Source organism: Bacillus sp. SJ-10 (assembly GCF_002843505.1).
GTDB lineage: Bacteria > Bacillota > Bacilli > Bacillales > Bacillaceae > Bacillus > Bacillus velezensis.
This window is the reverse complement of record NZ_CP025258.1, coordinates 2,586,979-2,702,321: the sequence shown is the minus strand read 5'-3', so window position 1 is coordinate 2,702,321 and position 115,343 is coordinate 2,586,979. Positions and strand designations below refer to the sequence as shown.

Annotated in this window: 111 protein-coding genes, 1 tRNA gene, 1 other RNA gene, 1 riboswitch and 2 other annotated features (2 of these 116 only partly in view); of the genes, 34 read left to right on the top strand and 79 right to left on the bottom strand. The window is 45.9% G+C overall.

The features are described 5' to 3' along the window. The 5 genes from CXL14_RS13805 to CXL14_RS13780 all read right to left on the bottom strand — a co-directional run. On the bottom strand, positions 1–4,182 hold the 5' portion of the coding sequence (locus tag CXL14_RS13805) for a non-ribosomal peptide synthetase (RefSeq protein ID WP_032864058.1). 3,516 nt of this gene lie to the left of the window's left edge; the window shows 4,182 of its 7,698 coding nt (coding positions 1–4,182); its start codon is at positions 4,180–4,182; its stop codon lies off the left edge, out of view. Positions 4,183–4,207: 25 nt separating this feature from the next. Beyond that, positions 4,208–11,866, bottom strand: a complete 7,659-nt coding sequence (locus CXL14_RS13800; protein ID WP_101287844.1) for a non-ribosomal peptide synthetase — start codon at positions 11,864–11,866, stop codon at positions 4,208–4,210. Between the two features lie 480 nt (positions 11,867–12,346). Then, positions 12,347–13,822, bottom strand: coding sequence for a D-alanyl-D-alanine carboxypeptidase/D-alanyl-D-alanine endopeptidase (gene dacB / locus CXL14_RS13790; protein WP_014418074.1), 1,476 nt, complete (start codon positions 13,820–13,822; stop codon positions 12,347–12,349). 18 nt (positions 13,823–13,840) lie between these two features. Then, the gene (locus CXL14_RS13785) at positions 13,841–14,809 is read right to left on the bottom strand and encodes an aldose 1-epimerase (protein ID WP_014418075.1); all 969 of its coding nucleotides are present in this window, start codon (positions 14,807–14,809) and stop codon (positions 13,841–13,843) included. A 114-nt stretch (positions 14,810–14,923) separates the two neighbouring features. Beyond that, entirely contained in the window at positions 14,924–16,312 is a 1,389-nt protein-coding gene (locus CXL14_RS13780) for an MATE family efflux transporter (RefSeq protein WP_014418076.1), read from the bottom strand. Between the two features lie 228 nt (positions 16,313–16,540). Between CXL14_RS13780 and CXL14_RS13775 the strand changes: the two genes are divergently transcribed. Further along, positions 16,541–17,083: an IseA DL-endopeptidase inhibitor family protein gene (locus CXL14_RS13775; RefSeq protein ID WP_017417934.1), complete on the top strand. Its 543-nt coding sequence runs from the start codon at positions 16,541–16,543 to the stop codon at positions 17,081–17,083. Positions 17,084–17,228: 145 nt separating this feature from the next. Here the strand turns inward: CXL14_RS13775 and CXL14_RS13770 are convergent. The 3 genes from CXL14_RS13770 to CXL14_RS13760 all read right to left on the bottom strand — a co-directional run bounded on the left by CXL14_RS13770 (position 17,229) and on the right by CXL14_RS13760 (position 18,436). Further along, positions 17,229–17,301 (bottom strand) — tRNA-Arg (locus CXL14_RS13770). A gap of 42 nt (positions 17,302–17,343) precedes the next feature. After that, positions 17,344–17,889 carry a site-specific integrase gene (locus CXL14_RS13765; RefSeq protein WP_003153850.1) on the bottom strand — a complete coding sequence of 182 codons (546 nt, stop codon included), beginning with the start codon at positions 17,887–17,889 and terminating at the stop codon, positions 17,344–17,346. Between the two features lie 316 nt (positions 17,890–18,205). Then, positions 18,206–18,436: an excisionase family DNA-binding protein gene (locus CXL14_RS13760; RefSeq protein ID WP_003153848.1), complete on the bottom strand. Its 231-nt coding sequence runs from the start codon at positions 18,434–18,436 to the stop codon at positions 18,206–18,208. Between the two features lie 243 nt (positions 18,437–18,679). Here CXL14_RS13760 and ggt point away from each other — a divergent pair, with 243 nt between their 5' ends. Continuing rightward, entirely contained in the window at positions 18,680–20,455 is a 1,776-nt protein-coding gene (gene ggt / locus CXL14_RS13755; protein ID WP_014418078.1) for a gamma-glutamyltransferase, read from the top strand. Between the two features lie 46 nt (positions 20,456–20,501). On the opposite strand, the gene CXL14_RS13750 is transcribed toward ggt, so the two are convergent. From CXL14_RS13750 to CXL14_RS13735, 4 genes are all read right to left on the bottom strand, one after another. Next, positions 20,502–21,677, bottom strand: coding sequence for an MFS transporter (locus CXL14_RS13750; RefSeq protein ID WP_014418079.1), 1,176 nt, complete (start codon positions 21,675–21,677; stop codon positions 20,502–20,504). A gap of 143 nt (positions 21,678–21,820) precedes the next feature. Then, positions 21,821–22,123 (bottom strand): ArsR/SmtB family transcription factor, encoded by a 303-nt coding sequence (locus CXL14_RS13745; protein ID WP_007407355.1) that lies wholly within the window; start codon positions 22,121–22,123, stop codon positions 21,821–21,823. Between the two features lie 31 nt (positions 22,124–22,154). Further along, entirely contained in the window at positions 22,155–24,089 is a 1,935-nt protein-coding gene (gene thrS, locus CXL14_RS13740) for a threonine--tRNA ligase (protein ID WP_014418080.1), read from the bottom strand. Positions 24,090–24,141: 52 nt separating this feature from the next. Continuing rightward, positions 24,142–24,367 (bottom strand) — a binding site (T-box leader). A 34-nt stretch (positions 24,368–24,401) separates the two neighbouring features. Next, positions 24,402–24,626, bottom strand: a binding site (T-box leader). Between the two features lie 107 nt (positions 24,627–24,733). Then, positions 24,734–25,600 (bottom strand): LysR family transcriptional regulator, encoded by an 867-nt coding sequence (locus CXL14_RS13735; RefSeq protein WP_053285515.1) that lies wholly within the window; start codon positions 25,598–25,600, stop codon positions 24,734–24,736. 115 nt (positions 25,601–25,715) lie between these two features. Here CXL14_RS13735 and CXL14_RS13730 point away from each other — a divergent pair, with 115 nt between their 5' ends. Next, positions 25,716–26,699 carry a zinc-binding dehydrogenase gene (locus tag CXL14_RS13730; RefSeq protein ID WP_053285514.1) on the top strand — a complete coding sequence of 328 codons (984 nt, stop codon included), beginning with the start codon at positions 25,716–25,718 and terminating at the stop codon, positions 26,697–26,699. Between the two features lie 27 nt (positions 26,700–26,726). Here the strand turns inward: CXL14_RS13730 and CXL14_RS13725 are convergent, their stop codons facing one another. The 3 genes from CXL14_RS13725 to gltB form a co-directional block, all read right to left on the bottom strand. Then, a complete protein-coding gene (locus CXL14_RS13725; protein WP_053285513.1) occupies positions 26,727–27,437 on the bottom strand; it encodes a hypothetical protein in 711 nt (236 codons plus the stop codon). Between the two features lie 118 nt (positions 27,438–27,555). Further along, positions 27,556–29,037 (bottom strand): glutamate synthase small subunit, encoded by a 1,482-nt coding sequence (gene gltD / locus CXL14_RS13720; protein WP_003153838.1) that lies wholly within the window; start codon positions 29,035–29,037, stop codon positions 27,556–27,558. Between the two features lie 16 nt (positions 29,038–29,053). Then, positions 29,054–33,613: a glutamate synthase large subunit gene (gltB, locus tag CXL14_RS13715; RefSeq protein WP_101287843.1), complete on the bottom strand. Its 4,560-nt coding sequence runs from the start codon at positions 33,611–33,613 to the stop codon at positions 29,054–29,056. Positions 33,614–33,758: 145 nt separating this feature from the next. Between gltB and CXL14_RS13710 the strand changes: the two genes are divergently transcribed. Next, positions 33,759–34,661: a glutamate biosynthesis transcriptional regulator GltC gene (locus CXL14_RS13710; protein ID WP_014418086.1), complete on the top strand. Its 903-nt coding sequence runs from the start codon at positions 33,759–33,761 to the stop codon at positions 34,659–34,661. A gap of 60 nt (positions 34,662–34,721) precedes the next feature. Here the strand turns inward: CXL14_RS13710 and proB are convergent, their stop codons facing one another. The 4 genes from proB to CXL14_RS13690 all read right to left on the bottom strand — a co-directional run bounded on the left by proB (position 34,722) and on the right by CXL14_RS13690 (position 38,272). After that, a complete protein-coding gene (proB, locus tag CXL14_RS13705; RefSeq protein WP_029974622.1) occupies positions 34,722–35,840 on the bottom strand; it encodes a glutamate 5-kinase in 1,119 nt (372 codons plus the stop codon). A gap of 24 nt (positions 35,841–35,864) precedes the next feature. After that, a complete protein-coding gene (gene proC, locus CXL14_RS13700) occupies positions 35,865–36,713 on the bottom strand; it encodes a pyrroline-5-carboxylate reductase (RefSeq protein WP_014418088.1) in 849 nt (282 codons plus the stop codon). A 185-nt stretch (positions 36,714–36,898) separates the two neighbouring features. After that, positions 36,899–37,267 carry a replication termination protein gene (rtp, locus tag CXL14_RS13695; protein ID WP_003153833.1) on the bottom strand — a complete coding sequence of 123 codons (369 nt, stop codon included), beginning with the start codon at positions 37,265–37,267 and terminating at the stop codon, positions 36,899–36,901. Positions 37,268–37,555: 288 nt separating this feature from the next. Continuing rightward, complete coding sequence (locus CXL14_RS13690; protein ID WP_007407344.1) at positions 37,556–38,272, bottom strand: 3-ketoacyl-ACP reductase; 717 nt, start codon at positions 38,270–38,272, stop codon at positions 37,556–37,558. Positions 38,273–38,401: 129 nt separating this feature from the next. On the opposite strand from CXL14_RS13690, the gene CXL14_RS13685 reads away from it, so the two are divergent. Continuing rightward, positions 38,402–38,707, top strand: coding sequence for a DUF948 domain-containing protein (locus tag CXL14_RS13685; protein ID WP_014418090.1), 306 nt, complete (start codon positions 38,402–38,404; stop codon positions 38,705–38,707). Positions 38,708–38,772: 65 nt separating this feature from the next. Continuing rightward, positions 38,773–39,534, top strand: a complete 762-nt coding sequence (locus tag CXL14_RS13680; RefSeq protein ID WP_021494175.1) for a hypothetical protein — start codon at positions 38,773–38,775, stop codon at positions 39,532–39,534. 30 nt (positions 39,535–39,564) lie between these two features. On the opposite strand, the gene CXL14_RS13675 is transcribed toward CXL14_RS13680, so the two are convergent. Genes CXL14_RS13675 through CXL14_RS13665 form a run of 3 tightly spaced genes read right to left on the bottom strand, consistent with a single transcriptional unit; the run spans position 39,565 to position 43,335 of the window. After that, on the bottom strand, positions 39,565–40,812 hold the full coding sequence (locus CXL14_RS13675; protein ID WP_025650370.1) for an RbtT/DalT/CsbX family MFS transporter: 1,248 nt from the start codon (positions 40,810–40,812) through the stop codon (positions 39,565–39,567). Between the two features lie 47 nt (positions 40,813–40,859). Beyond that, complete coding sequence (locus CXL14_RS13670) at positions 40,860–42,326, bottom strand: FGGY-family carbohydrate kinase (protein WP_088056479.1); 1,467 nt, start codon at positions 42,324–42,326, stop codon at positions 40,860–40,862. Further along, the gene (locus CXL14_RS13665) at positions 42,319–43,335 is read right to left on the bottom strand and encodes a 2-hydroxyacid dehydrogenase (RefSeq protein WP_029974615.1); all 1,017 of its coding nucleotides are present in this window, start codon (positions 43,333–43,335) and stop codon (positions 42,319–42,321) included. The genes CXL14_RS13670 and CXL14_RS13665 overlap by 8 nt, the downstream gene beginning before the upstream one ends. A 121-nt stretch (positions 43,336–43,456) precedes the next feature. Then, positions 43,457–43,549: riboswitch (SAM riboswitch) on the bottom strand. Positions 43,550–43,695: 146 nt separating this feature from the next. Here CXL14_RS13665 and CXL14_RS13660 point away from each other — a divergent pair. Both CXL14_RS13660 and CXL14_RS13655 read left to right on the top strand, forming a co-directional pair. Beyond that, positions 43,696–45,804 carry a molybdopterin oxidoreductase family protein gene (locus tag CXL14_RS13660; RefSeq protein ID WP_021494179.1) on the top strand — a complete coding sequence of 703 codons (2,109 nt, stop codon included), beginning with the start codon at positions 43,696–43,698 and terminating at the stop codon, positions 45,802–45,804. Between the two features lie 24 nt (positions 45,805–45,828). Beyond that, positions 45,829–46,113 (top strand): hypothetical protein, encoded by a 285-nt coding sequence (locus tag CXL14_RS13655; RefSeq protein ID WP_014418096.1) that lies wholly within the window; start codon positions 45,829–45,831, stop codon positions 46,111–46,113. A 43-nt stretch (positions 46,114–46,156) separates the two neighbouring features. On the opposite strand, the gene CXL14_RS13650 is transcribed toward CXL14_RS13655, so the two are convergent. After that, the gene (locus tag CXL14_RS13650; protein WP_031304185.1) at positions 46,157–46,381 is read right to left on the bottom strand and encodes a hypothetical protein; all 225 of its coding nucleotides are present in this window, start codon (positions 46,379–46,381) and stop codon (positions 46,157–46,159) included. A 199-nt stretch (positions 46,382–46,580) separates the two neighbouring features. On the opposite strand from CXL14_RS13650, the gene CXL14_RS13645 reads away from it, so the two are divergent. Next, positions 46,581–47,159, top strand: coding sequence for a MarR family winged helix-turn-helix transcriptional regulator (locus tag CXL14_RS13645; RefSeq protein ID WP_014418098.1), 579 nt, complete (start codon positions 46,581–46,583; stop codon positions 47,157–47,159). Next, positions 47,152–47,433, top strand: coding sequence for a hypothetical protein (locus tag CXL14_RS13640; protein WP_017417952.1), 282 nt, complete (start codon positions 47,152–47,154; stop codon positions 47,431–47,433). The genes CXL14_RS13645 and CXL14_RS13640 overlap by 8 nt, the downstream gene beginning before the upstream one ends. A gap of 39 nt (positions 47,434–47,472) precedes the next feature. Here CXL14_RS13640 and CXL14_RS13635 read toward each other — a convergent pair whose 3' ends face one another. The 6 genes from CXL14_RS13635 to CXL14_RS13610 form a co-directional block, all read right to left on the bottom strand. After that, positions 47,473–47,931 carry an SMI1/KNR4 family protein gene (locus CXL14_RS13635; protein ID WP_014418100.1) on the bottom strand — a complete coding sequence of 153 codons (459 nt, stop codon included), beginning with the start codon at positions 47,929–47,931 and terminating at the stop codon, positions 47,473–47,475. 14 nt (positions 47,932–47,945) lie between these two features. Further along, positions 47,946–49,748 (bottom strand): T7SS effector LXG polymorphic toxin, encoded by a 1,803-nt coding sequence (locus CXL14_RS13630; RefSeq protein WP_088056478.1) that lies wholly within the window; start codon positions 49,746–49,748, stop codon positions 47,946–47,948. A 330-nt stretch (positions 49,749–50,078) separates the two neighbouring features. Beyond that, on the bottom strand, positions 50,079–50,411 hold the full coding sequence (csaA, locus tag CXL14_RS13625) for a chaperone CsaA (RefSeq protein WP_007611940.1): 333 nt from the start codon (positions 50,409–50,411) through the stop codon (positions 50,079–50,081). A gap of 68 nt (positions 50,412–50,479) precedes the next feature. Then, positions 50,480–51,190, bottom strand: a complete 711-nt coding sequence (locus CXL14_RS13620) for an AraC family transcriptional regulator (RefSeq protein ID WP_014418102.1) — start codon at positions 51,188–51,190, stop codon at positions 50,480–50,482. 35 nt (positions 51,191–51,225) lie between these two features. Further along, positions 51,226–51,792 (bottom strand): TetR/AcrR family transcriptional regulator, encoded by a 567-nt coding sequence (locus CXL14_RS13615; RefSeq protein ID WP_014418103.1) that lies wholly within the window; start codon positions 51,790–51,792, stop codon positions 51,226–51,228. Further along, positions 51,792–52,511 (bottom strand): MBL fold metallo-hydrolase, encoded by a 720-nt coding sequence (locus CXL14_RS13610; RefSeq protein ID WP_014418104.1) that lies wholly within the window; start codon positions 52,509–52,511, stop codon positions 51,792–51,794. Before CXL14_RS13610 ends, CXL14_RS13615 begins: the two co-directional genes overlap by 1 nt. 224 nt (positions 52,512–52,735) lie before the next feature. On the opposite strand from CXL14_RS13610, the gene CXL14_RS13605 reads away from it, so the two are divergent. Further along, complete coding sequence (locus tag CXL14_RS13605; protein WP_007407994.1) at positions 52,736–53,257, top strand: CcdC protein domain-containing protein; 522 nt, start codon at positions 52,736–52,738, stop codon at positions 53,255–53,257. A 29-nt stretch (positions 53,258–53,286) separates the two neighbouring features. On the opposite strand, the gene czrA is transcribed toward CXL14_RS13605, so the two are convergent. After that, a complete protein-coding gene (gene czrA / locus CXL14_RS13600) occupies positions 53,287–53,619 on the bottom strand; it encodes a Zn(II)-responsive metalloregulatory transcriptional repressor CzrA (protein WP_007407993.1) in 333 nt (110 codons plus the stop codon). 191 nt (positions 53,620–53,810) lie between these two features. Between czrA and CXL14_RS13595 the strand changes: the two genes are divergently transcribed. Continuing rightward, positions 53,811–54,476 (top strand): lysozyme family protein, encoded by a 666-nt coding sequence (locus CXL14_RS13595; protein ID WP_017417956.1) that lies wholly within the window; start codon positions 53,811–53,813, stop codon positions 54,474–54,476. A gap of 64 nt (positions 54,477–54,540) precedes the next feature. On the opposite strand, the gene CXL14_RS13590 is transcribed toward CXL14_RS13595, so the two are convergent. Together CXL14_RS13590 and CXL14_RS13585 are read right to left on the bottom strand one after the other, a co-directional pair. Next, entirely contained in the window at positions 54,541–55,077 is a 537-nt protein-coding gene (locus CXL14_RS13590; RefSeq protein ID WP_007611945.1) for a DUF420 domain-containing protein, read from the bottom strand. A 144-nt stretch (positions 55,078–55,221) separates the two neighbouring features. Further along, complete coding sequence (locus CXL14_RS13585) at positions 55,222–56,004, bottom strand: VLRF1 family aeRF1-type release factor (RefSeq protein ID WP_014418106.1); 783 nt, start codon at positions 56,002–56,004, stop codon at positions 55,222–55,224. Positions 56,005–56,192: 188 nt separating this feature from the next. On the opposite strand from CXL14_RS13585, the gene CXL14_RS13580 reads away from it, so the two are divergent. Together CXL14_RS13580 and CXL14_RS13575 are read left to right on the top strand one after the other, a co-directional pair. Beyond that, the gene (locus CXL14_RS13580; RefSeq protein ID WP_014418107.1) at positions 56,193–56,696 is read left to right on the top strand and encodes an N-acetyltransferase; all 504 of its coding nucleotides are present in this window, start codon (positions 56,193–56,195) and stop codon (positions 56,694–56,696) included. A gap of 65 nt (positions 56,697–56,761) precedes the next feature. Continuing rightward, positions 56,762–57,739, top strand: coding sequence for a S66 family peptidase (locus CXL14_RS13575; protein ID WP_014418108.1), 978 nt, complete (start codon positions 56,762–56,764; stop codon positions 57,737–57,739). Positions 57,740–57,770: 31 nt separating this feature from the next. Here the strand turns inward: CXL14_RS13575 and CXL14_RS13570 are convergent, their stop codons facing one another. The 7 genes from CXL14_RS13570 to gerPC all read right to left on the bottom strand — a co-directional run bounded on the left by CXL14_RS13570 (position 57,771) and on the right by gerPC (position 63,450). After that, on the bottom strand, positions 57,771–58,163 hold the full coding sequence (locus tag CXL14_RS13570) for a hypothetical protein (RefSeq protein ID WP_014418109.1): 393 nt from the start codon (positions 58,161–58,163) through the stop codon (positions 57,771–57,773). 168 nt (positions 58,164–58,331) lie between these two features. Further along, positions 58,332–59,201 (bottom strand): 3D domain-containing protein, encoded by an 870-nt coding sequence (locus tag CXL14_RS13565; protein WP_007407985.1) that lies wholly within the window; start codon positions 59,199–59,201, stop codon positions 58,332–58,334. A gap of 236 nt (positions 59,202–59,437) precedes the next feature. Beyond that, on the bottom strand, positions 59,438–61,216 hold the full coding sequence (gene recQ / locus CXL14_RS13560) for a DNA helicase RecQ (RefSeq protein WP_014418110.1): 1,779 nt from the start codon (positions 61,214–61,216) through the stop codon (positions 59,438–59,440). 107 nt (positions 61,217–61,323) lie between these two features. Continuing rightward, positions 61,324–61,509: non-coding RNA, 6S RNA (gene ssrS, locus CXL14_RS13555), on the bottom strand. A 215-nt stretch (positions 61,510–61,724) separates the two neighbouring features. Next, positions 61,725–62,351, bottom strand: a complete 627-nt coding sequence (locus tag CXL14_RS13550) for an FMN-dependent NADH-azoreductase (protein ID WP_003153791.1) — start codon at positions 62,349–62,351, stop codon at positions 61,725–61,727. Positions 62,352–62,495: 144 nt separating this feature from the next. Continuing rightward, positions 62,496–62,987, bottom strand: coding sequence for a TraR/DksA family transcriptional regulator (locus CXL14_RS13545; RefSeq protein ID WP_017417961.1), 492 nt, complete (start codon positions 62,985–62,987; stop codon positions 62,496–62,498). An 82-nt stretch (positions 62,988–63,069) separates the two neighbouring features. Next, entirely contained in the window at positions 63,070–63,450 is a 381-nt protein-coding gene (gerPC, locus tag CXL14_RS13540) for a spore germination protein GerPC (protein WP_014418112.1), read from the bottom strand. Positions 63,451–63,542: 92 nt separating this feature from the next. Here gerPC and CXL14_RS13535 point away from each other — a divergent pair, with 92 nt between their 5' ends. Then, positions 63,543–63,776, top strand: coding sequence for a hypothetical protein (locus CXL14_RS13535; protein ID WP_014418113.1), 234 nt, complete (start codon positions 63,543–63,545; stop codon positions 63,774–63,776). On the opposite strand, the gene CXL14_RS13530 is transcribed toward CXL14_RS13535, so the two are convergent. After that, complete coding sequence (locus CXL14_RS13530; RefSeq protein ID WP_003153787.1) at positions 63,763–64,245, bottom strand: Hsp20/alpha crystallin family protein; 483 nt, start codon at positions 64,243–64,245, stop codon at positions 63,763–63,765. The two genes, CXL14_RS13535 and CXL14_RS13530, sit on opposite strands and share 14 nt — an antisense overlap. 70 nt (positions 64,246–64,315) lie before the next feature. Here CXL14_RS13530 and CXL14_RS13525 point away from each other — a divergent pair, with 70 nt between their 5' ends. Together CXL14_RS13525 and CXL14_RS13520 are read left to right on the top strand one after the other, a co-directional pair. Next, entirely contained in the window at positions 64,316–64,588 is a 273-nt protein-coding gene (locus tag CXL14_RS13525) for a hypothetical protein (RefSeq protein ID WP_014418114.1), read from the top strand. Beyond that, on the top strand, positions 64,585–64,818 hold the full coding sequence (locus CXL14_RS13520; protein WP_003153785.1) for a hypothetical protein: 234 nt from the start codon (positions 64,585–64,587) through the stop codon (positions 64,816–64,818). The genes CXL14_RS13525 and CXL14_RS13520 overlap by 4 nt, the downstream gene beginning before the upstream one ends. 44 nt (positions 64,819–64,862) lie before the next feature. Here the strand turns inward: CXL14_RS13520 and CXL14_RS13515 are convergent, their stop codons facing one another. From CXL14_RS13515 to CXL14_RS13500, 3 genes are all read right to left on the bottom strand, one after another. Next, positions 64,863–65,207, bottom strand: coding sequence for a PH domain-containing protein (locus CXL14_RS13515; RefSeq protein ID WP_003153783.1), 345 nt, complete (start codon positions 65,205–65,207; stop codon positions 64,863–64,865). 292 nt (positions 65,208–65,499) lie between these two features. Further along, entirely contained in the window at positions 65,500–65,640 is a 141-nt protein-coding gene (locus CXL14_RS13505; RefSeq protein WP_003153781.1) for a DUF4025 domain-containing protein, read from the bottom strand. Positions 65,641–65,705: 65 nt separating this feature from the next. After that, positions 65,706–65,909 carry a DUF6501 family protein gene (locus tag CXL14_RS13500; RefSeq protein ID WP_007407979.1) on the bottom strand — a complete coding sequence of 68 codons (204 nt, stop codon included), beginning with the start codon at positions 65,907–65,909 and terminating at the stop codon, positions 65,706–65,708. 183 nt (positions 65,910–66,092) lie between these two features. Here CXL14_RS13500 and CXL14_RS13495 point away from each other — a divergent pair, with 183 nt between their 5' ends. From CXL14_RS13495 to CXL14_RS13485, 3 genes are all read left to right on the top strand, one after another. After that, complete coding sequence (locus tag CXL14_RS13495; RefSeq protein WP_014418115.1) at positions 66,093–67,580, top strand: aldehyde dehydrogenase family protein; 1,488 nt, start codon at positions 66,093–66,095, stop codon at positions 67,578–67,580. A gap of 95 nt (positions 67,581–67,675) precedes the next feature. After that, on the top strand, positions 67,676–69,559 hold the full coding sequence (locus CXL14_RS13490) for a terpene cyclase/mutase family protein (RefSeq protein ID WP_014418116.1): 1,884 nt from the start codon (positions 67,676–67,678) through the stop codon (positions 69,557–69,559). Beyond that, a complete protein-coding gene (locus CXL14_RS13485) occupies positions 69,556–70,401 on the top strand; it encodes a superoxide dismutase (RefSeq protein WP_007611962.1) in 846 nt (281 codons plus the stop codon). Before CXL14_RS13490 ends, CXL14_RS13485 begins: the two co-directional genes overlap by 4 nt. A 39-nt stretch (positions 70,402–70,440) precedes the next feature. Here CXL14_RS13485 and CXL14_RS13480 read toward each other — a convergent pair whose 3' ends face one another. Further along, positions 70,441–71,778 carry a sodium-dependent transporter gene (locus tag CXL14_RS13480; RefSeq protein WP_007407975.1) on the bottom strand — a complete coding sequence of 446 codons (1,338 nt, stop codon included), beginning with the start codon at positions 71,776–71,778 and terminating at the stop codon, positions 70,441–70,443. Positions 71,779–71,981: 203 nt separating this feature from the next. Between CXL14_RS13480 and CXL14_RS13475 the strand changes: the two genes are divergently transcribed. Next, complete coding sequence (locus CXL14_RS13475) at positions 71,982–72,953, top strand: bile acid:sodium symporter family transporter (protein ID WP_014418117.1); 972 nt, start codon at positions 71,982–71,984, stop codon at positions 72,951–72,953. A gap of 30 nt (positions 72,954–72,983) precedes the next feature. On the opposite strand, the gene CXL14_RS13470 is transcribed toward CXL14_RS13475, so the two are convergent. The 9 genes from CXL14_RS13470 to cdaS form a co-directional block, all read right to left on the bottom strand. Beyond that, a complete protein-coding gene (locus CXL14_RS13470; RefSeq protein ID WP_053284880.1) occupies positions 72,984–73,730 on the bottom strand; it encodes an MBL fold metallo-hydrolase in 747 nt (248 codons plus the stop codon). 73 nt (positions 73,731–73,803) lie between these two features. Then, positions 73,804–75,051: a 2-oxoglutarate dehydrogenase complex dihydrolipoyllysine-residue succinyltransferase gene (gene odhB / locus CXL14_RS13465; protein WP_014418119.1), complete on the bottom strand. Its 1,248-nt coding sequence runs from the start codon at positions 75,049–75,051 to the stop codon at positions 73,804–73,806. 15 nt (positions 75,052–75,066) lie between these two features. Continuing rightward, positions 75,067–77,901 carry a 2-oxoglutarate dehydrogenase E1 component gene (gene sucA, locus CXL14_RS13460; RefSeq protein WP_014418120.1) on the bottom strand — a complete coding sequence of 945 codons (2,835 nt, stop codon included), beginning with the start codon at positions 77,899–77,901 and terminating at the stop codon, positions 75,067–75,069. Positions 77,902–78,128: 227 nt separating this feature from the next. Further along, positions 78,129–80,045: a vWA domain-containing protein gene (locus tag CXL14_RS13455; protein ID WP_014418121.1), complete on the bottom strand. Its 1,917-nt coding sequence runs from the start codon at positions 80,043–80,045 to the stop codon at positions 78,129–78,131. A 10-nt stretch (positions 80,046–80,055) separates the two neighbouring features. Next, on the bottom strand, positions 80,056–80,946 hold the full coding sequence (locus tag CXL14_RS13450) for an AAA family ATPase (RefSeq protein WP_101287841.1): 891 nt from the start codon (positions 80,944–80,946) through the stop codon (positions 80,056–80,058). A gap of 77 nt (positions 80,947–81,023) precedes the next feature. Continuing rightward, the gene (locus CXL14_RS13445; RefSeq protein ID WP_014418122.1) at positions 81,024–81,614 is read right to left on the bottom strand and encodes a superoxide dismutase family protein; all 591 of its coding nucleotides are present in this window, start codon (positions 81,612–81,614) and stop codon (positions 81,024–81,026) included. An 82-nt stretch (positions 81,615–81,696) separates the two neighbouring features. Continuing rightward, positions 81,697–82,938 carry a C40 family peptidase gene (locus CXL14_RS13440; protein WP_014418123.1) on the bottom strand — a complete coding sequence of 414 codons (1,242 nt, stop codon included), beginning with the start codon at positions 82,936–82,938 and terminating at the stop codon, positions 81,697–81,699. Positions 82,939–83,260: 322 nt separating this feature from the next. Beyond that, positions 83,261–84,472: a macrolide family glycosyltransferase gene (locus CXL14_RS13435; RefSeq protein ID WP_014418124.1), complete on the bottom strand. Its 1,212-nt coding sequence runs from the start codon at positions 84,470–84,472 to the stop codon at positions 83,261–83,263. 118 nt (positions 84,473–84,590) lie between these two features. Beyond that, a complete protein-coding gene (gene cdaS / locus CXL14_RS13430) occupies positions 84,591–85,217 on the bottom strand; it encodes a sporulation-specific diadenylate cyclase CdaS (protein WP_014418125.1) in 627 nt (208 codons plus the stop codon). 277 nt (positions 85,218–85,494) lie between these two features. Here cdaS and CXL14_RS13425 point away from each other — a divergent pair, with 277 nt between their 5' ends. Both CXL14_RS13425 and CXL14_RS13420 read left to right on the top strand, forming a co-directional pair. Continuing rightward, the gene (locus tag CXL14_RS13425) at positions 85,495–86,856 is read left to right on the top strand and encodes an MATE family efflux transporter (RefSeq protein ID WP_014418126.1); all 1,362 of its coding nucleotides are present in this window, start codon (positions 85,495–85,497) and stop codon (positions 86,854–86,856) included. Between the two features lie 13 nt (positions 86,857–86,869). Then, a complete protein-coding gene (locus CXL14_RS13420; protein ID WP_014418127.1) occupies positions 86,870–87,718 on the top strand; it encodes an STAS domain-containing protein in 849 nt (282 codons plus the stop codon). Positions 87,719–87,744: 26 nt separating this feature from the next. Here CXL14_RS13420 and bshB2 read toward each other — a convergent pair whose 3' ends face one another. The 4 genes from bshB2 to rarD all read right to left on the bottom strand — a co-directional run bounded on the left by bshB2 (position 87,745) and on the right by rarD (position 89,963). Beyond that, positions 87,745–88,410: a bacillithiol biosynthesis deacetylase BshB2 gene (gene bshB2 / locus CXL14_RS13415; RefSeq protein WP_007407961.1), complete on the bottom strand. Its 666-nt coding sequence runs from the start codon at positions 88,408–88,410 to the stop codon at positions 87,745–87,747. A gap of 17 nt (positions 88,411–88,427) precedes the next feature. Next, positions 88,428–88,778, bottom strand: coding sequence for a YojF family protein (locus CXL14_RS13410; protein ID WP_007611980.1), 351 nt, complete (start codon positions 88,776–88,778; stop codon positions 88,428–88,430). Further along, the gene (locus CXL14_RS13405) at positions 88,775–89,053 is read right to left on the bottom strand and encodes a hypothetical protein (RefSeq protein ID WP_003153742.1); all 279 of its coding nucleotides are present in this window, start codon (positions 89,051–89,053) and stop codon (positions 88,775–88,777) included. Before CXL14_RS13405 ends, CXL14_RS13410 begins: the two co-directional genes overlap by 4 nt. 67 nt (positions 89,054–89,120) lie before the next feature. Then, entirely contained in the window at positions 89,121–89,963 is an 843-nt protein-coding gene (rarD, locus tag CXL14_RS13400; protein ID WP_229023841.1) for an EamA family transporter RarD, read from the bottom strand. A 151-nt stretch (positions 89,964–90,114) separates the two neighbouring features. On the opposite strand from rarD, the gene CXL14_RS13395 reads away from it, so the two are divergent. Next, positions 90,115–90,579, top strand: a complete 465-nt coding sequence (locus CXL14_RS13395; protein WP_101287839.1) for a spore gernimation protein GerT — start codon at positions 90,115–90,117, stop codon at positions 90,577–90,579. A 35-nt stretch (positions 90,580–90,614) separates the two neighbouring features. Here CXL14_RS13395 and CXL14_RS13390 read toward each other — a convergent pair whose 3' ends face one another. Further along, positions 90,615–90,854, bottom strand: coding sequence for a hypothetical protein (locus tag CXL14_RS13390; protein WP_003153736.1), 240 nt, complete (start codon positions 90,852–90,854; stop codon positions 90,615–90,617). 200 nt (positions 90,855–91,054) lie between these two features. On the opposite strand from CXL14_RS13390, the gene CXL14_RS13385 reads away from it, so the two are divergent. Beyond that, positions 91,055–91,444 (top strand): tautomerase family protein, encoded by a 390-nt coding sequence (locus CXL14_RS13385; RefSeq protein WP_003153733.1) that lies wholly within the window; start codon positions 91,055–91,057, stop codon positions 91,442–91,444. Between the two features lie 52 nt (positions 91,445–91,496). After that, positions 91,497–91,865, top strand: coding sequence for a hypothetical protein (locus tag CXL14_RS13380; RefSeq protein WP_012117758.1), 369 nt, complete (start codon positions 91,497–91,499; stop codon positions 91,863–91,865). Between the two features lie 39 nt (positions 91,866–91,904). On the opposite strand, the gene CXL14_RS13375 is transcribed toward CXL14_RS13380, so the two are convergent. Beyond that, positions 91,905–92,246, bottom strand: a complete 342-nt coding sequence (locus CXL14_RS13375) for a transcriptional regulator YodB (RefSeq protein WP_003153729.1) — start codon at positions 92,244–92,246, stop codon at positions 91,905–91,907. Positions 92,247–92,375: 129 nt separating this feature from the next. Here CXL14_RS13375 and CXL14_RS13370 point away from each other — a divergent pair, with 129 nt between their 5' ends. Beyond that, the gene (locus CXL14_RS13370) at positions 92,376–92,984 is read left to right on the top strand and encodes a nitroreductase family protein (protein ID WP_003153727.1); all 609 of its coding nucleotides are present in this window, start codon (positions 92,376–92,378) and stop codon (positions 92,982–92,984) included. Positions 92,985–93,027: 43 nt separating this feature from the next. On the opposite strand, the gene CXL14_RS13365 is transcribed toward CXL14_RS13370, so the two are convergent. After that, positions 93,028–93,630 (bottom strand): alpha/beta hydrolase, encoded by a 603-nt coding sequence (locus tag CXL14_RS13365; protein WP_021493917.1) that lies wholly within the window; start codon positions 93,628–93,630, stop codon positions 93,028–93,030. A gap of 2 nt (positions 93,631–93,632) precedes the next feature. Beyond that, the gene (locus CXL14_RS13360) at positions 93,633–94,556 is read right to left on the bottom strand and encodes a ring-cleaving dioxygenase (protein WP_014418130.1); all 924 of its coding nucleotides are present in this window, start codon (positions 94,554–94,556) and stop codon (positions 93,633–93,635) included. Between the two features lie 185 nt (positions 94,557–94,741). Here CXL14_RS13360 and CXL14_RS13355 point away from each other — a divergent pair, with 185 nt between their 5' ends. Both CXL14_RS13355 and CXL14_RS13350 read left to right on the top strand, forming a co-directional pair. After that, positions 94,742–94,942, top strand: a complete 201-nt coding sequence (locus CXL14_RS13355) for a DUF3311 domain-containing protein (protein WP_003153716.1) — start codon at positions 94,742–94,744, stop codon at positions 94,940–94,942. Next, on the top strand, positions 94,942–96,432 hold the full coding sequence (locus CXL14_RS13350; protein ID WP_012117763.1) for a sodium:solute symporter family protein: 1,491 nt from the start codon (positions 94,942–94,944) through the stop codon (positions 96,430–96,432). Before CXL14_RS13355 ends, CXL14_RS13350 begins: the two co-directional genes overlap by 1 nt. Before the next feature lie 33 nt (positions 96,433–96,465). Here CXL14_RS13350 and CXL14_RS13345 read toward each other — a convergent pair whose 3' ends face one another. Both CXL14_RS13345 and bglA read right to left on the bottom strand, forming a co-directional pair. Continuing rightward, complete coding sequence (locus CXL14_RS13345) at positions 96,466–97,941, bottom strand: glycoside hydrolase family 30 protein (RefSeq protein ID WP_014418131.1); 1,476 nt, start codon at positions 97,939–97,941, stop codon at positions 96,466–96,468. 147 nt (positions 97,942–98,088) lie between these two features. Further along, positions 98,089–99,531: a 6-phospho-beta-glucosidase BglA gene (gene bglA, locus CXL14_RS13340; RefSeq protein WP_014418132.1), complete on the bottom strand. Its 1,443-nt coding sequence runs from the start codon at positions 99,529–99,531 to the stop codon at positions 98,089–98,091. Between the two features lie 249 nt (positions 99,532–99,780). On the opposite strand from bglA, the gene CXL14_RS13335 reads away from it, so the two are divergent. Then, positions 99,781–100,506: a GntR family transcriptional regulator gene (locus CXL14_RS13335; protein ID WP_014418133.1), complete on the top strand. Its 726-nt coding sequence runs from the start codon at positions 99,781–99,783 to the stop codon at positions 100,504–100,506. A gap of 60 nt (positions 100,507–100,566) precedes the next feature. Here the strand turns inward: CXL14_RS13335 and ctpA are convergent, their stop codons facing one another. Then, positions 100,567–101,970, bottom strand: a complete 1,404-nt coding sequence (gene ctpA / locus CXL14_RS13330) for a carboxy-terminal processing protease CtpA (RefSeq protein ID WP_014418134.1) — start codon at positions 101,968–101,970, stop codon at positions 100,567–100,569. A gap of 146 nt (positions 101,971–102,116) precedes the next feature. On the opposite strand from ctpA, the gene CXL14_RS13325 reads away from it, so the two are divergent. Together CXL14_RS13325 and CXL14_RS13320 are read left to right on the top strand one after the other, a co-directional pair. Further along, entirely contained in the window at positions 102,117–102,818 is a 702-nt protein-coding gene (locus CXL14_RS13325) for a class I SAM-dependent methyltransferase (RefSeq protein ID WP_007407947.1), read from the top strand. 92 nt (positions 102,819–102,910) lie between these two features. Next, entirely contained in the window at positions 102,911–103,162 is a 252-nt protein-coding gene (locus CXL14_RS13320) for a hypothetical protein (protein ID WP_014418135.1), read from the top strand. Between the two features lie 43 nt (positions 103,163–103,205). Here CXL14_RS13320 and CXL14_RS13315 read toward each other — a convergent pair whose 3' ends face one another. Beyond that, positions 103,206–104,024, bottom strand: a complete 819-nt coding sequence (locus CXL14_RS13315; protein ID WP_003153703.1) for a M15 family metallopeptidase — start codon at positions 104,022–104,024, stop codon at positions 103,206–103,208. Between the two features lie 83 nt (positions 104,025–104,107). After that, positions 104,108–104,806: a purine-nucleoside phosphorylase gene (deoD, locus tag CXL14_RS13310; protein ID WP_003153702.1), complete on the bottom strand. Its 699-nt coding sequence runs from the start codon at positions 104,804–104,806 to the stop codon at positions 104,108–104,110. A gap of 136 nt (positions 104,807–104,942) precedes the next feature. Between deoD and CXL14_RS13305 the strand changes: the two genes are divergently transcribed. Next, a complete protein-coding gene (locus CXL14_RS13305; protein ID WP_003153701.1) occupies positions 104,943–105,068 on the top strand; it encodes a hypothetical protein in 126 nt (41 codons plus the stop codon). A gap of 54 nt (positions 105,069–105,122) precedes the next feature. Here CXL14_RS13305 and CXL14_RS13300 read toward each other — a convergent pair whose 3' ends face one another. From CXL14_RS13300 to CXL14_RS13290, 3 genes are all read right to left on the bottom strand, one after another. After that, positions 105,123–105,443, bottom strand: a complete 321-nt coding sequence (locus CXL14_RS13300; protein ID WP_003153700.1) for a YodL domain-containing protein — start codon at positions 105,441–105,443, stop codon at positions 105,123–105,125. Between the two features lie 59 nt (positions 105,444–105,502). Further along, positions 105,503–106,114 (bottom strand): phosphatase PAP2 family protein, encoded by a 612-nt coding sequence (locus CXL14_RS13295; RefSeq protein ID WP_014418136.1) that lies wholly within the window; start codon positions 106,112–106,114, stop codon positions 105,503–105,505. Between the two features lie 73 nt (positions 106,115–106,187). After that, complete coding sequence (locus CXL14_RS13290; RefSeq protein WP_003153696.1) at positions 106,188–106,361, bottom strand: YozD family protein; 174 nt, start codon at positions 106,359–106,361, stop codon at positions 106,188–106,190. 117 nt (positions 106,362–106,478) lie between these two features. On the opposite strand from CXL14_RS13290, the gene CXL14_RS20205 reads away from it, so the two are divergent. Then, positions 106,479–106,622 carry a hypothetical protein gene (locus CXL14_RS20205; protein ID WP_014418137.1) on the top strand — a complete coding sequence of 48 codons (144 nt, stop codon included), beginning with the start codon at positions 106,479–106,481 and terminating at the stop codon, positions 106,620–106,622. Here CXL14_RS20205 and CXL14_RS13285 read toward each other — a convergent pair. The 10 genes from CXL14_RS13285 to CXL14_RS13235 form a co-directional block, all read right to left on the bottom strand. Further along, positions 106,619–107,299 carry a hypothetical protein gene (locus CXL14_RS13285; RefSeq protein WP_014418138.1) on the bottom strand — a complete coding sequence of 227 codons (681 nt, stop codon included), beginning with the start codon at positions 107,297–107,299 and terminating at the stop codon, positions 106,619–106,621. The two genes, CXL14_RS20205 and CXL14_RS13285, sit on opposite strands and share 4 nt — an antisense overlap. Positions 107,300–108,008: 709 nt before the next feature. Then, positions 108,009–108,233, bottom strand: coding sequence for a YozE family protein (locus CXL14_RS13275; RefSeq protein WP_003153684.1), 225 nt, complete (start codon positions 108,231–108,233; stop codon positions 108,009–108,011). Between the two features lie 74 nt (positions 108,234–108,307). Then, entirely contained in the window at positions 108,308–108,586 is a 279-nt protein-coding gene (locus CXL14_RS13270; protein WP_012117773.1) for a YokU family protein, read from the bottom strand. Continuing rightward, complete coding sequence (ablA, locus tag CXL14_RS13265) at positions 108,583–110,004, bottom strand: lysine 2,3-aminomutase (protein ID WP_014418139.1); 1,422 nt, start codon at positions 110,002–110,004, stop codon at positions 108,583–108,585. Before ablA ends, CXL14_RS13270 begins: the two co-directional genes overlap by 4 nt. Then, positions 110,001–110,873 carry a putative beta-lysine N-acetyltransferase gene (gene ablB, locus CXL14_RS13260; RefSeq protein WP_014418140.1) on the bottom strand — a complete coding sequence of 291 codons (873 nt, stop codon included), beginning with the start codon at positions 110,871–110,873 and terminating at the stop codon, positions 110,001–110,003. Before ablB ends, ablA begins: the two co-directional genes overlap by 4 nt. Then, the gene (locus tag CXL14_RS13255) at positions 110,836–112,137 is read right to left on the bottom strand and encodes a peptidase (protein WP_014418141.1); all 1,302 of its coding nucleotides are present in this window, start codon (positions 112,135–112,137) and stop codon (positions 110,836–110,838) included. Before CXL14_RS13255 ends, ablB begins: the two co-directional genes overlap by 38 nt. Next, positions 112,109–112,804, bottom strand: a complete 696-nt coding sequence (locus CXL14_RS13250) for a 3-oxoacid CoA-transferase subunit B (RefSeq protein WP_014418142.1) — start codon at positions 112,802–112,804, stop codon at positions 112,109–112,111. The genes CXL14_RS13255 and CXL14_RS13250 overlap by 29 nt, the downstream gene beginning before the upstream one ends. Then, on the bottom strand, positions 112,789–113,478 hold the full coding sequence (locus tag CXL14_RS13245; protein WP_012117777.1) for a CoA transferase subunit A: 690 nt from the start codon (positions 113,476–113,478) through the stop codon (positions 112,789–112,791). The genes CXL14_RS13250 and CXL14_RS13245 overlap by 16 nt, the downstream gene beginning before the upstream one ends. A 6-nt stretch (positions 113,479–113,484) precedes the next feature. Then, the gene (locus CXL14_RS13240; protein ID WP_014418143.1) at positions 113,485–114,816 is read right to left on the bottom strand and encodes an aspartate aminotransferase family protein; all 1,332 of its coding nucleotides are present in this window, start codon (positions 114,814–114,816) and stop codon (positions 113,485–113,487) included. Positions 114,817–115,063: 247 nt separating this feature from the next. After that, on the bottom strand, positions 115,064–115,343 hold the 3' portion of the coding sequence (locus tag CXL14_RS13235; protein WP_032863669.1) for an AraC family transcriptional regulator. Its footprint extends 167 nt past the window's final position; 280 of the gene's 447 nt are visible here — the last part of the coding sequence; its start codon lies beyond the right edge, outside the window; the stop codon is at positions 115,064–115,066.

Here is a 115,343-nt window from a genome sequence, read left to right as displayed (position 1 = left end):
CATGGCATCAAACAGCGGATTGCGATTGACTTCCCGGTGTGTATCAAGCTTTTGGGCAAGTTCTTCAAACGGGAAGTCCTGATGTTCGGCCGCGCCGAGGGCGAGCATTTTCACCTCTTCTAAATAAGCGCGGAATGTCTTATCCCCTTTCGGCCTGCTTCTCATTGCCACGGTATTTACAAACATGCCGATGACCCCGTCAAGCTCAGCGCGGCTTCTGCCGGCCGCAGGTGAACCGACGACAATGTCTTCCTGCCCGCTCAATTTAGAAAGGAACAAGGAGTAGCTTGCCAAAAGAATCATATACAGCGTCGAACCTGTCTCATCCATGAGCCGGCGCAAATTCTCCGCCGATTCCTTTTGAAGGCGCGTTCGAACAATGGACCCGCTGAAATCAGGAAGCTGCGGGCGCTTTTTATCGAGCGGCAGATCAAGTACGGGAATGTTTTCCCCGATCGTCTCCAGCCAATAACGCTCATGTCTTTTGAATTCTTCAGCGGCAAACCGCTCATGCTGCCAGACGGAAAAATCTTTGTACTGGAGTTTTAACGGCCGCAACTCCTTTCCTCTGTATAAATCCGTCAATTCTTGAATCAAAACGCTCATTGACACACCGTCTGCGATAAGATGATGCATATCAAGCAGCAGAAAATGATGTTCTTCAGTAACTTTGGCTAAAGTCACTCTCAAAAGCGGCGCTTTTTCCACGTCAAACGGTTTGACGAAAGTTTCCATCACCTCTTGAAGAAGGTTCCCGGATGGCATGTGAATCTCTGTGAGGTCAAGATCGACATGTGAATGTATGTGCTGCATCGGCTCCCCGTTTCGTAAAACAAATGAAGTGCGTAACGCTTCATGCCTTTGTAACAGCGCTGAAAAGGCTTCGTGCAACCGATCCCGGTTGAGTCTGCCGCTCAGTTCCAGACAAGCGGGCATATGATAGCCCGTACTGTCCGCTGCAAGCTGATGAAGAGCATAGAGCCTTTTTTGCGCAAAAGATAGCGGGTACAAGTCCTTTGCCACAGCAGGCGTGATTTCTGCATATTCTCCTCTTTTCCTCTGTTCAAGGAAGCGGGCCATGCTCTCGATGGTCGGATGTTCAAAAACATGGCGGACGGCAAGTTCAATTTGGAGCCGTTTATGTATGTTTGAAACAAGCGACGCGGCTTTCAGCGACTGTCCGCCGATTTGGAAGAAATCATCTCTCATACTGATGTGTTCCCGTTTCAGCACTTCTTGCCAAATAGACAGCAGCTCGGTCTCAAGCATTGTGCGCGGAGCTTGATAATCACCGGTTCTCTCAGCTTCTTTCGGCTCAGGAAGTGCGGCCCGATCAAGTTTTCCGCTCACAGACAGCGGCATCTCCGTTAATTTGGTAAAGCTTCCCGGTATCATATAAGCAGGTAATCTCCCGGCCAATTCAGCGTGCGGTTTAAATGTCACACCTGCGTTTTGCAGTACGACATAAGCTGCAAGCTCCTGTTCCCCGTCCGCCGTTTTGCGCACGGTGACTGCCGCCTCTTTTACCCCGGACAGACTTCTGAGTGCCGTTTCGATTTCTCCTAATTCAATTCTGTAACCTCTTACCTTGACCTGATCGTCAAAGCGTCCCATATATTCAATCGTTCCATCCGGTAAAAATCGGGCTGCATCTCCCGTTCTGTACAGCCGTTCACCTTCATGAAACGGATGAGGGGTAAAGACTTTGTCCGTCAGCTCTTTTTGCTGAAAATATCCGTCCGCCAGACCTTTTCCGGAAATACACAGTTCACCGACGGCTCCGACCGGCTGCAGCCGATCTCCGTGCATCATATAGACAGAAGTGTTGGCAATCGGGCGCCCGATCGTAATCCGGCTGCTTTTTTGCAGGTTGCGCAGAATTGTCGTGGCCACACTGTTTTCCGTCGGTCCGTATTCATTCAGCAGCTCGGCATTCGGGCATATGTTGCGGCTCGCTTCCACGATATCAGGAGTGGCCGCTTCCCCGGCAAATGTCACCGCCCGAAGCGTCTGCGCATCCTTTTTCGTCAGCGAATCAAGCAGAACGCGATACAGAGACGGAACGATCAGAAGATGGCTCACTCCGTGGCGGGTGATTTTCTGTTTTATTGAAAGGACGTCTTTCGCATCATCTTCATCAGTTAACAATACACAGGCGCCCGACAGAAGCGGAGTGAAAAGACTCGTTAATGACCCGTCAAATACGTATGAAAAAAGATGAAGCGCTATGTCCCCTTCTGTCATCCCGTATTCTTCACGCCGCCATTGCAATGTATTGCTGATCGCTTTGTGTTGTACAAGCACCCCTTTCGGCCGGCCTGTCGTTCCGGAGGTGTAAATGACATACGCCCAATTTCCGCTGTCAGATACCGGCGGAAGCGGTGCGGTCTGCTGGGAAACCGTTTCCTCCATGATGACGACACTGCCCTTGAAATCCGGCGGAATGAGGGGGAGCAGGCCTTTTTCAGTCACGAGCAGTGAGGCTTCACTGTCTCTCAGTAAAAATGAAATCCGTTCAGGCGGAAATTCCGCATCAATCGGCATATAGGCGCTGCCCGACTTCCAAATTCCGAGCAGAGCGGCAACCGTACTCATTGATCGGCGCAGCATAACAGCGGTGATCTGATCGGGGCGTGCGCCTTTTTCCCTTAACGCATGTGCAAGCTGATTCGCCCGCTGATTTAATTTCTTGTAGCTCCAGCTTACCCCGTTATATCTCAACGCCTCTTGGTCAGGCGTTTTTGCCGCCTGTTCTTCAAACAGCCCATGAACGGTTGTCTCATGGTACGGACGGTTCGTTTCGTTAAACGAATGAATCAAGGCTTCTTCCTCCGGAGGCACGAGACTGATGCTTGATAAAAGCCTGTCCGGATCTTCCGTTACACAGGAGATGACCTCCAGAATATGCCCTTTGATCCGTTTCATGTCTTCCCGATCGTAGATGCCCGCATTGTAGCTGAATTTCACATAAAACTCTTCTCCCGGAACGATGACGACGTTAAGATCGTAATTGGTTTCCTCCGCCATCGAAAAGTTTTCAAGTGAGAGCGCACTGCTTTCCGTTTGCTGCCAGCCGTTTACCGCAGCCTGCATCTGAACCGGATAATTCTCAAAAACCAGGATATGGTTCAAGAGATCTTTTTGCAGACCGCTCTCGTTTTGGATGTCATACAGCGGATAATAGCTGTGCTCTTCCGCAGCGAGTGACTCTTGTTGCACCTTTTTGAGAAGAGAAGAAAAAGTCATATCCCCAACCGCGCGCACCCTTACCGGCACGGTATTGATAAACAGCCCGGCCATGGATTCGATGCCGCTGATAGCTGACGGCCTGCCGGAAACAACTGAACCGAATACCGCATCTTCAGTGCCGTTGTAACGATGGAGAAGCAGTCCCCAAATGCTCGTAAATAAAGTATTCAGCGTGACCCCGGTGCTTCGGGCAATGTCTGTCAGCTTTTGCACGGTTTCAGACTCAAGGGAAAATTGAAAATGCTCAGATGCATAACCGTTTTGCGCCGGCTTATTCTTCGTTTGCGGGACGGAAACGACTTCTCCGTAATCTTCCAAGCAGCGCGACCAGAACGCTGACGTTTCTTCTTTATTCCGGCTTCGGAGCCATTTGATATAAGAGCTGTAAGGAGCCGGACTGCCGAGGTTTACAGGCCGCCCGTTCCGGATCGCATAATACATGCTGAAGAAATCTTTCAGCACAATGCCCAAGCTCCAGCCGTCCATCATAATGTGATGGTGAGTCCAAACGCATGTATAGCGGTTTTCTCCCGTTTGAAAAAGAGTCAGGCGCATTAAGGGGCCTTTTTGCAGATCAAAGCCCTTATTCCGGTCGGTTTCCTTGAATTCCTCAATGATGCTTTGCTGCCGTTCTTCCGAATAGTCTGAAATGTTCTCAGTCTGTACGGCTGTGTCACGGCGTGAAAGGACAACCTGCTGCGGACCTTCAAGGTCAGGCACTTCTTTTATGAAAATCGTTCTGAAAATATCATAGCGGCTGACAAGCATATCCAGACTTTTTTGGAATGTATCAATGCATAAATCCCCGCTGACTGTAAATGAAATCTGCTCGACATATGCGTTTGATCCGGAATCCAGAAGCGAATGAAACAGCATGCCTTCCTGCATATATGATAAAGGGTAAATATCTTGAATTTCTGTCGCTTGTGTCACGAATGCCACACACCTTTTTATGAAATTAAAGTCCTTTTACGAGATCTTCAATGCTTGATAGTGCTTGAGCGGTCAATTCTGTATGGCTGTAATCCGTTAATGTTTTTTCCCGCTCTTTCTTGCCGGAACAGTGGGCGATGATGTCCTCGAGGTGAGTATGGAAACGATTCATGAAGAACTCGATTGCCCCCGGTGCAAATACATCGGTATAAACGGCTTTTACCTCCAGTTGCCCGGCCGCCACCATCGCGTTAATATCCAGATCAAACTCGCGGATGCGCCCGGCCGCTATATCATGCTGCGGCTTGAACGGTGACATCTTCAGCGTCCCCTCAAGACCGTCAAACGCACCGAGATAGTTAAAGCTTATTTCTGGGTCTTTATAAAGAATGTTTCGCGAATATCTCAACAGCCCGTAGCCGGTTCCGTGATGAGGAACCCGTCTCATCATGTCTTTTACCGTCTTTATGCGGTGAGCGGTTTTTTCGCCTGAGCCGCCCGGCACTCTCATATCCAAAAGCACCGGGTAAACAGATGTAAACCATCCTGCCGTTCTTGACATATCAATGTCAGGAATATGCCCCTGGCGCCCGTGCCCCTCAGTGCTGATAAGGATCTGTTCAGAACCCGTCCACTCATGAAGCGCCATTCCAAGCGCCGTTAAAAGCAATTCATGAACATCCGTTCCGTATGCCTGCTGTGTTTCCAACAGCAGCTGTTTCGTGACTTCGCTGCTTAATATCCACGATGCAGTGTGGGCGTTTTCCTGCAATCGTCCGGCGTTTTCATCAGTTATTTTCGGCAGCGGCGCTGTTTCACCAGACATCACGCTGTCCCAGTATGCGGCTTCCTCCAGCAATGCTTTGCTCTTGGAAATGTCAAAAAGCTCTTCGGCATACTTTATATAAGAATCGCTTTTCGGCGGCAGTTCGATTTGTTTGCCTTCTAATGCCTGCTGATAAGCTGTCTGCAGATCTTCAAGCAATATCCTCCATGACACGCCGTCCACGATAAGATGATGAATCGTTATAAGAAGATGGTCGGCATCCTTCTGCCTGAACACTCCGAGATGAAGCAGAGGGCCTTGATCAAGGCGCATAGCCTGCTGTATTTCTTCTTCCTCAGCGGCTATCCGTTTTTCGGGCTGCGTTTCTTCTGAAATATCTATGACGTTAAGCGTAAATATTTCTTCATGCTGCTTTGTGATTCCGCGATTATATTGAACGGCTTCCCCATGCTCATTTTCAGTGAAAGTCATTCGCAGCGCATCATGATGTTCTGTCAGCGCGCAAACCGCCTGGTACAGCGCATCTATTTGGAGGCTGTCTTCAGTGCACAGCATGACTGATTGGTTATAATGAAGCTCAAACGCACCCGGCTCCTCAAAAAATCTCTGCTGGATCGGTGTCAGCGGAGCGCTTCCTTCTATCGGCCCCTGATCAGCCGTTGCAACAGCCGGCGTGAGGTGCTTCGCGAGTTCTGCAATCGTCGGGAACTGAAACAAATCGCGGATCGACATGTTCCAGCCTTCTCCGGCGAGTCGGGCTGACACTTGAAGCGCCTTAATGGAATCTCCCCCAAGCTCAAAGAAAGAGTGATGAATTCCCGCTTTCTGAATATGAAGCACATCTTCCCAAATCCGGCATAACATCGCCTGTTTTTCATCGCCGGGCGCGACAAATGCCTGTGATGAATGTATCTCTTCTGCCGGCAATGCCGATTTATCAAGTTTGCCGTTCAGTGTCAGGGGCATGCTGTCTAAACCGATAATATGAGACGGCATCATATAAGCCGGGAGCTCCTGCATAAGAGACTGGCGAAGTGATGAGATATCGGCCTCTTTAGGAACGATGTATGCCGCTAATCGGGCTTGTCCTTCGGCATCTTTCATCACGGTAACAGCCGCTTCTTTGACTTGATCGTGTTTCAAAAGCACACTTTCTATTTCTCCCGTCTCAATTCTGTATCCTCTGATTTTTACCTGCTTATCAATCCGCCCTTGAAAACGAAGAGTGCCATCCGGCAGCCAGCAAGCCTGATCTCCGGTTCTGTAAAGCGTTTCTCCCGTTTGTAACGGGTCACTGAATGCGCCCTCTGTCAGCTCAGGCTGTCCCCAATATCCTTTGGCGACGCCGGCGCCCCCGATATACAGCTCTCCGAAAACGCCGATCGGCTGGACCTGTTTGTCTTTGTTTAAGACGTACATTTGTACATTCGGAAGCGGAACACCGATCGGCACATCATCTTCCCGCGGCTCTTCGCTCATTTTAGCTTCATAATACGAAGAATCAATTGTCGCTTCTGTTACACCGTAGCTGTTAATGATCCGCATTTCTTTTCCGAAGCGTTCTTGAAGCGTATAAAAATCCTGCGACTTGATCATATCTGAACCCAGTACAAGTATTTTTACACTTTGCAGCGCGAGCTTCCGGCGATATATATATTCCATAAACGGAACAATCAGCGCGGGTGTCGACTCCATAAACGTGATACGGTGCTGATCAATGAGCCGATAAAGCTGTTGTGGCTCAAGCCGGACGTCATCCGGACAAATGACAAGCGTTCCCCCGTTTAGCAGGGCGCGTGCAAGATCCCCTGAAAATACATCAAATGAGAAACTCGCCATCTGCAGCACTCTGACAGGTATAAGATCAAGCTCATAAATCCTGCGCCATGCAAGTGCTGCATGCGTAAAGCTGCGATTTCTGACTTCGACTCCCTTCGGCGTTCCCGTTGTTCCCGAAGTATATATGATATATGCAGTATCATCCGGTGACGCTGCCGGCTGAATATTCTTTGCACAAATATCGTATTGATCTTCATGATCAAGCTGAATGAGAAATAAATTGTTATCCGTCAGCTGTGAAGCAAGTTTTTTGTATTCTGACTGCACCATCAAGACGGATGCCGCGCTGTCTTTTAATAAATAGCGAATCCTTTCCTCGGGATAATGGGAGTCAACCGGTATATACGCCCCTCCCGATTTCATGACGGCAAGAACACTGACGATCGCTTCAATCGAACGGTTTGCCAATATAGCTGCTCTTTTTCCCGGACCGAATCCATTTTTGTGTAATGTTCGCGCAAGCCGATTTGCCCGCTCATTAAGCTGCGAATAGCTGATCTGTTGTGCTCCTTCAATAACAGCGGTCTGATGAGGCGTTTCTTTTGCTTTCTCTTCAAACAACTGATGAAACAGTTTGTGTTTTTCCATGAATTCGGTTTGTGTGTTATTAAACTCAATCAGTAACTTTTGTTTTTCTTCTTCATCCAAAATGTCAGCTTTCGATAGTGTGACTTTCGGTTCGGCGGCAACATGGCGCAAGAGATTCAGTAAGTGGCCCATCCAGCGTTCAATCGTTTCTTTCATAAAAAGCTCGGTGCTGAATTCCATTTCAAAGCGGATGTTTCCATCGGATTCAGCCGCTGATAAGGTCAGATCAAAACTTGATACATCATGTTCGGTATGCTCTGATCGTGACGCCTTCAGACCGGCCAGATTTATCTCCTCTCGCTCCATATTCTGAAGAATAAACATCGCATCAAACAGCGGATTGCGGCTCATGTCCCGCTGCACGCCGAGCTGCTCCACAAGCTCTTCAAACGGGTAATCCTGATGCTCATACGCTTCAAGCGCCGCCTGGCGGACTTCCGCCAAGTAATCGGTAAACCGTTTGTCTCCTTTCGGCTCCGTTCTGATGGCCAGCGTGTTGACGAACATGCCGAGAATCGGTTCAAGGTCTTTGTGCGGACGCCCGGCAATTGGCGAGCCGACGATGATGTCTTCCTGCCCGCTCAATCGCGCGAGTAACGTATTGTACGCGGCGAGAAGCACCATATACAAAGTGGAGCCGTGATCCCGGGCGATGCGGTGAAGGCCGGATGCCGTTTCAGCGTCAAGCGTGCACGATACGCTGCCGCCCGCAAAGCTTCTGACAGCCGGACGGGGCTTGTCAGCCGGAAGCTCAAGCACCGGAAGCTCTCCTTCTAGCCGCTTCAGCCAATACGCTTCCTGCTTCTGATATCCTTCTTTCTCCTGAAACGACCGCTGCCAGACGGCATAGTCTTTATATTGAAGGCGCATCGGCGCAAGCGAACGGCCTGCGTACAGCTCGCCGAATTCTTTAATCAAGGTGTTGACGGACACACCGTCAGAAATAATATGATGCATATCCGTTAATAAAAGATGACGTTCATCCGATTCTTTCACGAGGGCCGCACGGAAGAGCGGCGCTTCCTCCAGACAAAACGGCCGGACGAATGCGTCAGCTGACTCGGCCTCATCCAGCTGAAACGGTACGCTGTCATGGATGCGCTGCACCGGTTCGCCGTCAGGCCCCGTTTCAAAGGACGTTCTGAGCGACTCGTGCCGCTCCACAAGCTGCCGGAACGTCTTCTCCAGCCGGCCGCGGTCAAGCGGGCCCGTCAGTTCCAGCACAGCCGGCATATTGTAGCCGACACCGCCCTCTTCAAGCTGCTGGAGCACATACATCCGTTTCTGCGCCGAAGACACCGGGTAGGTGTCCTGTGTTTGCGCAGGCTGAATCGCTTCATACGGGCTCTCTTCCAAGTCCTGAATGACCGAGGCGAGCTCTTCCACCGTCGGCCGGGCGAAGATGTCCTGTAACGGCACCTGAACACCGAATTCCTTGGCGATGCGGGAGACGAGAGCCGTCGCTTTTAACGAATGGCCGCCCCGCTCAAAAAAGTGATCCCGGATGCCGACGGGGCCGTTTTTCAGCACCTCTTCCCAAAGGGCGCAAAGCTTCATTTCCGTGACGTTCCGCGGGGCGGTGTACGCCTGTCTGTCTGCCGCTCCGCCGGGAGCTGGCAGCGCGCGGCGGTCAAGCTTTCCGCTCGGCGTGACCGGCCATTCGCTCATCTCTATAAACTGAGCCGGCATCATGTAGGCCGGAAGGCGTGCCGCAAGCTCCGCCCGCACGTCATCGCTTTCCCGTCCTTCGATATAGGCGTAAAGCGCGGTTTCGCCGTGTTCGGTCCGGGCGGTGACCGCCGCCTCACGAATGCCGTCGATGCGCCGGATCGCCGCTTCGATTTCCCCCGGTTCAATCCGGTAACCGCGGACTTTCAGCTGTCCGTCTGAACGGCCGAGCCATTCGACAAGGCCGTCTTCTGTCCAGCGTGCGATATCGCCCGTCTGATACATGCGCTCGCCCGGATAAAACGGATCATCGAGAAAACGCTCCTCCGTCAGCTCAGGCCGGTTCAGATAGCCCCGGGCCACCCCTGTCCCCGCGATGTACAGCTCTCCTGCCACACCCGCAGGCTGGATGGTTCCTCCGCTATCTAATACATACAGACGGGCACCAGGAACGGGTTTTCCGATCGGAAGCCTTGTCCGTCCGCTGTCCCGTTTTCGGTCACAGACGTAAAACGCCGCATCAACCGTCGCTTCTGTCGGCCCATAGCCGTGAATAAGCATGGTCTCCGGCAGAAGATCGGCAAACCGGGCAGCCGTAAGCGGGGAAAGAGCTTCCCCTCCGGCAAACACGCGTGTCAGTGTTCTGCCGAGGCGTGTTCTTGTTTCTGCAGGCTCTGTTTCCAGCGCGTCTAAAAAGCTGTTGACCATCGCCGGAATAAAATGCGCGGTCGTCACCTTTTCTGAGGCAAACGCTTCAATCATCCGCACAGGATCTTTCTCCCATCCGGCAGGAAGCAGATACACGGAGGCGCCGGACATCGTCCACCAAAACAATTGCCAGATGGAGGCGTCGAATGAAAAGGATGATTTCAGCACGATGATGTCCTCTTCCGTTAACGGGAACTGCCCTTGCATCCCTGATAAAAAGGCGGCGGCCTGACAGTGTTCAACAGCCACTCCCTTCGGTGTTCCCGTCGAACCGGACGTATAAATGATATAAGCGAGCGAATCAGCATCCGCTTCTTCAGAGACAGCCCCTGTCTCCGTCTCACTTGTCAAAGAAGAAAGAGACACTTCTAGCGTTTCTCCGGAAAAACCGGAAAGGGATAACCCCGGCTGTGCAAGCAGGAGGCAGGCGCCGCAGTCATCAAGCATATAGCGCAGCCTGTCCTCAGGATAGTCCGGGTCAAGCGGCACATAGGCGCCGCCCGCTTTTAACACGGCAAGCACTGAAACCACCATCTCCGGCGAGCGTTCAGCGAGTACGCCGACCATGCTTTCTTTGCGGACGCCTTTTTGGCGGAGCCAAACGGCGAGCCTGTCTGTGTACTGATCGAGCTCAGCGTACGTCAGCATACCGCCCGGAAAACGGAGCGCAGGACGATGCGGCGAAAGCGCGGCGCGGCGGGTGAACAGCCCGTGAAGCGTCGGAGCCGGCGGTTCAACCGCTTCTGTATGGTTAAACGCAGTTAACACCCGTTTCTTTTCATTTTCATCCGCCATATCAATATGCCGAATCAGCTGGTTTGGATTTCTAACGGCATTTTCAACGATCGTCAGCAAATGAGTTTGAATTCGTTTAATCGATGTTTTAGTAAATAAAGCGGATTGATAATCAAAATTCAGCTCAATCAATCCCGTATCTGTCCGCTCCTTAATTAAAATGGACAGCTCATTTGCCGTATGTCCGCTGAAAAACATCGCCGTTTCATAATCGAAACCTTCTGCCTGACGCCACGCGAGAGGCTGGTATTGCATCGAAATCCCGATGATATTTTGCAGGTCGTGATGAGTCTGCCTTAATTCATTCACAAAAAGATTGTAAGGATATTTCTGGTGCCGCATAACAGACAGCTGCTCTTTTCCTACGCTGCGGACAAAGGACAGGAACTCCGCATCAGGATCTGCCGTCATTCTGATCGGCAGTGTGCTGACGAACATGCCGAGCATATCCTTTTCGAGCCTGGAGCCCCGGTTTCCGTAATAAGTGCCGATGGCAATATCCTTTTTAGCCGTCAGACGGCTGATGCATATGTATAACGAAGCCATAAACAGAGAGATGATGCTGATATTATTTTCTTTGCAAAAACGCCGGATAGATTGTTCTAAGGAGTGAGAAAGAGTGATTGTATCTCTGGAAGCCGCAGTGCTTTGTCTAAGATGAGAGGTTCGTTCCGCCAGTGAAAGGTGTTCCGGAACGGTTCGGTATGTTTCAGTCCAAAATGAACGGTCTTTTTGAAAACGGGAAGACTGTAAGTATTGCTGTTCTTTTTCCATGTAGCTGAGATAGGAAGGTCTGTGATGTTCAGCTAAATCCTCGCCCCGCATGATCTTTTGGTAGATATCAATGAGCTGGTTGCCGAGCAGGTTGAGCGAGATGCCGTCCATGATAATATGGTGAAATTTTGAATAAAGCCAAACTTCTTCGTCTGACATGACAAGCAGAGTAAATTGATACAGAGGTGAATGAAACAGCTTGAACGGAACACGGGTCTGCGTGTCAATCCATGCGTCCCGCTCTGCCTGATCAGTATGAGTAAAATCAACAGTCTCTAGAGAAATCGGCCGATGCCCCGCCAGATACAGCTGGGGTTCTGATCCGTCCCCTTCTGTCAGTTGAAACCTGAGTGAATCATTTTGCGAGATAGAAAAATCTAAAGCATGGCGCAGTACGTCAAAATCGATGTCCCCCCTGAATTTGACGCACGCCGCGAGATTGCAGATACTTGTGCCCGGCTCGAGCAGCTCTGTAAACCAGACTCTTCTTTGGGCGTGAGTTAAAGAATAAACAGTGTTCTTCAATGGAATCCCTCCATTTCAATTTAAGAGGATAAGAAAGTGAAATAATTACAATTAAATTTCGACAGCATATGACTAAATCATCCATATAAGCATTATTTTAAAACATATTTTAGAAATCACAATAAAAAATTAAATTTTCTCTAACATTTTTTAGAATATAGTATATATTCCTCACTTCATTTCTTCATTTCTATAATCTTTATACCATGTAAAACGGTATGTATGCACACTACAAACTGGTTCTTAAACACTATAATAAGGAATAAAATGTATAATTAATTGCGCTTTTAAAAAGGTTTTGTCTCCTTAAAAGAAGTTTTACGTTAAAAAATGAAAAATCGGTGAACAAGTAAGAAAGTATCATGTAAAAAAAAGGAAGGATATTGCCGATATTACTTTTTGAAAAGATTGATTCATAATCGCAATATAATGTTTTACAGACATCGAAAAAAGCCGAATCCTCTAAGGATTCGGCCCTTCTTATTGATTTGCCAGCACGACTGCGATTTTGTCTTCAATGTCTTTTCCGTCATCTTCGTCAAGCAGCCCGTTTTGAAGCACGGAAAAAATAAGCGTATCTCCTGTTTTTGTGTCTGCATAGCCGGCAATCGAACTGACTGATGTTAGCGACCCGGTTTTCGCTTTAATTTTGCCCTCCGCCGGGGTGCCCTTCAGCCGGTTCCGAAGGGTTCCTCCCGTCATTCTGTCACTTGCGCCGGCGACAGGGAGCGACCGAAGGAAAGCCGGGTACCACTTTTCTTTCTGAACCGCATACAAAAGCTCTCCGATTTGGCCGGCGGATACGCCGTTAATATGAGAAACGCCGGATCCGTCTCTTGCAATCAATTCATCCGGATTCAGCCCGAACGATTTAAGCTCCGATTTCATCACGTCCAAGCCCTTTTCCCAGCTGCCCTCCCCTTTTTTCACTTTTCCCATTTCCTTGATCAGAATTTCGGCGTGCCCGTTGTTGCTCAGTTTCATAAACGGAATCAATAATTCTGAAAGAGGCATGGATGTCCGTGATGTGACAAGTTGGGTGCGGTGCGGCATTCGCCCTGTTCTGATTTTCCCTTTTACAGTTATACCCTGTTTAGTAAGCGCTTGTTTCCATAAATCTAAAGCATAGGACGACGGATCCCACACCGCCGCCCATTCTCTTGCCTGTGCCGAGCCGACAGGTATGGTTCCCTTTATCGTAATCACATTGCCACCGTGCTCCCGTTCAACCGTCAATTCTTTCTTTTCATCAGAAGCGACGGTTTTCACTTCATTTTTCACACGAACGACGTCCGTATGGGGAGAAATCGAAATGCGCGGCTTTTTACCGGGCTGTTTCGCCGGGCTGATTTCCGCAATCACCGTTCCGGTATCATAATCCTCATTTGGGGAAGCGGTAAGAGCTGATACTTGCGCTCCATAATATTGGCCTTCATCGCTCCACGGAAGATCAACTGAATACCTGGTATCGTCATACCACGAGTCATCCCCGACCAGATCTCCTTTAATGACATGGATGCCCCTGGCTTTGACCTGTTTAGCCATCTTCTCAAAATCAGAAACCAATAGGGTCGGATCGCCTTTTCCCCTGAGATAAAGGTTTCCGCGCAGCTGTTTTCCTTTCACGGCGCCGTCTGCCCGTACTTCTGTCTTAAAGGTGTAATCTTCTCCGAGAACAGAAAGCGCCGCAGATGCCGTCAGCAGCTTCATCAATGATGCAGGCCTCAGCCGCATATCTTCCCGGCTGCCGAACAGCACCTCCCCTGTTTTTGCTGACCGGACACTGACGCCCGATGAAGCCCCCTTTAAAGCAGGTTCTTCATCCAGAATGTGTTCCAGCTCTTTTTGTAAAGTATTTTTTTGTTCAGCCGCCTTAGCCGCATCATCAATATAAGGAACTGCGGCAATGATCAAAAGCAGAATCACCGCGCTCAAGCGTTTCACATATGTTTTCAATGTTATCCCGCCTCTTTCCTATTCTTCGTCATGCAAAATGGTGATCCTGGATGACGCAGCCGCTTCTTCGCCCGGTTTCAGAATCTGAAGCCCTGTCAGTGATGCAGGCTGATTCAGATTAAATGCATCTGTAACGGAAGTATAAGGCTCAAGACTGACAAACCCCTGCTTTCCGTCACCGTTATATACCACCCAATGCTTGAAAGACGTGTCTGCCTGATACAAAACGGATAATTTCTCATCCGGATGATAAATAACAGCTTCGTTATTGCCGCCGTTCCGTCCGGAAGAAAGAAAAACATCGTCAAACTGTTTATTTTTCAAAGACATCCCATGACGGAACGCTTCTTTATCAGGCACATCCAATAAACGGCCCGTCGGCACGAAACGTTCATTTAATTCCCACATGCGGTCAGCCGTCAGAAAAAGACGGGATCGCTCTTCATTGAAAACAAAAGTTGAATGATAGCCGAGCCCCCAAGGAAAAGCCTCCGTTCCCTTGTTGATAATCAGCGCCCGCTGCGTAAACACATTGTCTTTTAGTGTATAGGTCATCCGGACAATGACATCGTGCGGAAATTGTTTATGAACACGGGGAATCTTTGAAAGATCAATTTCTGTTTCGACTGTCATTCCATCCCCCTCTTCTTTCGCTGCCGCCGCTTTCCAATGCTGATTGTGAAGAAAGCCGTGAATATGATTATGTTTATCCTCTTCGTTTATCTCGAATTGATACGCGCGGCCGTCAAAACGAAACGTCCCGTCCGTAATCCGGTTCGGCGGGAATAAAACGGGAATGCCGTACAGCATCGGTTTTGCGCGGAATTGCTCCGCAGTTTCCGGTTCTCTCAGAAGCCGCATACCGGTTCTTTTATCCCGAAGCGATATGACATTTGATCCCCACTCCGGCACAATGATGCATTCAGCCTGATCAGTCTCCGCTTTTATGGCTGAAACCCCTAAATAAGTCGTATGTTCAATCGTCATAAGCACCTGCCCTTTCCTTGTTTTCTAGCATGTATAGGAATTCCATTTTCTAAACTCATTTTCCTGCTCTAAAAAAACATCGCCCGTATGAACTGAGCGATGTGCGGTAAAACCTTATTGAATCAGCCGGGTAATCTGTTTTTTCTTCCATACAAACCGGTAATATCCGTATTGCAGCAGCAGGCTGACGACAAAAGCCGCCGGATAACCGACCCAAATGCCGAGAATGCCGAGATTCGTATAATGAGAAAGAATAAAGGCCACAGGCACTTCAATTCCCCAAATCGCAAAAATGCTGATAATCGTCGGCCATAACACCGTACCGCTCGCCCGCATTGTTGCTGAAACGATCTGAGCGTGACCGAAAATCAAATAGCTCCAAAGGGTAATCATAATCAGATTGCGGGCAATGTGGAGTGTATCCTGATCTGTTAAAAACAAAGCCAGTATCTGCCGGGAGAAGGTGTAAATCAGCAGGATCAACACCCCGCCGATCAAATAATTCAGGCCGATGCCGACTTTGATGACCTGTTTCAGCCGGCCGAATTGATTGGCGCCAATGGATTGGGCGGCAAAAATTGAAACGGCGATACCGAGGCTTACCGCCGGCATCTGCACATAACTCGCCACTTGGTTGACGACCCCGTAAGCAGCCGTCGCGTTTGATCCGTAATGATTGACAAATGAAATGACCGCAATTTCAGAAAGTGACACGAGAATCATATTGATGCTCGACGGAATACCGAGACGGAGTAAAAGCGCGAGCAGCTTTTTGTCCATTTTAAGAGAACGGAGCGCAGTCCGGTCAAATGCCAATGGATGTTTTCTTTTCCGTAAATAAACCATGAGTACGATAAATGTCACGATGTTTGAAATCACGGTTGCATACGCCGAACCGTAAATGCCGAACTTCGGAAGTCCGAAAAGCCCGAGAATCAATAAGGGCAAAAGCCCGATGTTTATGACTGTACTGACGATTAACGTATAAAACGGAGTCTTTGAATCTCCCGTTCCGCGTAAAAATGTCGTATACGCAAAATATAAAAACATCAGCGGCATTGCGCAAAACAAAATGCGCGCATATCGGACACTGACATCTATTACGTTTTCCGGCGTTCCCATCAGCCGCAGAATATCAAGCGTAAACACACTGCCGACAACTGCCAGAACAACACCGAGCATAAAGGTAAAAGTCAGTGTAGTGCCGACAATCGCCTTCATCCTCTCTTCGTTTTTCGCGCCGTAAGCCTGCCCGATCAAAATGGAACTTCCCGAACCGATTCCGATCGTAAAGGAGATCAGCAGAAAAAACAGCGGAAAAAAAGACGATACGGCGGCAAGCGCATCAACTCCGAGCCACCTTCCGACAAATACCATTCCGACCAATTGGCCGACAGATTGCAATACATTGCTTAAAAGCAGCGGCACTAAAAACAGTGACATCGATCGCCAGACAGACTGGCCGCGGCCTTCCGCTGTTTCTAAATGATCTTGTACTTCCATATGTAGGACTCCTTTTTTGATTTTCTTCCATTTTATTATTCAGCAGACAGCTTGTAAAAACCTTTTGTTCAATGAAACTCTTTATCTTTTTCTCACGTCTTACATGGAAATAAACCATAAAAATAAAAAGTCCGGAAAATATTTCTGAAAAGGTATTGTAATCTTACCGTAATTATTGTAACATTTGTAACATAAGAGAAAGAGATTGATTGAAGGAGAGATTATATCATGAAAAAATGGCTATTATTCCTCACTACTATTACATTGATTCTGTCACTGGGCACTGCGGCGACCGCAAAAAATGCACCTAATGACCTTACACAAAAACAAGCGCTTCAGCTGGCCCTGTCAGCGAGAGAACATTTCTGGAACACAATGAGCGGCGGTTCGCTTAAATCAAACGCAAATTGCACTTCTGAACCGTTTGAATATCAAAATCTGCAATATGTATTTATGTGCAAAGACCTCGGAACAAAAGCGAAAGCCGTAAAATATCTGACACCCGCTTTTACAAAGCAAGCGATTGACAAAGGGCTCAAAGATTACCACTTCACTGTAAAAGACGGCAAATTGGCTGTTCCGGTCGGCGACGGAGATAACCTCCTGAATTGGAAAAAAGCAAAAATGACTCTTCTTTCTAAAAAAGGAAGCGCTCAAACATACCGCTTCACTGTACCGACTCTTGACGGTTCTCCGTCAGCAAAACGCGATGTAACATTCGTAAAAGAAAACAACGTTTGGAAAGTCAATCAATTTGATGCTGTCATATAAGAAAAAGCCCGCTTGCTTACAGCGGGCTTTTTTCACATCATTTCCACCAGGTTCTCACAAAATATTCAACTCAAAAACCCCTTGTATAACAAGGGGTTTTCTGTTTTGCCGACATTATTAATCTGCGCCTATCTTATACAAAAAACGCTCTAGGAGAGATTCGAACTCCCGACCTGCAGTTTAGGAAACTGCTGCACTATCCGCTGTGCTACTAGAGCCTGCTTCTATTATAGTAACGCTGGCGGCCGTTTTTTTCAAGTCTACAGCCCTCCGAACACCTTATAGGCGGCTCTCGTTGTATCTTCATCTATTCCGATATAACGCATTGTAATAGACGGAGAAGAATGATTCAAAATCCTCTGCAGTTCAGCAATGTCTTTTGTCCTCTGATAAAAATGATACCCGAACGTCTTTCTAAGCGTGTGCGTTCCGATTTCCTCCAACCCGCAAGCGGCAGCCGCTTCCTTTAATATTCTGTATGCCTGAATCCGGGATATGGGCTTATTCGTCCGTTTTGATTTAAACAAATAGTCATCCTCTTTCATGTCTTTTGTATAAGCGTATATGTCGGCCTTTAAAGACTCCAGTATCAGAATTTTTCTTTTCTTTCTCGTTTTGCTTTCGGTTGCCCACACATGGTCTTTGTTCCTTACATCCCTCACGCGAAGCGGCAGAACATCTGAAATCCGCAGTGCGCTGTTCATGCCGAAAATAAATAAAAAATAATCACGATCACTTTTTTTCATTAAATACTGTTTGACTTCCTGGATCTTCTCCAAACTTCGGATCGGCTGTACGATATGCATCAAAAAAACCCCTTATAATTGGTAAAGTAACATATTGAGCATTATGTTACTATTATAGCCGAAACCCGTTGAATGATAAAGGGTAAAGAGTCTTATGTAACATAATATACATAGTGTTACATAAGGTGAATCAGATAAGCAGTTTCAACGAATTCCTCAAAAACATCATTTTCAGCCCGTTGACAAGCTTTTAAACAAATAGATACTTAAGGTATTAAAAAATGAAAACGACGGCCTTAAAATGAAATCTGAGCATCCGTTTTTTTGTGAGCAACCGAAAAAAATGCAAAAAAAAGACACAATATGAAATTGTGTCCTAATCTTCATCTTTTACATCAATGTCCTCAGGAAGCGGCTCATTTAAAAACTCTTGAATCATTTCCTTATATTTTTCCAGCTGCTCGAGATGTGTTTGAAATTGTTCCTTGTTGATTAAATATTGCTGTCCGTCATGGACGGCTCTTATTTTATTCGTCAAAACAAGATTGTGCACATATTCTTCAGGAAGACTGGTAAACTCAGCTGTCTCTTTGATCGTTAAATACATGGCTCACGTTCCTTTCATATGTCATGTGAGTGAATTCTGTTTTGTTTATTGTAGCTTATTTTTTGTCTTTATGCTTGTTTCACAGCTTTTTCAGTCCGGTTTCCCATTTAGCCTATTTGCGACTGATTACATTCACACAGAAACCCCAACTTTTTGCACACCGGACTATTCCGTTTGTCACTTGTGAAAACAGCACATTTTACTTACTCTATAATTGTAAGCGGAAAACAAAGGAGGCAGACTATGAAAAAGAAAAAGTTTATGAATCTCTGTTTTATCGTTCTGCTCAGTACTTTGCTCGCGGCCGGAAGCATCCCTTATCACGCTCAGGCTAAGAAACACCCGTTTTCCTATGACGACTACAAACAGGTAGATGTCGGCAAAGACGGCATGGTTGCCACCGCCCATCCTCTCGCTTCACAAATCGGTGCCGACGTGCTGAAAAAAGGCGGCAATGCAATTGACGCCGCGGTTGCCATTCAATTCGCATTAAACGTAACTGAACCTATGATGTCTGGAATCGGCGGCGGCGGATTTATGATGGTTTATGATGCGAAGACGAAAGACACCACCATTATCGACAGCAGGGAACGCGCACCGGCAGGCGCAACACCGGATATGTTCCTTGACGAAAACGGCAAAGCCATTCCTTTCTCCGAACGCGTTACGAAAGGGACTGCAGTCGGTGTTCCGGGAACATTAAAAGGACTTGAAAAAGCGCTAGACAAATGGGGCACACGCTCCATGAAACAACTCATCACCCCTTCCATTAAACTTGCCTCAAAAGGCTTTCCGATCGATTCGGTTTTAGCTGATGCCATCTCAGATTATAAAGACAAATTATCACACACTGCTGCAAAAGACGTGTTTCTTCCGGACGGAGAACCTCTGAAAGAAGGAGACACACTCATCCAAAAAGACTTAGCCAAAACATTTACAGCTATTAAGTACAAAGGCACAAAAGCATTCTATGACGGTGCATTCTCCAAAAAGCTTGCAGAAACAGTGCAGGAATTCGGCGGCTCAATGACAGAAAAAGACATTAAAAACTTCAATGTGACGATTGACGAACCGATCTGGGGAGATTACCAGGGCTATCATATCGCAACTGCTCCTCCTCCAAGCTCGGGCGGTGTTTTCCTGTTGCAAATGCTGAACCTCCTGGATGATTTTAAGCTTTCTCAATATGATATCCGTTCTTGGCAAAAATATCAGCTTCTCGCAGAAACGATGCATTTGGCTTATGCTGACCGCGCCGCATTTGCCGGGGACCCAGAATTCGTCAACGTCCCTCTCAAAGGTCTCTTGAATCCAGATTATATCAATGCCCGCAGACAGCTGATAGATATTGATAAAGTCAATAAAAAACCGAAAGCCGGCGATCCTTGGGCCTATCAGGAAGGTTCTGCAAACTATAAACAAGTGGAGCAGCCGACTGACAAACAAGAAGGTCAAACGACTCACTTCACGGTAACCGACCGCTTCGGCAATGTCGTATCTTATACGACAACAATTGAACAGCTGTTCGGTTCCGGCATTATGGTTCCCGGATACGGCGTTGTGCTGAATAATGAGTTAACAGACTTCGATGCGGTGCCTGGCGGCGCAAATGAAGTGCAGCCGAATAAACGTCCGCTCAGCAGCATGACTCCGACTATTTTATTCAAAAATAACGAACCTGTCCTGACTGTCGGCTCCCCCGGCGGAGCAACGATTATTTCTTCCGTCCTGCAAACGATCCTGAACAAAGTTGAGTACGGCATGGATCTGAAAGCGGCAGTCGAAGAGCCGAGAATTTACACAAACAGCATGACATCCTATCGATATGAAAAAGGAGTGCCGGAAGAAGCCCGCACAAAACTGAACGAAATGGGGCATAAATTCGGCAGCAGCCCGGTTGATATCGGTAATGTGCAAAGCATCCTGATCGACCGTGAAAACGGCACCTTCACCGGAGTCGCCGACTCAAGCCGAAACGGAGCCGCAATCGGCGTAAACTTGAAAAATTATAAAAAATAACAAGACAAAAAGCCTCGTTTCTCAAGCTGAGAAATGAGGCTTTTGTTTATTCTGCACTGTATTCAGATGAGGTTTTTTCAGACGTTAATGATGCAAGCGAAAGCACACCGCACATCGCGATGACAACACCCGCTGATCCGATCCATGTCACTGACGCAAGAGACAGATGAGTGACAACAATGCCCCCGATGCCCGCCCCGGCTGCCATAGCCAGCTGCATCACAGACTGGTTGAGGCCAAGTAATACACCCGATGATTCAGGCTCCATCGTTGCCAAATGATACTGCTGAGCAGGCCCAGATGACCAGGCTGCGAAGGACCAAAATATAAGCACTGCCGCCGCTCCGAAAGCAGAATGTGTGACAAACGGCAATAACATGAGCATGATAGCATGAAGCGCCATTCCGCCGATTAATGTCATACGCGCCCCCCATTTGTCTGCGCTGAAACCGCCTGCTTTAGAACCGGCAAGACTTGCAACACCGAAAATAAGCAGCAATGTACTCAGTATTCCGCTGCCGATATGAGTGACGTTCAGTAAATACGGAGAAAGGTACGTATACGCAACCGAATAGCCTCCGAGCCAAAAAAACGTAATGGCCAGCCCGACAGCCACCTTTCGTTTCTTCAAAAGAGAAAATTGCTGAATGAGCGGCACCGGTTTATCTCCTTTTATCTCAGGCAGCGCGAAACGTATAATAAGCATGGCAATGATTCCGATTGCCGCAATTCCGGCGAAAACCACCTTCCAGCCGAAAGCTTCAGACACGGTTCTTCCGATCGGAACACCGATAATGAGCGCCGCCGTAAACCCCATAATGACGGTTGCGAGAGAACTTGCCTGTTTTCCCGGGGGAGCGATTTTTGCTGCGATCGTAAGCGCGGTGACCACCACAGTTCCTGCTCCAAGCGCCATGATCACCCGCGCTCCCGCAAATAAGCCGAATCCCTGCACAAGGAAAGAAATGATATTTCCGATTACAAACAATCCAAGAGCATAGATCATGAGCTTCCTTCTGTCCAGTTTTGCTGTAAGGGCCATCATGACAGGCGTTCCGATTGCATAAACAAGTGAAAAAATCGTAATCAGCTGCCCTGCCGCTGCCACAGTAACTCCCAAGGAACCTGCAATTTTATCAAGCATCCCGGATATCACATATTCAGACGTCCCCACTAAAAAACTGATAATTGCCAAAATGTAAATCTTCCAGGTATTTTGCACCTGACACACTCCTTCATTGATGATTTATATAAAGATATATTGTGATATATCGATATAAAAGGTTGAACAAACAGAAACAAATCGCAATATGTCGATGTGTATCCGGAAAAAGAAACTGAATCCCTCTTCTAAAGGATTCAGCCCTACATTTCGCGCTGAAAATAATCGGCCATCGCCTTTATCGCTTCTTCATCTCTTTTATAATAGGTGTATTTGCCAATCCGTTTTGTTTGGATAAGGCCCGCCCGCTGAAGAATGGAAAGATATTGAGACGCCGTTGACTGTGTCATCTGAAGCTTATCGGTGATCTGGCTGACACATACTCCGATCTCATTCATATCAATGCCATCATGCGGGGCGAAGTGACGGTCCGGCTCTTTCAGCCATTGTAAAATCTCAAGCCGTGACTCATTAGACAACGCTTTAAAAACATCAATAGGTTTCATACGCTTTATTATATCGTGATTTTACGATATGTCAATGTAGTTTTTCTTCAATCTCTATTTTTTGTTTTGCCTCTCTTATGATCCGGGACATAAAATCACTCACATTCTCTTCAAATGTGTCTTCCCGCCCGTATTGCCGTACATGTACAGATTGATGGCGGCACTCTTGATCTCCCACAACAGCAATATACGGTATTTTTTTCATTTGTGCTTCTCTGATTTTATAGCCGAGTTTTTCATCGCGCTGATCGAGCTCAGCCCGGATACCCGCTTTCTTCATTTGCAAGTGCACCTGTTCTGCGCAGTCCCGGTGTGCGGTGTTTGATACTGGGATGATTTTTGCCTGTACCGGTGCAAGCCATAAAGGGAACGCTCCCCCGAAATGTTCTGTAATGATTCCGAGAAATCTGTCGAGAGATCCGAATACCGCCCGGTGGATGACAACAGGACGGACTTTTTGGTTTTTTTCATCAATATATGTTAAATCAAATTTCTCCGGCATTTGAAAATCCAGTTGGACAGTGGCGCATTGATGGCTCCGGTTCAGCGCATCTTTTATATGAATATCAATTTTCGGTCCGTAAAATGCGCCATCTCCCCGATTAAACCGAAAACGATATCCCTGTTCTTTTAATACTTTTTCTAATGCGCTCTCAGCCCTGTCCCACAAGCGTTCGCTTCCCATGTAATCTTCCGGTCTTGTTGACAGCTCAATATCATAGGAAAAACCAAATGCGGTGTACACCTCGTGAATCAGCTGCAGCGCCGAAGCGATTTCACTCTCGATCTGATCCTGCGTTACAAAAATGTGTGCGTCATCCTGGCAAAAAGATCTGACGCGGAGCAGGCCATTAAGCGCCCCGCTGAATTCGTGACGGTGCACCTGACCGAACTCAGCCATCCGAATCGGAAGATCACGATAAGAACGAAGCTTTTCTTTAAATATGAGCATGTGGCCGGGGCAGTTCATCGGCTTTAACGCGAAGCGCTGATGATCGGCTTCTGAGAAATACATATTCTCTTTATAATGATCCCAGTGGCCGGATTGCTCCCAAAGACGCTGGTTCATCATCATAGGGGTACGCACTTCCTGATAATGATAGGCATCCTGCTTTGAACGCAGAAATGATTCAAGCGTGTTTCGGATAAACTGACCGTTCGGCAGATAAAAAGGCATACCCGGCGCCTCTTCCGAAAACATAAAAAGTTGTAACTCCGCTCCCAATTTCCGATGATTTCTCATCTCCGCCTCTTTCAACAGCTGAAAATGTCTGTTCAGCTCCTTTTCTGAGGAAAATGCTTTCCCATAGATGCGCTGGAGCATTTTTTGGTTGCTGTCGCCGCGCCAATAAGCCCCTGATACATGAGTGAGCGAAAAAGCTTTTATCTGTCCGGCAGACGCCAAGTGCGGACCCCGGCATAAATCAATGAATTCGCTCTGGCGGTATATACTGATTGTATCAGTCTGCGGAATACCCGCTAAGAGCTCAAGCTTCAGCGGTTCATGAGCAAACAGCTGCTCTGCCTCTTCTCTGGGGATTTCTTCTCTGATAATTTCCGGATTTTCCGAAATGATTCGGTTCATCTCTTTTTCAATGACGGCCAGGTCTTTTTCAGTAATCGTTTCATCCATATCAAAGTCATAATAAAAGCCATTGTCAATAACGGGTCCGATCCCTAAACAAACCTTCGGATACAGACGTTTTACCGCTTGCGCCAATACGTGTGCTGCTGTGTGTCTCATCACTTCCAGTCCTGCTTCAGACTGAAAACTGCACAGTTCAATCGCCGCATCCTTATGAATGCTTCTTCTAAGGTCATATAACGATCCGTTTACCTTTCCGGCGGCAGACGCCTTTTTCAGACTCGGACTGATTGATTGAGCGATCTCTTCTAACGTAACGCCTTTCCGGTATTTTTTTTGTTTTCCATCAGGAAAAGTAATCACAATGTGTGGCTTCTTCACGGTCTGATCTCTCCTTTATTTTTAATAAAATAAAAAACACACTCATCCCAAAGAAAGGGACGAGTGTGTGTCAGACCCGCGGTTCCACCCAAATTCCCGCCACTTTAAGTGACGGCTCATTTTTGCCGTAACGCGGCTATACGGTATCGGCTGCTTTCGTTCACCGATACAGCTCAAAAGGCGGTAAGCTCATTCTTCGTGCCGGGAAGGTCTCAGCCGCGCCTCCCCTCTCTGTATGGCCGGTTAAAATGTCTCATGTCCTTTATCATTGCCATTTTTCTTATATAAACATAAAAACACACTCATCCCAAAGAAAGGGACGAGTGTGTGTCAGACCCGCGGTTCCACCCAAATTCCCGCCACTTTAAGTGACGGCTCATTTTTGCCGTAACGCGGCTATACGGTATCGGCTGCTTTCGTTCACCGATACAGCTCAAAAGGCGGTAAGCTCATTCTTCGTGCCGGGAAGGTCTCAGCCGCGCCCTCCCTCTCTGTATGGCCGGTTAAAATGTCTCATGTCCTTATCATTGCAGATACTTTATCCGAAAAACTTTCTTTTATTATACATAAATTTTCCGAAAAAGAAAGTTTTTTTAAGAAAAACCAGAACGAAAAAAATTGGCGTACACAGCTGTCCTGTTTTCTCATCTTCCGTTCGGTAATGCTTTTAATCCATTCAGCAGTTCTTCAAACGCCGATGTCAAAAATAAATCACTCCGGTAGATGAATGATATATTCATATCCCGAAAATGTTCAGGGAGCTCATGAAGAAAAAGATTTTTCCTGTTTTGAAAATAACGGACGGCTGATGCAGGCAGAAAGGAAACCCCCATCCCCGCCTGCACCGCCCCAATAATGGCTTCCAACGTACCGAATTCAATGATTTTATGTGCGGGCACTGCCTCTTCTTTCAGTATGTTTTTTATTTTGCGGCGGTGCGAACAGCCCGCGGCAAAATAAAGAATCGGATCTCGCAACAAGTCTTGCAAACTGCCTTCCCGCTTATTTGAGACCAAGACCAATTCTTCTTGAAATACAGCGACTTGCTCAAGATCTTCGTATTCGACCGGTCCATAAACAAAAGCGCCGTCCAGCTCATAGTGTAAGACGCGCTGCACTAAGGTATGTGTATCACCGGTTGACAGAGACAGCTGTACTTTCGCGTAACGGCTGCAATACTCCGTGAAAAATTGAGGGAGATGGACGGCTGCCGCCGTTTCAAGAGAACCGATTCGAAGCGGGCCGTTCGGATCGCCTGCCTCTTGCGCCGTTTTTTGCGCCTCATGCAGCAATTGAAGGATTCTGTCTGCGTCTTTTAATAAGTTTTCACCTGCGGGCGTCAGCGTCATCCCCCGATTTGTGCGGTAAAAAAGCTGTGTTTGCAATTGCCGTTCCAGCTGCTGAATCCGGTTTGTCACATTTGATTGAACATAATGCAGGCTTTCTGCCGCCTTTGAAATACTTCCTTTGCGGGCGACAGCCTGAAAAATCTTTAAGTCTCCGCTTTCCATGTAAGGGCACCTTCTTGCTATGATTTTTATTGATAGCCGGCTATCAATTTTCATTTGTTTACTGCAGCTGATACAGCCTGTAAAATCTTTCTCATCAATCATAAAGGAGAGAAGAATGACGAATGCTCTTATCATACACGAAAATGGCTTTGATTTCAGGCAGGCACCTGACAAACGGCCGGGGAACGGCGAAGTAAAAATAAAGCTGAAAACAGCCGGATTAAACCATCGTGATTTGTTTTTAATGAAAAAACACGAAACCGGAAACCATGAATTTACTCTCGGTTCAGACGGCGCGGGAATCGTAACCGAAATAGGACATGGCGTCCGGTCTCATTTACTGCATGCAGAAGTCATCATCAACCCGGTGCTGAATTGGAAGACTGTTGAGGACGTACCAGCCGTCCCTGATATTTTAGGAGGTCCGAGCGACGGAACATTTTCACCTTATGTCATTGTTCCTGCGGAAAATGCCGTTTTAAAACCGGAACACCTGACTTGGGAGGAAGCGGGCGTGCTGCCGTTATCAGCATTAACCGCTTATCGCGCCTTATTTACAAAAGGACAATTAAAAAAAGGCGAACACCTTATCCTTCCGGGCATCGGAAGCGGCGTGGCAACATATGCCTTATTAATGGCAAAAGCTATCGGAGCGACAGTCAGCGTCACTTCCCGCAGCGAAAACAAAAAACAAACCGCACTGTCATACGGTGCAGACCGGGCGATTGACAGCTACGGTGACTGGAATGAGGCGCTGAATGGCGAAAAAGCAGATATCATACTTGACGGTGTAGGCCCCGCCTTGTTTCAACACTATCTTGACATTATGAAACCGAATGGCCGGATCGTAACATTTGGCGCCAGTTCAGGCGATCAGCTCGGATTTCCTATTCGTTCGCTGTTTTTTCCGCAGATTCATATTCTCGGTACATCAATGGGAAGCAATGAGGAATTCGCGGATATTCTGGAATTGATAAACCGCTGCGGCATCCGTCCCATTATCGACCGCATGTACCCTCTCAGTGAAGCAGCTGCCGCTTTTAACAGAATGCGGGAAGGACGGCAGTTCGGCAATATCGGCTTTCGTATAGATGTCTAAAAAAGAGGAGCGGACCCGTCCGTTTCCTTATTTGTTTATGAGTTTTTCCGCTCTGACATACTCTTGATAGGCTTCTTTCAAATAAACAAAAAAGTGTTTACCCCCGGCTTTTAAAACTTTTCGATGATAGAGCCACACGACGGGTAAAGTGCCCGTCAATAAAATAAAGCGGGAAAACACAGCACACGTATTGGTGATCTTTAAGCGGCGCCGGCCGAACTTGTGCAGTGCTTCCGCTTGAAATTCAATATGTTTTTCTTCATCAATTAAAATCTGCCCGCAAATTGATCGCAGACACACAGAGCCCGTCACGTTTTTTAAGGCGTCATAATAAACGGCGGCGATGATTTCCGCCGTCAGCAGCACCGTGATCGACTGCTCAAGGCTTGCAAATCGTCTCAGTCTGCGGAAGATTTGATCAACCCAATGCTTTTTCAGCTTTGGGATATTGTGCCGGTTCATGAATATTTCCAATTCACCCGCATGCCTTTGTTCTTCCTGAATAAATAAAATCAGCGCTTCCAGATAACTTTTGTCAGCACAATCCTTTAAGAAACGTTTTGCAGCAGCTATCAAAAACAGACCTTCTGAACTTTCGCCGATTTGAAACTGCTGAACTGAAGAACAAATAACGCGGCGCTCAGTTTCAGAAAGCTGATCATATTTACAGTTCAGTTCCTTGACTGCTGATTGATTTCTACGAAAATAATCTCTCCACTCTGTAAAACAAAATTCCATTTGTGATCCTCCATTCCCATCACGTTACCCTTATATGACCAATACAGGAAGAAGGAGGTTTCATTTCAATACGAAAAACCGGCTGATCCCAGCCGGTTTTATAAATAAACCCCTTTATTTACGGTAAAACAGTGCTCCCCATTAAATAACTGTCGACTTCGCGCGCTGCTTCCCGGCCTTCATTAATCGCCCATACAATCAGGCTTTGGCCCCTTCTCGCATCCCCTGCGGCGAAAACACCGTCAACATTCGTTTTATAATCCCCATATGCCGCCTGAATTTTATGATTTGCCGAATCGACACCGAACTGTTTCAATAATGGCTGTTCTGTCCCTTCAAAACCGATGGCGATGAACACCAGCTGAGCAGGCCATACTTTTTCTGTACCGGGCAGTTCATGAAATTCATACTTTCCGAATTCGTTTCTGACTTTTTCCATTTGAATGGTGTGAATCTCTTGTAAGCGGCCCTGCTTATCGGCCACCATTTTTGTCGTCTGAATTGAATATTCTCTCGGGTCTTTGCCGAACTTTGCCTGCGCTTCTTCATAGGCGTATTCAAGGGTAAAGACGTGCGGCTGTTCAGGCCACATATTGTCGTTCGTGCGCGTTTGAGGAAGTTTAGGATGTTTCCCGAACTGATGCACGCTGCGCGCTTTTTGACGCAGCGCGGTTGCCACGCAATCAGCTCCTGTGTCTCCTCCGCCGATTACGATGACGTCTTTCCCTTTAGCGTCTATAAATTGTTTGTCTTTGAAGTTGGAATCTAAATAGCTTTTCGTCGCCAGTGTTAAATAGTCCATCGCATAATGGACGCCTTTTGCTTCCCGGCCTTCAATCAGCAGATTGCGCTGCTTTTGGGCGCCTGTGCACAAAATGACGGCATCAAATTGTTCTTTCAGTTCATCTGCCGTTATGTCAACGCCGATTTCGGTATTTGTTACAAAATCTATACCTTCCTGCGTCAAAAGCTTTATACGGCGTTCGACGACATTTTTCTCAAGCTTCATGCTCGGAATGCCGTACATCAGCAGGCCGCCGGCTCTGTCAGCACGCTCATAGACCGTTACGGAATGACCGGCTTGGTTCAGCTGATCAGCGCTTGCCAGACCTGCCGGGCCTGAACCGACGACAGCGACTTTTTTACCTGTGCGTTTCGCTGGAATTCTCGGCTGTATCCATCCATTTTCAAAACCTTTGTCAATGATCGTCCGCTCGATGTTTTTAATTGAAACAGCCGGATCTGAAATGGCCAGCGTACAAGATCCTTCACAAGGAGCGGGACAGACCCGCCCTGTGAATTCAGGAAAGTTATTCGTTTTCAGAAGACGCTCCAAGGCTTCTTTCCAGCGCCCCCGATAGACGAGGTCATTCCACTCCGGTATCAGATTATAAATCGGGCAGCCGGAGGTAAAACCGTTGATATCAGCGCCGATTTGGCAAAACGGTGTGCCGCAATCCATACACCGCGCCCCCTGCCGCTTTGACGCTTCATCTGAAAATGGAGCCGAATACTCTTTCCAATCCTTTAAGCGAGTGAGAGGGTCCCGCTCAGCCGGTTTTTCTCGTTTTTCTTCCATGAATCCAGTTGGTTTCCCCATGTTCCTCTCCCCTTTCTTACTGTACTACCGCTTGTTTATGGTCTTTGGCAGGCGTTTGGTGAACCTTTGTATTGGCTTCAAAAGCATACATAATTGCGTCTTCTTCTGATAAACCCGCCGCTTTTTGTTCTTCGATGCTGAGGAGCATTTGTTTATAGTTTTTCGGAATGACTTTGATAAAGGTTTCTGCGGCTTTTTCCCAATTGTCCAGGAGATCTGCGGCTTTTTTGCTGTTTGTCAGCGCCGCGTGCCGTTTGACCATTTCTTGCACTTCTTTGATCTCAGCCTCATCCGTCAGCTTCTCAAATGAAATCATTTCCATGTTGCATTTGCGTTTAAATGCTTTGGCATCATCACTCAGGACGTATGCGATACCGCCTGACATTCCCGCCCCGAAGTTTTTGCCGACTTCCCCGAGGACGACAACCCGGCCGCCTGTCATGTATTCACAGCCGTGGTCTCCGATACCTTCTACAACGACATTGACTCCGCTGTTACGGACTGCAAAACGTTCACCGGCGCGCCCGTTAATGTACGCTTCCCCGCTTGTTGCTCCGTAAAATGCGACGTTCCCGATAATAACGTTATCGTGTGTTTCACAATTGAAGGCATCAGGCGCTTTCACGATGATTTTTCCGCCTGAAAGCCCTTTGCCTACGTAGTCATTTGAATCCCCGTTCAAATGAAGCGTCATCCCCTTAGGGACAAATGCTCCGAAACTCTGTCCGGCTGATCCGGTAAAATGAAGTCTGATCGTATCATCCGGCAGGCCTTCCGCTCCGTAGCGTTTAGAAATTTCACTTCCCGTCACGGTTCCGGCTACGCGATTTGTATTATTGATCTTGATTTCAGCTTCCGCTTCCTGACCGGCTTCAATTGCAGCCTGCACCGCCGGAAGAATAACCGTCATATCAAGCGACTCGTCGATTTTATGGTTTTGCGCCGTACGGAAAGTACGTACGCCTTCAGGCTGGTACAGCAGTGTGGATAAATCAAGCTGGCCCGCTTTCCAATGCGCTTTCGCACGTTCACTGACATGAAGAACGTCTGTCCGTCCGATCATTTCATCAAGCGTCTTAAAGCCTAATTGCGCCATATATTCACGCACTTCTTCTGCGACAAACAGCATGTAATTTACGATATGGTCAGGATCGCCCATGAATTTCTTGCGGAGCTCCGGATTTTGCGTCGCGACACCTACAGGACATGTATCTAAATGGCAGGCGCGCATCATGACACAGCCGAGAACGACAAGCGGCGCTGTAGCAAAGCCGAATTCCTCCGCACCGAGCAAGGCGGCCATCACGACATCTCGGCCTGTCATCAGCTTACCGTCCGTTTCCAATACCACGCGATCCCGTAAACCGTTCAGCATCAGCGTTTGGTGAGCTTCTGCAAGACCAAGCTCCCACGGAAGACCCGTATGTTTAATACTTGTTTTCGGCGACGCGCCCGTTCCGCCATCGTAGCCGCTGATGACGATGACATCCGCAGTGCCTTTTGCCACACCGGCCGCAATTGTGCCGACACCGGCTTTTGACACGAGCTTGACGCTGATACGCGCGCTCCGATTTGCATTTTTCAAATCATGAATCAGCTGCGCCAAATCTTCAATTGAATAAATATCATGGTGAGGAGGCGGTGAGATCAGCCCTACACCTGGTGTAGAACCGCGGACATCCGCGACCCAAGGATATACCTTGTTGCCCGGAAGCTGACCGCCTTCTCCCGGCTTCGCCCCTTGCGCCATTTTGATCTGCAATTCATCCGCATTGACGAGATAATGGCTCTTTACGCCGAAACGGCCGGAAGCGATCTGTTTAATCGCACTTCTTCTGTCGTCGCCATTTTCATCCGGAACGAAACGTTTCGGGTCCTCGCCGCCTTCTCCGCTGTTGCTTTTTCCTCCAAGCCTGTTCATCGCTATCGCTAAAGCCTCATGGGCTTCCTTGCTTAATGAACCGAATGACATCGCTCCTGTTTTAAAACGTTTCACGATGGACGCAGCTGATTCAACTTCCTCTAATTTTAAAGGCTTGCGGTCTTCTTTGAAGGCGAACAGATTGCGTAAAAATCCGATTCGTTCTTCATCCGCTGCATGAGAATACTGCTTAAACAGGCTGTAATCATTTTTGCGGCAGGCCCATTGCAGAGTATGGATGGTTTTCGGGTTAAAAGCGTGGTGCTCTCCCCCGTTCCGCCATTGGAATTCACTTCCCGGATCAAGAGTTTGGCTGTAATCATCCTTGTACGCCGCTTGGTGGCGCTTCTTCGCTTCTTGCGCAATCGTCTCGATATCGATTCCGCCAAGCTGAGATGCAGTACCGCTAAAGTATTTGGCAATAACGTCTTCACCGATGCCGACCGCTTCAAAAATTTGGGCGCCCCTGTAACTTTGCACAGTTGAAATTCCCATTTTTGACATCACTTTCACGACGCCTTCTGTTACGCTCTTTCCGTATTTGCTGACAGCTTCTTCATACGGAATATCAAGCCGGCCTTCATCGATTTCCTGCTTATACGTAGCGTAAGTCAAATACGGATTGACAGCATCGGCACCATATCCGATGAGAGCCGCAAAGTGATGAACTTCACGCGCTTCCCCGGATTCAACGATAATGCTTGCTTTTGTTCGCAGACCTTGGCGGATCAAATGCTGATGCAGCGCACTGACGGCCAAAAGCGGCGGAATCGGCGTCAACTCTTTACTCATTGCCCTGTCAGATAAAATTAACAGAGATACACCTTCCTTGATCGCTTTTTCCGCCTGCTGAAACAAATCCTTCAGGCCTTTTTCCAGGTCATCGGAAAACAGCGTGCGGATGTTCTGGCTCTTAATGTCAGGGTGCACAAGTGTTTTCAGCGCATAAAACTGTTCGTTTGATAATACAGGAGTATACAATTTTATGCGGCGTGCATTTCTTTCACTCGGATGCAGCAGATCGCCTTCAGCTCCGAGCCATGTCACCGTGGAGGTCACAAGCTGCTCGCGGATCGCGTCAATCGGCGGGTTTGTGACTTGGGCAAACAGCTGTTTAAAGTAATGAAACAGTGATTGGGCGCGATCGGATAAAACGGCGAGCGGCGAATCATTTCCCATAGAGCCGAGCGGGTCCTTGCCTTCTTTAATAACAGGAATTAAATACTTCTGAATATCTTCATACGTATAGCCAAACGCTTTTTGACGGACGAGAAGATCATCGAATTGTTCCTCTTCCCGGGTTTCCGGGTCAGGATTCACTTGAACCAATTCTTCTTCAAGCCATTTTTGATAAGGGAATTCATTGGCAATTTCTGTTTTCACTTCTTCATCTGAAATAATCCGGCCTTCCTCTAAGTCAATGAGCAGCATTTTTCCGGGCTCCAGACGTTTTTTATGAAGAATGTTCTCCTGCTCTACTTCAATAACGCCGACCTCAGATGAGAAAATAATATGGTCATCTTTTGTCACATAGTAACGTGCCGGACGCAGACCGTTACGGTCAAGGATGGCGCCGATTTGTTTTCCGTCCGTAAACGAAATGGCGGTCGGCCCGTCCCACGGCTCCATTAAAGAGCTGTGATATTCATAAAAAGCCCGTTTCGCTTTAGACATGTGAGTATTTTCCGTCCATGGTTCCGGAATCAGCATCATTGCCGTATGTGCCGGTTTCCGCCCCGCCATCACGAAAAATTCAAACGCATTATCAAGAATGGATGAGTCACTGCCCTCAGCATTTAAAATCGGCAGCACTTTGTGAAGATCGTCTCCGAAGCTTTCTGAAACGAACTGCTGCTCCCTCGCTCTCATCCAATTGATGTTGCCCCGGAGCGTATTGATTTCTCCGTTATGAATCAGATAGCGGTTCGGATGGGCACGTTCCCAAGTAGGAAAGGTATTTGTGCTGAATCTTGAATGCACGAGTGAAAATGCAGATACGAAGGTTTCATCCTGCAAATCCAAATAAAAAGCGTCAACCTGCTCAGGCGTTAACAACCCTTTATAAACAATAGTCTGGCTTGACAAGCTTGCGAAGTAAAAATCAAGCTGTTCTTGAACGCCCCAATTTTCCGCCTGCTTCCGGATGACATACAGTTTGCGTTCAAAAGCAAGGCTGTCTTTCAAATCGTTTGCGGCGCCGATGAATACTTGACGCACATACGGGCAAGTACTTTGTGCCACTGTTCCGATTTTTCCGACATTTACAGGGACGGTTCTCCAGCCGAGAACGATCTGTCCTTCCTGCTCAATGAATGCATTCACCTGTTTTTCGATCTTTTTTCTTTCCTCTTCATTTTGCGAGAAAAAGACCATTCCTACCCCGTAACGGCCTTTTTCCGGCAGTCTCATTTCTCCGCACTCTTTCTTAAAAAAAGCATCAGGGATCTGAACCATCAGGCCGGCGCCGTCACCCGTATTCGGATCACTGCCCTGTCCTCCTCTGTGATCCAGCTGGCAAAGCATCTTCAGTCCTTTTTTGACAATGTCATGTGAAGGTTTCCCTTTTAAATGGGCATACAAGCCGATTCCGCATGCATCGTGCTCAAATTCCGGACGGTAGAGACCTTGTGCTTTCGGCATTTGATTGTAAGTCATAATTCCTCTCCCCCGATCAGTTTCCGTTAATTATCGGTCATAAAATCTGACAACTTTAAATTAATTGTAAGTTTTCAAAACAATATAAACAATATATAATTTAGATCAAATACATCTCAAAATGAGATAGATAGGTGTGAACGCAATGGAATTACGCCAGCTTCGGTATTTTATGGAGGTAGCAGAACGGGAACATGTGTCAGAAGCGGCTGATCATCTGCATGTCGCACAATCCGCCATCAGCAGGCAGATTGCAAATCTTGAAGAAGAGCTGAAAGTCACTTTATTTGAACGGGAAGGCAGAAATATTAAATTAACGCCGATCGGCAAACAATTTTTAGAACATGTTAAAACGGCGATGAAAGCAATTGATTACGCGAAGGAACAAATTGATGAATATCTTGATCCGAATCGCGGAACCGTCAAAATAGGATTTCCGACGAGCCTTGCAAGCCAGCTTTTGCCGACGGTGATTTCGGCATTTAAAGAGGAATACCCGAACGTTGAGTTTTTGCTCCGCCAGGGGTCTTATAAGTTTTTAATTGAAGCCGTAAGAAACAGGGATATAGATGCGGCGCTGCTCGGCCCCGTTCCGACGGAATTCCCCGACATAACAGGCCATATCTTATTCACGGAAAAGATTTACGCGCTTGTTCCGCTGCATCATCCGCTTGCCAAACAGAAAAATATTCATTTAATTGATCTGCGCGGCGACCAATTCGTTTTATTTCCTGAAGGGTTTATTCTCCGAAACATGGCGATTGACGCTTGCAGACAGGCCGGCTTTGCGCCGCTTGTATCGACGGAGGGCGAGGATTTAGATGCCATTAAAGGATTAGTCTCCGCGGGGATGGGAGTGACTTTATTACCTGAAAGCACCTTTGCAGAAACCACACCCCGGTTCACGGTCAAAATTCCGATTGAATTTCCTCAAGTGAAGCGCACCGTAGGCATTATTAAACCAAAAGGAAGGGAACTGGCTCCGTCTGCAAATGATTTCTATCATTTTGTCATTCAATTTTTCTCCAAACTTGAACAATATCAATAAAAAACAAACCCGAGCTTCAAAACGAAGCCTCGGGCTTTTTCATATTTTTATAGATCTTTCTCAGCCGATCGGAATGGATAGTTCAACGTGGCAGACAAATGCTTCCGGATCAATGACTGATTGATCGCCCTGTTTATGCGGCGTTTCTTTAAATGTCTTCAGCTGGGCTGAGGAATAGTTGACGATGCCGAGTCCGAGCTCTTCTCCCTGCTGATCAAGCAGCCTGACAACCGCTCCGCTGCTGAATCTGCCCTTAATCTGCTCGATGTCCTGCGGTGACAGCTCCATATTTCCGTTCGCGACATCGCGGCTGCTTTCTTTTTCCATCACAATTTCACCTTCGGGGCCGGAATTAAATGCAAGCCATTGTTCTTTGTGGTTTAACGGCAGGGTTCCTTCCGCTTCAAAATAAGTTCCTTCAGCCGCCTCATCTACCGCTTGAAGCAGAATGTCCGGAATGTTAGCCTGCCCGAGAAAGCCTTTAATACCGGAGGCCATCACAATTTTAAAAGCATCCAGTTTCGAACGCATTCCGCCGGTTCCCATTTCACTCCCGGCATCTCCCGCGCTTGCTTCTATTTCCGGAGTGATGTCACTTACATGTCTGATTCTTTTCGCTTTCGGGTTGCTGCGCGGATTATCATCATATAAACCGTCAATGTCTGATAAAATCACAAGCATGTCGGCATCAATTAAACCTGCCACCTTCGCTGCGAGTGTATCGTTATCTCCGAATTTCAGCCGGTTGACTGTGACCGTGTCATTTTCATTAATAATCGGAATAATGCCTCGTTCCAAAAGGACGTTCATCGTATTGCGGACATTATGGTAGCGGCATTCATCGGAAAAATCGCTTCTTGTAATTAATATTTGTGATGCGACATAACCGTGCGCTAAAAACAGCTTTGAATAAGCCTCCATTAATAATCCCTGCCCGATGGAAGCAGAAGCCTGTTTTTCAGGGAGGCTTTCCGGTTTCTGAATAAATCCGAGCTTCCGATAACCTGCCGCCACTGCGCCGGAAGATACTAAAATCACTTCATAGCCGCTGTCTTTCAGCTGTGCGATTTGATCCACCAATGCTTCCAGCTTTCTTCTGCTGATTTCCCCGTGCAGGCTCGTCAGTGAGCTGCTGCCGATTTTCACCGCGACTCTTTTGATCTTCGTCCGAGACGTCACTGTATCACTCCTGTTTTTTAACGATTATAGTGCTGCCGTTTTTTCAATTGTTTTGCTGATCTCAATAGAACGTTCGGTCGCGTGTTTAATGGCTTTGGCAATGGCTTCTCCGCCGCCTTCTGACCTGAGCGCATCGAGGCCGGCTTCCGTCGTGCCGTTTGGAGAAGTGATGTTTTCCCGAAGCACATCCGGTTTTTCACCCGTTTCCATCAGCATTTTAGCTGCGCCCAATAACGTTTGCGCGCCGATTTTGCGGGACAGCCGTTTGTCTAAGCCGGCTTCTTCACCTGCTTTTTCAATAAACTCCATTAAATAATAAAAGTACGCCGGTCCGCTGCCTGCGATGCCGGTGAAAATATCCATCTGATCTTCCTTGATCACGTATACTTCCCCGAGGCATTCCAAAAGGGATACCGCGGTTTTTGCTGAACCGTAAGAGACATGGTCTCCGAAAGCCGCAGCTGTTGCCGATTCGCCGATCATGCTGGATGTGTTCGGCATCACTCTTACAACCGGCTGACGGTCATGTAATGATTGTTGTATAAATGAGGTTGTTATGCCTGCCAGAACAGACAGGATAATTTGATGAGGTTGAATACGCCGTTTCAGCGTAGCAAGAGCGATTTCAGCATCCTTCGGTTTCATGGCTAAAATAAAGACATCAATGTCTTCGGTTTTCATGCTGTCAAAAGCAATGCCTTGAATTCCGTATTGATGTTCCAATTCAGCGAGTCGCTCTGTATTGCGGCGGTTTGTCACGCAGATGTTTTGGTTGGGAATTTTTTTTGCGCGGACCATGCCTGATATCATTCCTTCAGCCATTGATCCTGCTCCGATAAAAGCAACTTTCTTTTGATCTAAGATCGGTAACATCTCCCTTGTTCGTATTTTGTTCGTATTTTTCACACGTTTTTTATGTTACCACTTCAGGAGTCGATGTCAAGTTTGAAGGTTTTATTGATATGTATTGTTCCGAGCCTGTTATTATGTATAATGAATCACAGAACAAACCTTACAAACCTTTTGAGCCCGGGAGGCCGGGTGCGTTCCGGCCGGATTTAAAAATTATCTGAAATGGCTTTTTCTATCAGCTTTTTGCAGCGGTCAAGCTCTGTCTTCAGCTGTTTTTTGTAAAGCTTCGCAGCTTCATAGTCTTTAAATTGATAGAGAACGACTTCCTGGAGTTTGGCTCCCTCTTTTTTCACTTTTACTTGCTTTAAAATCCCGTCATCCAAAAGTTCGTGAAGTGAACGGTACACCTCGGTATGATTCGGCTTAAAACCGATGGGTTTAAATTCCGAACGCAGCACCTCGAGAAGCTTCAGTCCGTAAAGCCGTTCCTGCTCTGTCATTGTAATCATGTAAAGCTTTAAAAAAGCTCTTTGTTTCACTAAAAAACCGGTTGAACTTCTTTTTTCTTCTTTCAATATGTGCACACCCTTCCTTCTAACAAATTATTCCATGTACTAAATATTCTCTTTATATCTCGTTTTTCCTTTTTATCGTTCGGACAGTTTGATTTGTATTAATTTGTTTTTTGGAGAGCGAGGAAAAATAATTTTAATGAACATTTGGTACATAGTTTATTTAGTTTAATTATAACTGATATCGGTTTCTTTTTCACTCTTTTTTCTGCAAAAACGGATCTTTATGCCTATTTATTCGGGTTGCGGAAGCAAAAAAAAGACCCGTCACGAAGACAGGTCCCCTTTTGTTTAAGGATTGGTAGACCACAAACCGGCAGTTTTGATGAAAATGCGCGGATGTAATTTCAATTGAGCAACCATATATTCTGCAAGATCCTCAGGCTGCATGACTTTTTCCGGATTGCCGTCTGTCAAATTTAATTCAATAGACATGTCGCTGGCAACCGTGCTCGGAGTCATTGCGCTGACACGGATATTGTGTTTTCTGACTTCCTGCATGAGAGATTCAGTCAGACCGAGAACGGCAAATTTAGAAGCGCTGTACGCACTTGTCGCCGCGGCGCCTCTTTGGCCCGCCGTAGAAGAAATATTAATGATATCTCCTGATTTTCTCTCAATCATTTCAGGAAGAACGGCGCGTGTCACGTGGTATACACCCATTACATTAACTTGAATGATGTCTTCCCACTCTTCAGGCGTAAGATCCAAAAATCCGCCGAATTTGCTGATTCCGGCATTGTTAATCAAGATGTCAATCTCACCGAGTTCTTCTTTAATAGAGGAGACGGCTTGCTCAACCTCTTTTTGGTTTTTTACATCGGCAGCAGCGAATGATGCCTTTACACCAAGGGCTTTCACTTCTTCCGCAACCTTTTCGACATTTGCTTCTGTGCGGCCGATTAAACCGATATTGACTCCTTCTTTGGCTAAAGCGATAGCGGCGGCGCGGCCGATTCCTCTGCCCGCACCCGTGATAAGAGCCGTTTTGTTTTGTAAGCTTTCCACGTCTTTCACCCTTTCTGAATGTCCTTATGTACGATTTCACATTATAAGCAGAAAAAAAACAATTAGCAAATAAAATGATTCAACACGATCCCTAAAGGGTATCAACTGAAAAAAAGGAGTGAAAAGAAGATGATCATCATTTTGTATATCAGTGCTGCCGTTGCGGCTGCCGCATTAATTTATGCAGCCGTATCCGCCGTGCATTTTAAAAGAAACACAGCGCCTGATATAAAGAAGATTAACGCCGCGACAGCGTCCATGCAGACGGCCGTTGATGAAATCAAAACAGAAACCGATCTGTTATCGCAAAAGCAGAAAGAACTGCAGGAAGATTTTCTCACTAAAAAAACAGCCGTGCAAACGACGGCGGCCGAAGTTAAAGGAACGCCTCACGTCTTAAAAATGCTCTGGAACGCCGGTAAAAGTGATGTATGAGCCTGCATGTCATCCGACGTTTTTGATGACACTAAGAGAAACCGGCGGATTCAAGGAGGCATAACATGATTTGCGATCGTGAGCGGCTTGCGCGTTTTTTGCAGCAGCTTAAAGCACTATCATATTCGGGAGAATTTACAAAATCGGATTTGCTGACTCCGGCTTTCCATTTAGCCAAGGACGGAGATCTGGATTTGTATTATTCGCCTCATAATGAATATATTAACCCTCATGCAGTCGTTGCCATTTCCGGAATCACACCCGGTTTTTTTCAAATGCAGCTGGCTTACAAAAAAGCGGCACAGCTTTTAAAAGATGGCGAAACTCTTGAAACGATAGCGTATGAAACAAAAAAAGCGGCCGGACTTTCCGGTTCAATGAGACAGAACATCATCGAAATGCTTAATGAATGCGGTCTGCCGGCCGCGCTTCACGTTGAGGATTCATCCCGGTTATTTGATTCAAAACGGGAGCTTCTTCATACAACGTCCGTTATCAAACACCCTGTTTTTTATAAACAGAAAAACTATACGGGACATCGGCCGGCAATCAGCAGATCAGCTCTTCTCAGCCGTTACGCGCTGAGATGTTTTCCGGATGAAATAGAAATGATAGAAAAGGACATTCTGCTTATCCCTCTCGGTAAAGCAGCAGAATCAGCCTGCCGCATGCTGAAGAAGAACGGCAGAATGGGTCATGCGGTCATTCTGGAAGGCTTCCCGCATCCGTCCGGAGCAAACGGACATCGTTTCAAACAATTTCACGAAAACAAACAATCGTTACGTGAACAAATTCAGCGCTTTGCCGGGTTTCTTCAGCAGCTGTAAAAAACGCCCCGAATTTTCGGGGCGCTGCTGTTAAGAAGCGTATTCAGGCAATGCTTTATTGTGTTTTGCCGTTTTCTCTTCAGGTATTTTGATTTGATTTGTCAAGATTGCACTTACGAAATAGAGCGCTGCGAAAATCCATACAACGCCTTGTGCGCCGACAAGTCCGATGAACGCCCAGGCAAGCGCGGGGCCGACAAATGCCGACAGTCCCGCAGCCAGATTTAACACAGACATGGCAGCACCTTTATCGCTGCCGGCCGCCGTCGGCACGATAGCCCCGACCGGAACGAACCCGGCGAGGAGCCCTCCCCATATAAAACCGACAATGCTGACGAAAAGCAAGTTCCCATGTGATACAACAGGTGCATAATATAATAAAAGAGTAAAAATGCCGCAGCCCACTCCCCCGAACCACATGACAGTCTTTTTCCAGCCGAAGGCATCGCCGACTGCGCCGAAGATTAAGTTAAAGACGATATTTCCGAGAAAGATCGTTCCCCAAATTTGAAGCCATACATTTGTAGAAATGCCGTGCTGCGCCATATGCATCGGGAGGAATACCGGAAATCCGTATGTTCCGATGCTGTTAATGATCCGAATGATCCCCCCAGAGAGCACGCGCGGATTTACAGCAAGGATGGTGATTCCCTTCATTAATTCCTGCGCCTTTTCCCGCTTATCTGCCTTTTTCTTTTCAAAGCGGTCCCTATTTAAAATCAAAGCAAAAAACGCGCCGAGGCAGACCCAGAAAATTGAACTCCACAGTGTATTCAAATAGCCGAAGGATTTGATGGCCCAGCTTGAATACCAAGCACCGAATACAAACATCCCGCAGCAATATGCAATCCAGAACCAGCCGACCGCCGTACTGAGCCTGTTTTTCGGCGACCGGTAAATCACCCATGTCAAAAATGAATAGGCAAACAGCGGATAACCCAGCCCTTTAATAAAATACGTGACATACATCACCGGCAAATTAAGATTTTCAAATCCGTATGCGATAAACGCGGCTGTTCCGATCACGTAAAACAACAGCCCCATAAACATCGTCCGCTTTGCGCCGAAGGCTTCGAGGCAGACCCCTGAAAACCAAGACGCCACAGCGAGAGAAATACCGTAAACCGTAAACAGGGATGCTGATTGCTGTACCGTCAAGCCGTTTTCAACTAAAAACGGGCTGAGCCAGCCTTGTTCAAGGCCGTCCCCCATCATAAACAGCACGACCCCCAAAAATCCCCAGGCGAGCTGTTTCGGAATTCCTATTTTATTAAGCATTTTTGTTCCTCCTCAGCAATCTTTCATGTTGTCATCTCATCCCCAAGTCAGGCTTTCACCGCCGGCTGAAAATGAGTAAATAATTCTTGCGTATGTTTCCATTCTTCATATAGGAAGAGATCCGTCTGATCCGCTTCCGGCTCAATTACCTTTGTGCTGCTCGAAAGCTCTGCTTTCACACCGAGAGCTTCGTTGCAAATCATCGCCGCTCCCATTGCGGATGCCTGGCTGAACCCCTCTCTCTTATAGATTTTCTTTTGCAGAAGGTTAGCAAGAAACTGCGTCAAAGCATCACTTTGGAAACCGCCGCCGCACACCTTCACATAATCTTGTGAAAAGGAAGCCACCTCTGTTAACGCCTCATAGTTCCATTTGATTGAAAAAGCGATTTCCAGCAGTGCGGCTTTGCCAAAATGGGCTCTGCTTAAGTTTTGGGACAGCGGAGCGTCAAAAATAAATCCGCCTTTTGCCAGTGCGTTTTTCTCAGGCGATAAATAGGAGCCTAACGCAGAAATACAAGCATGATCGTGTTTCGGCAGACTTGCGATTTCCCGTTCCATGACGCCGTAGGATTCATTCGGATAAAAAATGGATTTTAATTTTTGATAATTGAGTCCTGTTACACCCGGATTCGTTTCAAGAAGCCATTGACCTTCTTCTGTATGGCAATTCAGCCATGCATTCTTTAAACTTTCGGTTCCGGTCTCCGCTGTTATCTTTGTAATCGGCGTCGTCGTGCCGGATACGATGACGATATCTCCCGGCTTTGCATCTGCACTTTTGATGGCAAGCTGTGTGTCTCCCCCGCCTGCAATCACAGGCACTCTTTCAGATAGACCGAGAACCGCCGCTTTCTTAAACGTTAACATTCCGACAACCGTCCCAGATCGGACGAGTGAAGGAAGAATGGCAGAAGGCACACCGAAGATGTTGCATAATTTCTCTGACCACGCCTTTTTCCTTACGTCAAACAGCAGTGTTTCAGCAGCCTGTGACGGTTCATAGCTCAAAATGCCGCTCAGCTCAAATGTCACCCAGTCACTGATGCTTGTGATGTACTTCACTTCTTTCCATAAAGACGGCTGTCTAGCTTTTAATCCGACAAGTTTCATGGCGGAAAATAAAGCGCTCGGAAGACGTCCGGTTTGCTGATGCACTTCTTCTTTTGCCTCAATCCCGTCTTCCCATTCACGGCCTCTGTTATCAATGTTGGGCAGACCGAGAAATGCCTTTTTATCTTTATTGATCAGAACAATTCCCTGCCTCTGGCTTGTTGAGGTGATTCCGATTAATGTAATATGAGGGCTTTTGGCAATAACCTTCCTTGCCATAGCACTGATTTGCGTCCATAGCCCTTCCGGTGAGAAATATCGTCCGTCCGGATAAAGCGGATCCGTCACATATTCAATGTCTTCCCTTTCAAGCGCGGTCACTTCACCGCCGGCTGTCACGACCGCGACTCGCGCATTCCCCGTTCCGATGTCAAATACAAGGTAGCCTTTTTGTTCAGCCATTACAGCCTCCTCCTTCCGTTTCAAGTTCTCTTTTGTTATAAAGTTCACGTATTGAACAGGTTTGATCTTGTTTCCATTTGAAAAGCGCTCCATTTAAAATCTTCACATGATGATCCTCCACTTCAAACGTTGCGCCCGCTAAATGGGGAGTCGCTAACACATTCGGCAAAGAGATCAATTCATAATCAGAAGATTCAGGCGGTTCGTGATAAAACACGTCAAGGATCGCTCCCTTAATCCGCCGTTCTTTCAGCACCCGCAGCAGCTCTTCCCTGTCTGTAACCGCCGCTCTTGACGTATTGACAAAAACAGCTTCCTGTTTCATCAATTGAAAGTGCCGGGCGCCGATAAGGCCGATGGTTTCTTCTGTGCGCGGCAAGTGAACGGAAACAATATCACTTTCAGAAAATACCCGTTCAATCGTCGTTTTTTCATACTCCCGGTTTTCATGACGGACAAATGGGTCATAGTAAAGCACCTTGCAGTCAAAAGCGGCCAATAGCCGGGCGATTCTCTGTCCGACAGCTCCGAAACCGATAATACCGACTGTTTTCCCCGTCAGCTCATTTCCTCTGAATTTGACGTAAGCCTGCAAATAATCACCATTCCACTTCCCGTCCTTCAGCCACTGATGGGAAGAATACGTATGACGCAAAAATGAAATCACATTTCCGATAAACATTTCAGCAACAGCCTGGGCATTGCGGGCCGGTGTAAAGAAAACGGGGATTTTTCTTTTAGTCGCCGCCGCAATATTCACATTAGACGGCATTCCTCGGCAGACACCGATAAAAGCGGTATCGGGCAATATGTCAATAACACGCTCAGACACCTCATCAAGTTCAGTAATAAGCCCCGACGCGTTTGTCTCTTGAATCATTCGGATCAATTCATCTTCCCGATAGGCCCGGCCGTGCTTCTTCCACGGCCGGTGCACAGTCCGGCCGAACAGCTCAGTCAGCTCCTTCAGCCCCTCGTCGTGATATGGTGCGGTAATTAAAACCGTCATGGTGCAAAACATCCTTTTCACATAAATTTTTTCATAAAAAAATCTCTTTCCCCAAAGAAGGAAAGAGATTCATATACCGTCTTTATGCGCTTGAAGCGCACAAATATGTATAGATCATCCTTTCCTATCTTTCAAGCATACGCTTGCTGGAATTGGCACAATAAATGTTGCCGAGGTTTCGTAGGGCCAGTCCCTCCACCTCTCTGGATAGAAAATAAAATGATGAAATTGTCAGGCTGTTTAAAAGAATAAACTCATCATAGAAAAGTCTTTCCGTGATGTCAACACTTTTTTCTGAATTGACGTTCGATTTTGAAATGTTATAATGCTTACAATATAAACAAAGAGGAGAAATGGGCTATGAATTCTGCTGCAACACAGCCGAACGGGGTATTTAAGTCGGTATGCTCACTAGACTGTCCCGATCAATGCGGCTTGCTTGTGACAAAAAAAGACGGAAAAATCGTTAACATTCAGGGAGACCCCGATCACCCGGTCACATCAGGGAATATTTGCAACAAAGTCAGACACATGGCTGAGCGTATTTATGATGAGAAGCGCGTAACCGTTCCGTTAAAACGGATCGGTAAAAAAGGTGAAGCCGCGTTTGCGCCTATTTCCTGGGAGGAAGCGATCAATACGATCAGTGCGCGCTGGAAAGAGCTTATTGCCGAAGAAGGAGAGGAAAGCATTCTTCCGTACAGCTTTTACGGCAATATGGGAAAACTGGCGGCAGAGGGAATGGACCGCCGTTTTTTCCATCGTCTCGGAGCGAGTCATCTCGAACGGACGATCTGCAGCAAAGCCGGTTCTGAAGGCTATAACTATACAATGGGTGAAGGAGCGGGTACTGATCCGGAGGAGACCATACATGCAAAGCTCTTTATTTTTTGGGGGATCAATGCCGTCAGCACGAATATGCATCAAGTCATGATTGCTCAAAAAGCCCGGAAAAAAGGAGCTAAAATTGTCGTTATCGATGTACATAAGAACCAAACCGGCCGGCTTGCCGATTGGTTTATTTCCATTCGCCCCGGCACAGATGCCGCACTCGCCCTCGGTATCATGCATGTCTTATTCGACGAAAACCTTCACGATGAAGCATTTCTCACAGAATACACCGAAGGCAGTGACGAATTAAAAGCGCATGTTAAACACTATGATCCGGAAACGGTTTCTGCTATTACAGGCGTTAAAGCCGACGATATCAGACGTCTTGCGAGAATGTACGGGGAAACCTCCCCTTCCCTTATCAGGATCGGAAACGGCATTCAGCACCATGACAACGGCGGAATGATCGTCCGCACCGTCGCCTGCCTTCCGGCTGTTACAGGACAGTGGCTCAACACCGGAGGAGGCGCAATCAAGCACAACAGCGCGGTATTAAACTATAACAGACAAGCGCTCCAGCGGCCTGATCTGCTTTACGGCAGGAAGCCGCGATCATTTAATATGAACAGGCTCGGAAGCGTTCTTTTAGAAACAAAACCGCCCGTACGCTCCCTGTTTATTTACGGTACGAATCCTGCAGTGGTTGCGCCGGAAGCGAATAAAGTCAGAAAAGGCCTGCTGCGGGAGGATTTATTTACAGTCGTTCACGATCTATTTTTAACGGAAACCGCCAAATATGCGGATATCGTGCTCCCTGCTGCATCCGCATTTGAAAACACAGATTTTTACACGTCTTACTGGCATCATTTTATTCAGCTGCAAAAACCGGTGATCGAACCCTACGGGGACAGCAAATCGAATACGGAAGTGTTCCGTTTGCTTGCCGGAGCAATGGGATTTACCGAGCAGGAGCTTCAGGATTCCGATGAAGAGTTGATCAGACAGGCGCTGGACTTTCCCGACAATCCGTATATCGAGGATATTGATTACGAAGCGCTCTCACGCCATTCCTTCATGAAAGCCAAACGGAAAAAACCGCTTTTTCCGGGAAAGCTCAAGACACCGAGCGGAAGAATTGAATTATATTCGGAAAAGATGAAACAGGACGGTTATCCGGCGCTGCCGACACACATCCCTCTTGAGAGCGATGATGATTTTCCGCTTTTATTTGTCCCGGGACCGAATCATAATTTTTTAAATTCAACATTTTCGAATAATGAAAAACACGTAAAATTAGAAAAAGCGCCAAAGCTTTTTATTCATACAGAGGATGCTGTACGCCGGAACATAGAAGACGGGGAAACCGTTAGAGTTTGGAATCACCGCGGCGAGTGTGAATTAACAGCTTCGGTCGGCGAACAGGTGCTTCCCGGCGTTGCAGTCAGCCAAGGTCTTTGGGCCGATATGGATGATAAAAAACAGCTTGTCAACTCGCTCACGCCCGATCGGCTGGCGGATATGGGCGGAGGCGCTGTTTTCTTCTCCGGAAAGGTGCAGGTGGAAAAGCTCAGCAATAAACGCCGGGCGGTTTTGATGAAGGCTGAATCCTTTCAGCCGGCTTCACCGTATAAAAAGTGATAACGTTTATTGGAGGTTTGCTGTATGGATATCATTACCGGCATCGGAATCGCTTTAGCCGGATATTTCATCGGAGACGGATTGAAAAACTTTAAATCACCTGATCCTCATGAACACACTGACCACATTCTCATTAAAGAAAAAGATCTGCACTTCTATATTGGTTATTATTTAGGAGTTACGAAGGAAGAAGCAAAACAAATCGTGCCCGACACCTCTGACATTCCGCATATCACGAGAAACGGAAAGCGGTATGTGCAGAAGAATACATTAAGAGAATGGCTGACTTCTATGCTGGAAAAAGAATAACAGCTGCCATGAAAAGCGGGAAGAGTTTTTCTCTTCCCGTTCATCAAGATACGCCGCCCTGCCTCTCTTCAACCCCAAACATACGAAGGATATCGTTCTTACTTAACGAAACCTCCCCTTCTTTAGATTTCAAATAAAACCCTTTCTTATATAACCGTATGACTTCCTCATATGTAAGCTCATGACGAAGGAGCGCCATTAAACGCCCGTCTTTTTCATCCTGTTTATTGAACCATTCATACTGTTCTGACCAGTTCACTTTCTGCATGTCAAACACCTTCTCACTTTGGATTAATGCCCTTTTCGCATTTATTATACTTATTTCCCCTTTTGTAAACACTCCGACTGCCTGTGACATTTTTGAAAACAGCCGCACCCGCTACTATTAGTCACCACGTTGACTTATTTTCTATTTCGATGTATATTGTAATTGTCAACATGGTGACAATTCAGATAGGAGATACCTTATGGATATTAATTTACTAATGAAGGAACTGCATGTTATGCAACAAAGTTACGCATCATTATTTTCGGTTGTCAATAAAGTGCAGGCTCGGGGGGACGAATACTTAGAAATGCTGACTTCCCGACAGCACATGACTCTTATTGCTATTGCCCATTTACCGACGGAAGATACCACACTTATGAATATCGCTAAAAAGCTGGGCACAACAAAACAAACCGCTAACAAATTAATTTCAAGCCTCGCGAAAAAAGGATATGTTCACACTGTGCCAAGCAAACTGGATAAACGTGCAATCAATATTGAGATTACCGCTGAAGGAAAAAAAGCGTTAATTTCCTGTTCAGAAAAATCCACCTATTTTTTAGCGGATATGTTTCAAGACTTCACAACTGATGAAATTGAAACATTCTGGAGGCTATTGCAAAAACTTTATCGTTTTGATGGTGAAGAACAGGATGGTTTTGAAGAAAAAGCACATTTAAAAGTTGAAGATCAGGCACAATTCATCTCAGATGACTATGAAGAAAAAATCATGGCTGAATTTTCAAAACGGCGATATGGGGGTGCAGACGATGAATAATATGCTTTATCGAAAAGTAAAAGAAACAGAGGATAAGATGAAGGAAAAATGCTATGAGCTGAAAGATAAAATTGATCAATTTATTTCTCATGCTAAATATAAAATTCATTGCAAACGTAAACTGGACCGAGCCGGCAATTATATATCAATTGCCATCGGACTCTTTATCCTAACTGCCTCATGGCTGACCGCAACGCAATGGCTGCTTTGGATAGGCGCGGCGAGTATTTTGAGTAATGCCTGTTTGCTCATTATAAAGCCTGTTAAAAATTGAAAATCTGAAAAAAGCTCTCTAAAAGAGAGCTTTCTTTTATTAATCGTCCCAGTCTTCATCTTCTTCCCAGTCATCTTTCGCTTCCTGAATCTTATTATAAAAAAATTCGATAAAGCTTTCTGCAGCGATATCTTGATAGCCAATTATCCTATCCCATTCCACTACAGGGCATTCTCCGTCTTTCATTTTATTCGTATCTAGACAGTAAGCAAAAAAATCAACATCTTCTATGACAACAAGACCATCAGCAAGTCCATAATGTTGTTTATATTCTTTAGTTTTATCTGCAACTGACGCATGATCGAAGTTATAGCCTAAAACTAAAACCCCGAATAAACCACCAGCACCGTATTTTTCTAAGAACCATTTATAGCTAATAGGAAGTTCGCATTGGAGGATTTCTTCAATGCGAGTTATGTTTTCATGGCTTGCACCCTCTGTGAATATAGCATTTTGCTTGTTTTCATTAATAAAGTTTTCAACCTTTGAATAAATCATTTAATTTAAACACCTCAATTCTCATTCTCAAATTGTTTCGCTCTCCACTTCCAATATCTCTTTCGAAAGCTTTCATATTGTGCTTTTAAAACCTTATCATTTCTAAAACTTTCACCATCAGTCTTAAGCTTATGAATAACATCACTATATTTTGTATGTAAACTGTTTGGGATTTCAAGCATTGGGCCAGGTTCTTCTTGAATCAAGTGATGTAAATTAATCTGTGTGCCATCTTTTGCATAAGGAGCATTACCGTTTTTCATAAGCTGAAGATTTGTTACGCCAAATTCTGTTTTTTGGTTCATATCAATATCTTTCATAGTATACACTCTGCGGCTTATGTCTTTAACTTTTCCCTTTGCTTTTACCTTGCCCTTAACCTCAAAGGCACCATACTTTTCTTTATTTAACCAAGGAAGGTTTATTTCTTGACCAGTAAACGGCTTTCTCGTTCCATCCGGGATTTTCTTTGCATTGGTCAAAAGTTCATTTTTAAGGTTTTGGCTGTCAACCACATTGTATGGTACGTTATCGGCCAGAGCAAGATCATACTTAGAGTTATAAGGAAGCAGATCTGGAAGTTTAACGTCTTTAATTTTCTTCCCTGCCTGTCCTGCCTTGTTTATGACCTTCCCCGCCGCATCAGCTTTGTTAACGGCTCCTGCGCCTTTCGTTCCGACGACAGCCACAGCCACTGAACCGACCGCATATGTCACCCATCTTGATCTGGAGTAAGCATCTCCGTTCACCATATCCTTTTGATACGACTCTTCAATTGCCGCTTTAACAGCATCATATGTTTTAACAGGATGAAGTACTGCATTCCCCAGTGCTGACAGCGTTTCCCCCGGATCGGTTATGAAGTCCCATAGACCGGTCACCGTGTCTTTCCCGACATCATATAAACCAACGCCGGCTCCTTTTAAAATATCCCAAGTCACTTCTCCGGCTTCTTCCATCTGTTTTGCTTGTTCAAGCTGGATCACATATTGCTGCTGGGAAGGTTCAAGATTCTCGTAACCGATCTTCTTCGCAATTTCCAAGTATTCATCCGGATCGGTCACACCGTCAGCCAGCTTTTTCTTTAGATCCTTGATTTCCCGCTCTTTCGCTTCTTCCTTCTTAAACGTTAAATATGTGTCTGAGTGTCTTGCAATCTCGCCTTTTTTCTTATGTATGTCACTTTCTCTGTACGCCTTGGCGTTATAGTGAAGTGGTGTTACATTTTTCCCTTTGCCTGTAGCATTTTGGAGCTGCTGAAAATCTGCCTGAATGAAATGTTCATTTGCCTCGGTTTCTGCGTATTCTTTCGTTAGATCGTGATCAAGCTTTCCGAGTTTATGTATGGTCTTATCCCGTTTTTTGTCTGCTGAATCCAGCTTTTGATCGACATCTTCTGTAGAGAAAACATCAAGATGAATGATATCACTGATTTCATCAAGGATACCTTTCATTTCATTGCGCTGCTCCTGCATGATAGCTTGTGATGTATTCTTCGCATGTATCAACTCATGTTCTAAAAATGACTCTTCCACAAACGAATCGGCCAATCCGGCATCAGCTACTTTTCCTGAAATACTGTTAAGAAACGCAATCTTCATATCGATCAGATTAAGCCAGCTGTCTGTGACACCGGCGTGATCTTGAAAAAAAGCTTTAATGTTGTCAGCGCCTTTACCTGAAAACTCACTGTCATCCAAGTCAGCCATTCCCTGAAAAGCTTTCCTGAGATTGATAAATTGTTCTCTAATCTGATCGTATTCTTTTGCTCGTTTCTCCGCTGCTGAAATGAACGAGGATGCTTCAAATACCTTCATTTACGTCTCCTTTCCGCTTCTTTCTGTCTAAATTTTACCATAGGATATAAGATTAGATGAATCTCTTGCATTTGTCGAACTGCTTTATTTAAGATCATAAAATTTCAAACAAAACCTTACACGAAGGAATCTGGGATCGGCAAAACAAAGCCAAATATAACATATGTTGAAAAATCTCTTGCATTTCCACACCCGCCATGCTATATTGATATAGCGATGAGCTGAATTGTGTAAGCCGATGCACATGCCCTTGCGGCACACACGAATGTGGCGTGTGGTGTATCGCCTCAATACGCAAAAGACGTTTGCTTCTGCAAACGTCTTTTTTTATTATCCGATTTTCGTTCCGTTCGGTACTGTCTGCTCTGGCGTAAGCAGGACAACATCTCCTTTTTCCGGGATGCCGCCGAGAACGAGAACTTCTGACTTAAATCCGGCGATCCGCCGCGGCGGAAAGTTGACAATAGCGGTAACCTGTCTGCCCGTCAGATCACCCGGTTCGTACCGTTTTGTAATCTGGGCGCTTGATTGTTTCATGCCGATCTCTTCGCCGAAATCTATTGTCATCTTAATGGCCGGCACCTTTGCTTCCGGGAATACTTCCGCTTTTACGACCGTTCCTATTCTAAGATCAAGCTTGATAAAATCTTCGATGACTGCCATATCAAAAACTCCTTTTTTACAATCATGATACCAAAAAAAGAAGCAGTTTATTTAACCGATTTTCAGGATTATTTATCAGATTGAAAGGTGTTTCGGAAGACGCGCGGCGTTATTCCCTTATGTCTGACAAACCATCTGGTAAAGGAAGACAAATTTTGAAAGCCGACCTCCTGACTGATGTCTGTCAGCCGGCATTTTGTTTCAATAAGCATTTGTTCCGCTTTCTTCATACGGAGCTCAGCAATATAAGCTTGCGGGCTTTTTCCCGTCTGCTTTTTAAACCAGTCGGAATAATACGCCGGGTGGTAATGTTCCATTGCGGCGAGCTCTTTAATTGTAAAAGTCTTTGAGAGATTTCGGCGGATATACGCAATTGAATCATTCGTACGGTTTTCTTGTATCTTTTCAGCAATATATTCTGCAAGCAGACTCAATGAATGAGCCGACTGCTGCTTTGTCTCTTCTGTCAGCAGAAACCGAATCGATGTCCAAAAAGGATCAAGCTTATTCAGAACGCCGGGGTCAAAGGAACCTTTGAAAAAAAATGCCGGTATGTCGAGAACAAGACATTCATTTCGCTCCAAAGAACGGAACCGATGTTCATGCCCGGGCGGAATATACAGCATTTGATCAGGTTTTAATCTGATTTCACGTCTTTCTGTCTCCAGGTCCAGCTGTCCTTCGAGCGGAAAGAGCATTTGGCAGTATGTGTGTGCATGAGAATCAAAAATATGTGAATAGGTGCGCCGCTCACAAATGATATGTTGTAATGAATCCATTTGTCCCTCCTTTTTATTTAGTTTACATAATAATATTATTGTTCCCTCTCCTGCAAACCTCTTAGGAACGCAACAACTGCAAACTTCCGGCTTTCCTTAATTGATTCGGTTAATTCAAATGCACTCTGTTTTCTCAACACGGCAAATCCGTGAAGAAGGCTCCTCAGTCCTCTCGCAGCATGAATCGCAGTGTCAGACTGTGCATAACCGTTCGCTGTCAGCTGCCTGACAACAAGCTCTACAAGCAGGCTTGACAGATTCTCAATCCGGCCGTCTTTTATCTTTTGAAATGTTGCGTCATATAATCCGGGATTGGCTTCGGCGAAATTGATATAGGCATCGGCAAGAGCAAGCAAAGCCGTTTCACCCGTCAGTCCTTCTGCAGAGGCCGCCATTCTTTCATATAACATAGTTAAACCGGAGACAGCCAGCTCTGTTTTAATTCCTTGAAGGCCATTGACAAAATTGTAAAGGGAAGGCGGTTTTACGTTTAAGGACTTTGCAACAGCCGCAAGCGTCACTTCGTTCAGCCCTTTTTCGTCAGCGATGCCTGCTGCGGCTCTCAATATCATGTCAAGGCTCATTCCGACTCTCGGTGACATTATGATCGGCCTCCCGGCAGGCTTCGTTCGGCTTCCTCAGCAGCCTCAGCCATCATTTCAACGGGATTGCAGAGAACATTTCCATGTCCGGCGGCCAGACTGCTTGGTTGATGAGCGATAAGCGTTCTTGCTGTTTTTACAGCTTCTTCTTTATTCCACGTAGCAAAAGCCGGAAACGGAAATTTCCATTTCAGCTTCCCAGAAACAGCAAGGCCTCCCCGTACTTGAAAGGCATCTCCGACGATCAGCATATCATTTCTCATATCTTTAAAAGCGAGGCTTCCCGGCGTATGACCGGGAGCGGGAATGACAAGTAAAGATCCGATCCGCTCGCCGCCTTTCAGCAGGCGATCAGGTTCGGTCTGAACATTTTTCGGCACTCCCCCCTTTATCGGCGTTTGTGCTTCATGCTCAAATAAAGAAGTGTCACCTTTCAGCAAGAAAGAATCCCGCTCAGAAATACAGACGGAAGCATCCGGAAATTCCGCAGCTAATGAGTCAAGCGAACCGATGTGATCCCCGTGCGCGTGGGTGAGTAATATGTCATTCAGCGGCTTCCCAAGCTGCCGCAATGCTTGTTTAATTCCTTTATGACTGTTAGGCAGTCCGGCGTCAATCAGGGTTACTCCTTCTTCTTCTTCAACCAAATAACAATTCACCGGGAAAAGCGCTGGAAAAAAAGTCAACTGCCAAACGGTTCCGTATTGTAAGATTCTCATCAACATCCCCCTAAAACTAATATCATTAGTTTCATTATAACTAATACCGTTAGTTTATCAAGAGTTTTCTGACTAAATCCTGAAAAAGGCGCGGGCGCTTCTCTTATGCAAAAAAAAGAAACGCGCATACTGTGATAAAAGATGCTTTCAGCCTGCGAATAAATCACACTACTAAAACCAGCCGGATAAGCATACACTACTCAACGGAGGGGGAGTTCCACACCATGCATATCACACTTCAAAGCATCTGCCCTGTCTTAATGATTGCCTTTTTCCTGTATAAAAAGGTGAAACGGTCTGTCGGCTTTCAGCCTTTGAAACCCCGCTGGCTTTATACCAGAATGATTTTGTTTTCATTGCTGGCCGCAGCTCTGGCGTTTTTCAGCATCACACACCCGGCTTTATACGGCCATCTTATATTCGGCACTTTTTGCGGCTGGCTTCTGGTCCTGTTTGCCAAACGGAACATTTCTTTTGAAGAACGCCGCGGAAAAATGTATTTTCGCACTCACCTATGGATTGAACTTATTCTATTAACGTTATTCCTATCGAGATTTGTTTATCGCGTTATTGAAATTTACCGGGTCACAGCGGACTTTACCCATCCGGAGGCATACAGCCAAACGGTCGGGGCCGATCCGCTGACCATCAGTATCTTTTATTTCATCGCAGTGTATTACAGCGGCTTCTCTTTTTATGTTTTAAAAACGAGCAGAGACCAAACCAATAACAGTCAGTACGGCTGACATCCCTGTCTAAAAAGCAGGGATGTTTTTTAATCGTGCCGCGTATGGTGAATCATTTGCTGAAGCACATCTAACACATGTTCATCCTCAGGAGAATAATAGATGGATGTTCCTTCTCTGCGTGATTTGACGAGGCGCAGATTTTTAAGAAAACGCAGCTGATGAGAAACGGTAGACTGCAGCAAATTCAGCTTTTCTGCGATATCATTTACCGCGTGCTCACCCTGTGACAGCAAATGGAGAATTCTGATTCTGGTCGGATCAGACAGCGCCTTAAAAGTCTGGGCAACCAAAAATAAAGTTTCCTCATCTAAATCGACAGCGGGGTCATTCGTGTTTCCGGATTCGTGAAATTCAGTCATATACCTCACCCTTCTTTTCTCAAGTAGCCCAATTATACCAAATGTCAATTGATGCAGATACATCCTGCGCCTGACAAAAGAACCGTTATTTTAAATTTATGTTTCAAATACGGGTTTCCGCTTGGTTTCGCGCATTCATCTGTGTCATAATGAAAAAGTCATAATGCTCCTGAAATTGAGGGTGAAACACAGTGGAGAAAAAGAAAAAAGGCTGTTTCGCTGCCGCGGGTCTTATGATGATATGTGTTTTTGTCATGGTTTCCTTCTTCCTCATTCTGTTATTTTCAAATAATGAATTGCTCAAAAGTCTTCCGTTTGATGTCAAACCGATCGTACTTGAACGGCTGACAGATTACAAACCGCTTGTTGAAGACGAGCTGGATGAAAAAGGACTCACCAAATATACATCCCTTGTACTCGGCATGATATATCAGGAGTCAAAAGGAAGAGGAAATGATCCCATGCAGTCTTCAGAATCTCTGGGTTTAAAGCGAAATGAGATTAAAAACCCTCAAACCAGTATCAAACAGGGAATCAAACAATTCACTCTCATGTACCAAACAGGCAAGAAAAAAGGCGTAGACTTGGATACGATTATACAAAGCTACAACATGGGAGCCGGCTATATTGATTTTGTGGCTGAACATGGAGGATCGCATACTGAGGAACTGGCAAAACAATACTCCGAGCAGCAGGTCAAAAAGAATCCGAAACTTTACACTTGCGGAGGGAACAAAGACAATTTCCGTTATCCCTACTGCTATGGTGATTACACGTACGCAGAAAAAGTAAAAGCAAAAACAAAAACCGTTGAACAATCCTTAAATGTAACAACACTTGAAACGCTTGAAGAGTAAAAGGCGCCCTGATGAGGCGCCTTTTTCAATCAATAGAAAAAAGCCGCGCAGAGCACGGCTTTTTTTAATAATACGGTGAGATCATTAAGTATACAATGACACCCGTCAGACTGACATACAGCCAGAGCGGCATCGTCCATCTGGCGATTTTTTTGTGGCGCTCCACCTGCATACTGAATCCTCTGATCAGCGTAAACAGCGCAAGCGGCACGATGATGAAGGAAAGGCAAATATGCGTAATTAAAATAAAGAAGTAAATCCCGCGCATGATGCCGTGGCCGCCGAATAAAGTATTCTCAGCTATCGAGTGGTACACGACATAGCAGATCAAAAACAGCAAAGTCGTCGTAAACGCCGCTAAAATAAAACGTTTATGCGCTTGAATGTTTTTTTGCTTAATCATAAAGAGCGCTGCCAGCAAAAAGATAAAAGTAAAGCTGTTAAAAATGGCATTTAACATCGGCAGAATATGAATATTGGCAATGCTGACCTGTCCCGATTTCGGCATAAAAAACAGCACCGCAATTAACCCGTTGATCAGAACGGTCAATGTCAGCACGATACCGGTATAACTTTTAGGTTTGTTTTCTGTCTGATTCATCTTATGACCTCTCTCAATTTTACTGACTATCCAAATGGTATGAGAATTCAGCTTTGATGTCAACGGTTTCGTCCGCTTCGTCAGAAATTAGACAAACTTAAGTCCTAAAAAGACCGGGTGTTTGAGACCCGGCCTTTCGTCATATTATGCTTCCTTCAACAGTTCTTCTATCACCTTATGTTCGTTTTCATTCAACAGATTTTTTGGAATGATCCGATCTATCGGTTTATTCATGTGCTGATCGAGAATATCGGCTGTTTCTTTGTCCCCTGCGATTACGAGACGCTCCCATTGGTGTGAAGCGGCCTTCTGATCAAGGTTCGAAGCCAATCGTTTATACAGCCTGTTTTGGTTTTCTTCGACGTGGGCTTTGGCGGCGTCCTCGTCCATCGATACGGAACTTCCGCTTACATCCTGCGGTTTCCACGATTCATTGATGACGTCGTATTGATAATGCTCCACCCCTTCAATTTTTCCGAGTACGGTTTCTATAATCTTCACTTCATTCTGCTGGGTGAGAATAAAAGCCGTGCTCGGAAATTGTTCACGGAGAAGTTCTAATTGATCAAGGACAGCCGTTTCTTCCCAATAAAATCGTGTTTCGACAGGCACCTGCAATTCAATCGTCTCCCAAATACCGCCTTCTCCCGATGCAAAAAATACGAGACTTCGCGGCATCTCTTTACCAAGCCCATCGATATATTGATAGACACGTTCCATGATGCGGACGAGAGATTTTTCTTCTTCCGGATCACTGGCAGACAGATACTCTTTTAATCTCCGAAAACCGGTTTTCAAGGCGATTTTCCACTCTCCCCCCTGCTGATCCGGATTTCTCATATCCGTATTTACATATAAGGAAAGCATTTTATCAGGAGATTCCGTCATTACGTACTTCAATTTGCCGATGAGTGAGTCAATTGCCATTATAGATTCCTCCTTTTTCCGCTGCTCACTGTTCCTTTCCCTATCCGCACCGCCTTAAAAACGTCAATCCACATATAAACGGCAGACTTTTCTAAAAAAGTTTTTACAAAACCCATTTACAAACCAAGACATCATTTACTACAATGGATACTTGTGTTTAACTAAGACTTTTACGCTGTGAAAGGAGTATGATTTTGTTTACTGCAGAAGAAAGAGATCAGAAAGAGCTGGAAAAAGAGCTTCATAAACTTGAATTTCAGATTTTCAGAATGCGGGAAAATCTGATAGATGTATCAAAAGACGCGCGAGTGCTTGGTATTGATCAATCGAACAATGACGATTGGATCATTGTTTCCTCGATTGATGATGGCCAAACATGTAAGATTATGCTGACTGATTGTGAATCAGCCTACCGGGGAAGAGGCTGTTTTTCACTGATCGCCTCTTATTATGACAATGCCATTCATATCGGAGACATTAAAGGCCCGCCGAACCACGGCTACGGCTCGATCTGCATGAAATTTTTAAAACATATCGCCAGAGAGCAGAATATCCCGAAAGTGACGGGCGACATCGCTAAGCGTGATTGGGATCATGTCGACAGACTCGTTCATTTTTATGAAAAGCATCACTTTGATGTCTGGATTGACAATGATACGCAATCAGGCGGCATTAAATGGGTCGACTTGTAAAAAAATAATAGAGAAACCCTCTTTTATATGGTGTAATAGATTAAACCATATAAGGAGGGTTTTTTTTGTATCCGGAAAAATTGAAAAAAGGTGACGGCATTCGTATTGTGTCTCCGGCCACAAGCATGTCCGTTATGTCAGATGAAAATATAAATGCCGCAAAGTCAAAATTGGAGGAGCTCGGCTTTCGTGTCTCTTTTTCAGAGCATGCGAAAGAAATAAATGAATTTGATTCATCATCCATTGAATCGCGTGTACAGGATCTGCACGAAGCTTTCGCTGATCCTGACATCAAAGCGATTTTGACGACACTCGGCGGGTTCCAATCAAATCAGCTGCTTCGCTATCTTGATTATGAAAACATCAAGCGGCATCCGAAAATCCTTTGCGGCTATTCAGATATTACCGCTCTCGGTCATGCCATATATCAAAAAACCGGCCTTATTACATATTCCGGTCCCCATTTTTCTTCATTTGCCATGAAAAAAGGGCTGGACTATACGATTAACTCTTTCTTGGCCTGCTGTGCTTCTGACAACCCGTATGAGATAAAGCCTTCATCCGAGTGGAGTGATGATAAATGGTATTTGAACCAGGAGGACAGACGTTTTTATCGGAATCCGGGACCGCTCGTTATTCAACCCGGATATGCGGAAGGAACACTGATCGGAGGAAATCTATGCACGCTGAATCTTCTGCAGGGCACCGAATACTTTCCGGAGATGGAACAAGTGATTCTGTTTATAGAAGATGATCATATGTCGGACATTCATATGTTTGACCGGGATTTGCAGTCACTCATCCACCTTCCCGCTTTTTCAGCTGTGAAGGGAATTGTCATCGGACGTTTCCAGCATGCTTCAAATGTGTCTGAGGAGGCTCTGCGTGCCGTCATCCGTACAAAAGAAGAACTGTCATCCATGCCTGTTATCGCAAATGCTGATTTCGGCCATACCTCCCCTTTGATGACATTCCCGATCGGAGGAACATGCAGAATAGAAGCCGGCTCAGAAGGCGTAAGGATATGGATCGATCGGCATTAATACATAAAGACGGGAAAACCGCCCCGTCTTTTTATTTTGATGCCTTATGCCGCGGCGTGCGCGGAGCGATCATAATTCGTCCGCCAGCCGCTGCCGTCACCCATACGGAAGCTCCTTCATAAAAACGGCTGATCTCTTCATTATATACGGCATGTGTCAGTTCACGTTTATCATGCGTTCCGTCTTGGTTTTTTACGTTTAAAATAAGCACAAGCTCGTGCCTGCCATTCTTCATCACACCAGTACGTCTCACCTTTTCAATAATGGCTGGCCTTCCTCTCCCTCTGTCAAGCGCCTGAAACAGCCTGACAGCCGGCATAGACAGTCCGATAACGATCACAATGGCCAAAGCGGTACAGATACATGCTTGAAACACCGGTGATTCTGTGAAGGCATTCCATAAACATATAAATTCCGGCTCCATCAGATTCATACACCCCTTCAGATTCCGTTTTCACATCCATTCCTTCTATATAATATATTAGAGAAACGCTTTTTCTTTTTCCGCATATAACGATTATATACAGTCAAAAAAGGGAAGAAAAAAAGAACACAAAGCATTTCGCCTTGTGTTCTTCATCTCTATATGAAACTAGTCTAATACTTTAACATTTACTGTTCTGACGCCCCAGTTGTTAGCGTCACTTTTCTTTGCAACAAATACGTCAATTTTATTTCCTTTAATTGCGCCGCCTGTATCTGCTGCTGTTGCCACTCCGTAACCTTCAACATAAACCTTAGAGCCAAGCGGAATGACACTAGGGTCTACCGCGATGACTTTTGCATCAGGGTTTTTGTTTAAGTCAACACCGGTTGCCGTTACACCGGAAATGCCGCCGTCGTTAGCAGAGTAAGCAGTTGCAGTCATTGTCAGCTGCTTTTTAGGCTCTTGTTGGTTTGTATTTGATTGAACAGGCTGCTGTTTTGCTTCGACAGCCTTCGCTTCTTGTTTAGGTTGTTGTTCTTGAACAGGTTCTTGTTTAGGCTGCTCGTTTTTAACAGCTTCTTGTTTCGGCTGTTCTGTCTCGGCAGCTGGTTTTTGTTCAGTTTGCGGCTGGCTGGCTTCTTGAGCCGGCTGTGCAGCCTGAGCCTGACCTTTCACATTTAACGTTGTGCCTGCGTAAATTATATCTGATTGCAAGTTATTCAAGCTTTTCAGATTGCCGACTGATGTTCCGAATTTCTGAGCAATTTTCCAGAGGCTGTCGCCCTGCTTCACTGTGTACTGCCCAGATGTGGTTGTTTCTACTGAAGAAATAGTCAGTTTCTCTCCTTCAATGATTAAATCAGAAGATAACTGATTCCATTCTTTTAAGTCCTTTAGGTTCACTCCGTTTTTTTGCGAGATCCCCCAGAGCGTGTCACCCTTTTGCACCGTGATTTCTTTAGCAGAAGCGTGAGCTCCGAATGCAGTTGTTGAAATTGCTGCAACTGCGACAAAGGACATAATCGTCTTCTTCATAAGTAAATCCTCCCTTGTTAGCTTTTTATTGGCGGCTAACAGGTGATATCGTAACATATGAAAATGTCAGTTCAATAACAAAACGATTTGAATTAGATTACAGTTCCTTTACATGAAACATTTCTCTCGCTTGGTAAGTCTTGCTGAAACCTTGATACAGCAAGGGTTTTCAAGCTTCTGATTTTTCCGGCGCCAATGAAAAACACAATGTGCAAATTTCTAAAAAAAACTTTTTTTCACTCTGTTTCTCTTACATAATTTCGGATTTCTTCTAAAAAAACCGCTCCGTATTTCAATCTTTTTTGTTCCCCGACCCCTTTTACGGAAAGAAGATCCTGATCTGTTTTCGGAAGTTTCGCCGACATTTCTTTTAACGTCTGATCCGAGAACACGACAAATGGAGGCACACCCTGTTCAGCTGCAATCTCTTTGCGGAGACGCCGGAGAAGCTCAAATAATTCATCATTTTCGGTAACGGCGGCGGCCTGTAAGGCTTCTTTTCTCGAGACTGCGCTTTTTCCAAGCAGAACGTCCCTGCCTTTTTGGGTGACCATAAGCGTCGGAAATGTGCCGTCCGCCATTCTGATATATTCATCTGAAATAAGGAATTCGATAAAATCACTGATTTCCGCTGCGGATTGATGCTTCATAATGCCGTAAGTGGACAGGCTGCTGAAGCTGTTTTCCAGCACTTTTTTATTTTTTGAGCCGCTAAGCACCTGCGCCACCATCGTTTTTCCGAAGCGCTCATTCATTCTGATGATGCATGATAATACCATCTGCGCTTCTTTTGTGACGTCATGGGCGGTCCTTGTATCAGTGCAATTGCCGCATGCTTCGCAAGCTTCCGCCTCATTCTCGCCGAAATACTTCAGAATAAACCGCTGCAGGCAATCTTCCGTATGACAGTAATCCACCATCTGTCTCAGTTTTTTGAGATCCTGCTTTTGTTTTTCTTCTCCGGCGGCCGATTGGTCTATTAAAAAACGCTGCACCATAATATCCTGCGGCGAAAATAAGAGCACACACTCGCTGTTAAGACCATCGCGCCCGGCCCGTCCGGCTTCCTGGTAATAGCTCTCCATATCTTTCGGAATCTGCGCGTGCAAAACGAACCTGATGTTGCTCTTATCGATTCCCATTCCGAAAGCGGACGTAGCTACCATCACTTGTATCTGATCGTTAAGAAACCGCTCCTGCTGGTCTTTTCTGTCATCATCCGCCAATCCGCCGTGATAACGGCCGGCATTGATGCCGCTGCGCTTTAATTTCTCATATAAACGGTCGGTTTCTTTTCTTGTCGCTGTATATATAATGCCGGCTTCGTGTTTATTTTTTTCCAGATACCGCTCGATAAACCGGTCTTTGTTTTCGCCCTTTACTACTTTAAACGTTAAATTCTCTCTGGCAAAACCGGTATATACAGTTTGTTCTTTCTTAATATGAAGCTGCTTGCAGATATCATCATGAACCTCAGGCGTAGCCGTCGCCGTTAATGCGATGATGACGGGCGGTTCTTTTAATTCATTAAAAAGGATTTCGATATTCCGGTAACTCGGCCTGAAATCATGTCCCCATTGCGATATACAGTGAGCTTCGTCAATGGCGACAAGAGGAACCGTAATATTCTGCAGGATGTGAATGAATTCAGAAGAAGTCAAACGCTCCGGTGTAATGTAAAAGAGCCGGTAAGCCCCTTGTTTCAAACCGGTCAGGCGCTCATGAATGTCACGGCTTGTCTGGGTGCTGTTAATATAAGCTGCCGCGATACCCGCTTCTTCAAGCGCGTCGACTTGATCTTTCATTAAGGAAATAAGAGGGGAAATAACGATTGTGGTTCCTTCAAACAGCAGTGCGGGAATCTGATAGCAGATTGATTTTCCGCCCCCCGTCGGCATAATGCAGACCGTGTTTTTTCTCTCCTCTGCAACTGATTGTATCGCCTGCTTTTGGCCCGCGCGTAGACTGTCGTAACCAAAATAATGCGCCAGAAGGGATTGGGCTTTATCCAGCATAAGTTGTAAAACCTCACTTTGTCTTTGATTCTTTCATTTTATCATACAGATAAAGTACGCTGCTCAAGGGCAATTCAAAATAAAAAGCCATCTCCGCAAGGGAAATGGCTTTCGCTACGTATGCCGTACGCAAGTAAGAAAGTTTTAAACCACCACTCCTCAAAGTGGGTGTTTGCAGAAGCGTTCCTGTCGTCCTCTGCAATGGAGGCATGACATTCCGGCTTCGATATAAAACTCCCTATTACAGCTTAAAGGTTAAAACTTAATTAACAATACGAACAATGTAGCTTCTCTTATATCCTACACCATCAGTCGTATTTTGGCAAGAGGGTTAATTCTTTTACAGAAAACCTTTTTTCTTTGTGAAAAATGCTTTATTCTACATAAAAATTGTTTTTTCGACAAAATATCAATATATCAATATAAGATCAGATCGAAAGCTGCCGCCAGTTTCTTCTATAATATAAAAAACTCTCACACCCTGTATGGGCGCAAGAGTTAATGGAAATTAGAATTTTGCAGCCAGATCTTTCGCTTCTTGCAGTCCTTTTTCAATGATCGCTTGAGCGTTATCCGGTGCAGCATTATGGCCTTCAACGACAACAGTATGAAGATCTTGGACACCCCAGAAACCGAGAACGGTTTTCATGAAGTTTAATGACATTTCAAGAGATGCCATCGGTCCTTCAGAATATACGCCGCCGCGTGCGTTTAAGAGCGCTACTTTTTTATCTCCCATCAGACCTTTAGGGCCTTCAGGCGTGTATGTGAAAGTAACTCCTGCGCGAGACAGGTAATCAACATAAGTATGAAGCACAGCAGGCACTGTGAAGTTCCAAAGTGGGAATGCAAACACGACTTTGTCAGCTTTGACGAATTGATTTAAGTAAATGTCAGCAGTTGACGCTTGTTTTTTCTCTTCGTCTGTCATTTCAATTCCTTTTGAAGCTTTGAATGTTCCGTTAATCATATCTCTTCCGAGGTAAGGAAGGTTTTCTTTATGAAGATCAAGTTCGATCACTTCATCATTCGGATTGTTTTCTTTATAAGCAGCCAGAAACGCTTCGTATAATTTTACGGATACGCCTTCTTCAGCCGTACGATCACTTGATTTTACAAATAATACTTGAGACATTCTAAATTCCTCCCGGTAATCTTTTAATATTTACTTACAAATAGTATGTTACTTTCTTTTTTATATAAAGTCAATGATTTTATTTCGATTCTGAGATTTTTTATGGAATAAAAAAACAGGTACATATGAATGTACCTGCTGCTATTATTGTGAATCCTGCTCGCGATCCAGGATTTCGTAAGTTTGTGAGCTTTTTTGATCAACGGTTTCTTTATTTGAGAGGTCTTTCACCTGCTCGTGAAATTCCCTTTCATATGACGGAGCGTCTGTTTTCACATCCCCTTCTGTTTCTCGCTGCGCTTCGACGGTCATTCTGGCGTACGGCACAGCTTCAAGTCTTTCATAAGGAATTTCTTTTCCCGTTTTCTCGCAAATCCCGTATGTTCCTTTATCCATTCGTTCAAGCGCGGCGTGCACCTCATCTAAAAGATTCTGATCGACACCGTCCAGCGTCTGATTCGTGACCCTGTCCAAATAAATGCTTCCGTGATCAGCTAAGTGATTATCTACTCCGTTCGACAGTTCTCCTGTGTCTTCGCTCATTGAATGATTTTCTTTTGATTCTCCCTGAAGACTTTCCTTTAAATCGATTAATTTATGATAAAGGCTGTCCTGCTGTTCTTTTGATAATGACATATTCATCATCTCCTTTTTCGTCTGTATTCTTCGCTGCATCTGTTAATACATACCCTCGAAAAAGGAGGCTGAAACAACGGGGTCAATGCTTTCTTCCCCTGATGGTGACATTGGGTGTCTGCTGCTTTGTCTGGCTTTTTTCTTTCGCAGCATCATTTTGCGGGTTGTCCCGACATTCTTCAGCGCAGGCTTGTTTAAGCCTGTGCACCGGTGTATGGTAAGTGGCGCCGATATTCAGCATACCGCTCAGCTCTTCTATACTCAGCTTTTCAAAATCAATATTGTATTCAACCTTGTCCACTTTGACGTGCTCAATATGGACATATGTTTTTTCCCCTTCAACCGTTTGCGGCTCAAAATGACACTTATCCTGAAGCTCATCAAGCTGTTGTTCCACTTTCTTAAGCCGGTCTAATTCTTCTTCACACACTTTTTTGAAAATCTCTTTCATTATTTTTTTCAAAGAAAATCACTTCTTTCCCCGTCACTCTTGGAAAGTTCTATGCGTCCCGCATTGCGAATATATAAACATGATATACAAAAAGGAGGCGAATCATGATGTTTTTTCCATCCGTTATCAACTTTGAGTATATAAAAATGAACGGAATCAGCGGCGGAGCAGCTTTTAACACCGGCTCTTCCGTTATGGTGAGAAACACAGCAGCCAATAAAAGAAATGAAGGGTACGGTGAACAAAACGGTGATTGCACCGTTGTCGTCATCCCTATCATGAGTATCGATGATTCAGATCTGATAGATGGCACAGCAAACAAGATCAGCCTTCGATAATGATCTGGCTTGCATCCCCCAGATGTTTAGCAATCGATATATATAAAATCCCGTCTTTGAATACCGCCTGCATTCCCTTCGTTCCCTGAGCGGAATGCGGAAGGTCGAGTTTTTTTTCAAAATCGCCGTATTTTCCGGTCTTCTGTTTAAAATCCTGTTCATTAAAAAAGGATTTTCTCGTGCCTTTTACGACGATATATTCTCCGTAGGACAGCAGCTGAACATCTTGTTTCCGGTAGCCGGGCAGATACAGCAAAAATTGGAGCTCATCATGGGTTTCCACAATATCTATAAGAGGAAAAGCATCCTCATTTCTTCTCATTTGCCCATCTCCCTGTTGAAAGGGAAAATGAGAATGGCCGTTTTGAAATGATTTCAGTTGTTCATCATCAAAAACGTTTTTCCAAAAGTCGCCGCCGGACATGTTTTGCGCCATTTCCATCCATTGCTTCATCTTATCGAAATCCATTTTTATCGCCCCCTGTCTAAGCATACGGTCATAACAGCCGGCATACACCTGTATTAAAGGAGGTTTGCCTGTGGTTCAACCAACTCCATATATCAATATTAATATTTTCATGTTGAAAATTAATTCCTTTGAAAATGCTTCAGCGGTGAATGTCGGACAAAATTTACTGGCGGAATGGCAGAATTCTGATAAAAAGAATCAGGGATACGGACAGAACTTCGGAGATGCAAGCGGCTTCATCGGCACGAACGGCAAAGTGGATGACCGGGATCAAATTGATTCTCCATCTGCCTTTGAGTCTGCATGCGATAAAATCCCTGCCGGAAAAGGAGGCCCATTATGATGTTTTCGCCAGTTTTGGTAAATGTAGGGGGCTTTAAAGTAAATGCAGTCGACCGCGGTTCTTCCATTACGATCGGCCCGTATCAGCAAATCGATTATTTTTTATCCAATAAGATCAACTACGGATTCGGTGAAGAAAATGGTGATTTGGCGCCGATTTATATCCCCATCAGTTCTATTGCTGATCCGGATCTCATTGATTCGAACTCCGGAAAAACAAGCATTATATAATAAAAAGGCCATCCGCATGCATTCGGATGGCTTTTATGTGATATTTAACTGCATAAGTATTTTGTTAAGATGGCTTGAACCTCAGTCAAGTCCGTTTCTTTTGCAAATTCCAATTCGAAAGTTTTTCCCCTTGTCATTAATACAAGCCCGGTATCGGGATCAAACATCCCTGCTTCTTGAATGGCGAAGCTTTCAATTGTTTTATATGGAAGAAATACGCGCACTTTCTTTTTGGAGAACATTTTATTATCAAAGAAAATCACTCGTTTATTCGTAAAGCATATTTGGTCAACCCGCAGTTTATAAATCGTTTCGATCCGTTCTCCCTCAACGAGCAAAGCCTCCAGCTTTTTTGTGTCGGTTGATCTGCTGACAGAAAAAATTCCCAATGAAGAACCCCACTTTCTGCTTCTATACTATTGTTTTATTACAATCATAAAAAAATAAGTTCTTTATCCCTATATAAGAATACGACATAGACGGCATTTAAACCATTACGAACAGATTACATTTTTAGAACGTTCATCAAAAAAGCCCTTCGCGAAAGGTGCCGCTGTTATGAAGTAGTACGGTTCAGCGAAAGAAAAGGTTTCAAGAAAACGGTATTTTTTTCGAAAAGTCAGTTTTTTATTTTCGCCATAAAAAACCGCGGCTTCTCCAATGCCGCGGTTCAACAAAACATCAACGATCCGTATCTTCAATTGTTCCTTCTTTATAGGTATCTGAAATTTGTTCCATCGTCGTGTCGGTGCCTTCTTCAGGTTGCACTTGCTGAAGCTGATCTGATGTTTTATTTTGTTTGTCTTGCTCTGTTTTTTTCATTTTGCAGCCACCCTTTATATGTAGTCTTTTTTAGTATGGCTCAGGCAAAATAAATTCATACAGCTTTAAACTTCTTCAAAATACTCTTTGTAGAAGCCTCCGACTTTGTTTGTATTGTCTACAACAAAAATGAATTCTTCTGTTTCATTTTTGACTTCATACTCTTTACCCGGCGTCAGCACATTTTTGACAATGTATTTTTTCGCATCTGTATGTACGCATTTGACCTTTTTGACGCTTTCTTTTGTCTGCCAATTATTATGAATCATTTATAAAACTCCTTTTCTTAATCGATAAGCTTATTGTAGCCGTTTTTTCTTGTGAATTGCAATAACGGTTATCGATTGATTTTACCGGAGGTGTTATTATAGAATGACTGTATGCGCTTACTTTGCGCGGACATCAAGATGCTCAAAACAGACCATAAAAAAATTTCGGGAGGTTTGTTACGAATGAGTTCTTTAACGATGCAGATCACAAAAAGGCTGGAAACATTTTTACAGGGCACGAAGAAGCTTTATATTGACGGAAAATTTGTTCCGAGCGCTTCAGGATCAACATTTGTCACACCGAATCCGGCAACCGGGGAAACGCTGATGACGCTTTACGAGGCACAGTCAGAAGACATTGACAGTGCAGTGAAAGCGGCACGCAAAGCCTTTGATCACGGCGAATGGCGCACTATGCCGGCCGCTTCCAGAAGCAGGCTGATGTATAAGCTTGCCGATTTAATGGAAGAGCACAAAACGGAACTCGCGCAGCTTGAAACACTTGATAATGGAAAACCGATTAATGAAACGACGAATGGGGATATCCCGCTCGCAATTGAGCATATGCGTTATTATGCCGGGTGGTCTACAAAGATAACCGGACAAACGATTCCGGTCGCCGGCTCATATTTTAATTACACCCGCCATGAGCCTGTCGGCGTCGTGGGGCAGATCATCCCTTGGAACTTCCCGCTCCTTATGGCGATGTGGAAAATGGGCGCCGCCCTTACCACAGGCTGCACAATCGTTTTGAAACCGGCGGAGCAGACACCGCTGACTGCCCTCTATTTAGCGGAATTAATAGATCAGGCGGGCTTCCCTGACGGCGTCATCAATATTGTCCCAGGGTTCGGCGAAACGGCCGGGGAAGCGCTGACCAACCATGACGATGTCGATAAACTCGCTTTTACCGGTTCTACACAAATCGGCAAAAAAATCATGGAAAAAGCCGCAAAAAAAATTAAACGCGTGACACTGGAGCTTGGCGGAAAGTCACCTAACATCATTTTGCCTGACGCCAATTTGAAGAAAGCCATTCCCGGCGCTTTAAACGGGGTCATGTTTAATCAGGGGCAGGTATGCTGTGCAGGCTCCCGTGTCTTCATTCACAAAGACAAATATGATGAGGTCGTCAGCGAAATGGTTTCATATGCGAAATCGCTTCAGCAAGGCGCCGGCCTTCACCAAGATACACAAATCGGCCCGCTCGTCAGTAAGGAACAGCATGAGCGCGTGCTTTCATATATTGAAAAAGGAAAAGCGGAAGGAGCCAAAGCTGTCGCGGGCGGCAGCTGCCCGTTTGAAGAAGGGTATTTTGTCTCCCCGACTGTATTTGCGGATGTGGATGACAGCATGACCATCGCAAAAGAAGAAATTTTCGGCCCGGTTTTAGCCGCCATTCCGTATGATACGGTAGATGAAGTGATTGAGCGGGCGAACCGCTCGGAATACGGCCTTGCAGCCGGACTTTGGACTGAGAATGTCAAAAACGCCCATTACATTGCTGACCGTCTCCAAGCCGGCACCGTTTGGGTCAACTGCTACAATGTTTTCGATGCGGCATCTCCTTTCGGCGGCTATAAGCAATCCGGCCTCGGGCGGGAAATGGGCTCTTACGCTCTGGATAATTATACAGAAGTGAAAAGCGTCTGGATCAATCTGGAAGATTAATCAAACAAGAAACTGCTGCCTGTCAGCAGTTTCTTTCTTTTGTCATGCGGCCTTTTACATATGAATATATATGCTTCTGAAGGAGTTGAGCGAGTGTGAGCACAATTCATGAAAACGTCAGAAGCCGCCAAAAGAAAACCATCTCCCTATTAAGAGAAACGCAAAATGCGGACGGCTCATGGTCATTTTGTTTTGAAGGACCGATTTTGACAAACGCCTTTCTGATCCTCCTCCTCACTTCTCTTGGAGACAATGATAAAGAACTGATCGCTGAGCTTGCAGAAGGCATTCGCGCTAAACAGCGCCCGGACGGAACTTTTGCCAACTATCCTGATGACCGGAAAGGAAATGTGACCGCCACTGTACAGGGCTATGCCGGCTTGCTGGCTTCCGGTTTATATAGCCGTTCTGAGGCGCATATGATTCAGGCCGAACGCTTTATCATCTCAAATGGCGGCTTGCGCAACGTACACTTCATGACAAAGTGGATGCTTGCGGCAAACGGCCTTTATCCATGGCCCGCGCTGCATCTGCCATTATCTTTCTTAGTCATTCCCCCATCCTTCCCGCTGCATTTTTACCAGTTCAGTACATACGCCCGTATTCATTTTGTACCGATGGCCGTGACGCTTAACAAAAGATTTTCGCTGAAAAATCCCAACGTTCCGTCTCTCGCGCATTTAGATCGGCATATGACTAAAAATCCGTTTACATGGCTTCGTTCCGATCAGGATGAGAACAGAGACCTCTCTTCTCTTTTCGCGCACTGGAAGCGGCTTTTGCAGATTCCTGCCGCTTTTCACCAGCTCGGTCTGCGTACGGCCAAAACGTATATGCTTGACCGGATTGAAGAAGACGGCACATTATACAGCTATGCGAGCGCCACTATTTTTATGGTGTACGGCCTGCTCGCTCTCGGTGTATCGCGCCACTCCCCCGTTATCAGAAAAGCGCTTGCCGGCACGAAAGCTCTGCTCACGTCTTGCGGCAATATACCGTACCTGGAAAATTCAACGTCGACCGTTTGGGATACGGCGCTTCTCAGCTATGCGCTTATGAAAAGCGGCATCCCAGATAACGATCAGATGATAACCAGCGCCGCCCGGTTTCTGCGTGAACGGCAGCAGACGAAAGTCGCTGATTGGGCCGTTCACAACCCGCATGCTGAACCGGGAGGATGGGGTTTTTCAAACATTAATACAAATAATCCTGATTGTGATGACACAGCCGCAGTGCTCAAAGCCATTCCGCGAAAACTTTATCCCGCCTCATGGGAACGCGGACTGAGCTGGCTTTTGTCCATGCAAAACAGTGACGGCGGCTTCTCTGCTTTTGAGAAAAATGTCAATCATCCGCTGGTCCGCCTGCTGCCGCTGGAATCGGCTGAGGAAGCTGCCATCGATCCTTCAACAAGCGACTTAACCGGACGGGTGCTGCACTGTTTAGGAGAAGCGGGGCTTTCTTCTGATCACCCTCAGATTGAAAAAGCCGTCCAATGGCTGATCCGCCATCAAGAAGAGGACGGATCGTGGTACGGCAGATGGGGTGTCTGCTATATTTACGGCACATGGGCGGCGCTGACAGGGATGAAGGCTTGCGGCGTGAGCCAAAACCACCCGGCCGTAAAAAAAGCGATCCGCTGGCTGAAGTCCATTCAAAACGAGGACGGAAGCTGGGGGGAATCCTGTAAAAGTGCAGAAGAGAAAACCTATGTTCCGCTTTCTTACGGGACGCTTATACAGACGGCTTGGGCGGCCGAAGCTTTGCTGCAATACGAAAAACCTCATCATCAAGCCGTCACAAAAGGCATATCTTTTCTTATTGAAAACCGGCATTACGAAGGAGCCGCTTTCAGCTATCCGACTGGAATCGGCCTGCCGAAACAGTTTTACATCAGATATCACAGCTACCCGTATGTGTTTTCTTTGCTTGCGCTCAGCACTTTTATGAAAATGAGTGAAAAGGAGGAAGAAAAATGAAACGGCACGCTTATCAAACCGAGATGCTGAATTGGTGTGAAACCTTGAAGGAACAAGTCATTCAACAAGGTCGGTTCGATCGCTTCGCGGCACAAATCGACCGGATTTTTCACACCCTTCAGGATGATGGATTAACGGAGGCGGAATGGTACGAACAGGCATCAGCACTTTACCGGGACATTACTGAACCCGAAGAGCCGGATGAGCGCAGAGCCTATGTGCCGATCGGCAAGCATGTCCTCCCTAAACTGCCTTACAGTTATTCCGCACTGGAACCGTATATTTCAAGAGAGATTATGAAACTCCACCATACCAAACACCATCAGAGCTATGTTGACGGTCTGAATAAAGCAGAACTGGAGCTCAAAAAAGCGAGACAGACGAAACAGTACGACTTAGTGGCACATTGGGAGCGGCAATTGGCGTTTCACGGCGCGGGCCATTATTTGCACAGTATTTTCTGGTTTTCGATGAATCCAAACGGAAAAAGACGGCCGACGGGTGCACTCTTTCAAATGATTGATGTGTCATTCGGAAGCTATTCCGCTTTTAAAGAGCAATTTTCTCAAGCGGCGAAAAAAGTCGAAGGAGTCGGCTGGGCTATCCTAGTCTGGGCGCCGCGCGCCGGGCGGCTGGAGATTTTGGCCGCTGAGAAGCATCAGCTCTACAGCCAGTGGGACGTCATTCCTTTGCTTCCGCTGGATGTGTGGGAACACGCTTATTATTTACAATATAAAAACGACCGCGCGGCTTACGTGGATCAATGGTGGAATGTCGTTGATTGGCGGGAGGCGGAGAAACGGTTCGAGCAAGCGCACCGCGTGATATGGCCGCTTTATTAAAAAAGCCCCCGTCTTGAACGGGGGCGTGCTTCTTTTGGTTTAAAAAATACCAAGCACGTGCAGAAAAACGATAATAATGGCTACAGGAGCCACATAACGGATTAATAGGAGCCAGACTGCAAACCATTTTCGTTTTATACCGGAACCGCTTTTCAGTTCGTCAAACAACATCTGTTTCGGAATTTTCAGCGGTACGAAAACGGCAATTAAAAGCGCGCCCAGCGGCATTAAGACATTGCTGACCAGAAAATCCGCAGCGTCAAAAATACTGCGGTGAAAAATAGAAACATCACTCAAAATTCCGTACGACAGCGCCGAAGGGACCCCGACAATAAATATAGCAAGTCCCCCGATCCATGCATACCGCTTCCGTTTTGCCGAATCGCCTTTTGACAAAACAGCAACTAAAATTTCAAGCATTGAAAAAGCCGATGTCAGCGTCGCAAATAAAAACAGCAGCAAAAAGGCGAGTAAAAACACGATGCCCAACGGCATTTGGTTAAAGACAGTCGGCAGCACGTTAAATAAAAGCTGCGGGCCTTGATCCGGCTTGAGGCCGAATGCAAACACCGCCGGAAAAATCGCCACTCCCGCCATCACAGCAACAAGGACATTTAATACCGTCACCGATACGGCGGATTGAACAATATTTTCTTCTTTTTCTAAATATGCGCTGTATGTAACCATTACGGACACTCCGACGCTTAACGAGAAAAATGATTGTCCCATCGCATATAAAATGGTATTGGCATCCATCGCGCCAAAATCAGGCATGAAGAAGAATTTTAATCCCTTCGCTGCATCATGCAGCGTAACGGAGCGGATCATTAAAAGAATAAACAGAATAAACAGAGCCGGCATCAGCACCTGGCTTACCTTTTCGATGCCGCTGCTCACCCCTTTTGCCACAACTAAAATCGTCAGCACGATAAACAGCAGCTGGCCGAAAACGGCTGCATAAGGGTTTGAAATGGTATCGATAAATAACGTATCAAATCCCGAAGAAAGCGATAAACCGCCTGTAAAGCCTTTTATAATGTAGATTAATATCCATCCCCCCACTACGCTGTAGAAGGATAATAGAATAAAACACGTAATGATTCCGAGATATCCGATCCAGTGCCACTTTTTCCCCGGCGCGAGCGCCTTATAGGATTCAACGGCGTTTTTTTGTGTTTTTCTGCCGATAATAAATTCAGCAAGCAAAAGCGGCAGTCCGATTAAAACAGTAAATAAAATAAAAACAAGCAGAAAAGCGCCGCCTCCGCTGGTTCCCGCTACGTAAGGGAACTTCCATATTGCGCCGAGCCCGATTGCAGAGCCGGCCGTAGCTAAAATAAATCCCAGCTTAGATGACCATTGATTAGCTTCTTTCACTTCAGCACTCCCAATTCATTTCAGTATAAAAATCAATTGTAAGAATATATGTCTGAATAGTCAAGAAGATGTTAGTTTACATAATAATTTTATTGAAAACTTATATTTAATATTGAATTATTCAGAAAATTATTTATAATGGAATACAGAAAAGTCAGTCATATTTTCTGACTGATTGATTGAATGTAAAAGGAGCTGTGTTTATGGAATGGCTGAAAAAAACAAGCGGGTTTGCGGGCCAAACCTTTGGCTTGTGGGTTATCGTCTTTGCCGGTTTAGGATTCGCCTGCCCTGATTTGTTTTCTTGGATCAGTTCTTATATGACGATTTTCCTTGGTATTATTATGTTTGGGATGGGGCTTACTCTTCAAGCAGACGATTTTAAAGAATTAATCAGAAAGCCTTGGCATGTCGTGATCGGAGTCGCTGCCCAGTTTACGATTATGCCGCTTACGGCTTTCTGTTTATCAATCGGGCTCCGCCTCCCCGCAGAAATCGCCGCGGGCGTCATTCTGGTCGGATGCTGTCCGGGCGGTACGGCATCAAACGTCATGACGTTTTTGGCGAAAGGCAATACGGCGCTTTCTGTTGCGGTCACCACGATCTCAACATTGCTTGCTCCTATTGTAACGCCGGCACTTATTATGCTGTTTGCGAAAGAGTGGCTCCCCGTTTCTTTCGGTTCACTGTTTGTTTCCATTATGCAAGCCGTGCTTTTGCCGATCGTCCTCGGGGTGATTGTGAAGCTGTTCTTCAAAAAACAGGTCGGACAAGCCGTGCACGCGCTTCCTCTCGTGTCGGTAATCGGCATCGTAGCGATTGTATCCTCTGTCGTCAGCGTAAATCGTGAGCATCTGCTTCAATCAGGACTGCTGATTGTGTCTGTCGTCATCTTACATAACGGAATCGGATATTTGTTAGGATTCCTGACTGCAAAGCTGTTCAAAATGGATTATGCTTCACAAAAAGCGATTGCGATCGAAGTCGGAATGCAAAACTCCGGACTGGGCGCAGCGCTTGCGACAGCGCATTTCTCCCCTTTGTCAGCCGTGCCGAGCGCAATTTTCAGCATATGGCACAATCTGTCGGGGTCTGTTCTTGCCACCTACTGGTCTAAGAAAAAAGAGAAAAACAGCGCCGAGGTAGAAGAAACGGCAAAGATTCCGTTTTCATAACTGAACAAGGATAGGATAGACTGGCCGCTCCTATCCTTTTTTATTCTGCAAATCACGAAACAGACGCAAAAGCGCTTTTTTCACATCCCCCTGAAATAGACCTCCATGATAACAAATCAATTGGCGGATATCGTAATCGAGCAGCCGCCGCACAGAACGGACCGCATCATCCATATGTAACGTATAGCTAGGATTAGCAAGGTTCAGCTTTCCGTCTTCAATGACGACCGCATCACCTGTGACCATTGTTTTTTCGGCAGGCAGATAAAGACTGATATGGCCGGGTGTATGACCCGGCGTGGCTACAACGCGAATGCCTCCGCACCAAGGCAGCAGCTCGCCGTCAGTAACTGTCCGGTGAACTGGAGCCGATTCGACTGATTGAAGCGAGCGGATGAACTGTTTTGCATAAGGCTTTGCATCCTCTGGCAATGAACAAAACGTTGATTCAGCCTGCTCAAGCCGTAAAGATTTTTTAGAGCCATCAATATACGGCGCTTCACGCTCATGTGCTGTCACGCTGACATCCGGATGCAAACGGTATAATGCAGCGAGTGAGCCGATATGGTCTATGTCGTGATGCGTTACAATAATTTTTGTCAATGAATGAAGCGACATTCCATGCCGGGCGGCAGCATGTTGAAGATGGTTTGTAAAACCGGGATATCCGCAGTCTATTAATATCGTGTCATGTTCGTCTTGCAGAAGAACCGGAGTGATAGAATGCAATTCTTCATTATATTCAAATTCGATCTCAAGCGGATAACAGCTTTGCATATAAATTCTCCCCTTCTCTCAATAAAAAAAGTACACTGCTTGTAAGGGCAGTGTACTTTTTGTCTGTCTCAAATTATCCTTCCAGCAACAGCTGTTCCGGATCTTCAAGCAGGTTTTTAATGGTGACGAGGAATCCGACCGCTTCTTTACCATCTACAATTCTGTGATCATATGATAAAGCGATGTACATCATCGGACGGTTTTCAGAGCGCTCCGCATCAATCGCTACTGGGCGCAGCTGAATTTTGTGCATACCTAAGATCCCAACCTGAGGGCTGTTTAGGATCGGTGTTGACATAAGCGATCCGAATGTACCTCCGTTTGTGATCGTGAAGGAGCCTCCTTGCAGCTCACCTAATGTTAATTTATTGTTTCGCGCTTTTTTCGCAAGTTCGCCGATCTCTCTTTCAATGCCGGCAAACGTCAGGCGGTCAGCGTCACGCACGACTGGGACGACAAGCCCTTCTTCAGCCGCGACAGCGATACCGATGTCATAGAATTTTTTCACGATCAGCTCATCGCCTTGAATTTCAGCGTTAAGGAGCGGGAATTTTTTCAATGCAGCCACGACGGCTTTTGTAAAGAACGACATGAAACCGAGTTTTACATCGTTTTGCTCAAGGAATTGGTCTTTACGGCGTTTTCTTAGATTCATAACGGCCGTCATGTCAACTTCGTTAAATGTAGTCAGCATCGCAGAAGTCTGCTGCACTTCAACCAATCGTTTCGCGATCGTCTGTCTGCGGCGGGACATTTTTTGCACTTCGACAGGTTTGTCAAAGCTTTGCTGTGTTTTTTGAGCCTGCTGTTTCGGCTGTGCCGCAGGTTTTGAAGCCGGTTTTTCATAAGCTTCCACATCTTGCTTGCGCACGCGGCCGAGCGGGTCCCCCGTCGGAATTTGTGATAGATCAATCCCTTTTTCCCTTGCCAGCTTGCGTGCAGCCGGAGACGCTATCGTTCTGGATTTCGCTTCTGATTGTGCTTCCTGGCTGACTTCTTGTGCAGCAGGTTCAGCTTTTGCTTCCTCTTTCGTTTGTTCATTGGCTGGAGCACTTTCTGAAGGGGCGGGTGCAGAACTTTCGCCAGCGCCTTCTGTAATGGTACCGATAATTTCTCCTACTTGGACGGTATCACCCGAATCTTTCAATACCTCTTTTAGAACACCCGATTCTTCTGCTGTCAATTCAACATTTACTTTGTCCGTCTCCAGTTCAAGCAAGTACTCACCCTGTTCTACATAATCACCGGGCTGCTTTAACCATTGGGCTATCGTTCCTTCTGAGATTGATTCTGCTAATTCAGGTACCTTAATTTCCGCCATTTTTACATTTCCCCCTTAGTTTTTGCGAGTCAAGCTATCAGATACAATGCGTTCCTGTTCTTTTTTGTGGACTGTCGGATCTCCTTCTGCGGGACTGGATCGTCTTCTTCGGCCGATGTATTGGACATTTACTCCTTTTGGCGCGATTTCCGTCAGATACGGGCTGATATAACTCCATGCCCCCATGTTCTGCGGCTCTTCCTGAACCCAAACGATCTCTTGCAGGTTCGGCAGTTTGGCGAAAAGCTCCTTCGTATCTTTTGCCGGGAACGGATACAGCTGTTCGATTCTGGCAATATGAAGCCAATCCTTATCGCCTTCCATTTTGTTGAAGTGATCGCTGATATCAATTGACACTTTTCCGCTTGATAATACGACGCGAGTCACTTTTTCGTAAGCATGGGAAAGTCCGGACTGCTCATAGACAGGCTTGAATCGGCTTTCGCTCAGTTCCTGCACTTCAGATACCGTATTCGGGTTGCGCAGCAGGCTCTTCGGCGTCATGATCACAAGCGGGCGGATTTCCTCACGAAGCAGCATTTTCGCTTGTCTTCTTAAAATGTGGAAATACTGAGCCGCACTTGTCAGGTTGGCCACCGTCCAGTTGTTTTCCGCCGCCAGCTGCAGGAACCGCTCGACGCGGCCGCTGGAGTGTTCAGGGCCCTGCCCTTCGTAACCGTGAGGCAGCAGCATGACCAGGCCTGATTTTTGTCCCCATTTGGCCCGTCCTGCAGATATGAATTGATCAAAATAGACTTGAGCCGCATTGGCAAAGTCCCCGTACTGCGCCTCCCACATCACAAGCGTTTCAGGCGAATACACGTTGTATCCATATTCAAAGCCGAGAACCGATCCTTCAGAGAGCGGGCTGTTATGCACCGTAAATGAAGCAGCGCAGTCGTCTAAGTGATGGAGGGCAACAAATTCTTCTCCTGTTTCGCTGTCATGCAGCACAAGGTTTCTTTGAGCGAACGTTCCGCGCTCTGAATCCTGTCCGGTCAGCCGGATCGGCGTGCCGTCTTTCAAAATGGAAGCAAACGCAAGTGATTCAGCCAATGACCATTCAACTTTACGGTCATCATCAAACGCTTTTGCACGTCTTTCCAGGATTCTTTTCAGCTTGCCGAACACGTTAAAAGATTCCGGCCAGTTGATAAGTTCGCCGTTCAGCTTGCGGAGAACATCAAAATCAATGGCTGTGTCAACGTCTGGAAAACCGTTGGACACCGGTTCCGGCAATTCAATTTCCCGTACGGCGTCTTCTTTTTTGGCGGGCACCTTTTTATAGGCGTCTTCAATTCGTTTTGTCACTGCCGTTTCGATGTTTTGCGCTTGTTCCTCGCTGATCAGTCCTTCACTTACGAGTTTTTCCGCAAAGATCCGCTTGACAGTCGGGTGTTTTCTGACGGCGTCATACAGCATCGGCTGTGTCGTTGACGGCTCATCCATTTCATTGTGGCCGTACCGTCTGTATCCGATTAAATCGATTAAGAAATCTTTATTGAACCGCTTCCGGTATTCAACCGCAAATTTAACGGCTGACAGGCATGCTTCCGGATCATCCGCGTTGACGTGAACGATCGGGATTTCGTAGCCCTTCGCCAAATCACTGGCATATTTCGTGGACCGTGATTCATCGCTTTCTGTTGTAAAGCCGATCATATTATTGGCGATGATATGAATGGCCCCGCCGACCTGATAGCCTTTCAGAGAGCTTAAGTTCAGCGTCTCGGCGACAATGCCTTCTCCCGGAAACGCTGCGTCACCGTGAATTAAAATGGCGAGCGATTTTGTTTCGTCTTGAACCGGGTACCCCTTTTGCGTTCTTGTTTCCTGTGCCGCCCGCGTGCTTCCTTCCACAATCGGATTGATGAATTCCAAGTGGCTCGGGTTATTTGCAAGCGTAATCCGCGCGCTTTTGGTTTCAGCATCCTGAAGCTGTCTGTCTGCACCGAGGTGATATTTTACATCGCCCGTCCAGCCGTAGCTGATGCCGGTCGATCCTTCAGACGGCACAAGGTCTTTATTCGGCGCGTGCTGGAATTCTGAGAAAATAATCTCATACGGTTTGCCGAGCACATGCGCAAGCACATTTAAACGGCCTCTGTGCGCCATCCCGATATTGACATTGGTTGTGCCCGCTTTCACAGACTGGGCGATAATGTCGTCAAGAACCGGCACAAGCGCGTCTAATCCCTCAATTGAGAAACGCTTCTGACCGACGAATGTCCGGTGTAAAAATTGTTCAAATCCTTCTACTTCCGTCAGTCTTTCTAAAACGGCTGACAGTTTTTCCGGTGAATTTTTCCGGAACAGTTCTCCGGATTCGACCATTTTTGTAATCCATGCGCGCTCTTCGAAATCATGCACATGGTCAAACTCGAAGGAGATGGTTCTTTTATAGGTATTGCGTAAATGCTGGATGGCTTCTAAGCCGTTTGTTATATTGGCAGGTGCGTCTTTACAGATGACAGACGCGGGTATTGCTTTCATTTCTTCTTCTGTAAGCCCGTACTCGGATAACGGAAAGAGCTCGCTCTTTTTCGGATCCTTTCTGAGCGGATTGACGGAAGCGTTCAGATGGCCATAGGTTCGAATATCTTCTGCAAGTTTAACTGCTGCTGCGATCTTTTGAATCAGATCTGCGGTGACGCGTCCCTGTTCCTTTGTTCCCGATGCCTCTTTTATTTGGCTTGGCGGAGCGCCGAGTTCGTCAAACATGTCTTTCAGATCCGGATCAATGCTGTCTGGATCTTCAGCATATTGGTCGTACAGCTCCAGTGCGTAGCCGAGGTTCGGTCCGTAAAAATCTTCCCAATTCATTCTTTGTTTCATATTATTTTGAAACATTTGAATATTACCCCCAACCTAGATAATCAAGTGATCAATTCACTATCTTGAAATAACTTTTGAACGCTGTGCCCAAAATTATGTAATAAAAACGCTTCCAAGGATATTTTACCACTGATTGCGTTTGGATTCTACCTTGATTGTTCACAAAATAGTAAAAAAAACAGATCAATACCGAAAAAATTAAATCATTTTAAAATAAAAAGCGAAAAAGCATAGGAAAAAGCCTATCCTATGCTTTTATGAAGCAGTTTTTTCAAGAGCGGATACAGCACATCGGGCAGCTGATCGACATCCGGAACAAAAATACTGTACTTTCCGTACATATCCTGAATGGTTTTCATCTGTGATTCTTCTATCGCAGTATTGGACAGAAAAACATTTATGACTTCTATCCCTTTTTTTCTCGCTTCGATGACAGCCTCGCTCGTATCGACGATGCCGTTTTGTTCGTATCCGAATGCTGCCGGCTCTCCGTCTGAAAACACGATTAAAAATTTTTGCGCCTCACTCCGCCGCATCAGCTGTTTCGTCATTTGTCTGATGGCGTATCCGTCTCTGTTATCTTCTTCAGGCGCAAGCTGCATGATCAGCGGACCCGCCGCCTGCAGCAGCGACTCTTCAAACGGAATGACGGTATTGAAGAAATTCGGCTGGCTCGTTTCGGTCGCTTCGTTCGTATCCTCCCAAAATCCGACGATCTGGTGCGGTACGGACACTGATTTCAAGGCTTCATGAAAAAGAACGATCCCTCTTTTTGTTTCATCCATTTTGTCGAACATGCTGGCCGAACAATCGACAAGCAATGTAAAAACGGCGTCAATGTCTGAAGATGGGTCCTGCTTTTTATAGAAAAGGCGCGGGTTCCGCTCCGTAAAATAACGGATCAGTTTGCGATTCAGCCGGCCTGCGTGAAGGTCGGTCCGCGGGAGCGTTTTTTTGTGCTCAAGTGTTTTTTGTATCATCTGCTTCAGGCGTTTTTGATATGATTCTATCGTTTTTGCCTGTTCTTTATAAGACTGCTCCTCTTCAGGAGACGCTTTATGAGGCGTTTGATAAACCGGGAAGGCAAATTTATTTTCTTTTCCGTCAGCCAGCCCCGTGCCCTCATGTTCATCCTGAATGGATTCAAGCGCTTCCAGTTTGGAGTAATCCTCTCTTTTCGTCTGACGTGCGGAACCTTGAACGGAGCCGAGCGCCTGGTCACCGTCATCGCCTTCTCTGGCCGCGTCTTTCCCAAGATCTGATTTCGCGCCGTGCTCAATATCAAATTGAAGGAAACTTTTTGCCGGCGCTTCGGTTTCCCGGTGCCACGTATTCATTTTCTCTTCAAGGATTTCTTCATCTCCGTCGGAAGACTCAGGGAGCGTGAGATCGTCACTTAACGAAGGCGCTTTTTTTACACTTTCGAATAAAGGCTCTTCAGCCGCTTTTTCGTAATCAAGTTCCGGCAGAAAAAAGTACGTGTTCAGCATATCTTTCTCGAGCACTTCATCAAGGCCTTCCATGAGGTCTTCCGTTATTCTTGCGATTTGTTCCGTAGAATCCGCCTCATACACCCGGATGAGCTGACGTTCAATATACGGTATCATCATATCAATATGTTCATGCATGGAAGGAATGCCTTCAAGCGGAGACTCAGCCGTCAGCTTGACAAACATCGCGCAATACAAAGCGTCGGTGAAAATGCTCCGTTCTAAATTCAATGTCAGCTGCGTCGTGAAATATTTCCTGTACATCTCCCTCCGCTTCTGAAAAACACGTTTCGTTCCCGGCCGTTCTTTTTTGATCAGCTCTTCAATTCTGATATCCTCAAGCAGCATAAACAGCTGCTTGGCAAAGCTTTGGCGGGTAAAGTGCCGGTGAACGTCATTTAAAAACCCCGCAAATTCCCGAAATGAGCTGCTGCGTGTTCCGACAGCGCGCAAATAGACATCGCTTTTCAGGCCGGCTTCCATATCCCCGGCTGAGCGGTCTTTCCAAAAGTGGCTCATGTAAATTTTCTTTTCAAAGGGATTGTAGTAAGACTGCACGCCGTATTCCACTTCAACTTCACTGCTTCTGGTCAGTGTTTTGGCCAGATCAGTCAGCATCATGAACAAAAACGAATCAATCGTGCTGTCGTTAAATTTGATAAACTTCATTGTATGTCCCTCATTCGAACAGCGTTTCTGCAATATTTCTGACAGCGGCTTTTTCCCTGTCGTCGTCAAGTTTTTCTACGATGCCTCTTTCAATCGCCCGTTTCGGCGGGATGTACGCAGCCAAGTCGCACGTATCAATGAGAGCCCTGATGGACGCCGCTTCTTCTGACACTTGTCCGTTATGCGCTTGTGCGATTAAATCAGAAGACAGCGTCATAAAGCGTTCAATTAATTTCTCATCTTTTAAGACAGACTGAGAGGTCAGCACCTGTTTCAGGAGGCTTCCTTTAATATACGGAACATCAATGATGACAAAACGGTTTTTAAGGGCTTCGTTCAGCGGAACGGTGCCGACGTAGCCTTCATTAATCGCGGCGATAACACCGAATCCTTCGCTTGCCTTAATCACTTCTCCTGTAAAGGGATTTGTCATCATTTTTCTGTAATCAAGCACGCCGTTTAGAATCGGAAGGGTTTCAGGCTTTGCCATATTGATTTCGTCAATGTATAAAAAATGTCCCTCGTTCATTGCGGTTGTTACAGGTCCGGGAACGAATTCAATTGTCGCCTGTCCCTGTTCATTTTCAATCGTTTTATAGCCGACAAGCGCTTCTGCATCAAGGTCTACGGAGCAGTTGACGCTGTGCATCGGTTTATGAAAATAGTTCGAAAGCGTTTCCGCCAATTTTGTTTTCCCTGAGCCCGTCGGTCCTTTTAATAAGATATTTTTTCCCATTGTCAAAGCGATGACGGCATCGAATACAATCGCTTTATCTTCGGCCTCATAGCCTGATGTTCCGATTAAATCCCGGAATTCTTGGGAAACGGGATGATTTTGATAAGCCTGCAGTTTGTTTTGTATATCTTCCGGAAGTGATAGGTGCTGTAATTCTGAAGTCATAGGTGATGTTTCCTTTCCATTTGTATTCCATAACCGAGTATACTAAAAAAGCCCTTGTATACTCAATACAAAAGGGCTCATTCCCTGCGGGCGCTTTTTGTCAGGGGAGCGCAGGCGATTCTGGCTCCGGAATTTCCGCTCGGGTTTGTTAAATAATCGTCCGTATGTTCATGAATGACGAACGCGCTTCCGTCCCGGTCGAGCAGGCTGAGTCTGCTCCCTTCTTTTAATGAAGTTTGCGGCGCATTCATAATGACATCCACTTTACCGTCAGCCCCCACTTCAAGATTGGGGAGATCCCCGGCGTGATGACCCATCGGATTGTTAAAGCCGTGTTCTTTGTTCAAAGGGTTGAACGGACCGCCGGCTGATTCGAAATCAGGTGCCTGACAAGTCCCTTTTTCATAAATATGAAATCCGAGAGAAGTACCGGGCGGCAGATGCCCCGCTGATATATGAATGTCTGATCCTTCATCATCAGATTCCCTCACTTCGATATATCCGATCGTTTTTCCGTTTTGATTGATGAGTCCGGCATGCTCACGGTATGCAGATGCTTCCAATGCGCGGCTTTCCTCATGTTTTTTGGGCGGAACAGGAGCGGGTCCCCCCCCGCAGCCGCAAAGCGTAATTGATGCGAGCATGAGAAAAAGCAAGAGACGATTCATGCTTCCTCCCCCTTATTTTTTTACCCATCAGTCTTGTCAAAACGTAAAAATGGTAAACAAAAAAAGCCCCGAAAGGCTTTTTTTAAAAATAACTGCGCGCTCCTAAATACGCTTTTTTCCAATATGGGTTGCTTAAGTTTGAAATTTCAACCCCGGAGGAGCTTGCGTGAATAAAATTTCCTCCGCCCAAATACATTCCCATATGAGAAGGGCCCGCTTTATATGTCGTAAAGAAGACGAAGTCGCCAGCTGACGGCTGGCTGATATGTTTCATCGTATTCCAATATCCGGCCGTGCTCAGACGGGAAACAGAGGTTACCTTATTTAAAAGGTAATAGATGTAACCGCTGCAATCGAAGCCCGCAGGCGTATTGCCTCCCCAGCGGTAAGGCACGCCGACATGTTTTTTCGCCTCGCCTATCATTCTGTCAATCTTTGACCCTGTCACCGGAGGTTCGGGAGTATTCGGCTTGTTTGGCTTTGCCGGTTTGTTATCCGGCTGCCGCACAGGATCTTCTGTTTTTCCCGTTCCGTTAATCACCAGAACTTGTCCGATTTGAAGCACATCAGTTGTCAATTTATTTTTTTCTCTGATGAGCTGAGCTGTGATGCCGAACCGATTAGCAATTTTCCAGAGGGAATCGCCTGCTTTTACTTTGTAAGTGGATGGCTTCTCAGAAGGGTTTGAATGAGATGGCGGTGTTGTGCCGCTGTTTCCGTTATGTGAAGAACCTTTGATCTTTAACACTTGATTCGGATACAGCATGTCTGATGTTAATTGATTCAGCTTTTTCAGTTCGGCGATGGTGACGCCGGTTTGATTGGCGATTTTCCACAGCGAGTCACCCGGCTTCACAGTGTAAGCCCCTGATGCGCCTTTATCAGGCTTTGTCTGTCTGCCGCCTCCGTCCGTGCCGCCGGCAGACCCTTTAATTTTCAGTTTCTGGCCGGGATAGATGACATCTGAATTCAAACGGTTCAGGCTTCTCAGCTCAGAAACGCTCATTTTGTATTTTTTTGCGATCACCCATAATGAGTCTCCGTATGTAACTGTGTAAGCACCCGTACTTCGTTTTCCTTTTTGACCCGTTTTATGTGTGCCGCTGCCGTCAGGAATGTGCAGCCGCTGTCCTGGGTGGAGTATCGTTGATTTCAGTTTATTTTCCGCCTGCAGGGCTGAAATACTTGTATGATATTGCCGGGAAAGCTTCCAAAGAGAGTCGCCGCTTTTTACTTGAATGGTTTTTGCTTCAGCTGGATGCACGGCGAAGGTTGAAGTCATTACTGCAGATACAGCCAGACCGGCTGCGATTTTTTTCTTCATATAACGAAAAACCTCCTATTTATCATTGCTGAAAGGGACGTTCCTTTTCTTTGGACGCCGCCTGTTATGCAGGATTCATTCAGAAGTCGACATTAATTCCGATTCATTTGGCCTTAGATCATCACCAATGCCACACATTTTACATAAATTGAGAACATTTCACAAAAGACTTTAGAATCATTTTCATAACATGGCTTTTTTCCGCGACATTCCACCTTTCTTGTCTGTTTTTCATACAATTCTCTTTACGGCGTGAAAAATCCTCCCGAAAAACAATCAAAAAAAGCCCGCTTCCTTTAAAGGAAGCGGGTGACGGCTGTGATTACAGAACCCGGGTCTCGGCAGTTTTCACGTCTTCTGCTATCAATTCCGCTGCACGCTGTGCTCCGCCGGCCGCTTTCAGGGATTCTCCGATTTCAGAAGCTTTTGTCTGATATTCAGGATTTTCGCTCAATTCTTTTATTGCTTCAGTGAGCAGTTCGGCTGTTACATCTTCTTTTTTAAACATCTTGCCCGCGCCCGTGTTTTCCACTTGGCTTCCGACGGCGAACTGATCTGCGCCCATCGGAATGACGATCATCGGGGTTTTGTAGTAAAGCCCTTCGCTCGTACTGTTCATTCCGCCGTGAGTGATAAATAAGTCCGCTCTCTTCAGGATCTCAAGCTGCGGAACATAAGGCTTTACAATGACATTCTCAGGAATTTCATCAAGCTCCGCCGGGTCAAGATGTTTGCCGATTGACATGACGGCTTTTCCGTTAAAGTTTCTGGCCGCTTTTAAGCATTTATTAAACAATTCCTTCTGATTGTTAAAAATCGTGCCCATGGAAATAAACAGGACTTTTTCTCCTTCAAGCTGTTCAAACGGGAAATCTTGAGCCGCCGCCCTTTTGGTTATGGACGGGCCGACAAAGAGATAAGAATCGCCAAACTCTTCTTCTTTCGGCTGAAACGCTCTTGAAGTAAACACGATGGTTTTTCTGCCGTCATTTGAGAAAATATCATACGGCGTTTTAATGTCTGCGCTGAATTCTTCATTGAGCCGGCTGACCGCTTCGGTATAAGCCGGATAATGAGATGATTCCTCTGATACAAGGTTTGTATTTGAAAACACTTCTTTAATAAATGCTTCATTCATTGCAAATGTCGTACAAAGTGAATATGCCGGCAGTTTCAGCTGGTTTCTCACGAGCCTTCCTGCCAGAAAATGATGATCATACAGGATGTAGTCGTAGGATTCATCCTTTACTTCTTCAAGAATACGGAGAGCGGCTTTTTTGGAAGTCTCAATCATTAATAGTAAAAACTCGGTAGCGTCCCGCTGTTCATCACCCGTTGCGTTTTTTCCGAATTCATCTTTTCGGAAATCTTCATATTCACGGAATTCCGCTCCGCTTGACGCGATTTTGTTCTCATATTCCTTCACGCCGTAATATACGACATGTTCCCCTTTTGCCTTCAGTTCTTTTACGACGCCTAAAGACGGATTGATATGGCCTTCTCCCGGAAAACCGATCATCAATACATTTGCCATCTTTCCACTCCCTATTCTTTTAAATTTTATGTATATTTAAACGATAACATCAATACAGAAAAAGGTAAAGATGTTCACCTTATTAATATTAAATGGGTACAATATTCCCATTTTCTTATTATTTCGTATGAAGCGCCCGCGGCGAAACAAGCGGATACAGTCCGCCGTCTTTAGCAAAGGACATTTTTCCCGTTTCTTCTGAAACAACGAGCACGAGTGCATCAGTCACGGCCGAAAGACCCATCGCGGCCCTGTGGCGCGTCCCGTATTTGAGATCGACATGTTTTGTTGTGAGCGGAAGCACATTGGCTGCTGATACAACCCGGTTTTCTCTGACCAATACGGCTCCGTCGTGAAGCGGATTGCCAGGATAAAAAATACTCTCAATTAAAGCCGCACTGATCTCGGCATGCAGGCTGGTCCCTTTTTGTATTATTCCGTCCAGCGGATCTGCACGTTCAATCACAATCAGCGCTCCGTGTTTTTCTTCCGCCAGATGCTGCACGGCCCTCGCCAGCTCTGTATAGGAAGGCGTAAAATGTTCGATATATGTCTGCAGGTAAAACGACGAAGCGACAGCCTGCATTTCCTGAAACGTATGTCCCAGTTCATCTAATTCGCAAAGAAGGCATTGGTCTTTTTCATCCAATGTCCGCAGTATCATTCCGGCATCCTCCGTAATTTGTTTCAAATACGTTTGAACGGCAGCGGTAAACGCGCTTTCCGTCATTTGAGTGTGGCGCATGTCACATCAGCTCCTTTCCCTTATTTTCTGCATCGCGCGCATGGATATGCGCCGCTGTGTGCACCATAATCATGAAAGGAGGCGCACATCATATGGAATTCGCACGGCTGATGCAATATATCTGCACTTTTTTAGGGGTCATTTCACTTTCATTCATTTATGCCAAGATGTTTAAAAAGCCGAAACCGGACAAAAAAGAGTAGGCCGGCTTTCATTGCTTTTTATACATAAAATGTTATAATTTCTCTCGTTAAAATAAAGAAACGGGGAACCTAACTTGAGAGAAACGAACACGATCGGCCAAAAGGTCAGACAGCTGTTACATATCTTCATTCCGATTTTAATCACACAGGCGGGCCTTTCCCTGATCACCTTTTTGGATACGGTGATGTCAGGAAAAGTGAGCGCCGCCGATTTAGCCGGGGTTGCAATCGGTTCAAGCCTGTGGACACCGGTTTATACGGGCCTTGCAGGAATATTAATGGCCGTTACGCCCGTTGTTTCGCAGCTGTTTGGAGCCGGCAGACAAAAGGAAGTGCCGTTTTCCGTCATCCAGGCCGTTTATGTAGCGGCCGTTCTCAGTGCGGCGGTTATCCTGATCGGCTTTTTCACCGTTGATATGATCTTGGGACATTTGGGACTGGAACCTCGTGTCCGGACGATCGCAAAACACTTTTTAGGCTTTTTATCCCTCGGTATTTTTCCTTTGTTTGTGTACACCGTTTTGCGCTCGTTTATTGATGCACTCGGCAAAACGCGAGTCACAATGCTTATTACGCTTTGCTCATTGCCTATTAATTTTGTTTTAAATTATGTATTTATTTTCGGGAAATTCAACATGCCGGCATTGGGCGGAGTCGGTGCGGGGCTCGCTTCTGCCCTGACTTACTGGTGTATTTGCGCCATCAGCTTTTTTATCGTCTGCAGATTTGAGCCGTTTGCCGGGTACTCTGTATTTCGGAAACTGTACCGTTTTTCTCCGTCTGAATGCAGAAAGCTTTTGAAAATCGGTTTGCCTATCGGTTTTGCGGTATTTTTTGAAACGAGCATTTTTGCGGCTGTCACACTGCTTATGAGCCATTTTCAGACGGTGACGATTGCAGCTCACCAGGCGGCAATGAATTTTGCTTCCCTCTTGTATATGCTGCCGCTCAGCGTATCCATGGCCATGACCATTTTAGTCGGCTTTGAAGCAGGCGCAAATCGCTATAGAGATGCCCGCTCATACAGCTATATCGGGATCGTGATGGCGCTTAGTTTTTCTTTATGCACGGCGGCTTTCATTTTACTGTTCAGGCCGCAAATCGCCGGAATGTATACATCAGATCCGGCGGTGCTCATGTTGACGCAGCACTTTTTAATCTATGCGCTGTTTTTCCAGCTTTCTGATGCCGTAGCAGCTCCGATACAAGGCGCTCTGAGAGGATATAAGGATGTCAACTATACACTCGGCGCGGCTTTTGTGTCGTATTGGATTATCGGGCTTCCGCTCGGTTACGCAGTCGGCACTTATACGGGCCTCGGGGCATACGGCTACTGGATCGGGTTAATTGCAGGACTTGCCGCAGGAGCTGTCGGTTTATTCTTCAGACTGATGAAACTGCAAAAGCGTTATGTGAAAAAAATGATGATTTTATAAAGGAGGAGCAGCAATGCCAAAACATAAACTGCTGTACGATTATTTAACTGAACGGGCGGAGGACATCAGTCAGACATGGTTTGATACGCTTCATGAAACGGATCCTGATTCTGTTTATGCTTCTACTGACCCGGCTGTACTCACAAATCTGAAAAAACAAAATCTGGCGTTTAATTATCAACTCAATCGGATTTTTTCTGAAGAGAAGGAAGTATATACAGCGGCCTTGGAAAAGTGGGCGTTTAAAGCCGCACGGGATAAAGAACATTTAAAAACTCCCATCCATTATATTATTCGCGAGTTTATCAGAGTTCGTGATTTGTATGTCGGCCATGTCAAGCAGTTTACCAGACTTCATACGGACACCGTGACAGAAGAAGATGCCGAAGATATATTCCATACGCTGATCAAATCGTTTGATGTGGTCATTCATATTTTCATAGAGGAAATGTATAAAAACACAAACATTCAGCTTGAAGCGCAAAAAGAATTGATCACCGAGCTGAGCTCGCCGGTAATTGTGCTTTTTGACAATGTCGGACTGCTGCCGCTGATCGGGGATATTGACACGGCAAGAGCCAAAATGATTTTGGAGAATACGCTGCACCAGTGTTCAGAGAAGCGCATCACTCAGCTGTACATTGATTTATCGGGCGTAGCCATGATTGATACGATGGTTGCCCAACAGCTTTTCACCTTAATTGAATCACTCGGAATGCTCGGCGTGAAAGCGACATTATCCGGAATCCGTCCTGAAATCGCCCAAACCGCGGTGCAGCTCGGACTGAGTTTTTCAAATTTATCAATACGGTCTTCGCTTGCGGAAGCGATCGCTTCCGATCTGGCACAAAAAAAGGGATAAGGCATTTCAGCCTTATCCCTTTTTTATCAGTCTTTCCACGGATATGTCCAATACACTTCTTCTTCAAACCATGTCTGAAGAACCGGCTCGTTATTTTTTATTTTTTCTTCCAGCTCTCTCAGCATGCCTTCCGTTTGGGTGCGGTGCGCTTTTAAGGCATTCATTTTTATATCGGCAACCTCTTTAATATCAAGAATGACATCAGGCTTGCCGACGGCTTCCTCCCTGTTGCGGGTGATTGCCATGCAAAGCGTGCGCGGGCGGTCCTCTTTTTTCTTTCTGTAAAGCGCTCTGATGACCGCTTCGCCGCATGCATCATGATCCGGATGGACTCCGTGCTCCGGATAGAATGTGACAATCAGACTCGGTTTTACATCGTCGATAATCTCTTCCATCATATCCGCGAGCCACTCGTCATCTTCAAATTCAAGTGTTTTATCACGAAGCCCGAGCATTCTCAGGTCAGTAACGTCCATTGCTTTGCATGCGTCAATCAGCTCTTGCTTTCTTAACAGCGGCAGTGTTTCACGGTTCGCGAAAAAGGGATCTCCCATGTTCCGGCCCATTTCGCCAAGCGTTGCGCATGCATACGTAACGGGAATATCTTTTTGTCTGTGTAAAGCAATCAGCCCTGCCACTCCGTATGATTCATCATCAGGGTGAGGCAGGATGACGAGTACATGTTCTTTCATGATTTTCACCCTTTTCTTTAAACTGTAAACGGCTTTTCGCTGATTTGAAGCGAAATCGCCAATTTTCCGCCCGGCAGATGCCCAGCCATTAACAGACGGTCTTCGTCATCTACTGTATACTCAGTCAGACCTTCTGCGTAAATCCAGCCCTCTTCTGTTTTCAAACCGACGCGGTACGGGCCGTTTCCTTTGATTTTCGCCTGATGGTACGTCACTTTTGCATTGCGTATATAGGCTACAACCGTCATGTTTTTCTCATTCAGATGCGCTGAATAAGAACCGGTCGTTGTTTCCAAATGGATATATACAGGACGATCGGCATATCGCTCTAAAGAAGTTTGCACATCTTCTTTTATGATCGCTTTCATAGCTGCTCCCCTCTTTCTTCTTTTAAAAATTGCAAACGCTTCGTATGTAGTTCAACCAATTCATATTTCTCAATCGGCCGCAGCCGGGAATCTACAATTCGCTGCACCGCCAGAGCAAACTTTTCCTCGGGTGACTTCCGGAGCCTCGGATGTGTTCTTTGATCAAGCAGTTCAAGATCAATTGCCTTCTCCGCTTCTTCAAGAGTTGAAGCCGGGAGAGTGCGGTTATTCCACAGTGCCTGATAGGCTTTTGCTATGTCTTTATCAGTGCCCATTGTACAGCTCCTTTACATACTCGTAATGATTATACATAATTTAAGCTATCGCTGGAAAGCGAAAGGCTTAGCGGCTTTTTATCGGCCGCTTCCATTTGATCTGTGAAAAGGTAAACAAAAGCAATGCTGCCCATATACAAATGAAGGTAAACGCTTTTTGCCCGGAAAATGGTTCATGATACACAAATACGCCGAGCATAAGGGTAATGGTCGGCGCTATATATTGCAAAATGCCGACTTGATACAGCGGCAGACGCTTTGCCCCCTCTGCAAACAGTAACAGCGGCAAGGCCGTAAATACGCCTGCGAAAAATAGGAGCGCCCATGTTCCTGCCCCCAAGGACCCGGAAGTGCTCCCGTCAGCTGTATATCCTAAATAAATAAGTGCAGCCGGGGTAATCAAAAGCGTCTCCAGCGTCAATCCGATCGTGCTGGACATGCGGGTTCTTTTTTTACATAAGCCGTACAGGCCGAAGCTGAATGCAAGCAGCAATGCGATATAAGGAACCGCGCCATATTGAAACGCAGATATGATCACGGCCGCCCCGGCAATAGAAACGGCTGCTGTTTGCATCTTGTTAAGCTTTTCTTTTAAGAATAGGATGCCCAAAAGAACGGAAACGAGCGGATTAATGTAGTACCCGAGACTTGCTTCAAGCAAAAAGCCGTGATTGACGGCCCATATGTACACAAACCAATTAACGGAAATTAAAACGGAAGCGAAAAAAAGCGCCAGCAGGCCCCCTTCCGATTTCAAAAGACGCAGTTCACGCCATCCGGTTTTCCACTTCTTAAGCACAGTTAAAAGCACACACATGAAAACAAATGACCATAAAATCCGGTGAGCTAAAATGTCCAATGCGGGTATTTGTTCAAGAAGTTTCCAATAGACCGGAAACAGCCCCCACATGGCGAAAGAACAAGCGGTATAAATGATTCCTTTTCTTGCGTTATTCCCTTGCACGGCCTTCCCCTTCCTTTCTGTAAACAGATTATATTATATCACGGGAAGCTTCCGGCGGGCATATACTATGTTGTCCGTTAAGAAAGGGTGAGATGCCGTGTTTGATTGGAACAGATATTTTCCCTTCCAAAATCAGTTCTCTAAAGAAACGTTTAAAAATGCTGATCCGAAAGATGTCGAGACATATGTCAACCGAGTGATGGAAAGCGTATTCGGCGCCGGTTATGCCGGACAGTTCCCTTTTCGCGACCCAATGTCCAAAAAGGCCGATCCGGTCGAAGCGGGACCGCCCAAGCCGGAAATTGACCTTTTTGAAACATCCGATCATGTTTTTGCGAAAATTCCCGCAGAACAAGAGGAACTCGACCGTATCAGGATTAAGCATACGTCACACAGCCTCGTTGTAGAGAACAGCAGTCTGGGAGAAGGAAAAAAAGAAATCATCCTTCCGAGCCTCGTCAAACGGAAAGGAACAAAAGCAGTCTATAAAGACGGGATGATTGAAGTTATGTTTTCAAAACAGGAAGACTACAATTTATCGGAAGTGGAGATTTTAAGATAAAAAAAACGGCCCGCGCGATGCAGGCCGTTTTTTCTTTAATAAAATGGCGGATAACCGCCGGCTCCCGGACCGAAACCGCCGTATGGGACGCCTCCGTATCCGTAACCGGCGAACCCGTACGGATAGCGGGGTCTTGTAAAACCTGTGGCAATTACGCCTCCGAGAAGACCGCCTAAAAATCCGCCGAATAAAGGAGCGCCGAACAAAAAAGGACTTCTCGCCGGAAATCCGGCAGGACCGAAATTCCCGCGATACAATGCATGACGAGGGTACATGTTTTTCCTCCTTTATGTCTGCCTATTCTTAAGCGTATTCATAAAATGAGGAAATTGATTGGGCGATTGTAACAACATGTGCCTCTCTCTGATATTGCATTAATGTATAAATATTTTGGTTATAATTTGATTACATTTTGATTAACTGTTATACTTTTTTACAAGTTGCGACATTATAAAACCATCAGGGGGAATAAAATATGCCATTACTTCGTTTTGACGTTATTGAAGGCCGGGATGACGCAGCATTAAAAAAATTACTGGATACCGCCCATTACGCCATGGTTAAAGCTTTTGACGTCCCTGTAACGGACCGTTATCAGATCGTTCACCAGCATCGGCCTCATGAGCTTATCATTGAAGATACCGGGCTCGGTTTCAAAAGAAGCAAAGATCTTGTCATCATCAGCATTGTCAGCAAAGCGCGCACCGAACATCAAAAAGAAACATTATATCAACTGATGGCTGATCAGCTTAAAACAGAATGCGGCATATCACCCGAGGACGTCATGATTTCCATTACAGAAAACGGGAACGCCGATTGGAGCTTCGGGCTTGGTGAGGCTCAGTTTTTAACCGGGAAACTGTAAAAGGCCTCCCCGCTTGTTCTGAATGATTGCAAACTGAATAAAAGAGGGATGTATGTTGGTTAGTGAGTTGTACCCTTGTTTAATATGCGGATTTAAAGGATTAGAGACAAGTCCCGTTTATAACGGGGAATATCAAAAAACATTTGATATTTGCCCCTGCTGCGGGTTTGAATTCGGCTACAGTGAGGACCATGACGTAAGCTTAGGGTTTATTGTAACGCCTGATCATTTAATTGAAGCGGCATTTCAGTTATACCGGAAACAGTGGATTGAGGGGGGAATGAAACTATTTTCTCCAAATGATGTTCCGGCGGAATGTAAAAATGATCATTTCCTTACATTCGATGCTTTATTAAAGCAATTAAAAGGCTTGAACCTCAATCTGAACAATTTTGATATTAATGGTTTTTATGACGAGTAAACATTATTATTAAGAAAAGGCTGCCTTGGGCAGCCTTTGTTATTCATCACATGTGTCGTTGGCAGATCCCCCGGGCTCGCAAAAACTGTCTGCCCATTTTTGCATTTCCTGAAAAACGGCTTGCAGGGCCATGCCTTTATCAGTCAGTTTATAAATGACTTTGACAGGTGTTTCAGGCAGCACCTGACGCTCGACGATTTCATTTTGTTCCAGCTCTTTGAGCCGCTCCGCGAGCATTTTTTGGCTGATTGTCGGTATCGTTTCGGTCATATCTTTAAATCGTTTCGGCCCGTCCATCAGTACATGGATAATGAGGCCGTTCCAGCGCTTTCCCAAAAGGGAAAAAGCGGATTCCATTTTAGGACACATTGTATATCCCACGTGAGTTCATCCCTTCATCTATGAATTGACAAGTTTTTTGTGATCCATTAAAATTAGTTTTCGAGTTACATTTAGTAAGCTTCTAACTTTTCTATTATGATAACACGTTTATCCGAAGGAGGAAACATGATGACATCCGTATTAGACGTTTTAAAGGAACGCGCATCTGTTAAAGAATACGATAAAGACGCGGTCATTACAAAAGAGGAATTAACAGAACTCCTTGAAATCACAACGCAAGCGCCTTCCGCCTGGAACCTTCAGCATTGGCATTTTCAAGTCTTTCACAGTGATGAAGCAAAAGCTGCCCTGCTTCCGGTTGCTTTTAATCAAAAACAGATTATTGATTCATCAGCAGTTATTGCCGTATTAGGCGATTTAAAAGCAAATGAAAATGGTGAAGACGTTTATGCTGAACTGGCTGAGCAAGGCAATATCACAGAAGAGATTAAACAAACGCTTTTAGGCCAGATTAACGGTGCATACCAAAATGATCAGTTTGCCCGTGATTCAGCATTTTTAAACGCTTCTTTAGCAGCGATGCAGCTGATGCTTGCCGCTAAAGCAAAAGGTTACGATACTTGCGCGATCGGCGGATTCAATAAAGAGCAATTCGTTAAGGAATTCGACGTGAGCGAGCGTTTCGTGCCCGTCATGCTGATTTCAATCGGCAAAGCCGTTAAGCCGGCGCATAAAAGCAACCGGCTGCCTGTATCTAAAGTGTCAACTTGGCTGTAAAATGAAAGAAACCCTTAGTCCGCTTAAGCAGACTAAGGGTTTTTTATAGGAATCGCTCACTGTACCAGGTTCTTGCCTGCTCTGCTTCCTGCTGTGTGAGCTGATGACCGCCCTCCTGCCAAACAAGAGAAACGGATGCATGAGCATCTGTCAGATACTGATAAAGCTCCTCCGATTCTTCTTTTGTACATAGGGGATCGCGTTTTCCCGCACCGATAAACACAGGCAGCCCTTCCATATCAGGCAGCTTCACTCCGCGTATCGGCACCATCGGATGATGCAGAACCGCTCCTTTCAGTACATCTTTATAATGAAACAAAAGACTTGCTGCAATATTGGCGCCGTTTGAATAGCCGGCAGCAATCACGTTTTCTCTGCTGAATCCGTACATTTGCGCCGCTTCATCAATAAAATTCTTTAATTCTTCCGTCCGTTCAATTAAATCTTTCTCGTCAAATACGCCTTCTTTCAGCCGCTTAAAAAAACGGGGCATGCCGTTTTCCGACACTGATCCTCTGACCCCGAGCAGACTTGCTTTCGGATCGATAAAACGTCCGAGCGACAGAAGATCATGTTCATTTCCCCCCGTTCCGTGCAAAAGCAGCAGAACATTTTCTGACGTCCCCTGTTCAAACACATGTTTCATCATCATTCTCCTTTCTCCATTTTGGGCAGAACAGCTGTAATCTGGCTGCGATGCTCTTCCAGCCATTCCGGAAGCTTCAGCTCTGTTCCGAGATTTTCAAAGGATTCATCCGTCATAAAGCCCGGTTCATCGGTTGCCATTTCAAATAAAATGCCGCCGCTTTCTCTGAAATAGATTGAAGTAAAGTAAGACCTGTCAAGAATGTCAGATGAAGCAAGATGAGAAGCAGCAAGAATGTCCTTCCACTCCGCCTGCTCTTTTTCGGTAGTGCGGAAAGCGACATGATGGACTGTCCCGTAACCGCCGATACCTGCTTCTTTCGGCGCGAGATCAACATCTATAATATGTCCGATCCGGGCCTCCGATTGCAGCCTGACAATCTGATTTTCTTCTCCTGTCTTTGAATAACCGAAGCGTTCTATGAGAAATTGAATGGTTGCTTCAGGACGGTACGAGTACAAAAGAACACCTCTCATGCCTGTGATCGCTTCTTTTTCAGTAATGCCCGCAGGCGTCCATTCACTCTGTCCGCTTCTTTCATCTTCCATTATGGCAAGCGGCAGGTCTTCTGTATCATTAAAGAGAAGCACTTGTTCAGACAGTATGATCTGCTCTTTTACAGACAAGCCGTTTTCTTCAAGCCGGCGCTTCCAAAACGCGAGTGCTCCTTTCGGCACGGAGAAATAAATTCTTCCGGCCTGCCCTTTTCCCACGGTTCCCGGGCGGCTTCCCTGAAAAGGAAAAAATGTAATGATCGTGCCCGGCTCTCCGTTTTGGTTGCCGAAATAAAAGTGATAAGTGGCCGGGTCGTCAAAATTAACGGTTTTTTTAACGAGCCGCAAACCCAGCACTTCAGTATAAAACCGAAGATTTTCAGCAGGATCTTTTGCAAATGCGGTAACATGGTGCAATCCTTGTGTATTCAATGTATTCACTCCTAAATATCTTGATTTCGAGATATTAACTATTCTAATTTAATATGAATGAAGATGCAACTAAAGTGTTTCAGTTAAAAAAGTAATAGAATTCTTTTTTTTCTGAAAAATATCTTGTGATCTTTTCTGACACCTGCTATGATAAGGAGCATTATCAAGTTTCAGGAGGAAAGTAAATGGTCAGAAAAGCACTAATTTTCGTTCTCATCTTAATCCCTTTCAGCCAGCTGGCCCTGCTGTCAGTCGCTAATCGGGTTCATCCGATCATTATCGGGCTGCCTTTTTTTCATTTCTGGCTGCTTTTATGGATCGCAGTCACTCCATTATGTTCGTTTCTTATTTATAGGCTGCAGAAGAAACAAGGAGGACTGGACTGATGCCCGCAAATATAACAGCATTGATCATTACAGCCGTCATCGTTTTAACCGTTGTCTGCATCGGCTTTATAGCCGGGAGAGACAAATCATCACGCACTTCTGTTGAGGAATGGTCTGTCGGCGGCAGACGGTTCGGGGGGCTCCTCGTCTGGTTTTTAGTCGGCGCGGATCTTTATACGGCTTATACGTTTTTAGGCTTAACAAGCACAGCCTACACAGGGGGAAGCGTTGCTTTTTTTGCAATCCCGTATTCTGTTTTGGCGTATTTTATCGCTTATTTCTTTCTGCCGAAGCTGTGGAAAGTGGCAAAAATACACAAATTAACGACACTTGCCGATTATGCCCGTGAGCGTTTTGACAGTAAACTTTTGGCCAGTCTTGTCGCGATTGTCGGCGTTCTTATGCTCATTCCTTATATTTGTCTCCAGTTGAGCGGAATTCAAGATACGCTTCAGGTGGCCGGAACGGGTGTCATTAATGTCAATATGGTCGTCATCATCTCTTTTATTCTTGTAGCGCTGTATACTTTTTTCAGCGGAATTAAAGGGCCGACGTTTACGGCGATTATTAAAGACATTCTCGTGTGGGTGATTATGCTGTTTATGGTCGTCTCACTCCCGCTGATCCATTTTCACGGCTGGACGCCGATGATTCACACTTTGGCTGAAAAAGCGCCGCAAATGCTGACGATCCCGGACTCGGGGCCGAAAGGAATTCCTTGGTTTATCACAGCTTCCATCGTATCTGCGCTGGCGCTCTTTATGTGGGCGCATGCGGCAACCGGCGTATTTACGGCAAAAAGCGCAGATGCCGTCCGCAAAAACAGCATGTTTCTGCCGCTTTATAATATTGTTTTGATTCTTGTTATTTTTCTCGGCTTTATCGCGTTTCTTGTCCTGCCGGAAGATACCAATCCGCGGCTCGCTTTATTGAAGCTGATTCAAACGTCTTACGGCGGGGTCGCGCAGGGCTTTGCTTACTCCACGATTGCCCTTGCGTCATTGATTCCCTGCTCTATCATGGCCATCGGAGCATCAAACTTATTTGCGAATAACTTATATCGGGATTTGATTCACCCGAATGTGTCACCAAGCAAGCTGACGATGATCACCCGTTCAATGGTATTTGTCGTCATCGGGCTCGCGCTTTTATTCGGCATGCTGTTCCCGACTGCGCTCGTTACCCTTCAGCTTCTCGGTGTTTCCGGCATGGTTCAGATCTTTCCGGCTATCGCCGTCAGTCTGTTTTGGAAGAATCAAACGAAAGAAGCGACAATTATCGGTCTTCTCGTCGGTCTTATCGTGACATTCACGGTAAATATCACCCAATCCGCCCACGGTATATATGAAGGCTTTTGGGGTTTGACCGCTAACATGGCAGCCGTTATTATCCTTAACCCGTTTTTTGTAAAAAAAGCGGCTTCAAACGCCGTCAAAGACGGTTTATTCAATAAAGCGCCTTCTGATCAACTGAACCAAAAAGGCGCTTAACAGAAAGAAGCCGGCACGTAAATGTGCCGGTTTTTACTTTTTTTGCTTCCATTTGTAGGTAGCCACGGTTTTAGCCGGGATGACGGCTTCAAACTGCCGATTTTCTGAAACGACATGGAATTTTTGGTCGGCGGATGTCTGGTTGATTACGACTGTCACAATGGATTGATCAGGATTAAGGAACGATACATTCGAGACTGTGTTTTTGGAGCCGTAATTACTTTCTATCCGCTTTGCTCCCCGGTCGATAAATTTTGAAAAGTTGCCTGTCATATGAAAGATCGGGATATTCCAATAGCGGTCAGGGTTTTTAGCATCCTGAATAAACAGCGTCGGGTCTGGGGTGCCTATCCAATGATGCGTCTTGATTTGACTGTCGAGCATCGTCACCCACGCATTGTAGCTCGACGCGCCGTTGCGGAAATACTGCGCGATCCGGTCCGCCCCTGCCGTCCCCCAGACAGACCGCTCCGTTAAGTGAATAGATTGATCAGGATATCTCTTTCCGATCTCCGACATGACGGAAAGGTCACCGTCATAATCGTGAAAAGCGATGCCGTCTGCCGCCCGGTTTCCTTTTTTATCATCTAAAATCGGCGGAATATAGTTCCACGCCCCGCTCGCATTGTGATCATAAATCCAAATTTTCGTGTCAATTACGTGTTTTTTCATTTCTTTTTTTAAGGCCAGTGCCAGTTTGCGCTGCTGAGACGGCGACATATACATGCTCGGATAGTCGATTTCCAGCAAAGGTTCATTTTGAAGGGTCATGGCATAAATCGGAATTCCTTGCTTTTCGTACGCCTCAATAAATTTGCGGAAGTAAACGGCCAGTTCGCCGATATATTTATCTTTCAGCTTTCCCCGCTTAAGGTTTTCATTCGTTTTCATCCAAGCCGGCGGGCTCCACGGTGAAGCAATGATTTTCAGTTCCGGATTTATCGCCAGCGCTTCCTTGATGGTTGCTGTAATGTGTAAATCAATATCCTTTTGGATCGAGAAATGACGGAGCTTAGGATCTGTTTGGCCTTCAGGCATATCATCATACGTATAAAATTCCTGTGCCGTAAAATCAGATGTCCCGATTGTTATGCGCATAACGTCCATGCCGATACCATCTTTGGGATCAACCAGTTTTTTCAGCACTTCTTTTCTTTTTGCGGGTGTCATTTTTGATAAATTATGGATTGTGGATTCTTCCAGGGACGATCCTACGCCTAACACACTTTGATAGCGGCGCGACGGATCAATATACACGGCGGCGGTGTCAGAAGCCTTCTTTTTTGTCAATGTAAGCGGTGTTTGTTCGTCTAAGGCGTATTTCACTTCCTGCGGCCCGTCATACCACGTACGGGAAGCCGGATCTTTTTCAGAACTGAACCACACCCTTACTTTGTTTTTGTCTGAAGCCTTCCGATCAGCCGCATACACTTCGGTCATGCTGCTTGATATGAAAAAGAAAAACATAAGAAAAACCAGCGTCATGTGCAGACCTTTTTTAAAAAACATGAGCCACCATCCCTTTCCTTATTTTTATAAGCGATCCTAAATGAAAAGCCGGACAGTCACCTCCTTCCCGCTTGAATGAATGCGCTTTCAAAAATACTGATAAAAAGCCGGCTTCACACAACGGTGAAGCCTTCCCTTTTTACACCTTTAGGATACATATGAGCCGTTTGTTTCAATCACTTTTTTATACCATTCAAATGAGTCTTTCTTAAGCCGCCTCATTGAACCGTTGCCTTCATTATCCCGATCAACATAAATCATGCCGTAGCGTTTTTTCATTTCTCCGGTTGTAAATGACACGATATCAATAATTCCCCATGGTGTATAGCCCATTACATCCACACCATCATATGTGATTGCTTTTTTCAAAGCTTTTATATGTGACGATAAATATTCAATTCTTGCTGCGTCATGAATTGAACCGTCCTCTTCTAATGTGTCGATGGCGCCGAATCCGTTTTCCACGATAAATAATGGAATCTGGTAGCGGTCGTATAAGCGGTTTAATGTGTACCGTAAACCGGTCGGGTCAATCGCCCAGCCCCAATCACTCGCTGTAATATAAGGATTGTCCACGCCGTTTGGCAATCCTCCGTTTACGACATCCCCGGTATTATCGTTTGATACATCACTTTTTACGGTTGTAGACATGTAATAGCTGAATCCGAGATAGTCCACCCGGCCGTTTTTCAAAATCTCTTCATCACCGTCTTCAAAGTGTATCTGATAGCCTTCTCTTTCAAACTCTTTTAACGCATAGCTTGGATAATATCCGCGAACCTGCACGTCCGGGAAGAAAAAACGCTGTCTCATCGTTTCTTCAGCCAGCATCACATCATCGGGGTGAGATGAGTACGGGTAAATCGGAACATGTGATACCATCGCGCCGATCCTGAACTCGGGATTGATGTCTCTTCCCTTCGAAACAGCCAATGCGCTTGCCAGCAGTTCGTGATGGCCGGCCTGATACATGACTTCTTTTGCGTTTTCGTTTTCTTTGACGGCGACGCCCGAGTTCGTCCATAAAAAGATCGGATTATTCACATCCATCTTATTATTGATTTCGTTAAACGTCATCCAATACTTCACCTTATGTTTATAGCGTTCAAAACACACTTCAGCGAATTTCACAAAAAATCCGACTGTTTTTCTGTTTCTGAAACCGCCGTATTCCCTCGCCAAATGCAGCGGCATCTCAAAATGTGACAGCGTGATTACCGGTTCAATCCCATGTTTCAGCAATTCATCAAACACCCGGTCGTAAAAAGCCAATCCTTCCTCATTGGGCTCCGCTTCATCACCTTTAGGAAAAATTCTGCTCCAGCCGATGGACGTTCTTAAACATTTCAGACCCAGCTCGCTGAATAATGCGATGTCCTCTTTATAACGATGATAAAAATCGATCGCTTCATGATTCGGATAAAATTCCCGCTCTTCAATTGTATCTGTTATTTTCCGGGGCACACCATGCGCGCCTGCCGTCATGACGTCCACTACACTCGGCCCCTTGCCGCCTTTATTCCATCCCCCTTCAAATTGGTGTGCGGCGAGAGCGCCTCCCCATAAAAAATCTTTTGGCAATGTCCCCATCGTTTATATCCTCCTTTATTTGACTGCCGCTTGCATGCCGAATAAATGCACTGCAGCCGCTTCAAGCATCCGCTTCGATAGTGCAGAAGAATTCCTGCCTTTATTTTCATATTATACGTTTACATTATAATTGTACCGGTATAATTTATCAATACATAAACAATTATAGTTACTTTACGAAATGGCTTTTAAAAACGATTATGCTATAATTCTGAAAGAAGCGGGACAATAAATGAATGAGGAATGTATATGTTAAAATACCAGCAAATCGCGATAGATATTGAAAAATACATAGAAGAACATCAGCTGCAGCAAGGGGATAAACTGCCTGTGCTGCAAACCTTAATGACCCGGTTTAACGTGAGCAAAAGCACGATCACCAAGTCCTTGGATTTATTAGAAAAAAAGGGGATTGTGTTTCAAGTGAGGGGAAGCGGCATTTTTGTCAGACGGAATAAAAGAAAAGGGTATATCAGTCTGCTTTCTAATCAGGGATTTAAAGAATCACTTGAAGATTTTAATGTCACTTCCAAATTATTAGCGCTGGAAGTGAGAAAACCCACGCCTGAGGCTGCCCAAAATCTGAATATGCCGCCTGACGGCGACGTGTATTATGTTAAGCGAATCAGATATATTGACGGGCTGACATTGTGTATCGAAGAGTCATTTTACAACAAATCGATTATTACGTATTTGAATAAAGAGATCGTGGCAGAATCAATATTTGATTATATTAGAGAAGGTCTCGGGTTAAAGCGCGGTTTTTCAGATTTATATCTGTACGCGGGGATGTTAAATGAGGAAGAAGCGGAGTACTTAGGTCTGTTTACAGGAGCGCCTAAGCTTTGCGTTGAAACGATTTTTCATTTAACCAACGGCCAGCCGTTTGACTACTCAAAAGTCACCTATCACTATGAGCAATCACAGTTTTTCATTCAGGCGAACAGCCACCTTTTTGAACAGGAAACGACATAAGACGGGCTTTTCGCAAACAAAAAACACCCAATGCGCGAGCGACGCATCGGGTGTTTTTTACTATTTCATATTCTTATTTAATGTTTCAACGGCTTTTTTCATTTGTGTATCGTTGTCCGCAAGCTGTTTTTGCAGATCCGTCATCAATTTTGCCGTTGTGTCTCCCGTTACAATGCCTGTTTGTTTCAGTTTCTCTTTTGCTTGGAATTGTTTAACGGCTTGTTCAAATGCTTTATCATACGTGCCGTTTACTTTCACGCTGTACCCCAGCGCTTTCATCATTTTTTGCGCATTGGTGACGGTGGTTCCGGAATCCCCGTATTTGTATGTTTTTTTCGCATCTAAATACGGCAGGTTCGCATATTCAGGAAGCTTAACCTGATATTGCGGTTTGATGCCTTTTTTATGAATCCACTCTCCGTCCGCTGTCAGCCATTTAGCGATTGTCAGTTTAACGGTAGAACCGTCGCTGTAATCTTTTGCCGTCTGTACGGTTCCTTTTCCGAACGTTTTCTCGCCGATCAGCGGAATGCCCGATGATTCATGCAGCGCAGCCGACATGATTTCCGCGGCGCTCGCGGTGCCGTCATTGACGAGGACGACTGTCGGTTTTGTCACTTTTCGCTCTTTCGTCGCTTTCATGACCTCTTTCGTGCCGTCTTTGTATTCGACCTGCATGATATTTTTCCCTTTATCGATAAACATGTTGCTCATTTTGATGGCTTCATCCATCAGTCCGCCCGGGTTGCCCCTTAAATCGAGAATGTATCCTTTCGCTCCTTGTTTTTCGAGGCTGTCAATGGCTGAATTCAGCTCTTTTGCCGTCGATTCGGAGAAGGATGTGATTTGGATTTCGCCGATGTCTCCTTTTTTCATTTCAGAGTACACCGTTTCAACCGGAATGGTGTCACGTTTGATCGACAGGTTCAGATCGCCGACACCCGCTCTGTGCAGCACAAGCTTGACGTTTGTTCCCTTTTTGCCGCGGATTAATGCGACGGCTTCGTTTACATTAAGGCCTTTAACGCTTTTGCCGTTGACCTTCAAGATCTGGTCATTCGGTTTAACCCCCGCTTTTTCCGCGGGTGACCCTTTAATCGGCGATACGATCAGGATGCTGCCGTCCTTTTCTTCCACTTGTGCGCCGATGCCTTCAAACGAAGCGGAAATTGTTTCTTCAAAAGACTTTCCTTCCTGCGGGTCCATATAAGAAGAATATGGATCATTCAGGGAACTGATCATGCCTTTTATCGCTCCGTCTACTAATTTGCTGTCATCTGTTTTTTGGTAGTAATCACTTTTAATCTGCTCGTAGGCTTTATTGAATTTCTCAAATTTGCTGTTCGTCAAAGCAGCCGAGCCTTGTCCGAAAATGGTCGTATTGCCCGTGATAAACAGCGTAAGCGCCGAGGCTGCGACCGCGGTGATCAATATAATAAAAAACAGTTTAAATTGCCGCTTCAAGAAAACACCACCTTTTTATTCTTACATTATTATCATAGACGAACGCTCATTCGTCAACTTCAAACGTGAGGCGCCCTTCTTTCCCGTTTACCCAAACCTATGCTTTTCTCTCAACATATGCTGAGGAAAAAAGGAGGATTCGGCCTTTGAGCAAATATTTAGAAATGCTGTCCTTATTCGGAGTCGGAGGGGCTCACCCCGGGGGACTCGCTTTTTCCAAAGCCGTTCTCACAAAAGCGGCTCCTCCTCCTGGCGAACCGATTCTTGACGCCGGCTGCGGAACGGGACAGACGGCTGCTTATCTCGGCCACCTGCTGTATCCCGTCACCTGTGTTGATAAGGATCCCCTTATGCTTGAAAAAGCAGCAAAACGATTTGCCGCTGAAGGCTTAACCATCCCAGGCTATTTGGCGGAGCTTGAGCGGCTTCCGTTTGCTGAAAATCAATTTTCCGCCGTTCTTTCTGAATCAGTTCTCACCTTTTCAAATCTTGATTCATCGCTGTCTGAAATCCTGCGGGTCCTTAAACCCGGGGGTATGCTGATCGGCATTGAAGCTGCTTTACAAAAGCCCATGCCGGAAAACGCCATCACGCAGATAAAAGACTTCTACGGTTTTACCGTATTGCAGGATGAAACGGCATGGAAACAGAGATTGCTTCAGCAAGGCTTTCAGAAAGCGGATTTCATTCCCGCTGTCTATGAAAACAATGCGCAGGAGCCGACTACAGAAATGGATTTATCGCCCGTTATTCAGCCGGTTCACTACGATACGCTGACGGCTCATTACGAGCTTATGCAGACGTACCGTGAATATATGGGACACTGCGCTTTTGTCGCTTACAAGTAAAACGGCAATTGTCCTCCTGTTTTCGTCCAACCTTTTTACCGCACTCTATCATAAGCTGACATAGAAAGATAGGTTGGATAGGAGGAGAAAAGATGCAAAACTATTATCATCTTTGCCGGCAGCACCAGGGAAAAGTAGCAAGAATTACAGAACGAAACGGCAGAGTCCACGTCGGAAGAATCGTACGGGTGACTAACAGCAAAGTGTATATCGCTCCTGCCGACGGCCGTCACAGAGGGTACGGGTTCGGCTATTGGGGAGGCTGGGGAGGCTGGGGAGCAGCCTACGGTATCGGCCTTGGTTTAATTACCGGATTTGCGCTTGGAGGTTTACTCTTCTGGTAATAAAGAAAGCCCGCTTTCTATTTTTCAAGCGGGCTTCTTCTTATTACACTTTCTTTACTTCATTAAAATATTCTTCAAGCGTTAATTGATGGTCATGGATGGCTTTTGCCGCTTTTTTGCCTACATAGCGTAAATGCCATGGTTCATACTCATACTTTGTGACATTTTCTTTGCCTTTAGGATAGCGGATGATAAAGCCGTATTCATACGCATGGTCTTTCACCCATTTGCCGTCCGCTGTGTTTCCGAACGCTTCATTCAGCTCATATCCGTTGCTTTTGCTGGAAATGTCCATGGCAAGCCCCGTCTGGTGTTCGCTTTGCCCCGGATATGCGACGGCTTCTTTCGCCTTTTTTTCACCTTTCAGACTGACTTCATTATCGAAAATAACTTTCTGTCTGTCATAAGAGCGGTATCCTGAAACGGCAACCAGGTCATAACCTTCTTTTTTCCCGGCGCTGAACAGTTCCGCCAAAGCATCGGCGGCAGGTTTGCGGATATATCGTTTCTCGATTTTCTCAGTAAAAGAAAATTCGACTTTCGGGATCACGAGATCATTCGGTTTATAATCTCCCGGCAGCGTGTATGTCTTATTCACGAGCGCAAGTGTATTTGTCGGGTTTTGAATGGTCTCAAGCCCGTTCACTTCTTTAATATCATTAAAATATTTGCTCTCCAATACAAAATCGCTGTTTTCTGTCTTCGTTGTTTTTTTGCTTGATGTGTCATCTGATTGTTTTGTTTCAGCTGCTGTTTTTGTGTCCTTGTGGCTGTCGCCGCCTGAAATGCTGCAGCCGGTGCCCACGATTGCGGTTACGCTGAGAGCGGCAGCGAGCGAGAACCATTTAGTGGATTTCTTCATTTTACACTTACCTTTCTTTTTTTGAATCAGGGCGATGCATAAAGAAGAGGGCTGCTTTAATCAGCATAACCCTCATCTCAAGTTTACGATACAGTATGCAGCGCCAGTTTAATCATATCATGAAAAGTCGTTTGACGCTCTTCTGCCGTTGTTTCTTCTCCCGTTAATACGTGATCGCTTACAGTCAGGATAGACAGCGCTTTTTTGCCGTATTTAGCGGCAAGCGTATATAAAGCAGTCGTTTCCATCTCTACGCCGAGGACGCCGTATCTGGCAAGCTTTTCGATTTGGGAGTCTTCATTGTAAAACTGATCGGCGGTGAATACGCTTCCGACCGCTACAGGAAGATTGTTTTTTTGCGCTTCCTGGTACGCTTTATGGAGCAGTTCGAAGTCTGCGCAAGGAGCATAATCTACACTGCCGAAGGCGACACGGTTCATCTGTGAATCCGTTGAAGACGTCATAGCCAAAATCACATCACGCACCTTCACGTCATTACGGATGGCTCCGCATGAGCCGACTCTGATTAAGTTTTGAACATCATAGCTTTGAATCAGTTCATTCACATAAATAGAGATAGACGGAACACCCATGCCTGTGCCTTGGACTGATACTTTTTTGCCGTTATATGTACCCGTAAATCCGTACATTCCTCTGACTTCATTATAGCATTCCACATTTTCAAGATAAGTTTCCGCAATAAATTTCGCTCGGAGCGGATCTCCCGGCAAAAGCACTGTATCCGCAATTTGGCCTTTTTCTGCGTTTATATGTACACTCATTTCCTTTTCCTCCTGCCTATTCAAACTCCCACCCATTGTACACTGAATAACGGTAAGAGACAATCATCAGCATGATCAGGGCGATCTTGGGCAGAATATGCGGGATGACAAGCCTAAAGAAAAAGGAGTGAACATAATGGGCAAAAAACAGCGCAACCGGGTGACCGGCCAGAAAAAAAACAATCATGTGCCCGTTTCAGACGTCATTGCAGCTGATGAAGCGCATGGAAAAGAGCATTCCGCCGCTAAACGGAAGCCTTAACACTGTCTTTCCCAGACAATACGGAAGCCGGCTGAAGATTCAGCCGGCCCCGTCTTACCTCGGCTGGACGAGCAGCCGGTTAATTTTGCTCCATCCCGCAGGGTTAAGCCTGTAATAGGTCTTTCCTTTTCTTCCTTCGTCTATGAGTATGACATCTCCGGTCGCTATGAATCTGGCTTGATAGTCGTTTGGGACCGTATCAGGCACATTAAAAACAGAAAATGCCCTTTCCAGTGCGTCTTGATGATTGTCAGCGGCCAGCTCTGTCCGATAGACGACCCTGTATCCCTTTTTCTCGCCGTAGCGGGGTGTTTGAAAAATCGTCACATCATAGGCGCAAGTCTTTTTTTTAAACACGGGCAGCGATAACAGCATCAAGATCCCTCCCTCTTATTTCTTAATAGTATTAGCGTTTTTTCTCATTTTTCCTGTCTCTATTTTTGTCGAAACGGATGATACTTTTCGTCAAAGAGCGCAAAAAGCGAAACGAGGCAAAGTCCGAGACTGAATCCGGCAAGGACATCCGTCGGAAAATGCGCGCCCAAATAAATTCTGCTGAGTCCGATCAGAATGACGAGAACTCCGGTAAAGACGGTGACGGCCCGTTTTCTTTTCGTGAAAAACGGAACATGCTTAATCAAAAAGTAAGCGATGACGGGATACATCACTGCCGAATTCATGGAGTGGCCGCTCGGAAAACTGTATGAGGTTTCATGGACGAGCGGTTCAAAAGCGGGTCTGGCTCTTTCAATCAATTCTTTTATTTTTATGTTTACAATCCGTTCAATGAGAAAGAGAAGCGGCAAAAAAACAACATCCGGCGTTTTTTTGTACATATACAGAGCCGCGCCTGTCAAAAGAAGAAGCGGCAAAAGCACCGCGGTCGTGCCGAGCTCCGTTATCCATAACATCAATTCATTCAGCCAGGCAGACCTGATCCTGACAGCCGCTTCTATCACGCGCTCATCAAAAGCCCGGACGGCTTCTATCCGGATCGCTGCTGCGAGCAGAATAAACAATGCGAAAAGACTTGCTGGCTTGTACAACGTTTTCCCCCCATGTTTCATTCTCCCGAGCCGATTGAAAAAACCGAAGCTTTTTCACTTCGGTTCCGCAGTTTCAGTCTTCATCAAGCTCTTCGTCTATCATACATTTTTCTAATAAATAATCAAAGGTGATGTCGGCTATTTCGAAGATTTCCTCTTCACTCGGTATGTACCCGCGCATAGCAAGCTGACTGTAAAAATAATCAGCTATTTCTTCTGTGTCAATCACAAGATCTATTTCTTTCATGCAAACACCGCCTCCTTTTTTATGTTTTATGAAAAAACCGTTCAAATTATACCCGAAAGTTCTAAACGTTTTGTCCGCTCATATACTTTTAAAAAACAAGCCCCGGAGGGAGAAAAGATGATGACGAAAATGATGGCTTTTTTGGACGGAGATGGATTTGATATCGTATTGGAAAAAGTGCTGAAAGGAATGTCGTTTGTAATCTTTGCCGGCTGTCTGCCCTGGTTTTTATATGTCACCGTCCGTTTTTTTGCCGGCTAGCTGAAATGCTCCCGCAGGCTTTCCAGCACAAAATTCATCATATCTTTATATTCTTCGTCACCGAACAAATGATAAAGAATCTTATAATCGTTATAAATATCAAGCAGCTCATCTACAATCGATACCGCCAGCACATGCAGGGTATCGGGATCATCAGCATCGCCTTCAAACTGAAGAAGAGCAGACGCGACGGTATCCTCGCCGATCTCATGAGATGCTTCCCCAACATAGTGGACAAACAGCAGCTGATGCACAAACTGATCCATTTCATATTTTCTCAGAACCAGCGTGAGATCCTCTTCCTCCGTTTCAAGCCACTCTCCGTCTTTCAGCCGAGTCAGCTCATAAATAATATCCTCCCAGCCATCCTCTAAATATCTCCATATTTCAGTTCTGTGGCCGATGACACGGAATAATTCCTTTCCGTAGTCCTTTACATATACGACGTCGCCGATCAGAAATTCATATTCAATATCCAATTTCTCCATATCGACGATCACGCCCTCATAATCTTTATAAAGCTGGATGGACGATTCAAAATAAAGCACTTCATTATGATTGACTTCGTAAAGATAATGTTTATCAATTTGATGAACCTTCGTAATGGTGCCGACGGTTCCGTACATCACGACGACCACGATGTCTCCCACTTGAAATTTCGGTTTATCTGGCTTCATGCTGTCTCCCCCTTGCCGCGGACTGTCATACGCTATCGTATGCCGGCCGCCATAATTTCGCATGGGCATGAAAACCACAGGAAATATCTATTTCTGCACCTGTTCAAAATGTCAAAAACCGCAACATGCTTGTGCGTTTTTTCACTTACCGTAACTGAAGCGTCCGATGACATTCCGCTCTCGATCGAATGAGCAGTAACAATACTGAGACAAAAAGCTTCTATTTTTTCTCTATGACGCAAAGGAAAATACCCGGCCCGAAGGCATGTTGACACACCGCCGTGATGTTCAAGATTCGTAGGAGTATGGAACTCCCATTCCGGCTGCATATTTGCAATGGCTTGTGTATCATGAAGAACCAAACTCATTTCGGCTTTCAATGAAGGCACAACTTCAATCCGCTTCAACCTTGTCACATAAAATCCCTTTTCCGTCCAAACGTCAGTGGCTCATCAGTCTTACCTAATCACTTCATTTAAATGTTTGATTATTTCTCCGTGAAAAGAGGCTCCTTACACGGGACCCCACCGGCAGCAGGCCTGATCCGGTGAACTCTGCAGCTATACATTCTACTGCCTTAAGATACGTGCCGTCAGGAAGATTTGTTTACGTGCTGATCAAAACGGACGGCGTTGCGGGATTTGATCATACGGCACCTCATAAGCGAGTGATTTCAACAGAAAAAAACCGCACAATGTGCGGTTTTTCGTCAGGCGTGATGCACCTCGGTCTCATATTTTTCCCAAGCTTCATCAAATGTCGCCATCGTTTCTAAATAGTCGGCGCTCAGTTCTAAATAAGAACTGAGCTCGTGATAATCGCTTGACGTTTTCGGAAAGCCGTGATCTTCGTATGCCTGATTCGCAAACCGGCTGATTGCGTCCTGCGGTTTGGGATGCCTGTATTTCATCAAATAGTGATAAAAGGATTTCATGGGTTTCCCCTCCTGATGACTGTCTTTTGTTGTACTATTATACAATTCAAGTGTGAAATTACAACAAAAGAAGACTAGGAGAAGTCAAAATAATTCCGTTTCAAGATCCGTTCTGTCTCCATCAGCTCTTGATATGTGAGTGTTTCCGGTAATTTTTTTGCATTGACTAAAAAGAGCTGATTTTCGATTTCTGCTATGACCGCTTCCTCCTGATAAGTCATACCGCAGGAGGAACAGGCGAATGCAGGTGTTTCTGTAATTTCTATGGCCCTCGTACCGTCAGGAAGCTCCCAGTACACAGCCGCCTGACAAGCTGACGCCTTCTGATTGCCGCACCACTCGCATGGCTTCACGGCGATTCACCTCCGACTTCCGATCCTGCTTTTTGCTCTTTCTTTTGCTGTGCAATAAATTTCTTTTCTTTCAATTCATCTCTCTTTTCCCTGCGGTCTTTCAGCGTTTCATGATCAGGGTTTGATGTAAACGTTTTCCTCCTGTCGATCCTCGATACATTTTCCGGTGTGAACGAAACCTCTTTGTCCGCGAAAATGGCGCTCAGTCCGACCGGCTCTTGTTTAGCCATCGTTCCCGGAAAAACAGATTCAAAATAGTCGTCGGCTTGATTCGGGATATAGTTTTCCGGCTCGGGATAAGATGTAATCACCCCTTCGAAGTTTCTGATCACAACTTTCTCCGGACTTTGGGAGAGCAAGTAGTTCGGCTGCAGGGCGATTTTACCGCCTCCGCCCGGGGCGTCGACGACAAAGGTCGGCACGGCAAAGCCCGTTGTGTGGCCCCTCAGTCCTTCAATGATTTCCAGCCCTTTCGACACAGGCGCTCTGAAATGGCCGATTCCCTCTGACAAATCACATTGATAAATATAATACGGACGCACGCGGATTTTCACTAAATCATGCATGAGTTTTTTCATAATCGGCACCGAATCGTTAATGCCTGCTAAAATAACGGCCTGGTTACCGACCGGAACACCTGCGTTAACGAGCTTTTCACACGCCGCAACCGATTCTTCCGTCAGTTCGATGCTCGTATTAAAATGAGTGTTCAGCCAGACCGGATGATATTTTTTCAAAATCTGACAAAGGTTATCTGTTATCCGCTGCGGAAATACGACGGGTGCTCTCGTTCCGATCCGGATAATTTCAAGGTGGGGAATGTCACGCAGGTTTTTCAAAATATATTCCAGAATCTGATCGTTGATTAAAAGCCCGTCTCCGCCGGAAATCAGGCAGTCACGGATTTCCGGCGTTTCCCGGATGTAAGCGATTGCCGCATCAAGCTGTTTTTTCGGCACCCCCATTCCGATCTGTCCGGAAAAACGCCTTCTGGTGCAGTATCGGCAATACATCGAGCATTGATTTGTCACCAGAAAAAGAACGCGGTCGGGATAGCGGTGCGTAAGACCGGGAACCGGTGAATCTTCATCTTCAAACAGCGGATCTTCAAGGTCATATTTCGTTTTGTGCATTTCTTCTGACAGCGGCACGGACTGCATGCGGATCGGACATCTCGGGTTATCGGGATCCATTAAAGAAGCATAATAAGGCGTAATGTTCAGGGGAATAGTTTTTACAGATATCCTGACGCCTTCTTCTTCCTCTTCGGTCAAATGAATGACTTTTTTCAGGTCATCGACGGTTCTTACAGTATGGGTGAGCTGCCACAGCCAATCATTCCACTTTTCTTCCGGCACATCTTTCCACAATTCAATCTCCTTCCAATGACGCTTTGGCTGAAACCATTTGTTTGTCAAACGAATTCCTCCTTATGAATGGCCAAACGTAAAGTCTTGCACCATATATTCATATTTTCGAGCCCTTCTGAAATGCGGCAGTTGTTCACAAGCCTGCCTCTGTAGCCGTATCCCGCATGGTACAAAACGGCATTCATCCCGTAAGACGCTGCACGGGCCAAGGAAAAAAGATGAATGATTCCCCGGCCAGCGAGTTCCTGCTCCAACGCTTTAAACAAGTGTGCTGTTACGGAGTTCCCCCTGTAATCTGACAGAACCGCGCAATCGGTCATTTCAGCGTGCCCCAATACCGGATTGATATCTGCGCTTGCCGCCCCAATGAGACGATCCTGATCAAATGCGGCATAATAGATGGTGTTTTCTCTCATTGTTTTTTTAATATAAAGGGGATTAAAGACAGGAGTCGGATAGGTAAGAAAAACATGTTTATATAAGTGCGATAAGCGGTCTGCATCATCTTCGTCCGCTTTTCTGAACATCAGCGCGCTTTCAGTCTGAGTCAGTCCCCGCTGCGGTGTCTCATATAAACGGTCAACAGTCGAATCTTCTGATACATATGAATCTGACCGTCTCCGTTCCTCTGATAAATAGCGCACCATCACAACAGCCTCATGCCCGTTGTAATACCCGTCTATGACACCCTCAACAATAAAAAGATGCTTGACAAATTCCGGCTCATCGCCGCGCTTAGCAAAGAAAATTACCTTTTGGGCTCCTTCTTGCTTTGCTTCTGCCAAAACGGCCGGAATAAGCGCCGTAATCTGCCCGTCATAACGAATGACTCTGAGCCGCTCATTGAAACGGTCTGCATCAATCTCAGCCGCCCCCTTTTCAGCCCTCAGTTCCTTTATCAGCTCCGTCACCCCCATCTGCCACCCCGCACCATTCCATCATAAAAAGAGAAATGATTTTGACGGCATCGATTAACGCCCGGATTTCAATGTATTCATTCGCCTGATGCGCCGCCTTGACTTCTCCCGGACCGAAGACGATGACCGGCGTCTGTCCCGCGTGCTGCAAAAGCCCTCCGTCCGTTCCCCACGGGGACGCTTCACGAACCGGTTTTGCCCCTTTCATTTTCTCAAAAGAAGATTCCAGAGCGGAAATCAGCGGATGCTCATCCGGGAGATCATTCGGAAGCCACTGAGCCCCAAACCATTCTATTTCCGCCGGGTGGTGTTTAAACCATTCATCCCGGTACTCCAAATCTTTCAGCCAGCTTGCCAGTTCTTCTTTTACTGCTTCCGGCGTTTCATCCGGCGCTATTCCGCACCTGCCTTCTATCACCACACGGTCAGCTACCGATGATGGCCACGTTCCCCCTTGGACGGTGCCGATATTAATGGGAACCGGAATCGGAACGTCCCGATAAAGCGGGTCTGTGATACGGGCGTTGCGGACGTGTTCAAGCTCTTTAAGGGCTGTGATGACATGCAGGCTTTTTTCAATGGCACTCACCCCTTCATAGCGGGTGCCGCCGTGTGCGGACAATCCTCTTACCGTAATGCGGAACCACATAGACCCTTGCTGCTTAACAAACAGCTTTAAATTAGTCGGTTCGGGAATAAGCGCCCCGTCAGCCTTGTAGCCCCTCATAACAGCCGACAGCGTTCCCGCACCGCCGCACTCTTCATCTACGACACTTTGAAACAGGATATCTCCTTTTAACGTAATCCCGCAGGCTTCAAGCGCTTCTAACGCAAACAAGAGGGCTGTATTGCCGCCTTTCATATCCGTTGAACCGCGGCCGTAAACTTTGCCGTCCTTTTCAACAGCGGTAAACGGTTCATACGTCCATGCGGCGGGATTTCCTTCCGGGACAACATCAATATGTCCGTTCAGTATCAGTGATCTTCCGCCCCCGGCCCCTTTCTTTACGGCTGTGATATTCGGGCTTTCATGGAAATCTTCGCGTTCTGATACAAAATAAGGATGCTCTTTCAAATGTTTGACACTCGGCTCCCATACATCAATATCCATGTCAAACTGTCTCAGTTTTTCTAAAACGACTGCCTGTGCGTTAAATTCATGGCCGAACGTGCTTTTTTCCCCGATCAGCCGTTTCAGCAAGCTTACCGCTTTTGCTGTGTTTTCTTCCGCCCACTCAGTGACTTTCTTTTCTAATTGATCCATGGACAGACCCCCTTTTAAGAAAACATTCTCCCAATCTGATTTCGGCATCCGTTGTTTGAATGACATCGTCTATGGTCGTGCCATTCAGCAGTTCCTCAAGAACAAAAGCCCCATCATCTATGCTGATGACGGCTTTCTCTGTAATGATGAGATCTGCACAGCCCGCTGCTGTAAGCGGCAATGAACAGCTTTCGACCAGCTTCGGCCGGCCTTTCTGATCGGTGTGGCTCATGACGACAACCACTTTTTTCGCGCCTTGGGCAAGCTCCATCGCCCCGCCCATTCCGGGCACTTTTTTCCCCGGCACGAGCCAATTGGCGAGATCACCTGTCCTGCTGACTTGGAGCGCGCCTAAAATGGTAATATCTATCAGCCCTTTTCTGATCATGGCAAAAGACAGAGCTGAATCAAAATAGGAAGCACCCTTAACTGTACTGACAGGAAATCCGGCCGCATTGCATAAAAGCTCATCCTCCTCTCCGCGCTCCGGACTTCCGCCGATCCCCAGGACGCCGTTTTCCGCCTGCAGCATTACCTCCATGCCGTCCGGCAGAAAATTCGGCACTAAAGAAGGAATGCCGATCCCCAAGTTGACGATCATTCCTGAGGTAACTTCACTGGCGGCCCGCCTCGCGATACTCTCTCTTTCCTCTATTCCCAAGCCCATCTCCACTTCACTCCTTCACTTTGCACGACACCCTCCACGAAAACACCCGGCGTTACAATATGCTCGCTGTCAAGTTCGCCGGCAGGCACAATCTCTGCCGCCTCAGCAAATGTTCTTTCGGCCGCCGCAGCCATCAGAGGGTTCATGTTGCGCGCCGTTTTGTCAAACGTCAGATTCCCAAATTCATCAGCAGTATGTGCCGACACAAAAGCAAAATCAGCCGTCAGCGCTTTTTCAACTAAATAGGACTTTCCATCAATCGTTACGGTTTCTTTGTTTTCACAAACGGTTGCGTTATCAATGCCGATATCAGTTAAAATACCGCCTAGCCCCGCTCCGCCTGCGCGAATCCGTTCAGCAAGCGTCCCTTGCGGCGAAAATTCCACCTCAAGCGCTCCGTCAGTCATTTGCCTGCCCGCGACAGGATTTGAGCCGATATGGGAAGCGATCAGCCTTTTTACCCGTTTATGAACGATAAGCGGGCCGATGCCGATTTCCGGAAATCCGGCATCATTGCAGATGACGGTCAGCTCTTTAACGCCGCTTTCCAAAATCGCTTCGATTAATGACGGAGGTGAACCCACTCCCCCAAAACCGCCGAACATAATGACAGATTCGTCCTTGACATCGGCAATTGCTTCATGAATATCGATTTTTTTATGAAAAATAGACATATCAGCTCAATCCTTCTTCATCATTTTTTCAACTTCTTCTGCGGCCTGGGAAAATAGATCTGACAGCTCATCCAGCTCAGCATATGAAATCGTGAACGGCGGGGCGATGATGACGGCGTCTCCTTCTCCGCTGTCAATACCGGGCTTTGCAGGGTAAATAAGCAGGCCCCGTTTTTTTGCCGCTTTAATGATTTTTTCGGTGAAGGCCTGTTTTTTCGAAAAAACGTCCTTCGTCGTTTTATTCTTAACGAATTCAACCCCGATCAGGAGGCCTTTACCGCGGACATCCCCAATCACCCCGCTGCGCTCTTTGATTTCTTCTAATTTCCGCTTCAGCATTTCGCCTTTTTCCTCTGACTGCCGAAGCAGCTCGTGTTTCTTAACATAGCGAAGCACTTCAAGCGCCGCTCTTGCACAGTATGGGTTGGCACTGTACGTATGTCCGCTCATAATGACCCCGGAGCCCCGCTTGATCGTTTCAATGATGTCATCAGACGCAACAGCTGCCGCTATCGGAGCGTAACCGGCGCCTAACCCTTTTCCGAGCACCGCGATATCAGGTGCGATCCCCCAATGCTCAGAAGCAAGCATCCGCCCTGTTCTCCCGAGCCCCGTCATGACTTCATCCGCGATAAACAAAATACCGTGCCGGCGGCAGACATCCTCAAGCGCTTCATAATAACCTGCCGGCGGAGTGATGGCCGCCCCCGCTGCTCCGACAATCGGTTCTGCGACAAATCCCGCGATAAATGAGGAACCGACCCGCTGAACAGCCGTTTCCAGTTCAGCTGCCGCAGCCTTCACAAATTCCTCTCCCTGCAGCTCAGAACGATACATATTAGGTGCTGAAACGGCCGGAAACCGTTCAAGCAGTTGGGTGAAGCGGTATCTCCGTTCGTAGAATCCCGATAATGAAAGCGCTCCCAAAGTAATACCGTGGTAACTGCCCCATCTTGATAGAAAGACGGATTTTTGGTATTGCCCTTTTTCCTGCCAATATTGAACGGCTATTTTCATCGCTGTTTCGACTGCCTCTGAGCCGCTGTTTACAAAAAATGACCAATTCAGCCCGCCCGGCAGATGATCGGCCAGAAATAAAGCCAGTTCTTCTGCCGGAGTACTGGTGAATTGCGAGCGATACACAAACGAAACGGAGTCAAGCTGCTCTTTTAAAGCTTGTATAATATCCTCCGTGCCGTGGCCGATATTGCAAGTGACCGCCCCCGATGCTCCGTCAAGATACTTGTTCCCCTCCTGATCATACACATATGATCCCTTTCCATGACTGACTGACGGATAATTCCCGTCAAGCTCCGGTTTGATTAAATAGCTACCCATATCTTTCCACCTCGAAAACCCATTTGCTTCATTGTATGAACAGATGAATAACCGCATTCTTATCCTTCAGAAAGTTTTTTGCAGAAAATACCTTTCTGTAAAACAGGCTGCCGGAGATGTCCCGACAGCCTGAAGAGCGTTCTGGAAATTCTATTCCTATTGTTGATTTTATTCTTTGCTCAGCTCATCATCACATCATTTTTGATCTGAATCAGTATAAGCAGAAGGCGGAAAATTCCCGTCTTCTTTACTGTATGGGAATCAATATTTCACACAAATGATGATTCACCTTTTGTAAAGTATACCTTTCGATAATAGGCTGTTCTCTGATTGATAAATTATTTTTTTCGATCTCAGAAAAAACAGTGTTCCAAAATCCACTGACTGCCTCTTTTGTATGATCAAGCAAGAAAACAGCGTACTTCCCTCCGGAAAATGTACCGATCCGGGCTGGTTCAGGCACATGGTCTTGATTGATAACAAGACAAACATCATAGCGGCATTTCTCTTTAGGAGTACGATTCGGA

Excerpts from the sequence above, each read along its gene's own strand:
- CXL14_RS13605 (WP_007407994.1), top strand. The coding sequence starts at position 52,736 with ATGCATATCACACTTCAAAGCATCTGCCCTGTCTTAATGATTGCCTTT.
- CXL14_RS13670 (WP_088056479.1), bottom strand. The coding sequence starts at position 42,326 with ATGGCTGAACAAAAAGGCTACCTTGTATTTGACATCGGAACGGGGAAT.
- CXL14_RS20205 (WP_014418137.1), top strand. The coding sequence starts at position 106,479 with ATGATGACGAAAATGATGGCTTTTTTGGACGGAGATGGATTTGATATC.
- CXL14_RS13645 (WP_014418098.1), top strand. The coding sequence starts at position 46,581 with ATGGATATTAATTTACTAATGAAGGAACTGCATGTTATGCAACAAAGT.
- CXL14_RS13320 (WP_014418135.1), top strand. The coding sequence starts at position 102,911 with ATGCAAAACTATTATCATCTTTGCCGGCAGCACCAGGGAAAAGTAGCA.
- CXL14_RS13590 (WP_007611945.1), bottom strand. The coding sequence starts at position 55,077 with ATGAATCAGACAGAAAACAAACCTAAAAGTTATACCGGTATCGTGCTG.
- CXL14_RS13380 (WP_012117758.1), top strand. The coding sequence starts at position 91,497 with ATGTTGGTTAGTGAGTTGTACCCTTGTTTAATATGCGGATTTAAAGGA.
- CXL14_RS13495 (WP_014418115.1), top strand. The coding sequence starts at position 66,093 with ATGAGTTCTTTAACGATGCAGATCACAAAAAGGCTGGAAACATTTTTA.
- ablB (WP_014418140.1), bottom strand. The coding sequence starts at position 110,873 with ATGGGGGTGACGGAGCTGATAAAGGAACTGAGGGCTGAAAAGGGGGCG.
- rarD (WP_229023841.1), bottom strand. The coding sequence starts at position 89,963 with ATGTGGGGGCTGTTTCCGGTCTATTGGAAACTTCTTGAACAAATACCC.
- CXL14_RS13240 (WP_014418143.1), bottom strand. The coding sequence starts at position 114,816 with ATGGGTAGCTATTTAATCAAACCGGAGCTTGACGGGAATTATCCGTCA.
- csaA (WP_007611940.1), bottom strand. The coding sequence starts at position 50,411 with ATGGCAGTCATCGAAGATTTTATCAAGCTTGATCTTAGAATAGGAACG.
- CXL14_RS13390 (WP_003153736.1), bottom strand. The coding sequence starts at position 90,854 with ATGTACCCTCGTCATGCATTGTATCGCGGGAATTTCGGTCCTGCCGGA.
- CXL14_RS13580 (WP_014418107.1), top strand. The coding sequence starts at position 56,193 with ATGATTTTGTTTACTGCAGAAGAAAGAGATCAGAAAGAGCTGGAAAAA.
- CXL14_RS13370 (WP_003153727.1), top strand. The coding sequence starts at position 92,376 with ATGACATCCGTATTAGACGTTTTAAAGGAACGCGCATCTGTTAAAGAA.
- CXL14_RS13420 (WP_014418127.1), top strand. The coding sequence starts at position 86,870 with ATGCCAAAACATAAACTGCTGTACGATTATTTAACTGAACGGGCGGAG.
- CXL14_RS13665 (WP_029974615.1), bottom strand. The coding sequence starts at position 43,335 with ATGACGGTTTTAATTACCGCACCATATCACGACGAGGGGCTGAAGGAG.
- CXL14_RS13410 (WP_007611980.1), bottom strand. The coding sequence starts at position 88,778 with ATGAAAGCGATCATAAAAGAAGATGTGCAAACTTCTTTAGAGCGATAT.
- ggt (WP_014418078.1), top strand. The coding sequence starts at position 18,680 with ATGAAAAAGAAAAAGTTTATGAATCTCTGTTTTATCGTTCTGCTCAGT.
- gltB (WP_101287843.1), bottom strand. The coding sequence starts at position 33,613 with ATGACTTACAATCAAATGCCGAAAGCACAAGGTCTCTACCGTCCGGAA.
- CXL14_RS13785 (WP_014418075.1), bottom strand. The coding sequence starts at position 14,809 with ATGACGATTGAACATACGACTTATTTAGGGGTTTCAGCCATAAAAGCG.
- czrA (WP_007407993.1), bottom strand. The coding sequence starts at position 53,619 with ATGACTGAATTTCACGAATCCGGAAACACGAATGACCCCGCTGTCGAT.
- CXL14_RS13535 (WP_014418113.1), top strand. The coding sequence starts at position 63,543 with ATGATGTTTTTTCCATCCGTTATCAACTTTGAGTATATAAAAATGAAC.
- CXL14_RS13685 (WP_014418090.1), top strand. The coding sequence starts at position 38,402 with ATGATCATCATTTTGTATATCAGTGCTGCCGTTGCGGCTGCCGCATTA.
- CXL14_RS13485 (WP_007611962.1), top strand. The coding sequence starts at position 69,556 with ATGAAACGGCACGCTTATCAAACCGAGATGCTGAATTGGTGTGAAACC.
- CXL14_RS13630 (WP_088056478.1), bottom strand. The coding sequence starts at position 49,748 with ATGAAGGTATTTGAAGCATCCTCGTTCATTTCAGCAGCGGAGAAACGA.
- CXL14_RS13530 (WP_003153787.1), bottom strand. The coding sequence starts at position 64,245 with ATGGATTTCGATAAGATGAAGCAATGGATGGAAATGGCGCAAAACATG.
- CXL14_RS13250 (WP_014418142.1), bottom strand. The coding sequence starts at position 112,804 with ATGGGCTTGGGAATAGAGGAAAGAGAGAGTATCGCGAGGCGGGCCGCC.
- CXL14_RS13305 (WP_003153701.1), top strand. The coding sequence starts at position 104,943 with ATGGGCAAAAAACAGCGCAACCGGGTGACCGGCCAGAAAAAAAACAAT.
- CXL14_RS13315 (WP_003153703.1), bottom strand. The coding sequence starts at position 104,024 with ATGAAGAAATCCACTAAATGGTTCTCGCTCGCTGCCGCTCTCAGCGTA.
- CXL14_RS13640 (WP_017417952.1), top strand. The coding sequence starts at position 47,152 with ATGAATAATATGCTTTATCGAAAAGTAAAAGAAACAGAGGATAAGATG.
- CXL14_RS13275 (WP_003153684.1), bottom strand. The coding sequence starts at position 108,233 with ATGAAATCCTTTTATCACTATTTGATGAAATACAGGCATCCCAAACCG.
- CXL14_RS13520 (WP_003153785.1), top strand. The coding sequence starts at position 64,585 with ATGATGTTTTCGCCAGTTTTGGTAAATGTAGGGGGCTTTAAAGTAAAT.
- CXL14_RS13300 (WP_003153700.1), bottom strand. The coding sequence starts at position 105,443 with ATGCTGTTATCGCTGCCCGTGTTTAAAAAAAAGACTTGCGCCTATGAT.
- CXL14_RS13470 (WP_053284880.1), bottom strand. The coding sequence starts at position 73,730 with ATGCAAAGCTGTTATCCGCTTGAGATCGAATTTGAATATAATGAAGAA.
- CXL14_RS13445 (WP_014418122.1), bottom strand. The coding sequence starts at position 81,614 with ATGAATCGTCTCTTGCTTTTTCTCATGCTCGCATCAATTACGCTTTGC.
- CXL14_RS13335 (WP_014418133.1), top strand. The coding sequence starts at position 99,781 with ATGTTAAAATACCAGCAAATCGCGATAGATATTGAAAAATACATAGAA.
- bshB2 (WP_007407961.1), bottom strand. The coding sequence starts at position 88,410 with ATGAAAGAACATGTACTCGTCATCCTGCCTCACCCTGATGATGAATCA.
- CXL14_RS13405 (WP_003153742.1), bottom strand. The coding sequence starts at position 89,053 with ATGGGCACTGATAAAGACATAGCAAAAGCCTATCAGGCACTGTGGAAT.
- deoD (WP_003153702.1), bottom strand. The coding sequence starts at position 104,806 with ATGAGTGTACATATAAACGCAGAAAAAGGCCAAATTGCGGATACAGTG.
- CXL14_RS13760 (WP_003153848.1), bottom strand. The coding sequence starts at position 18,436 with ATGTATTTAACGATCAAAGAGACAGCTGAGTTTACCAGTCTTCCTGAA.
- CXL14_RS13735 (WP_053285515.1), bottom strand. The coding sequence starts at position 25,600 with ATGGAAAGCGGAGACTTAAAGATTTTTCAGGCTGTCGCCCGCAAAGGA.
- CXL14_RS13725 (WP_053285513.1), bottom strand. The coding sequence starts at position 27,437 with ATGGAATTTTGTTTTACAGAGTGGAGAGATTATTTTCGTAGAAATCAA.
- CXL14_RS13615 (WP_014418103.1), bottom strand. The coding sequence starts at position 51,792 with ATGTCACCGAGAGTCGGAATGAGCCTTGACATGATATTGAGAGCCGCA.
- CXL14_RS13350 (WP_012117763.1), top strand. The coding sequence starts at position 94,942 with ATGCCCGCAAATATAACAGCATTGATCATTACAGCCGTCATCGTTTTA.
- CXL14_RS13455 (WP_014418121.1), bottom strand. The coding sequence starts at position 80,045 with ATGAAGTTTATCAAATTTAACGACAGCACGATTGATTCGTTTTTGTTC.
- CXL14_RS13435 (WP_014418124.1), bottom strand. The coding sequence starts at position 84,472 with ATGGCAAATGTATTGATGATCGGTTTTCCGGGAGAAGGCCATATCAAT.
- CXL14_RS13290 (WP_003153696.1), bottom strand. The coding sequence starts at position 106,361 with ATGAAAGAAATAGATCTTGTGATTGACACAGAAGAAATAGCTGATTAT.
- CXL14_RS13635 (WP_014418100.1), bottom strand. The coding sequence starts at position 47,931 with ATGATTTATTCAAAGGTTGAAAACTTTATTAATGAAAACAAGCAAAAT.
- CXL14_RS13545 (WP_017417961.1), bottom strand. The coding sequence starts at position 62,987 with ATGTCATTATCAAAAGAACAGCAGGACAGCCTTTATCATAAATTAATC.
- CXL14_RS13565 (WP_007407985.1), bottom strand. The coding sequence starts at position 59,201 with ATGAAGAAGACGATTATGTCCTTTGTCGCAGTTGCAGCAATTTCAACA.
- CXL14_RS13610 (WP_014418104.1), bottom strand. The coding sequence starts at position 52,511 with ATGAGAATCTTACAATACGGAACCGTTTGGCAGTTGACTTTTTTTCCA.
- bglA (WP_014418132.1), bottom strand. The coding sequence starts at position 99,531 with ATGGGGACATTGCCAAAAGATTTTTTATGGGGAGGCGCTCTCGCCGCA.
- CXL14_RS13680 (WP_021494175.1), top strand. The coding sequence starts at position 38,773 with ATGATTTGCGATCGTGAGCGGCTTGCGCGTTTTTTGCAGCAGCTTAAA.
- CXL14_RS13745 (WP_007407355.1), bottom strand. The coding sequence starts at position 22,123 with ATGAAACCTATTGATGTTTTTAAAGCGTTGTCTAATGAGTCACGGCTT.
- CXL14_RS13345 (WP_014418131.1), bottom strand. The coding sequence starts at position 97,941 with ATGTTTTTTAAAAAAGGTCTGCACATGACGCTGGTTTTTCTTATGTTT.
- CXL14_RS13385 (WP_003153733.1), top strand. The coding sequence starts at position 91,055 with ATGCCATTACTTCGTTTTGACGTTATTGAAGGCCGGGATGACGCAGCA.
- CXL14_RS13245 (WP_012117777.1), bottom strand. The coding sequence starts at position 113,478 with ATGTCTATTTTTCATAAAAAAATCGATATTCATGAAGCAATTGCCGAT.
- CXL14_RS13450 (WP_101287841.1), bottom strand. The coding sequence starts at position 80,946 with ATGACTTCAGAATTACAGCACCTATCACTTCCGGAAGATATACAAAAC.
- CXL14_RS13660 (WP_021494179.1), top strand. The coding sequence starts at position 43,696 with ATGAATTCTGCTGCAACACAGCCGAACGGGGTATTTAAGTCGGTATGC.
- CXL14_RS13475 (WP_014418117.1), top strand. The coding sequence starts at position 71,982 with ATGGAATGGCTGAAAAAAACAAGCGGGTTTGCGGGCCAAACCTTTGGC.
- CXL14_RS13585 (WP_014418106.1), bottom strand. The coding sequence starts at position 56,004 with ATGGCAATTGACTCACTCATCGGCAAATTGAAGTACGTAATGACGGAA.
- CXL14_RS13440 (WP_014418123.1), bottom strand. The coding sequence starts at position 82,938 with ATGAAGAAAAAAATCGCAGCCGGTCTGGCTGTATCTGCAGTAATGACT.
- CXL14_RS13780 (WP_014418076.1), bottom strand. The coding sequence starts at position 16,312 with ATGGAAGTACAAGATCATTTAGAAACAGCGGAAGGCCGCGGCCAGTCT.
- CXL14_RS13655 (WP_014418096.1), top strand. The coding sequence starts at position 45,829 with ATGGATATCATTACCGGCATCGGAATCGCTTTAGCCGGATATTTCATC.
- CXL14_RS13355 (WP_003153716.1), top strand. The coding sequence starts at position 94,742 with ATGGTCAGAAAAGCACTAATTTTCGTTCTCATCTTAATCCCTTTCAGC.
- CXL14_RS13650 (WP_031304185.1), bottom strand. The coding sequence starts at position 46,381 with ATGCAGAAAGTGAACTGGTCAGAACAGTATGAATGGTTCAATAAACAG.
- cdaS (WP_014418125.1), bottom strand. The coding sequence starts at position 85,217 with ATGCGCCACACTCAAATGACGGAAAGCGCGTTTACCGCTGCCGTTCAA.
- odhB (WP_014418119.1), bottom strand. The coding sequence starts at position 75,051 with ATGGCGGAAATTAAGGTACCTGAATTAGCAGAATCAATCTCAGAAGGA.
- sucA (WP_014418120.1), bottom strand. The coding sequence starts at position 77,901 with ATGTTTCAAAATAATATGAAACAAAGAATGAATTGGGAAGATTTTTAC.
- gltD (WP_003153838.1), bottom strand. The coding sequence starts at position 29,037 with ATGGGGAAACCAACTGGATTCATGGAAGAAAAACGAGAAAAACCGGCT.
- CXL14_RS13675 (WP_025650370.1), bottom strand. The coding sequence starts at position 40,812 with ATGCTTAATAAAATAGGAATTCCGAAACAGCTCGCCTGGGGATTTTTG.
- CXL14_RS13365 (WP_021493917.1), bottom strand. The coding sequence starts at position 93,630 with ATGAAACATGTGTTTGAACAGGGGACGTCAGAAAATGTTCTGCTGCTT.
- CXL14_RS13765 (WP_003153850.1), bottom strand. The coding sequence starts at position 17,889 with ATGCATATCGTACAGCCGATCCGAAGTTTGGAGAAGATCCAGGAAGTC.
- CXL14_RS13285 (WP_014418138.1), bottom strand. The coding sequence starts at position 107,299 with ATGAAGCCAGATAAACCGAAATTTCAAGTGGGAGACATCGTGGTCGTC.
- CXL14_RS13505 (WP_003153781.1), bottom strand. The coding sequence starts at position 65,640 with ATGAAAAAAACAGAGCAAGACAAACAAAATAAAACATCAGATCAGCTT.
- CXL14_RS13620 (WP_014418102.1), bottom strand. The coding sequence starts at position 51,190 with ATGGATTCATTACAACATATCATTTGTGAGCGGCGCACCTATTCACAT.
- CXL14_RS13710 (WP_014418086.1), top strand. The coding sequence starts at position 33,759 with ATGGAATTACGCCAGCTTCGGTATTTTATGGAGGTAGCAGAACGGGAA.
- CXL14_RS13775 (WP_017417934.1), top strand. The coding sequence starts at position 16,541 with ATGAAAAAATGGCTATTATTCCTCACTACTATTACATTGATTCTGTCA.
- CXL14_RS13500 (WP_007407979.1), bottom strand. The coding sequence starts at position 65,909 with ATGATTCATAATAATTGGCAGACAAAAGAAAGCGTCAAAAAGGTCAAA.
- recQ (WP_014418110.1), bottom strand. The coding sequence starts at position 61,216 with ATGCTGGATAAAGCCCAATCCCTTCTGGCGCATTATTTTGGTTACGAC.
- CXL14_RS13550 (WP_003153791.1), bottom strand. The coding sequence starts at position 62,351 with ATGTCTCAAGTATTATTTGTAAAATCAAGTGATCGTACGGCTGAAGAA.
- CXL14_RS13730 (WP_053285514.1), top strand. The coding sequence starts at position 25,716 with ATGACGAATGCTCTTATCATACACGAAAATGGCTTTGATTTCAGGCAG.
- proC (WP_014418088.1), bottom strand. The coding sequence starts at position 36,713 with ATGTTACCGATCTTAGATCAAAAGAAAGTTGCTTTTATCGGAGCAGGA.
- CXL14_RS13570 (WP_014418109.1), bottom strand. The coding sequence starts at position 58,163 with ATGGAGCCGGAATTTATATGTTTATGGAATGCCTTCACAGAATCACCG.
- CXL14_RS13255 (WP_014418141.1), bottom strand. The coding sequence starts at position 112,137 with ATGGATCAATTAGAAAAGAAAGTCACTGAGTGGGCGGAAGAAAACACA.